This window comes from Variovorax sp. GW821-FHT10D07 (genome assembly GCF_059415325.1).
In genome coordinates, this window is record NZ_JBWKMZ010000008.1 from 1 (window position 1) to 112257 (window position 112257).

Below are 112257 nucleotides of genomic sequence, written 5' to 3' on the forward strand. Positions count from 1 at the left end.
CTCGCAGCTGTCTGAGCGCAGCGCAGCGGAGCGAGTTCTGCGAGACCCCGCGAAACGCGAGCACCGCAGGTTGCCCGGAGCGAAGCGGAGGGTCGCAGACAGTGGGGTCGCCTTTTCTTTGCCTACTTTCTTTTGGCGAAGCAAAAGAAAGTAGGTCCGCCGCCGGGCGGAATTCCCGGCCGACAGCCTTTGCAAAAAAACAAACCCAAATTCAGGCCACGACAAACCGATGCGTCCCATCCCGCCCCAACTGCTCAACGAGTCCAAACTCCCAATCCAGATACCCCTGCATAGCCTCCACAGAAGCCGAAGTCCCTTCATAAGGCCTCCGATACCGATCAGTTCTCTCAGTAGCCAACCGGGCTTCACCAGATTCAGAAGGAAGCCCAGCAGAGAACCAGGCAGCATTCCCCCCAAGCAGCACGAGCACTTCCACATCCAGCTCCCCACGCGAATCGAGCCACTCCCGCAAATCCGAAGCCGCATACCGAGCCAACAAACTGCTCCCACAAGTCAACACATACCGCCGAGCCGAAGGAATAACCCCATCAACTGCCTCCAGGAGCTGCGCCCGAACAGCAAACCACGCCCCCGGCACATGCCGCTTCACGTAATTCGCACTGCCCGTCACATCGATCACCGCAGTCGACGAAGCATCCCCGTCGAGCAACCGAGCCAAGTCCAGCGGATCGATCTCCCCAACGGCCCGAGCCACCTCCGGATACACAGCGGCCAGAGCACCCCGTTCGCTCAACGCATCGGCAGCAGGCACAGGCTCCACCACATGAACCTCCCACCCCATCTGCGCCAGCCAGGAGCCAGACATCGAAGCCCGCACCCCATCGTTATCCGCCAGCACGATCCGCGCATGCCGCACCGGCACCTGGTGATCCGTCTCCTGCACCAGCTGCCCGCCAGGCGCTCCCGCAAAGCCGGGAAGATGACCCGCCGCGTATTCCTCGGGCGTGCGCACATCGAAGCGATAGACCGTCCGCCCCGCCTCCTCGAGCGAGTCCACGGCATCGACCGCCACCCACCGCACCCCCGCCTTCTCCGCCACGCGCCGCGCATCGGCACGCGCCTGCGAACGATGCGCGTCGCTCACCGCCTCGGGTGCACGCCGCACCGCCCCATGGTCGAGCACCTGCCCCGCGAGCTTCCACCCGATCGTGCCGTTGCGCAGCGCAGCCACTGGATTGGGAATGCCGGCATTCACCAGCGATTGCGTGCCGATGATGCTGCGCGTGCGCCCCGCGCAATTGACGATCACGCGCGTGGCCGGATCGGGCGCGAGCTCGCGCACGCGCAGCACCAGTTCGGCGCCCGGCACGCTGGTGGCGCCCGGGATGCTCATGGTCTGGTATTCGTCGAAGCGGCGCGCATCGAGCACGACCACGTTGGCGCGCTCGTCGATCAGCGCCTTCACCTCGGGGGCCGAGAGCGAGGGCGTGTGGCGCTCGTGCTCGACCAGTTCGCCGAACGACTTGCTCGGCACGTTGACGTCGCGGAACAGCTCGCCGCCGGCCGCGCGCCAGCCTTCGAGGCCGCCCTCGAGCAGATGCACCTGTGTGTAGCCTAGGCCGACGAGCCGCTGCGCGGCCAGCGGCGCGAGGTCGGTGCCGCGGTGCTCGCCGAACAGCACGATCAAGGTGTCGCGGCGCGGGATGCGGCGCCAGGCCTCGATCTCGATGCGCGACAGCGGCAGGTTCGCGGCCCACAGCGGATGGGCCTGGGCGAAGGGGTCTTCCTCGCGCACGTCGAGCAGCGCGATCTCGGCGCCGGGCGTGAGCAGGCGTTCGCGCACGGCGGCGAACGAGAGGACGGGGAAGGCGGAGGTGGCTTGGAGCGTGGCGTCGGTCATGGCGTGGTGTCGGGCGGGACCGCCCGGCGTTCGGCGGACCGGTCCCAGAGATTGGGCAGCAGCGTGTTGGTGTAGCCCGAGACGAAGGGCTTGCGCCCGCCCTCGGCCGGGTAAGTATGCCGCCGCACCGCGCCGATGTTGGCGCCATAGACATGGATGCTGATCGACACGCGGTCCGCGTGCGCGTTGTGCACGCGGTGCAGGTCGCCGACGGTGGGCGAGACGGCCTCGACGTCGCCTTCGTCGAGCCGCACCGCGTCGCCCACGGGCCGCGCCCGGCCGTCGTCGCCGAAGGCATGGGGCTGGCTGTACTCGGCGCCGCGCAGCATGCCGATCAGGCCCCACACGGTGTGGTCGTGCACCGGCGTGGCCTGGCCCGGTCCCCAGACGAAGCTCACGACCGAGAAGCGCTCGGTGCTGTCGGCATGCAGCAGGAACTGCTGGTAGCGCGCGGGGTCGGGCTGCGCGAAGGCCTCGGGCAGCCAGTCGTCGCGCGCCACCAGCCGGCGCAGCAGCGCGCCGCCCTCGGCGAGGATGGCGCGCTCGTCGGGCCGGCCGTCGAGCAGGCGGCCGAAATCGACCACGAACTCGCGCAGCGGCGCGATCGATGCGGGAACGGCGGCGCTCACGCCGCGCGCTTCCAGAGCTGGGTGTCGGAGATCGCGCGCACGTCGACGCGCACCGGCAGGATGCCGTCGCGCGCGGAGCGGTCGGCCACGGCCTGCAGCGCCACGATGTCGGCTTCGCTCACGGGCCGCGCGGCCACCGAGGCGCGCGCGGTGATGAGCCGGGCCGACTCGATCGGCAGCCGCGTGAGCTGGCCGTAGGCCTGCGCATAGGCCTCGGGATTGGCCAGCGCCCAGTCGCCCGCGCGGCCCAGCCGGTCGAGGAACTGCACGATGGCGGCGCGCTTGGCAGGGTCGGCCAGCGAGGGCTCGCTGGCGGTGATGAAGCCCAGCGCGGTGTTGATGCCGCGGCCGTCGCGCAGGATGCGCCCGCCCTGCTGCAGCGCGATCGTGTAGTAGGGATCGAAGATGGCCCAGGCGTCGATCTGGCGCGAGGCGAAGGCGGCGGCCGCGTCGGTCGGCAGCACGAACTTCACCGTGACCTCGTCGCGCCGCACGCCGGCTTCCTCGAGCGCGCCATAGAGCTGGTACTGCGAGATGCTGCCGCGCGCCGACGAGACGACCACGGTCTGGCCGCGCAGCTCGGCCACGCTGCGCAGCTTCGAATCGGGCTGCACCACGATGCCGAGCGAGTCGGCCTTGCCGACGCGCGTGGCGACGATCTTCAGCGGCGTCCTGCCGACGGCCGCGGCGAGCACCGGCAGGTCGCCGGCCATCGCGGTGTCGACCGCCGCGCTGCGCTGCGCCTCGAACAGCGGCGCGGCGCCCTGGAAGTTGGCCCAGCGGTAGGCGAAGGGCGCGCCCTCGAGCGCCTTCGAGGCCTCGAACAGCGAGCGCAGGCCGCCGGCCTGGTCGCCGAGCACCAGCGAGGTCTGCGGCTGGGCCCAGCCGCGCAACGAGGCCGTGGCCGCGATGGAGAGCGCCGCGCCCTGCTGGAGCCAGCGGCGGCGCGATGCCCTGGAAAACAGCAGGTCGGTCATGCGGCGGCTCCCGTCGACAGCAGCGCGCGCTTGCCCGCGCCGACCAGGATCGCATCGTTCTGCGGCGTGTGGATGCGGCTGCACAGCACGTCGCGGTAATGGCGCTCGAGCGGGTTCTGGCGCGCGAGGCCATGGTTGCCCGTGAGCTGCAGCGCGAGCTCGACGGCGCGCACCGCGTTGCCGGTGACGCTGTGCTTGAGCAGCCCGCTGTCGACCGCCGACGGCGTGCGGCCGCTGTCGACGGCTTCGCTCGCCGCGTCGAGCAGCACGCGGTTGGTGCGCAGCAGCGCCTCGATCTCGCCCACCGTCTCCTGCACGCGCGGCAGGCTCGAGAGCGGCGCGCCCAGGCTGCCGGGCGCGCGCTGGTTGAGGAAGCCCACGAGCCAGTCGCGGGCCGAACGCGCGACCGCGTCGTAGAGGCTGCCCAGCAGCACCACCATCCAGGCCTGCTGCGAGGCCTGGGCGTCGATGTCGGTCTGGCTGCCGGCATCGGGCGCCCAGTCGGCCGGCGCGCGCAGGTCCACCGCATGGTCGAGCGGGATCGCGACGTTCTCGAACACCACCTCGTGGCTGCCCGAGGCGCGCAGGCCCAGGTGGTCCCAGCTCGCGATCACGCGCACGCCCTCGGCATGGCGCGGCACCAGGAACACGCCGGTGCGCGGCGCGGGCTCGTCGGTGCGGGCCCACACGGCGAGCCAGCCCAGGCCCTCGATGCCGGTGGTGTAGAGCTTGTGGCCATCGATGCGCCAGCCATCGCCATCGCGGCGCGCCACGGTGGCGGGCAGGCCGCCGCGCGCGGGCGAGCCGAGCGCGGGCTCGACGCGCAGCGCATTGATCAGCGCGCCCTGCTCGACCGCGTCGCGCACCACGCGCTCGCGCAGATGCGGCGGCCAGCGGCTGTCGCCGCGCGCCAGCCCATGGTGCTGCAGGTAGGTCATGGTGAGGATCAGCGCCGTGGCGGGCTCGCCGCGCGCCACCGCGGCGATCACCTGCCGCGCCGTATCCAGCGTGGCGCCCCCGCCACCGAAGGCGCTCGGTGCGACCAGCCCGATCAGGCCATGCGATTGCAGCGCCTCGAAGTTCTGCGCGGGAAAGGCGCCGCTGCGGTCGTGGTCGGCGGCGGTGCTCGCGAAGCGCGCCGTGAGGCTGGCCAGCAGCGCGGCGTCGGGCAGGCCGGAGGAATCGCGGGAATTCGGGCCGGCCGCGGGCCGGCGCAGGGGGATGGCGCTCATGGTCCCGGCACGTTAGCGAGCCGCCGTGCGCGCGAAAACGACGCATCGCGCATATCCAAACTCGTTTTTCTGCGTTCGCATCGGCGGCGCGGCTGGTTACGTTCGCCGTTTCGCCGGTTCCCGCCAACGGGAATCCCGCATCCGCGAACCGTGGACCGCACCCACCGAGAGGACACACCATGAGCCAGAACAGCAACGACAACAGCGGCGTCGAATTCATCGGCATGATCCAGGGCCAGAAGGTCTCGGAGATCCATGCCGCCCAGGGCCCGGCGATCGACCGCGACTACGTGCGCGCCTTCGCCCAGGCGCACGAGCAGGCCGGCTTCGACCGCGTGCTGGTGCCGCACCACTCGACCGGCCCCGACGCCACGCTGACCGTGGCCTACGCGGCCTCGGTCACCGAGCGCATCCACTTCATGCTCGCGCACCGCCCGGGCTTCGTGGCGCCCACGCTGGCGGCGCGCCAGTTCGCCTCGCTCGACCAGTTCAGCGGCGGACGGCTCGCGGTGCACTACATCTCGGGCGGCTCCGACGACGAGCAGAAGCGCGACGGCGACTGGCTCGACCACGACCAGCGCTATGCGCGCACCGACGAATACCTCGATGTGCTGCACAAGGTCTGGCAGGCCGACAAGCCCTTCGACCACGAGGGCGCGCACTACCGCGCGCTCAATGCCTTCTCGGAGGTCAAGCCGCTGCAGACGCGCAACGGCCGCCCGCACGTGCCGGTGTATTTCGGCGGCGCCTCGGAAGCCGCGATCCCCGTGGCCGGCAAGTACGCCGACGTCTATGCGCTGTGGGGCGAGTCGCTCGAGCAGGCGCGCGAACTCACGACCCGCGTGCGCGCCGAGGCCGCCAAGCATGGCCGCGGCGTGCGCTTCTCGGTCTCGTTCCGCCCGATCCTGGCCGAGACCGAGGAGCAGGCCTGGGCCCGCGCCGACCACATCCTGGCCGAGACGAAGCGGCTGCGCGTGGTGCAGGGCTACAACCGCGGCGGCCCGCAGCAGAGCGAGGGCGCCAAGCGCCTGCTGGCCGCGGCCGGGCAGGGCACGCGGCTCGACAAGCGGCTGTGGACCGCGGTCGCGCAGGAGATCGGCGGGCGCTCCAACAGCACCGCGCTGGTCGGCACGCCCGAGCAGGTCGCCGATGCGCTGCTCGACTACTACGACCTCGGCGTCACCACCTTCCTGATCCGCGGCTTCGATCCGCTGGAGGACGCGGCCGACTACGGGCGCGAACTGATCCCGCGCACGCGCGAACTGGTGGCGCAGCGCGCGGCCTCGATCCGCAAGGCCGCCTGAACCGCATCACGACAAGGACATCCCCATGAGCGCCGTTCTTTCCATCGACCGCAATGCCTCGGCCCTGAAGCTCAACCCGGTGCCGACGCAGAAGTACTGGTTCGACCCGATCCCGCCGCGCACCAGCGTGCAGGCCGAGCGCCGCCACCGCCAGGAGCGCCTGGCGGGCGCCTTCCGCCTGTTCGCGCGCTTCGGCTTCGCGCAGGGCCTGGCCGGCCACATCACCGCGCGCGATCCCGAGCTGAGCGACCACTTCTGGGTCAACCCGCTGGGCATCCACTTCTCGCGCATCAAGGTCTCCGACCTGCTGCTGGTCAATGCCAGGGGCGAGACCGTGATCGGCGACCGCCCGCTCAACAAGGCGGCCTTCGCGATCCACGCGGCGATCCACGAGCACAACCCGAGGATCGTCGCGGCCGCCCACACCCACTCGACCTACGGCAAGGCCTGGTCGACCTTGGGCCGCAAGCTCGACACGCTGACGCAGGACAGTTGCGTGTTCCACGACGACGTGGCGCTGTTCGACGACTTCACCGGCATGGTGGTCGACACCAGCGAGGGCGAGCGCATCGCACAGGCGCTGGGCGACAAGAAGGGCGCGATCCTCAAGAACCACGGCATCCTGACCGCCGGCCCGACGGTGGAGGCCGCGGCCTGGTGGTACATCGCGCTCGACAACGCCTGCCACACGCAGCTGCTGGCCGAGGCCGCCGGCACGCCGCAACCGATCGACGAAGCCACGGCGCGCCACACGCACGGCCAGATCGGCGGGCCCGAGGGCGCGATCCATTCCTTCGACAGCCTCTACCAGGGGCTGGTCGAGGCCGAGCCCGAGCTGCTGGACTGACTCCTTCTTTCTCCTGGAACCGCCGATGAACGCATCCCTCTCCCGCCGCCACCTCCTGCGTGCCGGCGGCGCCGCCGCCGTGGTCGCCTCGGGCGGCCTGATCGCCTCGCAGGCCTTCTCGCAGTCGACGCGCAAGCTGACCTTCGCCTGGAACGCCGCGGCCTTCTGCCTCTCGCCGGTGGTGGTGGCGCAGGAGCGCGGCTACTTCGAGCGCAACGGCCTGCAGGTCGAGCTGATCAACTACACCGGCTCGACCGACCAGCTGCTCGAATCGCTGGCCACGGCCAAGGCCGATGCGGCGGTGGGCATGATCCACCGCTGGCTCAAACCCCTGGAGTCGGGCTTCGACGTGAAGATCGTCGGCAGCTCGCATGGCGGCTGCGTGCGCCTGGTGGGCGCCAAGGCCGCGGGCGCCACCAGCCTCGCGAGCCTCAAGGGCAAGATCATCGGCGTGTCGGACATCACGAGCCCGGGCAAGAACTTCTTCTCGATCCTGCTCGCCAAGAACGGCATCGACGCCGAGCGCGACGTGACCTGGCGCCAGTACCCGGCCGACCTGCTCGACCTCGCGGTGCAGAAGGGCGAGATCCACGCCATCGCCGACGGCGATCCGAACGTCTACCTGATCGAGAAGCGCAACAAGGGTGCGTTCGTCGAGATCGCGAGCAACCTCACGGGCGAGTACAAGGACAAGGTCTGCTGCATCGTCGGCGCGCGCGGCGAGCTGGTGCGCAAGGACAAGGCCACCGTGGCCGGGCTGGTGCGCGCCATCGCGCAGGCCTCGGACTACGTGGCCGAGAACCCGAACGAATCGGCCAAGCTGTTCGCCAAGTATTCGCCCAAGGTGCCGGTGGAGGACCTGCGCGCGCTGCTGGGCACGCTCACGCATGCGCACCATCCGCTGGGCCGCAGCCTGCGCGACGAGGTCGCGTTCTACGCGGCCGACTTCCGCAACGTGGGCGTGCTCAAGAAGAGCACCGACCCGGCGCGCTTCGCGGACCACGTGTCGTACGACCCGCTGGCCTGAGGCCATGCCGCAGATGACGAACCGCATGCCATCCGCCAGCCGCCGCCGCTTCATCGCCCAGGGCGGCGCCGCCGCGACCATCGCCGCCCTGCCCGCCTTCGCGCTGCAGGCCCGTGCCCAGGCGCGCCCCCTGCTCAAGGCCGGCGACCAGAAGGGCGGCCTGCGCGCGCTGCTCGAGGCCGCGGGCGGGCTCGAGGGCCTCTCGTACGACATCCAGTGGTCGGAATTCCCGGCCGCCGCGCCGCTGGCCGAGGCCTTGAACGCGGGCGCCGTCGATTCGGGCCCGATCGGCGATGCACCGCTGATCTTCGCGCTCGCAGCCGGCACGCGCGTGAAGGCGATCGGCGCCAACCGCTCCGACTCCTACGGCACGGCCGTGCTGGTGCGGCCCGATTCGCCGCTCAAGAGCGCGGGCGAGCTCAAGGGGAAAAGCGTGGCCACCAACCGCGGCTCCATCGGCCACTACGTGACGCTCAAGGCCATCGTCGCGGCGGGGCTGAAGCCCGAGGACATCCACCTGCGCTTCCTCGCGCCGGCCGACGCCAAGCTCGCGCTCACGCAGGGCTCGGTCGATGCCTGGGCCACCTGGGAGCCCTACACCGCGCTGGCCGAGACCAGCGGCCATGCGCGCGTGCTCGCCAGCGGCCGCGGCCTGCTGCCGGGCCTGAGCTACCTCGCGGCCACCGACGCGGCGATCGCCGCCAAGCGGCCGGTGCTGCAGGACTTCCTGCAGCGCGTGGTGCGCGCGCAGCAATGGTCCTATCGCAACGTCGATGCCTTTTCCGCCACGCTCGCGCGCATCATCGGCATCCCGCCCGAGGCCGCCAGGCTGCAGTTCGAGCGGCGCCAGCAGAAGTGGGTGCCGATCGATGCGCAGGTGGTCGCCGACCAGCAGGGGACGGCGGACTTCTACCGGCAGGTGGGGCTGATCAAGCAGGCGCTCGACGTGAAGACCACCTTCGACACCGGCTTCGGCATCGCGGCCGGCTGAGGTCCTTCGCTCACTCCAGCACGATCCGCTTCTCGCTGGCCGTCGCGTCGAACAGCAGGCGCCGCGGCGTGCCCGCGGGCGTCCAGCGCACCCACTCGACGCCCAGGCCGGCGTGGTTGGGATTGCCGGTCTTCATGAAGGCGCCCACGCTGCCCATCATCGCGGCCGACAGCGCCTCGCGGCCCGGCCGGTTGGCATCGGTGTAGTTCATCGAGAACATGCCCTTGCCGAAGTTGCCGAACATGAACGGGATGTCGGTGGAATGGCCGGCGCCGTACAGCGTGTTCCACGGCTCGGGGCCCTGCGACCAGTCGAAGCGATAGGCATAGACCTCGGGCTGGTGCGCCTGGAACAAGGTGAGCGCCGAGGTGATGCTGGCCGCGAAGCTCGCGGCCGTGACCGCCTTGCCGGCCGCGTTGTAGGCATCGACCGTGACACCGGGCTTGAGCACGCTCGCGAGCGTGGCCGAGCCTGGCGCGGTGGGGCGGTTCGGGTCGAAGTCGTACATCATCAGGAAGCGCGTGGCGTCGTCGACCTGGTAGTAGGACTGCAGGAACATCTTGCCCTCGTCGCGCGTGGTGCCCGCGAGCAGCGGCACCTTGCGGTACTCGCCCGCCTCGACCGCGGTGCGCGCGACGGCGGGCAGCACGGTGCCGTCGCCGATGTTGTCGGCCTGGCCCGAGGACAGCAGCGCGAGCTGCGCGGCCGGTGCATTGCGCAGCAGGCTCGCGACCTGCGCCTCGCTCATGCCCGCGATGGTGGCGTCCACAGTGGCCTCGGTGGCCGCGCCGGTCATCACCAGCAGCTTGCGCACCACGCCCTTGGCATAGGTGTCGGCCTGCGCGGTGCTCGAGATCTTCACGCCCATGCTCATCGGCACGGCCTTCTGGAACCAGTCCTTGCCCTTGCTCAGCGGTGTCAGGATCATCGCGTAGGTGTTCCAGGCGCCGGCCGACTGGCCCATCAGCGTGACGTTGCGCGGATCGCCGCCGAAGGCCGCGACATTGGCATGCACGAACTCGAGCGCCTTGGCCAGGTCGAGCGTGCCGTAGTTGCCCGAGTCGGTGAGCGCGTCGCCGCTCCTGAGCGCCGGATGGCGGAACCAGCCGAACACGCCGAGCCGGTAGTTGACGGTGACGACGACGGCGTTGTTGCTGCGCGCGAAGTTGACGCCGTCGTAGGTCGGGTTGTGGGTGTAGCCCACGGTGTTGGCACCGCCGTGCACCCACACCACCACGGGCAGGTTCTTCTCCTGCGTGGCGGGCCGCCAGACGTTGAGCGTGAGGCAGTCCTCGGCGCCGACGAGCTGGCCGAACGAGGTGCCGATCTCGCGCGTGAAGCCGTCGTCGGCCAGCGGCGGCGCATAGAAGCTGCCGGCCTGCGCGCACGAGCGGCCGAAGTCCTTGGCGCTGCGCACGCCGCTCCAGGCGTTCGGCGAGACCGGCGGTTTCCAGCGCCGCTCGCCGACCGGCGGCTGCGCGTAGGGAATGCCGAGCCAGGCGTAGGCCGCGCCATCCGCCTGCGCGGCGCCCTCGACCTCGCCGTAGGTGGTGGCGACCTGGAGCGGGTGGGCCGCGGGCGGCGGCGCGGCGGGCGGCGGCGGCGGTGCCACCGACACCGGCGGGAAGGCGACGACCGCGCCGCCGTCCCCGCCGCCGCAAGCAGCGAGGGCAGCCACCGCCGCCACCGCGCCCGCGATCCCGAACCGCCGCAGCGGGAATGTCTTCTTCTTCATGCTCATGCGCTCTGTCTCCGTCGTCGTTGTGGGTGCGGCGAGGCTATCGAGGCAGGGCGGGCGCGCCTTGTACCGAGTTGCTATCGCCGCGGGCGCGAACGCCCCACCTTGACGCCTGCGCGACAGGCGCGAGGGCCTCAGCGGCCGACCGCGCGCGCCAGCTGCGCCAGCCGCTTCGCCATCGGCTCGAACAGCTCGGCCGAGGTGTTGCCGTAGCCCAGCACCAGCCCGTTGCAGTCCGGCCCGGGCCGGATCGCGGCGGCCGACAGCGGCATCGGCGCCATGCGGTGGCGCCGCGCCTCGGCGGCGATGCGGCGGTCGTCGAAGCGCGCGGGCAGGCGCAGGGTGAGATGCATGCCGCAGTGGCCGCCGTCGATGGTGTGCGGTAGCCTGAACTGGCGCTCGAGCGCGGCGCGCAGGGCCTGCTGGCGCTCGCGGTACAGGCGCCGCATGCGGCCCAGGTGGCGGCTGAACTGGCCGCTCTCGATGAAGTCGGCCAGCGCGAGCTGCTCGTGGCGATGGCCGCCGCGCAGCATCTCTTCGAGCGGCGCGCGCACTGTGGCCAGCAGGTCCTCGGGCAGCACCAGGAAGCCCAGCCGCAGCGAGGGGAACATGGTCTTGCTGAAGGTGCCCACGTAGAGCACCGGCGCCTGCGGCACCAGCCCCTGCATGGCGGCGATGGGATCGCCGGTGTGGCGGAACTCGCTGTCGTAGTCGTCCTCGATGATCCAGGCGCCGTGGGCGCGCGCCTGCGCGATCAGCGCGAGCCGCCGCGCGATGCCGAGCACCACGCCCGAAGGGTACTGGTGCGAGGGCGTGGCATAGACCAGCCGCGGCGTTTGCAGCCGCCAGTCCTCCTCGCTCGCGCGCAGGCCGCCGGCATCGACCGGCATCGGCACGATGCGCAGGTCGCCCGCGTGCATCGCGGACTTGGCGCCGCGGTAGCCGGGGTCCTCGACCCAGGCGGTGTCGCCCGGGTCGGTGAGCAGGCGCACGCACAGCGCGATGGCTTCCTGCGCGCCTTCCGCGATCACCACCTGCTCGGCCGTGCAGCGCACGCCGCGCGCCAGGCCCAGGTGCTGCGCGATGGCGGCGCGCAGCGCGGGCTCGCCGAAGGGATTGCCATAGCCGAGCGCGGCATGGCCGGCACCGCGCAGCGCGCGGTCGAGCGCGCCGCGCCAGGCCGCGATCGGGAAGTGCGACAGCGCGGGCACGCCGGGGCGCAGCGCGAGTTCGGGCTCGGCACGGCTCCCCATGGGATGGATGCGCGCGAGCCGCCCCGCGGTGGCCGGCACGGCCGGCGTGCGCGGGCCGCGCCGCGGCGGCGCGGGCGCGGCCAGCTCCATCACGCGCGTGCCCTGGCGGTCGGGCCGCAGATAGCCCTCGGCCGCGAGATGCTCGTAGGTGGCCGTGACGGTGTTGCGCGACACCGCGAGCGCCTCGGCCAGCGCGCGCGAACCGGGCAGCCGCGTGCCGGGCGCGAGGCGGCCGTCGAGGATGGCGCGCTTCAGGCGCTCGTGGAGCTGGCGCTGCATCGAGCCGGCCTCGCGCTCGCGCACGAGCGGTGCCTCGAGCAGCGCACGGCGCACGGGGTCGGACAGGGCGGCGGAGGGGTCGGCGGCATCGGTCATCGGGCGTTTCTCGTGGCACCATGAAATTCGCATGGCGTGGCGCTTTTCGTGGCGCCACGACGGGCGTACTGTAGCGCCTGTCGTCATCGAAAGAGAGTCCCCCATGCCCGCCTCCCACCCCCCGCTCACGCCACGCACCAACCAGTTCGGCCAGACCATCGGCGCCGCCCTGCCCGGCTGGTCGCCGCGCCCGAAGCCGCCGCGCACGCCGATCGAAGGCCGCCTGTGCCGGCTCGAACCCTTGTCGGCCGAGCGCCACGCAGCCGACCTGCATGCCGCCCATGCGCTGGCACCCGACGGCCGCGACTGGACCTACCTCGCGGTGGAGCGCGCGCCCGACGCCGCGAGCGCGCGCGCCTACGTCGAGCTGATCGCGCAGAGCCTGGACCCGATGCACTTCGCGGTGATCGACAAGGCCACGGGCCGCGCCGTGGGCAGCCTCGCGCTGATGCGCATCGAGCCCAACCATGGCGTGATGGAGGTCGGCCACGTCACCTTCTCGCCGCTGCTCAAGCGCACGCCGCTGTCGACCGAGGCCCAGTACCTGCTGATGCAGCTGGCCTTCGACGAGCTCGGCTACCGGCGCTACGAATGGAAGTGCGACAACTTCAACGCGCCCTCGAAGAAGGCGGCGCAGCGCCTGGGCTTCCAGTTCGAGGGCGTGTTCCGCCAGCCGCTGGTCTACAAGGGCCGCACGCGCGACACGGCCTGGTTCTCGGTCATCGACAGCGAATGGCCGGCGCTGCGCGCGGGCTTCGAGCAGTGGCTCTCGCCCGCCAACTTCGATGCCGACGGCAAGCAGCGGCAGTCGCTGGAACAGCTGCGCGCGGCCGCGGCCTGAAGCGCGTCAGGCGGCGGCAGGCGCAGGGAGTTGCTCGCCGAGGAAGGCCAGGAAGGTCTTCACCACCTCGGGCAGGGTGCGGCCCGCCAGGGTCTGCAGCTCGACCGCGCGGCCGCGCATGCCGCGCTCGCGGATCTCCGCCGCGTGCAGCTCGCCGCGCCGCACGCGGTCGCGCACCGTGATCTCGCCCGCGATCGTGAGGCCGCCGCCGTGCAGCACGAAGCTGGCCAGCGACTCGAAGCGGTTGCTGGTCAGCACCGGCTCGAACACCAATCCGCGCTGGCTGCAGCCCACGTCGAACAGCTGGCGCACGGTGTTGTCGGCGCCCGAGAGCGCGATCGGGTACGGATGCATTTGCGCCAGGGTCACGGTGCGCAGCTTCGCGAGCGGATGGTCGGGCCGCATCACGGCGAACACCGAGGCCGGCTGGCGCCGCTCGACGCGGATGCCGTCGACCGCGGCGCGGCTGTAGGTCAGGCCGATGTCGGCCTCGCCGAGCAGCACCGCCTCCGTCACCTCGGCCGGCCGCGCGGCGCGCAGCTGGAACTGGATGCCCGGGTGTTCGGCGCGAAAGTCCGCGATGGCGCGCGGCAGGAACTCGTTGGCGAAACCCGAGGAACAGGCGAGGCGCACCCGCCCGCGCTTCAGGCCCTGCAGCCCGCGGATGTCGGACACCACGCGCTCGGCCTCGAGCGCGCCATGCAGCGCATGCGCTGCCAGCAGCTCGCCCGCGGGACTGGCGACCATGCCGCGCGGATGGCGCTCGAACAGCGGCACGCCGAGCAGGTCCTCGAGCATCGCCACCTGGCGGCTGATGGCCGAGGGGCTGACGCTGAGCCGCTCGGCCGCCACCGTGAGCGAGCCGCTGCGGGCCACCTCGAGGAAGTAGCGCAGGGCCGTGTCCTGCAGGCGGTGGGCGGTCATGGCGGGCTTTCGCTTTGAGGAAAACGCAAAGATATCGCCAAAAAACGGCAATTGTTCAAAAGCGGGCGGCTGCCTAAGCTGCACGGTGGCCGACCCGGCCAGCCCCTTCCTCCTTCCCTCCCCCCACCGAACGATCAGCGCATGCACCTCCCGCTCCTCCACCGCCCCGCGCCCCGCCCACGGACCCTGCTCGCCCTGCTGGCCGCCGCCCTGGTCGCCGGCACCGGCCTCGCCCAGGCGGCCGACCTGCCGCAGGCCGAGGCCGAACGCCACGCGCAGGCCAGCTACCGCGAGTACTTCGAGCTGCTCTCGCTGCCCAACGACGCGATCGTTCCGGAGGACATCCGCAAGAACGTGGACTGGCTTGCCAAAGCCTTCGAGAAGCGCGGCTTCTCAACGCGCCAGCTCGACAACGACGGCAAGCCGATGCTGTACGCCGAGCTGCCTGGGCGCGACCCGGCGCGCAAGACCGTGCTGTTCTACATGCACCTCGACGGCCAGCCGGTGATCCCCGCGCAGTGGGCGCAGAAGAGCCCGTGGACGCCGGTGCTCAAGCGCCGCGCGGCCGACGGCGGCTGGGAGGAGATCGATGCCGCGCCGCTGTTCGATGGCCCGGTCGATCCCGAGTGGCGCGTGTTCGGCCGTGCCTCGGCCGACGACAAGGGCCCGATCATGATGATGCTGGCCGCGATCGATGCGCTGAAGGCGGCCGGCGGCACGCCCGCGGTCAACGTCAAGGTGATCCTCGACAGCGAGGAGGAGAAGGGCTCGCCCTCGATCGCCAAGGTGATGCAGGCGCACCGCGAACTGCTGGCCTGCGACGCCATCGTGATCCACGACGGCCCGATGCACGCCACCAACCGGCCCACCCTGGTGTTCGGCAACCGCGGCGCGGCCGAGGCCCGGCTCACGGTCTACGGCGCCAAGGTGCCGCTGCACAGCGGCCACTACGGCAACTACGCGCCCAATCCGGCGCAGCGGCTCGCGAGCCTCTTGGCCTCGATGAAGAACGAGCAGGGCCGCGTGACCGTGGCCGGCTACTACGACCGGGTGCGCATCAGCGCGGCCGACCGCCAGGTGATGGCGGCGGTGCCCGACGACGAGACCGCGCTGCGCCGCCGCCTGGGTATCGCGCGCACCGACAAGGTGGGCGCCAACTACCAGGAGGCGATGCAGTACCCCTCGCTCAACGTGCGCGGCATGGCCTCGGCAGCGGTCGGCGACAAGGTCGCGAACATCGTGCCCGACCGCGCGGTGGCCGAGCTCGACCTGCGCACCACGCCCGATTCCGACGCCGCCTACCTGGGCGCGCTGATCGAGAAGCACATCCTCAGGCAGGGCTACCACCTTGTGAAGGGCGCGCCCAGCGACGAGGACCGCGCGCGCTACGACAAGCTCGCGACCTTCAGCTACCAGAGCGAAGGCGCCGACGCGGCCGGCGCGCCGATCGATTCGGCGATCGGGCGCTGGGCCTACAAGTCGCTGACCGACAGCTTCGGCGCCACGCCGGCGCCGGTGCGCATCCGCATGATGGGCGGCACGGTGCCGACCGCGGAGATCGTCAAGGTGCTGCAGGTGCCGTTCGCGATCGTCCCGCTGGTGAATGCCGACAACAACCAGCACGCGGCCAACGAGAACCTGCGGCTGGGCAACTACGTGAGCGGCGTGCGCACCATCTACAGCCTGATGACGCACCCGTTCTGAACGAAGGGCGGGCTCAGCCTCCCTTGCCGGGCTTCTGCGCCTGCTCGCACTTCACCTGGATGCGCTCGCGCTCGTCGAGCGTGGCGCCGATGCGCACCGCGCTGAGGCAGCCGCCCCAGACGCAGCCGGTGTCGGTCGACAGCAGGTCGGGCCGCGACACCCAGCCCAGCGTGGACCAGTGGCCGAAGGCGACCGTGGCTTCGGCCGTGCGCCGGCCCGGCACGTCGAACCAGGGCATGTAGCCCGCGGGCGCGTCGGCCGCGCCGTCGGTGGTCTCGAACTCCATCGTGCCGTCGGCGGTGCACAGCCGCAGCCGCGTGAGCGCATTGACGATCACGCGCAGCCGATCGCTGCCTTCGAGCGTGTCGCTCCAGCGATCGGGCTGGTTGCCGTACATGGTGGCGAGGAAGGCGCCGAGGTTGGGGCCGCGCAGCACCGCCTCGAGCTCGCCCGCATGGGCGCGCACGTCGGCCACGCTCCATTGCGGCAACACGCCCGCATGCACCATCAGCAGGTCGCGCGCGGCCTCGCCCGAACCGATGCGCCGGTGCAGCGCCATGTGCTGGTGGCGCAGCCAGTCGAGCATCGCCTCGCGGTCGGGCGCGGCCAGCAGCTCGGCCACCGTGTCCTTGCGGCCGGACTTGCGCACGCCGTGCGCCACGCCCAGCAGATGCAGGTCGTGGTTGCCCAGCACGCTGAGCGCCGCGCCGCCCAGGCGCTGCGCGCGCCGCAGCACCTGGGCCGATTCGGGACCGCGGTTGACCAGGTCGCCGAGCAGCACCACGGTGTCGCGGCTGGGGGAAAAAGCGAGCTCGTCGAGGAGCCGGCCGAGGGCGCTGTCGCAGCCCTGGATGTCGCCAATCAAGTAAAGTGCCATCTCCTCATTCTCTCCCCCCGTACATGGATGTCTTCCTGCTGGCCTTGCTGACCACGCTCAACGCGTTGTTCGCAATGTCCGAAATGGCCCTTTCCACCAGCCGCCGCGCCCGCCTCGCGGCATTGGTCGAAACCGGGGATACGGGCGCCGCCGCGGCGCTCAAGCTGATGGAGTCGCCGACCCAGTTCCTCTCGACGGTGCAGATCGGCATCACCTCGATCGGCATGCTGAGCGGCATCGTGGGCGAGGCCGCCTTCGCGGCGCCGCTGGCAGTATGGATGGAGAACGCGGGCATGGGCGCGGGCACCGCCAGCGTGGTGTCGACCGCGGTGGTCGTCACCTGCATCACCTTCTTCACGATCATCTTCGGCGAGCTGGTGCCCAAGCGCATCGGCCAGCTCTACCCCGAGCCGGTGGCGCGCTGGGTCTCGCGCCCGATGCACGGCCTGGCCAAGGCCGCCAAGCCCTTCGTCTGGCTGCTCGCGGGCGCCACCGCCACCATGCTGAAGCTGCTGCGCATCGACGCCAACGCGGCCCGCTCGGTGACCGAGGAAGAGATCTCGGCCAGCCTCGAGGAAGGCGTGGACGCCGGCGTGATCGAGCAGCACGAGCACCAGATGGTGCGCAACGTGTTCCATCTCGACGACCGTCGCCTGTCCTCGCTGATGATCCCGCGCGCCGACATCGAATGGCTCGAGGCCTCGTTCAGCGTGGCCGAGGCGCTGCAGAAGGTGGCGGCCGCGGGCGCGCTCAACCTGGTGCATTCCTGGTATCCGGTGTGCCGCAACTCGCTCGACGACGTGGTCGGCGTGATCAGCGTGGCGCACCTGCTGCGCCTGGGCCCGGCCCACGTGGGCACGCTGGGCCAGGAAGCCACGGCCGCGGTGTTCGTGCCCGAGACGCTGACCGGCATGGAGCTGCTCGAGCAGTTCCGCGCGCGCGCCGGCCGGCTGGTGTTCGTGGTCGACGAGTACGGCGTGGTGCAGGGCCTGATGACCCCGCGCGACCTGCTCGAGGCCATCACCGGCGAACTGCAGCCCGGCATGCAGACCGACGCCTGGGCCCACGAGCAGCCCGACGGCACCTGGGAGCTCGACGGCCTGATGCCGGTGTCGGAGCTGCGCGCCCGCCTGGGCATCCGCGAGCTGCCCGACGAGGAGCGCGGCCGCTACAACACGGTGGCCGGCCTGCTGATGTCGGTGTCGGGCCACCTGCCGTCGGTGGGCGAACACATCGATTGCGCCGGCTGGTGCTTCGAGGTGACCGCGCTCGAGGGCCGGCGCATCGACCGCGTGCGCGCCTCGCGCGATCCCTCGCTGCCGAACGGCAGCGACGACTGAGGCCGCGAGGGCGCGCCGATGCTGTCGCTGCTCGCGCTCAGTTGTCCCCAGTGCTCGGCGCCACTGCCGCGCGCCGCGCGCTGGCGCACCGTCAATTGCAGCTACTGCGGCGCGACCATCTCGCGCGGCGAGGAAACGGTCGAGCGCGCGAGCTTCCGCGCCGCGTTGCAACGCGCCAATGCACAGGGTGCCGACGGTGCGCGCGTGCTGCGCTGGCGCGGCGCGCGCTACCGCGTGCTGGCGCCACTGGCCACCGGCGAGCACGCAGAGGTGCTGCTGGCCGAACGGCTCGGCGCCCTGCCCGAGCGCGTGACCTTCAAGCTCGCGCGCGACAGCAACGGCGCCGAGGCGCTGGCGCGCGAGCATGCCGCGCTGCAGGCCCTGCAGTCGCTCTCCATGCCGGGCGCCGCCTATTTCACGCGCCGGCTGCCGCAGCCCGTGGGCCTGGGCACGACCGGTGCCGACGACGGATCGGAAGACGGCCGCCAGGCGCTGGTGCTGCGCCATCCGACCGGCTACTGGGGCAGCCTGCTCGACGTGCAGCGCGCCAATCCGCAGGGCATCGACGCGCCCCATGCGGTCTGGCTCTGGCGCCGCATGCTCGAGGTGCTGGCCTTCGTGCACGACGCGGGCTGGACGCATGGCGATCTCTCGCCCGCCCATGCGCTGGTGCATCCGCGCGACCATGGCGTGCTGCTGATCGGCTGGTCGCGCGCGCGGCACGACGTGGCACGCGCCGCGGACGATCTCGCGCAGAGCGCCTGGGCGGTGCGTGCCGTGCTGCATGGCCACGAGGGACTCGGCGAACCGGGCACCGGCGCCGCCACGCCCGCGCCGCTGGCCGCGCTGCTGCGCCGCTGCAGCGAGGACCCCGGCGAATGCCGCCGCCTCGGCGCGCGCGGCATCGAGCAGGCGCTGTCGGCGGCCTCGCGCGAGGCCTTCGGCGCGCCACGGTTCATTGCTTTCGATCCCGCGCCGCACGGCGGCTGACGCCTTTTTCTTCTTCTCTCTTCACGACGGGGAACATCCATGGGTTACGGAAACTATTCGCACGCCGCCCACGCGGCCCTGGTCGCGGACCGCGCCGCCAAGTCGGGCGCCGAGGTCTTCACCCAGACCGCCACCCATCCGCTGATGGACCCGCGCGGCCTCAAGGTGCGCGAGGCGCGCGACAACGCCGACCATCCGAATTCGCTGGGCATCGTGTTCGCGCTCGACGTCACGGGCTCCATGGGCGACATCCCGCAGACGCTGGCGCGCCGCGAGCTGCCGACCTTCATGAAGCTGCTGACCGACTGCGGCGTGGCCGATCCGCAGCTGATGTTCATGGCGATCGGCGACGCCACCTCCGACCGCGCGCCGCTGCAGGTGGGCCAGTTCGAATCGACCGCCAACCTGATGGACCAGTGGCTCACCTGGAGCTACCTCGAGGGCGGCGGCGGCGGCACCGGCGAGGAGAGCTACGAGCTGGCCTTCTACGTGATCGCGCAGCACACCGACATGGACTGCTGGGTCAAGCGCAAGAAGCGCGGCTACCTGTTCGTGACCGGCGACGAGCTGCCCTACCCCGCCGTCTCGCGCCACCAGATCGAGGGCCTGATCGGCGAGAAGCTCGACGAGGACATCCCGATCGAGGAGGCCATCGCGGCCGCGGCCGAGACCTGCCACCTGTTCTTCCTGATTCCCGACGCGCAGCGCCGCCGCCGCTGCGAGCCGCGCTGGCGCGAGCTGCTCGGCGACCACGTGATCTGCATGGACTCGCCCGACGACGCCTGCGCGGTGGCCGCGGGCATCGTCGCGCTGACCGAGAAGGCCGTGCCCAGCCTCGACGAGCTCGGCCGCGTGATGGCCGCGACCGGCAGCGTCGACAAGGCGCGCATCAACGGCGTGCTGCATGCGCTCGACGGCTATGCGGCGCTGCTCGATCCGAACAAGCCGCGCCATGCGCCGCCGAGCGCCGCCGCGTCGGCGCCGCGTTCGTCGTGGTGGAAGCGCCTGTTCGGCTGACCCCGCCGCGCGCGTCGTGAGCACCAGCGCCACGCGCTATCTCTCGCTGCTGGGCCTGGGCTTCGGCGACTGCGGCAAGGGCCTCTACACCGACCACTTCTGCGCCGCGCTGCGCGCCCACACCGTGGTGCGCTTCAACGGCGGCGCGCAGGCCGGCCACAACGTGGTGCGGGCCGACGGGCGCCATCACACCTTCTCGCAGTTCGGCGCCGGCAGCTTCCAGCCCGGCGTCGCCACGCTGCTCGCGAGCGCGGTGGTGGCGCATCCCACGGCGCTCCTGGTTGAGGCCGCCGTGCTGCGCGACAAGGGCGTGCCCGATGCGCTCGCGCGCCTGCGCATCGATGCGCGCTGCCGCGTGACCACGCCCTTCCACCAGGCCGCGGGCCGGCTGCGCGAATGGGCGCGCGGCGACGCGGCCCATGGCAGCTGCGGCGTGGGCGTGGGCGAGACCGTGCGCCAGGCACTGGCCGCGCCCGGCCTCGCGCTGCGCTATGGCGACCTGCTGCGGCCAGCGCTCGCGTTCGAGAAGCTCGAGGCGGCGCGCCTCGCGTTGCTGCGTGAGTTCGAATCGCGACCCGATCCGGATTGGCAGCGCGAACAGGCGCTGCTGGCCGATGCCAGCCTGTCGCAGCGCTGGCTCGCGGCCATCGAACCCTGCCTGCGCGCCGCACCGCCCGCGGGCGTCGATGCCATCGCCGAGCAACTGGCGCGGCCCGGTGCCGTGGTGTTCGAGGGCGCGCAGGGCGTGCTGCTCGACGAATGGCGCGGCTTCCATCCGCACACGAGCTGGAGCACGGTCTCGACTGCCGCGGTCGAGGCGGTGCTGCGCGACGCCGGGCTGGGCACGCCGCCCGTGCGACACCTGGGCGTGCTGCGCAGCTACCTCACGCGCCATGGCGCCGGGCCGCTGCCCACGCACGACCCAGCGCTCGCCACGCGGCTGCCCGAGCCGCACAACGCCGACGCCGGTTGGCAGGGCGCCTTCCGCCGCGGGCATCCCGATGCCGTGCTGCTGCGCTATGCGATCGCCGCGGCCGGACCGCTCGACGGCCTGGTCGCGAGCCATCTCGATGCGATCGGGCATGCGGACCTGCGCTGGTGCGAGGGCTACCGCGATACGGATGGGGAGACCGTCGCGCAGCTGGCCCTGGGGCCCGAGGCGGACCTCGACCATCAGCAGCGCCTGACGCGCCTGCTCGAACGCGTGCGGCCGATCTACTCGGAGGCCGGCATCGCGAACACGCGTGACTGGCTCGAACGCGTGGAGGCCGCCAGTGGCCTGCGTGTGCAATGGGGCTCCCACGGCCCCACGCGCCAGAACGTCGCGGACTACGCGAGGTAGCCCCTCGGCCACGGCGGCGCGCGCACGAGGCCGGACAAATCCCTATCGCGCCCGCGCGCGCGATGCCTACCATGCGGCACCGGGCCGATGCCCCGCACCGCTGGGAGACACCATGACGATTTCGACGCCGCGGCAGCGCGCCCGTGGCTGGCTGTTGGCACTCGCTTGCGCCGCGCTCGGCGCGGGCGTGGCGCCCGCCCACGCGCAGGTGCTGCAGCTCAAGTGGGGCCATGTCTACGAGGCCTCGAGCATCTTCCACCAGCAGGCCGAGCTCGCGGCGCGCAAGATCGCCGAGCAGTCCGAGGGAAAGATCAGGATCGAGGTGGTGCCCGCCTCGAAGCTCGGGCAAGAGGGCGACTACCCGCTGATGCTGGCCAACGACTCGGTGCAGATCGCCTACGTCACGGCCGCCACGCTGGCCGAGGGCTATGCGCCGCTGCGCCTGGGCAGCTATCCCTTCGCCTTCAAGGACCTCGACCACGTGCGCAAGTACCTCGCGAGCCCGCTGCTGGGCCAGCTCATGAAGGGCTACGACGAACGCAGCGGCAACCACCTGGTCGCTTCGGTCTACTACGGCGCGCGCCAGGTCACCTCGAACCGGCCGCTCGCGCGGCCCGAGGACTTCCGCGACCTGCGGCTGCACGTGCCCGATGCCTCGGCCTACCAGCTGTTCGCCACCGCGCTCGATGCCAAGCCCGTGACCCTGCCCTACGTCGGTCTCTATGACGCGCTGAAGAAGAACGAGGTCGAGGCGCAGGAATATCCGCTGAGCACGGTGAAGGCCAAGAAGCTCTACGAGGTGCAGAAGTACGTGCAGCTCACGGCCCATGTCTACGACACGCTGGGCATCGTGATCGGCAAGGCCGCCTGGGCCAAGCTCTCGGCACCGCAGCAGGCCATGGTCGAGAAGGTGCTGATCGACGGCGCGAAGTGGACCAATGTGGGCGTGATCGCCGGCGAACTGGAAGACGAGCAGTTCCTGCGCGGCAAGGGCATGACCGTGTCGCAGGTCAACCGGCAGCCCTTCCTCGAGCGCATCGCGCGGCGTTCCACGCCCGAGCAGCTCGGCGCGCGGCCCGGCGACTGGGCGAAGCTGCAGGCGCTCGCCAACTGATCCTTCGTTTCCTGTTGGCGAACCGGCCGCGCTGCTGCACACTGGCGAGCGGCATGCGCCCTGACCGCATTGCCGGGAGCACACCGTGGAATTCCTCCTGGACCCGAATGTCTGGATCGCCTTCGCGATGCTGACCGCCCTCGAGATCGTCCTGGGCATCGACAACATCATCTTCATCTCGATCCTGGTCGGCCGGCTGCCGCCCGAGCAGCGCGACAAGGCGCGCCGGCTCGGGCTGGGCTTCGCGATGATCTCGCGGCTGCTGCTCCTGCTCTCGCTGAGCTGGGTGATGGGCCTCACGGCCGACCTGTTCCACGTCTTCGGCCAGGGCATAAGCGGGCGCGACATCGTGCTGCTGCTGGGCGGCCTGTTCCTGCTCTACAAGGCCTCGCACGAGATCTTCCTCGAGGTCGAGGCCGGCGAGGCGCACGGCCCCGATGCCGACGAGGACGGCGGCGCGCGCAAGGCCGCGTTCTGGAGCGTGATCGGCCAGATCGGCATCATCGACATCGTGTTCTCGCTCGACTCGGTCATCACCGCCGTCGGCATGGTCGACCAGATCGCCGTGATGATGGCCGCGGTGATCGCCTCGGTCGGCGTGATGCTGGTGGCCGCCAAGCCGATCGGCGACTTCGTCGACAAGCACCCCTCGGTCAAGGTGCTGGCGCTGGCCTTCCTCGTGATGGTGGGCATGGTGCTCACGGCCGAGGCCTTCGACAAGCACGTGCCCAAGGGCTACATCTACGCGGCGATGGCCTTCTCGCTCGCGGTCGAGGCGCTGAACATCCGCGCGCGCGGCAAGCGCACCGCGGCGCGGGCGCTGAAGGCGCAGGCCATGGCGAACGCGAAGGCGGGTGAGGCGCCCTGAGCGCCGGCCGCCACTAACGCATCCCTGTGGCATTATCGGGTCGACCCCAGTTCATCGACCAGCGACGAGACTCCCCATGATCCGCAAGAACCCGCGCGGCGACCTGCCGCAGATCCACCCGAGCGCCTTCGTCGACCCGACCGCGATCCTCTGCGGCCTGGTCGTGGTGGAGGAGAACGTGTTCATCGGTCCCTATGCCGTGATCCGCGCCGACGAGACCGACGCGAACGGCCACATCGATCCGATCGTCATCGGCGCGCACTCGAACATCCAGGACGGCGTGGTGATCCATTCCAAGTCGGGCGCGCCGGTCACGATCGGCGAGCGCACCTCGATCGCGCACCGCGCCATCGTCCACGGCCCGTGCCGGGTGGGCCGCGGCGTGTTCATCGGCTTCAACAGCGTGCTGTTCAACTGCGTCGTCGGCGACGGCAGCGTGGTGCGCTACAACGCGGTGGTCGACGGCTGCGAGCTGCCGCCGAACTTCTACGTGCGCTCCACCGAGCGCATCGGGCCCGAGACCGCCCTGGACGGACGACCGACCGTCTCGGTGGATGCGAGCGAGTTCTCGGAAGACGTGGTGCGCACCAACAACGCGCTGGTGCAGGGCTACAAGAACATCCAGAACGAGTTCTAGGCTAGGGCCCTCAGCCTGCGCCATAGGCCGGCTGCGGAAATTCCAGTTCGACGCGCCGGCACGCGCGCGGGAAGATCGTGGCCACCGAACGCCACGAAGGAGCCCGCGATGCACCTCTCCCCGCCATTCCACCACCGCGCCCTGCGCGCGATGCTCCTCGCGGTCGCGTTCGCCGCGGCCGGCGGCGCCTCGGCGCGCGACACGGCCGTGGCGGTCACGCCCGAGCAGCGCTTCCAGCTCGCGCTCGAGGCCCAGTCCGCGCGCGACTACCGTTCGATGATGTCGCTGCTGCGCGAGGCCGGCGCGTCGGGCCATCGCGAGGCGCAGGAGATGCTCGGCGTGGTGCTGCTGGCCGGGCCGCTGCTGTACGGCAACGGCGTGCCCGCCGATCGCTGCGAGGCCCGCCACTGGGCGCGCGAGGCGGCGCGCCAGGGCAGCGAGGTCGGCCAGCACCAGCTGCACCTGCTCAACCGCGCGCGCAACGCGCCCATGGGCAGGGAGGCCTGCGATGCGCAGCGTTCCTGAGTTCGCGCGCGGGCTGCTCGCGCGGCACGGCGCGCTGGGCCTGCTGCAGGCCTGGCGCATGCTGCTCGCGGCGGTCGCGGTGGCGGCCTTCGCGGCATCGGTCGATGCGGGCAGCGACGAGGCACCGGCCGCGACCTGCACGACCGGCGACTGCGTTCGGGCCGCGGCCTGCGAGCCTCCGTCGCGCTAGCGATCCGCGTCGAGGCACGGGGACGACAATGGGGCACGCCCCACTCGCCGCCCCCGCATGCCCTCCCCCACCACGATCCTCTCCGTCTTCGCCCACCGGCCGATCGACGGCCTGCTCGAGAACCACGCGGCCTATGCGGCGCGCTGGGGCTACGCGCACGAGGCCAGGGACAGCCTGCACGTGTTCGGCGACCGGCAGGCCGAGCTCTACAAGTACCACGCGATCTACGGCGCCTTGCTCGCGCTGGCCGATGGCGGGCTGCTGCTGGTGCTCGACGAGTTCTCGGTGGTCTACGGCCGGCAGAAGCTCGAGGACGTGGCACAGGGCCATGACTTCGTGGTCGTGTCGCAGGAGCCCGGCGCCAGCCTGCCCACATCGAGCGGGATGATCCTGCGCAACACCGCCGAGGTCCGCGAGCGGCTGCGGCTGCTGGTGTTCCATCTGTCGGTGAGCGTGGCCGGCGACCCGGACACGCTGGGCAAGTCCGCCGGCGAACACCTGGGCGAGGCCTTTGCCGTGCATCCGCTCGAGAACCGCCTGGCCAACGGCTTCTACAGCAGCATCCAGGCCGTCTGGGACGGCGGCGGCCGCGTCGCCATCGACCAGTTGCCGAAGGTGGTGCCGCTGGTCGCGCATGCGGCGCCGCGCTGGGAACGCCAGCATGGCGTGTGGCTGCCGACCTATGGCTACGACTTCCGCTACGTCAGCGTGCTGCTCGAGCAGGCGCGCGCCTTCGAGGAGGAACGGCCGCTCGACCTGCCGGCGCAATGGGAGCAAGCCGCGCAGGAGGCACGGGGAGGCGAGCTGCACCTGAACCCGCAGGCGACGATCGCCTTCGTCTCGTTCTACGACGCCAAGGTGGCGGGCTACGGCCGCATCCACGAAGACAACCTCGCACGCTACTGCCAGCGCCATGGCTATGCCCACCACCTCTACCGCGAGCTGCCGGCCTTCGTGCCGGCGGGCGTGCAGGCCAACTGGGCCAAGATGCATCTGGTGCGCGAGCATCTGGCGCAGCACGAGCAGCTGTTCTGGATCGACGCCGACATCCTCGCGATCAACCAGCGCCTGGGCGTGGAAGAGGTGCTCGGCGCGCGCGACTTCGTGATCGGCATGGACCACAGCGCCTGGCCCGCGAACTCGGGGCTGATGGGCTTTCGGCCCGGGCCGCGCATGCGGCAGTTCGTCGACCATGTCTGCGCGGCGATCGAGGCCGTGCCCGACAAGTCGAACGTCTACGCGGGCGGTGGCGACCAGGCCAGCGTGCTCGCGGGCATGCGCCGGTTCGGGTTGGAGAACGCCGAGCACGTGGTCGACGCGATCTCGCTCGCGCCGGCGCCGATCTACGCGACCCGCGACAGCCGCTTCGTGCACTTTCCGTCGCAGATCAATGCCTACCGGGCCGAGGCGATGCGGGCCTGGGACCGGTGGAGCCACGAACAGTGAAACGTCAAACGTTCTTCGCGAAGATGATGAAGCCCGTGCGGTCCGCGACCTTGTCGTAGAGCCGCTGCCCCGCGAGGTTGGTCTCGTGGGTCTGCCAGTAGACGCGCTTCACGCCGGCCTGCGCGGCGCGTTCGTACACGCCCTCGATCAGCCGGCGGCCCACGCCCTGGCCGCGCAGCGAAGGCAGCGTGAACAGGTCCTGCAGATAGCAGGTCGGCTCGATGCGCGTGGTGCTGCGGTGGAACAGGTAGTGCGTGAGGCCGACCAGCCGGCCTTCATGCTCGGCCACGAGCGCATGCACGGGCTCGTAGGCGTCGAAGAAACGCTGCCAGGTGGCCTGCGTGATCGCGTCGGGCAAGGCCGTCGGGCCCTCGCGCTCGTAGAAGGCGTTGTAGCCGTCCCACAGCGGCTTCCAGTCGGCGTAGTCGTCGCGCGTGGGCGGGCGGATCACGAGGGTCGGGTTCATGGCGTGTGCAATGGCGCGGGTGCGCGTCGGGCGAAAAGCCCGCATTGCAACACGAACCGACGCGACGCGGCTAAGGATTCGCTGAAGCTGCCGTGGCCCCGAAGAAGGCCTCGAGCGCCTGCATCGGCAACTGGCCGCGCAGGCCGATCGCGACCACCGCGGCACCTTCGGCATCGAGCGGCGCGGTGGCCCGCCGCAGCATGCCGTGGCGGCCCGCGTACTGGACTTCGGACCAGGCCGCGCCGCCGCCCTCGGCCTCGACGTTCAGCAGGCCCTTGAGCCGCAGCACGCCGGGCGGCATCGCACGCATCCAGGCGCGCAAGGCCTCGGGCGCGAACACGGCCGCGGGCCGCGCGCTCCAGGTCGCGAACTGCGCGCCATGGTCGGCATGGTGCGCATGGTCGTGATCGTGATCGCAGCCCGGCACATCGCAATGCGCATGCGGCCTTGCCTGCCCATGCAACCCCGAGGCCAGCGCGAGCGGCAGCTCGGACTGCGTGGTCGCGACCCGCGGCGTGCCCGGCACGGTCGCGTCGAGCCAGGCCGTGGCGGCGGCCAGCGCCGCGTCGTCCGCGATGTCGGTCTTGTTGAGCACCACGAGGTCGGCCGACTTCGCCTGCCGCGCCAGCGTGTCGGCCAGCAGCGGGTCGCGCGACTGCGCGGCGACCGCGCTCGCATCGACCAGCACCAGCACGGCCTGCAGGCTCAGCTCGGGCGCGGCCATGCCGATCTGCGCGATGCGCCAGGGGTCGGAGACGCCGCTGGCCTCGATCACCACGGCGTCGAACGGCGGCTCGGCGTCGATCGTGCCCTGCAGCGCGCGCCCGAGGTCGTCGCCGATCTGGCAGCAGACGCAGCCGTTGGTGAGCGCGACGGTGTCGCCATGGCGCGCGGCGATCAGGCCGGCATCGATGTTGAGCGCGCCGAAGTCGTTGACCAGCACCGCCATGCGCAGGCCCTCGGCCTCGGCCAGCCAGCGGTTGAGCAGCGTGGTCTTGCCGGCGCCGAGGAAGCCGCCGACGACCGTGAGCGGCAGGCGCCGCGCCGTCATCGCGGTCATCGCGCCCTCATGCCTCGAACACGCGGCCCGACAGCACCGTGCCCCACACGCGCAGGTCCTTGAGCCGCATCGGGTCGATGGCCAGCGGGTCCTCCTCGAGCACGCAGAAGTCGGCACGCTTGCCGCATTCGATGCTGCCGATCTCACCGTCGAGCTTGAGGGTCCAGGCCGCGCCCAGCGTGATGGCGCGCAGTGCCTGCTCGACCGTGATGCGCTCGGCCGCGCCGAGCACGCGGCCCTTGGGCGTGACGCGGTTGACCGCGCACCAGGCGGTGAACAGCGGCCCGAGCGGCGTGACCGGCGCGTCGGAGTGGATCGCCAACGGCACGCCGGCGGCGAGCGCGCTGCCGCAGGCATCGAGCCGGTTGGCACGGTCGGGGCCCATGGTCATCTCGTAGTGCTGGTCGCCCCAGTACCAGATGTGGTTGGCGAACAGGTTGGCGCACAGGCCCAGCGCGGCCATGCGGCGGAACAGCGGCGCGTCGATCATCTGGCCGTGCTGCAGCGTGTGGCGGTGGTCGGGGCGCGGGGCGCGCGCGAGCACGCGGCCGATGGCGTCGATCGCGACCTCGCTGGCCTCGTCGCCGTTGGTGTGGGTGTGGATGGTGAGGCCGGCGCGGTGGTAGGTCTCGAAGTCGGCCTCGTACTGCGCGGGCGCGGTCACCCAGATGCCGTTGGGCGCGCCGTTGAAATGGCCGGGCCAGCGCAGCCGCGCCGAGAAGCCCTGGATCGAGCCGTCGAGCATCATCTTCACGAGGCCGTAGCGCAGCCGGTCGGTGTTGCGTGGCATCAGCGCCTGTACATGCTCCGCGCCCTGCGCCGCGCCATGCGTGCCGTGGAAAGCCTGGAACGCGGGCAGGATGCGCACCGCGAAATCCTCCGCGCCGGTGGCGCGCTCGAGCACGCCGCAGTCCTCCTCGGTGAGCTTGTTGACCAGGTCGGTGGCGGTGGTCACGCCCTGCATGCAGGCCAGCCGCGCGAAGGAGCGCACGCCGGCCTCGGTCATCGGCGCCAGCAGGCCGGCATTGCCGATCCTGCGCAGCACCAGGAACATCGCGGCCGGCTCCTGCAGCTCGCCCGTGGGCTCGCCCGCGGCCGGCCCGGCGGCGAACTTGACCACGCCCTCGACCTCGTTGTCGCGCGTGATGTCGGCGATGCGCAGCATCGCGCTGTTGACGTTCATCAGGTGGCCGTTGGCATGGCCGATGACGATCGGCCGCGTGGCACTCGCGCGGTCGACGTGTTCCACCGTCATGCGCTCGCCACCGAAGTAGATCGGATCGAAGCCCCAGGCCACCAGCGGCTCGGACTCGGGCCGGCCCTCGGCCTGCATGCGCGCGGCGATCTCGGCCAGCCGCGCGACCACGGCCTCCATCGAGCGCAGGCCGCTCCAGACCTTGCCCTGCGGATCGCGCCGGTCGAACCAGCCGAGGTACGCCCAGTCCCACATGCTGCCTTCCTTGAGGTGGCAGTGGCCCTCGACCAGTCCCGGCATCAGCACCTTGGACGCGAAGCGCTCGTCGAGCGCGAAGTCGCCCCAGGCGCGCATCTCGTCGAGCGAGCCGACCGCGAGCACGCGCCCGTCGCGCACCGCGACATGGGTGGCCTCGGGCTGCATCGGGTTCATCGTGAGGATCTTGCGGGCGCTGTAGACGGTGGTGGCGGTCATGGATTCGGGAAGGAGGATGGACGGGGCGCGACGCGATGTTCGCGCGGATTCAATCGGCCTGCAGGCGCAGGGGCGGCAGCGGCAGGCCGTCGGCCAGCCCGACGCGGCGGCAGCGCACCCAGTGGCCGGGCACCACCTCGCGCAGCGGCGGCGGCTCGGCCGCGCAGGCCGGCTCGGCCACCGGGCAGCGGCCGGCGAAGCGGCAGCCGTGCGGCGGATCGATCGGGCTCGGTGGATCGCCCGTGAGCTTGATGCGGCCCGCGGCGCGGCGCCGGCCGCCGCCCACCGTGGGCACGGCCGACATCAGCGCCACGCTGTAGGGATGCAGCGGCTGCGCGAAGAAGGCGCGCCGCGGCGCGCGCTCCACGATCTGGCCCAGGTACATCACGGCGATGTCGTCGCAGATGTGCTCGACCACCGCCATGTCGTGCGAGATGAACAGGTAGGTCAGGCCCAGTTCGCGCTGCAGCCGCGCGAGCAGGTTGAGGATCTGGGCGCGGATCGCGATGTCGAGCGCCGACACCGGCTCGTCGCAGACCACGAGCTCGGGGTTGGTGGCGAGCGCGCGCGCGATGTTGATGCGCTGGCGCTGGCCGCCCGAGAACTGGTGCGGAAACAGCTGCTGCTGCTCGGGCCGCAGGCCCACGGCCTCGAACAGCTCGGCCACGCGGCGCGTGCGCTGCTCGGGCGTGCCCACCTGCATCAGGTCGAGCGGCGCGCGCACCGCGGCACCGGCGCGCTCGCGCGGGTTGAGCGAGGAGAACGGATCCTGGAAGATGATCTGCATGCGCGTGCGCGAACGGCGCAGCGCCTCGCCCTCGAGCGCGCCGAGGTCGGTGTCGCCGAGCCGGATGCGCCCACCCGTCAGCGGCGACAGCCGCATCACGGCGAGCGCGGTGGTGGTCTTGCCCGAGCCCGATTCGCCGACCACCGCGAGCGTGCGGCCGCGGCGGATCTCGAAGGACACGCCGTCCACCGCCTTCACCACCTCGGGCTTGCGGCCCCAGCCCGCCCTGGCGCGCGGGAAGTGCACCTGCAGGTCGTCGACCGCGAGCAGCGTGTCGGCCGGTTCGATCAGGCTCATGCCGCCTCCTCCGCCAGCGCCTCGGCATGCAGCCAGCAGGCCGCGCCGTGCGAGCTGCCGCCATCGCCGTCACCGGCCAGCGCGAACATCGGCGGCACCGCGTGCGCGCAGCGCGGCATGGCATGGCGGCAGCGCTCGCGGAAGGCGCAGCCGCTGCCCAGTTCCCAGATCGAAGGCACGACGCCGGGGATCTCGGCCAGGTCCTCGCGGGTGTCGTCGTCGAAGGCCGCGCTGCTGCCGAGCTCGGGCAGGCAGTCGATGAGGCCGCGCGTGTAGGGATGGCCGGGCGCGGACAGCACCTGGTCGGCGCTGCCCTGCTCGATCACGCGACCCGCGTACATCACCATCACGCGGTCGGCCATCTCGGCGACCGCGCCCATGTCGTGCGTGATCAGCAGGATCGCCGTGCCCTTCTCGCGCTGCAGTTCGCGCAGCAGGTCGAAGATCTGCGCCTGCACCGTCACGTCGAGCGCGGTGGTGGGCTCGTCGGCGATCAGGATGTCGGGCCGGCAGGCCAGCGCCATCGCGATCATCACGCGCTGGCGCATGCCGCCCGAGAGCTGGTGCGGGTACTCGTCCACGCGCCGCTCGGGCGCCGGGATGCCGACCTGGCGCAGCATCTCGATGGCGCGTTCGCGCGCGGCCCGCGCATCGAGGCCCGCATGCAGCCGCAGCGATTCGCCGATCTGGTCGCCCACGCTGAACACCGGGTTCAGCGAGGTCATCGGTTCCTGGAAGATCATCGAGATGCGGTTGCCGCGCACCTCGCGCATGCGCGCGTCGGTAGCGCGCACCAGGTCCTCGCCCTGGAACAGCACGCGGCCGTCGCGGATGCGCCCGGGCGGCGAGGGAATGAGCCGCAGCAGCGCGAGCGCGGTCATGCTCTTGCCGCAGCCCGACTCGCCGACCACGCACAGCGTCTCGCCGGCGCGCAGCTCGAAGTCCACGCCGTTGAGCACCAGCGCCTGGCCGCGCCGGGTCCGGAATTCGACGTGCAGGTCCTGCACGCGCAGCAGTGCCTCGCTCATCTCAGCGCTCCCTCAGCTTGGGGTTGAGGGCATCGTTGAGGCCGTCGCCGATCAGGCTGACCGCGAGCACGGTGACGAAGATCGCGGCGCCCGGAAAGGCCACGGCCCACCAGCACGACAGCACGTACTGGCGGCTCGAGCCGATCATCAGGCCCCAGCTCATCTGGTTGGGATCGCCCAGGCCGAGGAAGGACAGCCCGGCCTCGAACAGGATCGCCGCGCCGATCGCCAGCGTGGCCGACACCACCAGCGGCGGCAACGCATTGGGCAGGATCACCTTCCAGATGATGCGGGCGTCGCGCGCGCCGATGGCGCGCTCGGCGCGCACGAACTCCAGCCCGCGGTACTTGAGGAACTCGGCGCGCGTGAGCCGCGCGGTGCCGGTCCAGCTCACGACGCCGATGGCCAGCGTGACCGTCACCAGCGTGGGCGAGAACAGCGTCACCACCACCATCGCGAACAGCAGCGCGGGCAGCACCTGGAAGAACTCGGTGATCTTCATCAGCACCGCGTCGACCTTGCCGCCGTAGTAGCCGGCGAAGGCGCCGAGCGTGATGCCGATCAGCACCGACAGCAACGCCGCCACCGCGCCCACCAGCAGGGTGGCGCGGCCGCCGTAGATCAGCGCGGTGAGCACGTCGCGCCCGAGGTAGTCGCTGCCGAGCCAGGCCTCCTCGCTGAACGGCGGCGTGAGCGGCGCGGCCTTGATCTCGAAGGGATCGGCCGGATAGAGCCAGGGGCCGGCGATCGCGACCGCGAGCACGATCAAGAGCAGCACCATGCCGGCGATGGCCGCGGGGTTGCGCAGGAACATGCGCGCGGCCTCGATGCCGGGATGCTCGGCGCGCGGGCCGGTGGTGGCGCTCGTGCGCGCGGGCGCCGCCGGCTTCGCGGCCGGCGCCGGGTCTGGGTCGAGGGTCATCGTGGAGGTCGCATTCATCGGGGGAGGCGTCACGCGGTCTTGATGCGCGGATCGATCAGGCGGTAGCAGAGGTCCGTGAGCTGGTTCATCACCACCACCACGATGGAGGAGAACAGCAGCACGCCGAGGATGGTCGGGTAGTCGCGCCGCAGCACCGAGTCGAAGGCCAGGCGGCCGAGCCCCGGCCAGTTGAAGACGGTCTCGACCAGGATCGCGCCCGCGAGCACGTTGCCGAACTGCAGCCCCAGCACCGTCACCACCGGCAGCAGCGCGTTGCGCAGCGCATGCTTGTAGAGCACCACGCGCTCGGCCAGGCCCTTGGCGCGCGCGGTGCGGATGAAGTCGGAGCCGAGCACGTCGAGCATCGAGGAACGCGCGAGCCGGCTGTACTGCGCGAGGTAGACCAGGCTCAGCGTGATCGTGGGCAGCACCAGGTGGTGCGCGACGTCGAGCACGTCGGCCAGGCCGCCGCCGGTGGCGTCGATGGAGCGCATGCCGGCCACCGGCAGGATCGGGAACACCGAGGCCAGCAGGATCACCAGCATGATGCCGATCCAGAACACCGGCGCCGCGAAGCCCACCAGCGACAGCACGGTAATGAACTGCGACAGCAGCCCGTTGGGCCGGCGCGAGGACAGCACGCCGAGCGCCGTGCCGACCACGAAGGCCAGCAGCACCGAACTCAGCACCAGCAGCAAGGTGGCGGGTACGCGCTCGGCGATCATCTGCGTGACCGGCAGGTTGAAGAAGTACGAATAGCCGAGGTCGCCGCGCAGCACCTTGCCGAGGTAGACGCCGAGCTGCACCGGCAGCGGCCGGTCGAGGCCGTACTGCGTACGCAGCTCGGCCATGAGCTCGGCCGACATGCCGCCGCTGGCGCCCGCGATGGTCTCGACCGGATCGCCCGGTGCCGCGTGCACCAGCACGAAGTTCAGCACCACCACCGCGAGCACCAGGGCGAGGCCCTGCAGCAGGCGCGAGGCGGCGTAGCGAAGCATGCCCATGTGCGCCCCGCCTTACTTGATGTAGACCTCGTCGAGCGGCGACAGCGGCCCCCAGATGGTGGTCGGCACATTGCCGACCTTCTTGCTGGTGATCGTGTGGTAGGGCACCTGGTTGATGAACTCGATCGGCAGCTCGTCGGTCACGATCTTCTGGAAGGTGGCGTAGTAGGCCTTGCGCTGCGTCGGGTCGGTCAGGCCGCCGGCGGTGTTGAGCAGCTCGTCGACCTTCGGGTTCGCATAGGACTGGGTGTTGGTCCAGACGATGGGCTTGATGTTGGTCGACAGGTAGGTGCGGTGCACGCCGATGATCGGATCGCCCCAGTTGAAGACCGCATCCATCGACATGTCGAAGTCGTGCGTGGCCAGGCGCTTGGCCCAGGCCGGGAAGTCGGCCGAGGCGCGCACCTCCACCGTGATGCCCACCTTCTTGAGCTGGCCGCGCACGTACTCGGCCACGTTCTTCTGCTGGTCGTCGCCGCCGGGCAGGTAGTCGATGGTGAGCTTGAAGCGCTCGCCGTTGGCGCCGGCCTTGTAGCCCGCGGCATCGAGCATCTCGCCGGCCTTCTTGAGGTCGAGCGGATAGCGCACCAGGTCGTTGACCGCGAACGGGCTGCTGGCCACCAGCGGGCCGTCGGACACGGTGGCGAAGCCGCCCATCAGCGCCTTGGTGATGAAGTTCTTGTCGATCGAGTGCGCGATGGCCTTGCGCACCTGCAGGTCGGACAGCGGCTTCTTCGCGGTGTTGAAGGCCAGCCAGTTGAGCGGGCCGATGCCGTCGTAGCCCTTGGGCGTGAGCGACACGCGCGGATCGTTGGCGAAGCGCTTGAGGTCGGTGGGCAGGGTCGCGAAGGGCAGCATCTGGATGTCGCCGCGCTCCACGCCGAGCACCAGGCTCGCCATGTCGGGCGTGATGCTCACGATGACCTTGTCGAGATACGGCTTGTTGGGCAGGAAGAACTTGTCGAAGCGCTCCATCACGATGCGCTGCGAGGGCTTGAACTCGGTGACGCGGAACGGGCCCGAACCGACCACGTCGGTGCTGTTGCGCGGATGGTTCTTGAGGTCGGTGCCGTCGCCGTAGATGTGCTTGGGCAGGATCGGGCACAGCGCGGGCGACATCGCGAGCACGATCGCCGGATGCGGCGCGCTCATGCGGATGATCGCGGTGTAGGGATCGGGCGTGTCGACCTTCTCGACCGGGCCCAGCATGGTGGTGAAGGGATGGTTGGCCTTGATGGCCATGATCGAGAACGCGACGTCGGCCGAGGTGATGGGCTTGCCGTCGTGGAACACGGCGTTCTTGCGCAGGTTGAGCGTGAGCGACTTCGCGTCGTCGGCGAGCTTCCACGATTCGGCCAGGTAGGGCTGCGGGTTCCACTTGTCGTCGAAGCGCAGCGGGCTCGCGAAGATCTGCGCCGAGGGCAATGCGGTCGCGATGCCCGACTGCACGGCGCCGTTGAGGTGGCGCGGCGTCTGCGTGCTGCCGATCACCAGCGTGCCGCCACGCTTGGGTTCTTGCGCCGCGGCGGGCAGGGAGCACAGCGCGAGCGCGGCCAGCGAGGCCGCCGACAACAGGGTGACACGGCGCGTGAAGCGGGAAAGCGGAAACGGCATGCGGGACCTCTGGATGGCTACTCGAAGAAGAAGCGGCGCGCGGTGCGGCGCCGACGAGATCGACGATAGGCCCCCGAGCAGGTGCCACGAAGAGCCACGTGGCACCGATCCGCAGGGCCAGACGCTGCGGGTTTGCCCCGTTGTGCGGCGTGCGATGCGCCGTTTGCGGGAAGGCGCACCGGATGCGGGAGCGCGCCGCGGCTCGCGCGTTACCTCGCGCGTTACTTCTCGTCCTTGAGCCAGTACCACTTGTAGAGCATGCGCTGGCCCATGCGGCGGAACGGCGCGAAGGCCTGCGACTCGACCAGGCCCATCACGTTGGGAAAGGGCAGCGGCGAGTCGTAGATCGGCAGCTCGAACACCTCGCGGCCCGCATCGCGGCCCGCGATGCGCTCGGCCAGGCGCTTGCCGGCCCAGGTCGAGAACGAGACGCCGTTGCCGCCATAGCCCACCGCGTACCAGATCTTCTTCGATGCATCGGGCTGCGTGATGCGCGGCATCATGTCGTGGCTCATGTCGACCCAGCCCCACCACGAGTGGTCGATGCGGATGTTGGCGAGCGGCGGGAACTTGCGCGCGATCGCGTCGGTGAGCAGCTTCAGGTGCACCGGTGCCTCGGCATCGGCGCCGCTGACCGAGCTGCGGCTGCCGATCTGCAGCCGGTTGCCCTCGAGCAGCCGGTAGTAGAAGCGCAGCGTGCGCGTGTCGGTGAGGAAGGTCTTGGAGCGGAAGTTGGTGGCCTTCAACTCGGCCTCGGTGAGCTCGCGCGTGACCACCGAGTTCGAGAGGATCGGCATCACGCGGTTCTTCAGCAGCGGGCTCAGCGCCTGGCCCGTATAGCCGCCGGTGCACACCGCCACGCGGCGCGCGCGCACCGTGCCGCCGGGCGTGCGCAGGTGGTGCACGCCGTCGATGGTCTGCCAGCCCTGCACCGGGCTCGAGGTGTGGACCTTCACGCCGAGCGCGCGCGCGCGCCGCAGCAGCCCGAAGGTGAACTTCAGCGGATGGATGCCCACGCCCTCGGCCTCGAACATCGCGCCCACGGTCTCGCGCTCGTCGCAGTAGTCGCGGCGCACTTCCTCGGCGCTCATCATGCGCGTGGCATAGCCGAAGGTGTCGCGCATCAGCGCGGCCTCGGCGGCGAGCACCGGCAGCTTCTCGCGGCGGTGCGCGAGGTAGAGATGGCCGCCGTCGAAGGCATCGCAGTCGATCTGCTGCGTGAGCGCCTTGAAGTTCTCGAAGCCCGCGCGGATCTCGGCGTCGAGCTTCTTCGCGGTATCGAGGCCCCAGCGCGCGATCCACTGCGAGCGCTTGAGGCGGCCGCTGGCGTTCTGGCCCTGGCCGCCGCTGCGGCTCGAGCAGCCCCAGGCGGCCTGGTTGGCCTCGAGCACGGTGGCGCGAATGCCATGCTCCTGCGCGAGGTAGAGCGCGGTCGACATGCCGGTGGCGCCCGAGCCCACGATCGCCACGTCGACGTCGATGTCCTGCACCAGCGGGCCGTCGTCCTCGGGCGGCGTGCCCGCGCTCGCGACCCACCAGGTGGGCGCATAGGCGCGGCCGGCGCCGGGGTCGGGCGCGAGCAGCGGGTCGTAGCGCGGGTCGTAGGGCCGCGAGGGCGTGGCGGGCACGGCCTCGGGGGCGGTGAAGGACGTGGTGGTGCCGGTCATCGTCATGGGCGCTCCGAAGAAGGCGTGGCGCGGACTACTTCGCCGCGGGCAGGTTCGGGCGTGCCTTGCGGAACACGTTCTTGAGCTGGATCTTCCCGTCCTTGAAGGTGAAGACGTCGATGCCGTCGGTCTCGATGCGGCTGCCGTCGGCGGCGGTGCCGGTGAAGGTCCACTGCGAGGTGCCGAAGTCGCCGTGCACGAAATGCACGCCGTCGATCCACTGCGCGTCGGGCACGGCCTGCCAGGCGGCCGCGAAGGCCTTGCGCACGGCCTCGGTGCCCGTGTGGCGGGTGCCGCAGGCATCGGGGCCGGCGGCGGTCTGGAACACGCAGTCGTCGCTCATGAAGCTCATCAGCGCATCGATGTCGTGGCGGTTCCAGGCCGCGCTGAAGGCGGCAAGGGTGTCGGTGGTCACGGGCGGGAAGGAAGAGGACATGGCGCTCGGATGAAAGTCTTTGGGGAATGAATGGAGCCGAGGGTAGGCAGCGGGCGGGGTGCGCGATAGGGCCAGATGCGGGGATTCGACCGAGCCAGAGCGCACGGACATGCGCGCCGGCGAAGGGCCTGCCCTAAACTGCGGCGACCATGGCGAGCCATCCCCGAGCCACCCAGTGGGCACAGCTCTTCGCGCTGCCCGACCAGCCCGCGCTGCCGCTGCAGGCGCGGCTGCGCGCCGCGGTGGTGCAGGCCATCCTCGAGGACCACCTGAGCGCGGGCGCGTCGCTGCCCTCCTCGCGCGAGCTCGCGGTGCTGCTGGGCCTGAGCCGCAACACCGTGACCTCGGCCTACCTGCAGCTGATCGACGAAGGCTTTCTCGAGGCGCGTCCGCGCAGCGGCGTGTTCGTGGCGCGCAATGCGCGCCCGCCCGCGGCGGCGCCGGCCGAGCCGCTGGTGGGACGCAGCGGGCAGTCGGGCCAGCCGCCCGACTGGTCGGCGCGCGTGCTGCGCTCGCTGGTGGACCAGCCCACGCTGTCCAAGCCCGAGCGCTGGCGCGACTATCCCTATCCCTTCGTCTACGGCCAGCACGACCCGCTGCTGTTTCCGACCGAGGACTTCCGCGAGTGCTGCGCGCGCAGCCTGGCGCGCTCGCAGCTGCAGCACTGGACGCCCGACTTCGAGACCGACGACGTGCCCGACCTGATCGAGCAGATCCGCACGCGCCTGCTGCCCAAGCGCGGCGTGTTCGCGCTCAAGGAGGAGATCATCGTCACGCTCGGCGCGCAGCATGCCTACTACCTGCTGGCCGACACGCTGTTCGACACCCACACGCGCGTGGGCCTCGAGGAGCCCGGCCATCCGCATGCGCGCAACAGCTTCTCGCTGCGCCAGCCCAAGTGGGTGGAGGTGGCGGTGGATGAAGACGGCCTGGTGGTCGATGCGCTGCCCGCGGCCGACTACCTGTTCGTCACGCCCTCGCACCAGAGCCCGACCACCGCCACGCTGAGCCTGGAGCGCCGCCAGTGGCTGCTGCGCAAGGCCGAGCTGCAGGACTTCGTGATCATCGAGGACGACTACGAGGCCGAGAACCTCTACGAGGGCACGCCGATGCCGGCGCTCAAGAGCCTGGACAAGACCGGGCGCGTGATCTACGTGGGCTCGGTGTCGAAGAGCCTGTCGCCCGCGCTGCGGCTGGGCTTCATCGTGGCGCCGCGCGCGCTGATCAAGGAGCTGCGCGCCATCCGCCATGCGATGGTGCGGCATCCGAGCGCCTTCCTGCAGCATGCCTATGCGCTGTTCCTCTCGCTGGGCCACCACGAGTCGCATGCGCGGCGCGTGAACCACGCGATGCAGGAACGGCTCGCGCTCGCGGCACAGGCGCTGCGCGACCACCTGCCCGATTTCGAGTTCAGGCTGCCGCAGGGCGGCGCGTCGCTGTGGGTGCGCGCGCCGGCCTGGGTCGACGCGGGCGAGCTGTCGCTGATGGCGCGCAGCCATGGCGTGCTGATCGAGGCCGGCGACGTGTTCTTCGCGAAGCCGCCCTATCCGTGTCCCTTCTTCCGGCTGCGGCTGTCGTCGATCCCTGCGGCGCAGATCTCGGCCGGCATCCGCGCGCTGGGGCTGGCGGTGGAAGAACTCGCGGCCGCGCGCGGCGAGCGGCGTCCCGCGGGCGGGCGCACGCACTGAACGAGCGCGCATGAAAAAGGCCGCGACATGCGCGGCCTCGTTGCAGGGCGATCGGCGAACCGATCAGCTCGGCTCGGGCGTCTTGAACAGCGCCGCGATCTTGCGCTTGCTCTTGATGTTGCTCGACACGCCGGTGCGCGCGGGTGCCTTGGCCGCGGCTTCCCAGGCCGGTGCGGCCTCGCTGTTGCTGTTGCCGGCCTCGTAGGGCTGGTCGAAGAAGGGATCGCGCGGCGCCGAGGGCGCGCGATGCGGGCGTCCGCCGCCGCGCCGCGCATCGCTGCCGTAGCCGCGTTCGCGCGGCTGGTCGAGCACGTCGCGCGCGTCGCCGGCCTCGCCCTCTTCGCGCCAGTGGCGGCGGCCGTCGTTGATGCGGCCGCGCGGGCGGTCTTCCTCGAACTCGACCGGCTCGAGCTCGATCTTCTTCTTGATCAGCTTCTCGATGTCGGCCACCAGGCGCGCGTCGTTGCCGCCGCTCGCGAAGCTCACGGCCAGGCCCGAGGCGCCGGCACGGCCGGTGCGGCCGATGCGGTGCACGTAGTCCTCGGCATTGAACGGGATGTCGAAGTTGAAGACCGCGGGCACGTCCTTGATGTCGAGGCCGCGGGCCGCGACGTCGGTGCACACCAGCAGGTCGACCTCGCCGGCCTTGAAGGCGGCGAGCGCCTTCAGGCGTTCGTCCTGGCTCTTGTCGCCATGCAGCGCCGAGGTGCGCAGGCCGTCGCGCTCGAGCGTGCGCGCGAGCCGCGCGCAGCCCAGCTTGCTGTTGACGAACACGAAGGCCTGGGTGATGCCGCGCTGGCGCACGATCTGCTTGAGCGCGCGGCGCTTGTCGTCGTCGGACACGCTGTAGAAGTGCTGCTCGACGGTGGAGGCGGTCTCGTTGGGACGCGCCACCTCGATGGTCACCGGGTTCTGCAGGTAGCTGCCGGCCAGGCGCTTGATCTCGGGCGAGAAGGTGGCCGAGAACAGCAGCGTGGTGCGCTGCTTGGGCAGGTAGCTGAGGATGCGCTGCAGGTCGGGCAGGAAGCCGATGTCGAGCATGCGGTCGGCCTCGTCGAGCACCACGTACTCGACCTGGTTGAGCACCGCGTTCTTGGCCTCGATGTGATCGAGCAGCCGGCCCGGCGTGGCCACCAGCACCTCGACGCCCTTCTTCAACTCCAGCGTCTGAGGCTTCATGTCGATGCCGCCGAACACCACCGTGCTGCGCAGGTTGGTGTACTTGGCATAGAGCTTGATCTGCTGCGCCACCTGGTCGGCGAGTTCACGCGTGGGCAGCAGCACGAGGGCCCGCACCGGGTGCCGCGCGGGCGAGGTGGAGGCGTTCTCGTGCTTGAGCATGCGCTGCAGCAGGGGCAGCGAGAACGCCGCGGTCTTGCCGGTGCCGGTCTGCGCTGCGCCCATCACGTCCTGGCCCGAAAGCACGACCGGAATGGCCTGCTCCTGGATCGGCGTCATGGTCTCGTAGCCCATTTCGGCCACGGCACGCGCCAGCGGAGCCGCCAGCGATAAGTTGGAGAAGGAACTTGTCATTGAGCCCGCTATTGTCGCACTGCCGCAAAAAACGGCAGTGACCGCGCGATGACAACGCCCGCTTTCGCGGCATTGCTATTTATTCAATAGCAAACAATGGAGCACTGGCGCGCGGTCTAAGACGCCACGCTGTCAGGCAATAGTGTGCAACCGTCAGAGGTTGCGCGCGTTGAAGGTGTCGCAGGCCTGCACGCTGCCCGTTTGGTAGCCGGTTCCGAACCAGCGCTGGCGCTGCGCGCTGGTGCCGTGGGTGAAGCTGTCGGGCACCACCGCGCGCCCCGCGGAGCGCTGCAAGGCGTCGTCGCCGATCTTCTGCGCGGCATTCATCGCGGCCTCGATGTCGCCCGGGTCGAGCCACTTCTTCGACTCCTGCGAGTGATACGCCCAGATGCCCGCGAAGCAGTCGGCCTGCAGCTCGACGCGCACGCTCATCGCGTTGTTCTGGCTCTGGCTCAGGCGGCGGCGCATGCCGTCGACCTTGGCCGTGATGCCGAGCTCGTCCTGCACATGGTGGCCGACCTCGTGCGCGATCACGTAGGCCTGCGCGAACTCGCCCGGCGCGCCGAGCTGGTTCTTGAGCGTGTCGTAGAAGCCGAGGTCGATGTAGACCTTCTTGTCGCCCGGGCAGTAGAACGGCCCCATGGCCGATTCGCCGGTGCCGCAGGCCGTGGGCGTGGCGCCGCGGAACAGCACGAGGCGCGGCGCATGGTAGGTGCCGCCGTTCTTCTGGAAGATGTCGCTCCAGACCACCTCGGTGTTGCGCAGCACGGTGCTGACGAAGGCGGCCTCGCGGTCGTTGGCCGGCGGCTTGGGCGCCGGGCCCTGTTGCTGCTGCTGCACCGGTGCCGGGCCGCCGCCACCGCTGAGCAGGCTCAGCACGGTGAGCGGATTGATGCCGAAGACCCAGCCCGCGATCAGCGCGACGGCGATGGTGCCGATGCCGATCCCGCGGCCGCCGATGAAGCCGCCGCCACCACCGCCACCGCCCTCGCCGCGGCGGTCTTCCACGTTGTCGGATTGCTCGTTGCCTTCCCATCTCATCGCATGCTCCTTGCCGGCCTCTTGCTGGGGTTTTGGCCGGTGATCGCCGGATGGTAGCGGCCCCGGGAGGCGCCGGGGTAACCGGGCGTCAGCGCAGGCCGCGCGCGCTCGAGGGAGACGCGCGCGACAACGCGATCAGGTCTTGGGCAGCGTCACGCCGCGCTGGCCCTGGTACTTGCCGCCGCGGTCCTTGTAGCTGGTCTCGCAGACCTCGTCGCTCTCGAAGAACAGCACCTGGGCGCAGCCCTCGCCCGCGTAGATCTTGGCCGGCAGCGGCGTGGTGTTGCTGAACTCCAGCGTCACGTAGCCTTCCCATTCGGGTTCGAAGGGCGTGACGTTGACGATGATGCCGCAGCGCGCATAGGTGCTCTTGCCCAGGCAGATGGTCAGCACGTTGCGCGGGATGCGGAAGTACTCGACGGTGCGCGCCAGCGCGAAGCTGTTGGGCGGGATGATGCAGTAGTCGCCGTGCATGTCGACGAAGCTCTTCTCGTCGAAGTTCTTCGGGTCGACCACCGTGCTGTGGATGTTGGTGAAGACCTTGAATTCGGGCGCGCAGCGGATGTCGTAGCCGTAGCTCGAGGTGCCGTAGCTGATGATCTTGTGGCCGTCGGACTCGCGCACCTGGCCGGGCTCGAAAGGCTCGATCATGCCGTGCTGCTCGGCCATGCGCCGGATCCATTTGTCGCTCTTGATGCTCATATGCGGTCGCTGCTGCGGGGGGAACGGGCGCGAATTGTGGCATGGCCGCCGGCGCGGCCCGCCTGCCCCGCCCTACCCCGCCTGCGAGATCACCGTGCGCTCGACCAGCCGGTCGTCGCCCAGCACGATCAGCGCGAACAGCAGCTCCTCGAGGCCGTTCGCCCGCGCGGTCTTGCGTTCCAGCAGCGGCGTGGCCTTGGGGTTCAGCACCAGGAAGTCGGCCTCGCAGCCCGGCTGCAGGTTGCCGACCACGCCATCGAGCCCCAGCGCGCGCGCCGCGCCGCCGGTGTGGCGCCACCAGAGCTCCGAGGGCGCGATGCTGAGGCCGGCCTTGGTCTGGCCCTCGCGGCCCACGTAGTAGGCGGCAATCATGGTGTGGAAGGGGCTGAAGCTGGTGCCGCCGCCGACGTCGCTGGCCAGGCCGTAGGGGTGGCCCACGTGGTCGGCCTTGCCGAAGTCGAAGAAGCCGCTGCCCAGGAACAGGTTGCTGGTCGGGCTCACGGCCGCGGCGGTCTTCGTCTCGCGCAGCAGCGCGCGGTCGGTGTCGTCGAGGTAGATGCAGTGCGCGTAGACGGCGCGCTCGCGCATCAGGCCGAAGCCGGCGTAGACGTCGAGGTAGGAACGCGCCTGCGGGTACAGCTCGCGCACCCAGGCCACCTCGTCGCGGTTCTCGGCCACGTGCGACTGGATCCAGGTGTCGGCGTACTTCGCGGCCAGTTCGCCGGCGCCGCGCATCTGCGCGTCGGTGCTCGCGGGCGCGAAGCGCGGCGTGATGGCGTAGCCGAGCCGGTCGACGCCATGCCACTTGCGGATCAGCGCCTCGGAATCGATCAGGCTCTGCTCGGTCTGGTCGCGCACGCCGTCGGGCGAATTGCGGTCCTGCAGCACCTTGCCGGTGATCATGCGCAGGCCGCGGCGCCGGGCGTCCTCGAAGAAGGCATCGACCGAGGCCACGTGCGAGGTCGCGAAGGTCAGCGAGGTGGTGACGCCGTTGCGCAGCAGCTCGTCGAGGAAGAAGCCGGCCACTTCCTTCGAATGGGCCGGGTCGACGAAGCGGCTCTCGGCCGGGAAGGTGTAGTTCTCGAGCCAGGGCAGCAGGCCCGGCGAGGGCGAACCGATGATGTCGGTCTGCGGGAAATGGATGTGCATGTCCACGAAGCCCGGCGCGAGGATGCGCCCTGGCAGGTGCGTGGTGTGGACCTCGGGATGGCGCGGCGCCACGGCGGCGTGGCTGCCCGCCTCGAGCACGCGCTGGCGGCCGGCGGCATCGGGGCCGACGACCAGCAGGCCGTCTTCGTCGAACTGGGGGAGACCGGCTGCGTCGAAGCGCAGCAGGGAGGCGCGGTAGGCTTTTTTCATCGTGGAGGCCGAGCGTAATGCAGCCTCGCGCCACCGCAATTTCCATGCGCGTATGAGCGCTATATGGCGCGCGACCTGCGGGTTATCCCGAGGGCAGGACCGGAAACGGCAACGCCGGGCCGTCGCGGCCCGGCGGGAAATTCAGACGCTCGAGACCTCGGAGGCTCAGGACTTCGCGAGCATCTTGCCCAGCGCGAACACCGAGTTCGGCACGTTCGTCGGGCGGGCCACGCTGGGCGCGGCCTGGCGCGAAGTCGCGTGGCGGACCACCGCCGGCGCCTTGGCCTGGGTCGCGTTGCGCGCGAGCTGCTCGTCCATCAGGTGCTGCAGCGTGACCGAGTCGAGGAACTCCACCATGCGGCTGTTGAGCGATGCCCAGAGCTCGTGCGCGGTGCAGCGCACGCCTTCTTCCTCGCTCGCGGAGGCCGAGGACGGCGCCGCTTCGGCGGCGTCGACCGCGAACACGATGTCGGCCACCGTGATGCGGGCAGCCTTGCGGCCCAGCGAGTAGCCGCCGCCCGGGCCGCGCGTGGAGGCGACCAGTTCGTGCCGGCGCAGCTTGCTGAACATCTGCTCCAGATAGGACATCGAAATCTTCTGCCGCAGGCTGATGGCAGCCAGCGTGACCGGACCGGTGGTCTGGTGCAGGGCCAGGTCGATCATGGCGGTGACCGCAAAGCGGCCCTTGGTGGTGAGACGCATCTCATCTCTCCTTCGTGCTTCTTGTAGACGTGAGGCCATTGCGGCCCCGTGGCGAAGCTTCCTTTGTTGTTATACGTTCTTCCAGAAACTCGACGCCGGAGTATCGGGCCTCGCGGACCGACTACCGGCAGATCCCGCCATTGTCGGCGAAAGATCTGCCTTTTTGGCACCGGAAAAGCACTGAAGCCTTCCCGAAAACCGGCATAGACCACTTCGACACGGAAATCGGCATTCGGTTCCCCGCGCCGTCGATCGCCGTGGCGCTCAGCGCGCGATCCGCCCCTGCACGCCCTCGGCCAGCCAGTTCATCCGCAGGATCTGCTCGTCGGACAGCTGGCTGCCCTTGGCGATCACGGTGCGGCCCTCGTTGTCGCGCACCTCGGCCGCCACGGCGCGGAACGGCTGCAGCCGGCCGGCCGCGATGTCCTGCTGGCGCGCCAGCACCTCCTGCTGCACGGCCTGGGGTACCTTGGTGCCGAAATCGCCGACCCGGATCATTCCCTCCTTCACGCCGCCCCAGAGGTTGGCGCTCTTCCAGCTGCCGTCGAGCACCGCGCGGGCGCGCTGCGTGTAGTAGCCGCCCCACTGGTGCGTGACCGCGACCACCTGGGCGTCGGGCGCGATCTTGCGCATGTCGGAGTGATAGGCGATCGCCAGCTTGCCGCGCTCCTGCGCCGCCGCCATCACCGCGGTCGAACCGGTGTGGAAGGCGATCACGTCCACCGACTGGTTGAACAGGGTCATGGCCGCGTCGCGCTCCTTCGGCGGATCGAACCACTCGTTGAGCCAGACCACGCGCACGGTGGCCTTCGGATTCACCGAGCGCATGCCGAGCGTGAAGGCGTTGATGCCCTGCAGCACCTCGGGGATCGGGAAGCCCGCTACGTAGCCCGCGACGTTGCTCTTCGTCATGCGCCCGGCCGCCACGCCGGCCAGGTAGCGGCCCTCGTAGTAGCGCGCATTGGCGGTCGCCACGTTGGGCGCGGTCTTGTAGCCGGTGATCGACTCGAACTTCACCTCGGGGAAGTCGCGCGCCACCTTGAGCGTGGGCTCCATGTAGCCGAAGCTCGGCGTGAAGATCAGCCGGTGGCCCTGCTGCGCGAGGTCGCGGATCACGCGCTCGGCATCGGCACCCTCGGCCACGTTCTCGACATAGGTGGTCCTGACGCGGGCGCCGAGCGCCGCTTCCACCGCCTTGCGGCCCTCGTCGTGCTGGCGCACCCAGCCGGCCTCGGTCAGCGGCGTGACGTAGACGAAGCCGATCTTCAGCGGCGGCGCGGGTTGGGGCTGGGAGTGGGCCCGGGAGTGGGCGGACAACAGAAAACAGGCGGTCAACCACGCCACCAAGGCGCGGCCCGCGAGGTTTTTGTACATGGTGTTCCTCTACATGGCCCCGGAAAAAAGAAATCCCCGCACCGGCCGGGACGCCCGGTGCAGGGGCGGGCATTTTACTTGTCGAAGGCCGGGTCGACCGGCACCCGGTAGCCGTTGACCAGCCGGTTGGTCTCGTTGGCCATGCCGACCACGGCCATCAGCTCGGCGAACATCGCCGGCGTCATGCCGGCCTTCTCGGCACCCGCGTGGTGGCTCGCGATGCAGTAGTTGCAGCCGTTGCTGACGCTCACGGCCAGGTAGACCATCTCCTTGACCACCGGGTCGAGCGCGCCAGGCGCCATCACCTCCTTGAGGCTGGACCAGGTGCGCCGCAAGGTGGCGGGGTCGTTCGCGAGGTACTTCCAGAAGTTGTTGACGTCGGGCACGTTGCGCGTGGCCTTGATGTCGTCGAACACGGCGCGGACCTCGTCCGGGGCGTTCGCGTACTCGATGGGCTGGGGTTTCATGCGGTGTTCTCCTGGGTGTCTGTGGCCGGACGTCCATTAGAGCGAAAGCCGCGCGGCCGCGCCGCCACCCGTGCACAGCCGCGATGGCTGCCGCCGCCAATCGGCAGGCGCCAGGGCGCGCGGGCGGCGGGACAATTCCGCCACCCCATGACGACCGACGCACAGCCCTCCTCCACCGCCGCGTTCACGCATTCCACCCACTGGCGGCGCAACCTGGTCGTCTGCATGTTCGGCTCCTTCACCACCATCGTGGCGATGACGCTGCTGCTGCCCTTCCTGCCGCTGTACGTGGAGCAGCTCGGCGTGAAGGACCATGCGGCGATCGTGCAGTGGTCGGGCGCGGCCTATGGCGCGACCTTTCTCAGCGCGGCGCTGGTGGCGCCGCTGTGGGGCTGGCTGGCCGACCGCTACGGGCGCAAGCCGATGCTGATCCGCGCCAGCCTCGGCATGGCGGTGGCGATGGCGCTGATCGGCGTGGCCGGCAACGTCTGGCAGCTGGTCGGGCTGCGGCTGCTCGCGGGCCTGCTCGGCGGCTATGCCTCGGGCTCGATGGTGCTGGTCGCCACGCAGACGCCCAAGGACCGCACCGGCTGGGCGCTGGGCACGATGTCCTCGGCGATCATGGCCGGCAACCTCGTGGGACCGCTGGTCGGCGGCGCGCTGCCGCCGCTGATCGGCATCCGCGCCACCTTCTTCGCGGCCGGCGCGATCATCTTCGTGGCCTTCCTCGCCACGGCCTTCCTGATCCGCGAGGAGAAAAAGCCGCGCACCGCCGCGGCCAAGGGCGGCGATGCCGGCGCCGGCTGGGCCGCCGTGCCCGACAAGGGGCCGCTGATCGCGATGCTGTTCACCGGCATGCTGCTGATGCTCGCCAACATGTCGATCGAGCCGATCATCACGGTCTACGTGGCGACGCTGGTCGAGGACCCGGCGCGCGTGACCATGATGGCCGGCTTTGTGATGTCGGCCGCCGCGCTCGGCAGCATCCTGTCGGCCTCGCGGCTGGGCAAGCTGGCCGACCGCGTGGGCCACTGGAACGTGATCGTGGGCTGCCTCGCGGTGTCGGCGCTGCTGCTGATCCCGCAGGCCTTCGTGACCTCGGGCTGGCAGCTCGTCGTGCTGCGCTTCCTGATGGGACTGTCGCTCGGCGGGCTCCTGCCGTGCATCGCGAGCGTGATCCGCCACAACGTGCCCGAACGCGTGGCCGGCAACATGCTCGGCTATTCGACCTCGGCGCAGTACACCGGCCAGGTCGCCGGGCCGCTGCTCGGCGGCTTCGTGGGCGGACACATCGGCATGCGCGCCGTGTTCCTCGGCACCTGCGTGCTGATGGCGGCCGGCGCGGCGTGGAACTGGGCGGCCAAGCGGCGCTGAGCGGTGCCGATCGCGCGCCCATAAAAAAACCGAGGCGGGGCTTTGGGGCCCGCACCTCGGCAACGCAGTGAACGATGGGAGCGGGCCCGTGCGACGAAGTTCAACCTTTCTTGGCTGTTCCGACGAACGGCGCTCCGCGCCTCATTCGCTCATTCGCTGATCGAACTGGTCTTCAGCGCCGCATCGCCCTGGATCTCGGCTTCGGAGAACGGCACCTTGAGCCACTGCCCGGCGCTGTAGGCGCGGGTGTAGTCGGCGTTGTGCGCCGAGGCTGGATCGTCCGACAGCGAGAAGGTCAGGAAGGTATGGGCCTCCACGCCGCCGGCCGGGAAACGCACGATCTGCATGTAGCTGTTGCCGTTCGGGTCGTTGTCCATGGTGTAGCCGCCCTTGTCGAGCGGGTTGTCCGAGCAGGCAATGGTGAAGTAGCCCGGGCCGCCGCAGCCGCCGTACAGCGGGATCTTCTGGCCGCCGCGGGTGGCGAACAGCACCTCGCCGCGCGTTGCGTCGACCGCGAAGCCGCTGGCCTGCACCTTCGCGACGGCGGCGCCGAAGGCCGTCGACAGCGCGGCGGCGGCACTGGGCTTGAGGTCGCGCGGCGTGTGGATGGGGTCGGCCGGGTCGAAGGGCACGGCGTAGAGCGAGGCCGCAGGCAGGCGCTCGGCGCGATCCCAGAACTCGTCCCACACGTGGGCGCCGCGCGCATCGCGCGTGCCGGCGTTGTTCCAGGCGCGCAGCGTGGCGCAGGCGCCGCTCACGTCGATGTCGCGCCCGATGGCCGCGTTGTCCAGCGGGTCGGCCGCGACGTTGATGGTCGCCTTCGCGCACACCATCGCCAGCGCCTGGTCCTTGAACAGCTCGGCCGTCAGCGCGCGGCTGTTGAGCACCATGCGCTTGACCGTGTCGGCGGTCGCGCCCTTGGCGCCGTAGCTGTCGCTGCCGTCGATGCGCCCTTGCGCCAGCAGGTTGCCCATGCGGGTGCGGAAGCTCACCTCCTGCGTGCCGGCCGGGCCCATGATGGGCGGGTAGCCCGTCATCGGCGCCTTCGGGTTGGCGAGCCAGTAGCTGTCGTTCATGTTGGCCACGTAGTCGTCGCGCTGCAGGCTGGGCAGGCGCGCGGCGCCGATGATGCCCTTCTGCGGCGAGTCGGCATCGCTTTGCCAGTCGCAGGCGCTGCGCGAACCGTCGAACACGGGCACGCCCGGCAGCGCGTCCGCGAGCGCCAGGCCCACTGGCGTGGTGCACTGCGCCGTCTGCTCGGTCGACACGTTGGGGATGGCGCCGATGTCGGCATACCAGGCCTTCGCGGCGCCGCGGCCCACGGCCACGGTGTTGACCCACGGGATCGCGACCTCTTCCTTCTGGATCGCGATGAACTCGTCGAGCGACTTGGCCTGGTTCCAGCGCTGCCAGTTGCGGAACAGGCGGAAGTTGTCGGCGTTGACGTCGCGGATCGCGAAGGCGCTGGCCTGGCTCCAGCCCAGCGCCGCGTTCATGCTCGCCAGGTTCGCGATCGGGCCGTACTCCGACTTGTACAGCGTGCGCGTCACGGGCACCACGCCGCCGCCCGACTGCTTGACCTGCACCGTGATGCTCGCGGCCTGCATCTTCACCGCCGCGCCGTCGCGCATGTAGCTGGTCGGATCGCCCGAGGCGAGCGTGAGCTGGTAGAGGCCGAAGCGGTTCGCGGTCGACACCGTGTGGCTCCAGGCGATGTTGTCGTTGAAGCCGATCAGGATCACCGGGATGCCGAGGAACGAGGTGCCGCTGATGTTGAGCTGGCCCGGGATGGTGAGCTGCGCCTGGTAGAAGCGGTCCGGGCCGCGCCAGTACCAGTGCGGGTTGCCGAACAGCAGCGGGCTCGCATCGCCGGTGGCGCTGGTGCCGAAGCCGATCATGTTGCTGCCCACGCCCTCGTGGCCGCCGACCTGGAAGTCGGGCCGGCGCAACTCCGCGGCGGCCAGCTGCGTGATGCCGCCGGTGACGCTGCCGCGCCCGCCGGCCTTCGCCATCTTCGCCGCGGCCGGCGCGGTGGCGTTCGCGATCGCCGGCAGGAAGTTGCTGAGGCCGGCCGCGAGGTTGGCCGAGTACATGCGGCGGAAGATGTCCTCGCGCGTTACGCTCTGCACCCAGGGCTCGTTGCGGCAGGCCGCATTGGCACCCGCGCTGCCACCGGCCTTGATCTCGCGCACGTAGCGGTTGTAGCCCGCGGCGAAGCCGTCCACCAGCTTCAGCAGCGTGTCCGGCTGCTGCTTGAGCATGGCCGACACCACGTCGTCCGAGATCACGTGCTTGTGGAAGAAGTCGGAATCGATGTTCTTCGGCCGACCGATGGTGCTGCTGAACGGGATCTGCGCGTCGGCGCCGAAGTAGCGCGAGCGCTCGCCGCGGTAGGTGAGGAAGGAGTTGGCCATGGTGCACAGGTCGTCCTGCGCCTGCGCATAGCCGTAGCCGTAGCCCGCGCCGGCCCAGTTGTCGGCCTTGATGTGCGGCACGCCCATCGCGGTGCGGCGGATCTCGGCCTTGTAGGTGGCGTTCTCGGCCGGCGGCGGGTTGATCGGTCCGATCGGGAAGAAGCCGCTGCCTCCTCCTCCACCGCCGCCACAGGCGACCAGCAGCGTGGCTGCCGCGGCCAGCGCGGTGGCCGTGAATGCGAGGGCGAGCGGCCGCCTCCGGCCGCGCGGATTGTCTTGTCTCATGTCGGATGTCTCCTGTGAATGCTCGGTCATGCTCTCTTGATGGAGCCTCGCCAGCTTAGGCAGCGCGCAGGGGGCTGGCTTGAACGAAGCCGCTGTATTGCGACCGCGCGCGCGCCGCTTCAGCAGGCGCTCAGGAATGCATCGGGGCCGCGCCGTGGCCCCAGGCCTGCGAGGCCTGCTCGTCGGCCTTGACCTCGACCTTGCCCGCGAGGAACGAGGGCGCGAGGCCGAAGTAGCTCTTGAAGGTGCGGCTCATGTGGGCCGCGTCGGTGAAGCCGCTGGTCAGCGCGACGTCGGTCAACGGGCGCTGGCCGGTGAACTGCTGGACCGTGCGTCGCACCTTGGTCCACAGCGCATAGCGCTTGATCGACACGCCCACCTGCTGCGCGAACAGGTGGGTGAGCCGGTCGGGCGAGAGGCAAGCCACGGCCGACAGCTCGCGCAGCGACACCGCGCCCGCGCGGTGGCGGATCGCGTCGAGCACGCGCTCGATGCGCGGATCGTTGGGCATGCGGCGCTCGGGGCTGCCGGTGATGGTCTCCACCAGGCCGCGGCTCAGCGCCTGCAGCGCGGCATCGTCGAGCGCGCCGGCCTGCGCGGGCTCGAAGCCCTCGCGCAGGCGGCCGAAGCGGCGCGCATCGAGCACCTGGATGCCGTGCCCGCCGAGCTGGCGCGAGAGCATGCGATAGGCGACCGAGGCCGGATCGATGTTGAGCGACAGCAGCCCGCAGCCCTCGACCGCGAGCCGGCGCGCCACGTGCGGCGCCACCACGGCGGCGGTGCAGTACGTGCGCGTGCCGTCGGCCGCCTCGAGCATGAACGGATGCCCGCTCACCGAGGCCAGCACCGTGGCCGAGGAGCGCGCGGTCAGGCCCGACTGGATCGCCGGCGTGATGTAGAGGAACCTGTCGTCCCACAGGTGCAGGAAGTTCTTCGGGGTGGCCATGGACCGGCTTGTCTCGTCTTGTCTCTTGTCTTCTGCGCCCCATTCTGGGGCGATCCACGAGCAGGCGGTATGAGGCATTGCCCTCACTGCGCCGAAGAACGGTCGGCCCGGCCCCGGACTCAGTGCAGCACGCTCCCCTCGCCCTGCACATGCTCGCGCACCGCCTCCAGCAGCAAGGTGCCCAGCCGCGCGGCCGGCGCTTCCGCCTGCGCCTGCGCGCGGTAGAGCGACAGCGACATCTGCGGCAGCGCGGGCAGGCCGAGCAGCGTGCGATCGATGGCCCGCACCTGGCGCGGCAGGCCGAAGGGCGTGCGCACCGAGAGGCCGAGGCCGGCCGAGCTCGCGGCCCACAGCGCGGCCAGGCTGCTGCTCGCGAAGGCATGGCGCCAGGGCACGCCCGCGCGGTCGAGCGCATCGGTGACGATAGCGCGCAGCGGACAGGGCGCGTCGAGCAGCACCAGCGGCAGGGGCTCCTGCGTCCTGCGCGCGGCCGCCGCGCCGCGCTCGCGCTCCTTCCACCAGGGCGCATCGCACATCGCCGGATCGACCGGGCCGATCCACTGCAGCGGCAGCCGCGCCACGCGCTGCGCATGGGCGGAGATCGGCTGCTCGCCCGCGTCCCAGGCCAGCGCGAGGTCGAGCTTGCCGAGCTCGAGCCGCTCGCGCAGGTCGCCGCTGCGCGCCACGCAGGCCTCGATGCGCACCTTGGGATGCGCGCGCGCGAAGCGGCCCAGCACCGCGGGCAGCAACGTCTCGCCGAAGTCCTCCTGCAGCCCGAGCCGCACCCAGCCCTCGAGGTCGACGCCGCGCATCGCGGCGCCCGCCTCCTCGTTGAGCGCCAGGAGGCGGTGCGCGTAGGCCAGCAGGGTCTCGCCCGCGTCGGTCAGCTCCAGCCCGCGGCCGGCCTTGCGGAACAGCACCGTGCCGGCCTGCGACTCGAGCTTCTTGAGCTGGGCGCTGACCGCCGAGGTCGAGCGGCCGAGCCGGTCGGCCGCGCGCGCATAGCTGCCGAGCGCCACGCCGGTCGAGAAGCTGCGCAGCACGTCGAGATCGAACATCACCTGGGACATCGCAACCATCCTGTTTTTTCGAACGATTCGACGATTATTTTCTGATTTTCAAAACCTTCGCAAGCGCGGAGACTGCGGCCGCATATGACCCATTCCGCCCCTTCCCCCACCCCGCTCCCGCCGCGCCACCGCTGGAAAGTGCTGAGCGCGGGCGTCGCGGCCAACGCCGCCTTCTCGGTCGCCTTCAGCGGCATCCCGATGACCGCCGTGCTGATGCGCTCGGGCTACCAGCTCGACAACGCCACGCTCGGCCTGGTGCTGGGCCTCATGGGCCTGGGCATCGCGGTCAGCGAGCTGCCCTGGGGCCTGCTGACCGACCGCTGGGGCGACCGCCCGGTGCTGCTGCTGGGCCTGGGCGCCACCGCGCTGGCCCTGGCGGCGATGGCGCTGTGGGCCGCGCCCGCGGCCGGCCACGTCCCGGGCCTGGGCCTGCTCGGCGGCGGGCTGCTGCTGGTCGGGCTGCTCGGCGGCAGCGTCAACGGCGCCAGCGGCCGTGCAGTGATGACCTGGTTCGCGGCCGGCGAGCGCGGCCTCGCGATGAGCATCCGCCAGACCGCCGTGCCGCTGGGCGGCGCCGTCGGCGCGCTGGTGCTGCCGTGGCTCGCGCTGCACCTCGGCTTCGCGGCGCTCTACGGCGTGCTCGCGCTGCTGTGCGCGCTCAGCGCGGGGATGGCCTGGGCCTGGGTGCACGAGCCGCCGCCGGAACGCGCCGCACGGCCCGCCATCGCATCGACGTCATCGAGCGCGCCGCGCACCGGCCCGCTGCGCGATGCGCGCGTGTGGCGCATCGTCGCGGGCATCGGCATCCTCTGCGCGCCACAGTTCGCGGTGCTGTCCTTCGGCACGGTGTTCCTGCACGACTTCGGCCATGCGGGCCTGGCGACCATCACCGCCGCCATGGTCACGCTGCAGGCCGGCGCGATGGCGATGCGCGTGTGGAGCGGGCGCTGGACCGACCGGCGCGGCAACCGGCCGGCCTACCTGCGCGCCTGCGCCAGCCTCAGCGTGGCGCTGTTCGCGCTGCTCGCGCTGCTGGTGTTCTGCACCGGCGCGCAGGCGGCCGCCAAGTCGCAGGCGCTGCGCATCGCGCTGGTCGTGCTGCTGGGCGTGAGCGGCATCTGCGTCTCGGCCTGGCACGGCGTGGCCTACACCGAGCTCGCCACGCTGGCCGGCGCCGCGCGCGCCGGCACGGCGCTGGGCATGGCGAACACGAGCGTGTTCCTGGTCTGCTTCGTCACGCCGTTCTCGATCCCGCACCTGATGGCGGCGCAGGGCTGGCCGCTGGTGTGGCTCGCGGCGGCCGGCTGCGCGCTGGTCGCGGTGCCGCTGCTGGCGCCGCGCGCACCTTCGACCTCCGCCGGTGCCTGTCAGGCGCCGAAGTCGGCGAAGACGGCGTTGAGCCGCTCCACGTAGGCGCGCTTGGCAGCCTCGTCGATGAAGCTGCCCTCGAAGCTGTTGGCCGCGAGCTGCCAGGCGTGGCGCGCGCCCAGGCCGGTGGCCTCGAAGGTCTGCGTGAAGTTCTGGTTCATGTAGCCGCCGAAGTAGGCCGGGTCGTCGGAGTTCACCGTGGCGACCAGGCCCGCGTCGAGCAGGGTGCCGAGGTTGTGCTGCGCGAGGTCGGGGAACACGCACAGCTTGAGATTCGACAGCGGGCACACGGTCAGCGGGATGCGGTCCTGCGCCAGCCGCTGCATCAGCGCCGGGTCCTTCGCGCTCTGCACGCCGTGGTCGACGCGCTCCACCTTGAGCACGTCGAGCGCGCTCCACACGTAGTCGGGCGGGCCCTCCTCGCCCGCATGGGCCACGAGGTGAAGGCCCAGTTCGCGGCAGCGCGCGAACACGCGCGCGAACTTCTCGGGCGGATGGCCGACCTCGCTCGAGTCGAGCCCCACGCCGATGAACTTGTCGCGATGGGGCAGCGCCTGCTCCAGGGTCTCGAAGGCCTCTTCCTCGCTCAGGTGGCGCAGGAAGCACAGGATCAGCGAGGCGCTCACGCCCAGCCGGTCCTTCGCCTCGACGCAGGCGCGGTGCAGGCCGTCGACCACGGTCTGCATCGCCACGCCGCGCGCGGTGTGGGTCTGCGGGTCGAAGAACATCTCGGTGTGGACCACGTGGTCGGCCGCGGCGCGCTCGAGGTAGGCCCAGGCCATGTCGAAGAAGTCCTGCTCCTTGAGCAGCACGCTCGCGCCCGCGTAATAGATGTCGAGGAAGCTCTGCAGGTTGGTGAAGGCGTAGGCCTGGCGCAGCTCCTCGACGCTGGCGTAGGGAATGGCCACGCCGTTGCGCTGCGCGAGCGCGAAGATCAGCTCGGGCTCGAGCGAGCCCTCGATGTGCATGTGCAGCTCGGCCTTGGGCATGGCGCGCAGCAGCTCGGGCAGGCGCTCGGCGGGAATGGCGTCGAAACGCAGGTGGTCGGCGGCGGGGCGGAAGTCGGTCATGGTGGGGTCTGGCGCATGGGGGGCGCCGTGGGGCGTTGCGTTCGCGCGAGCATAAAGGCTGCCCGCGGCCGCGCAATGCGCGAAACCGTATGGCCTCAATCGAGGCTGCGCGCCGAGCTCGTGAGCGAGCGCGCGCACAAGAGCAAGGTGGGCGCCAGCTTGCGCACCGCCTCCTCCAGCGTCCAGCGGCTGGTGGGCGCGACCACGTGCACCGAGGCCACGGGCCGGCCCTGGCTGCCGAGCACCGGCGCGGCGATGGTCATGTCGCCGAGGAACAGCTCCTCGGCATTGGTCGCGAAGCCCTGCAGCCGCGCCTGGCGCAAGGTGGCCAGGATCGCCTCGACCTCGGTCAGCGTGTGGGTGGTGTGGGCCACCCGGTCCGAGGCCTCGATCAGCGCGCGCGCCTCGTCCTCGGGCAGCGCGCTCAGGAAGGCGCGGCCCGAGGCGGTGCAGTACATCGGGATGCGGCTGCCGATCGGCATGTGCACCGGCACGAACTGCGCGCTCACGAAGCGCGCCACGTAGACCATGTCCAGCCCGTCGGGCTCGGTGAGGCAGGAGGTCTCGGTCGTCACCTTGGTCAGTTCCGACAGGTACGGGTTCGCCACGTCGATCAGCGCATTGGCCGCGAGGTAGTTGAAGCCGATCTCCATCACGCGCGGCGTGAGCTGGTAGCGCCGCGTCTTCGAATGCTTGCGCAGGTAGCCGAGCTTCTCGAGCGTGAAGACCATGCGCTGGGCCGAGCTCTTGGTGATGTCGGTGGCCGCGGCCACGTCGGCCAGCGTCATGGTGCGCCGCCGCGCGCTGAAGGCGCGCAGCACGGCCAGGCCCTTCTCGAGCGACTGGTTGAAGAGAAGGCTCTGGCTGTCCTCGGGCGCCGCGTCGTCGGCGGTCCCGGTGGGGGCGGTCGTGGGGTCCATGGCGTCGAAGTATAGCTAGCGCCCAGTGAAATATCGAATATCGATACGATCAATTCGACTAGTGGTTTTCATTTATTGATTAAAGAGTCGATCGAATCGATTATTGGCATGCATGTTGCGTTGACCCCGCTTCCTTCGCTTCCTTCCTTTCTCTCTCTTGTCCTGAGGAGTGCTTCCATGAATCGCATCGTTCGCCACCTCCGCCCGCTGCGCCGCCTCGCGCTCGGCCTCTGCATCGCCGGCGCCGCCTCGCTCGCGGCGGCCCAGGGCGCGGCCCCGGCCAGCTTCAACGTGGGCGCCACCGCCACCGGCGTGCCCTTCACCTTCCTCGACGTGAAGAGCAACAGCATCCAGGGAATGATGGTCGACACCGTCACCGCGGTCGGCAAGGCCGGCGGCTTCACGGTCAACGTGCAGCAGACCGTGTTCTCGGCGCTGATCCCCTCGCTCACGGCGCGCAAGATCGACATCGTCTCGGCCGCCATGCTCAAGACGCCCGCGCGCCAGGAAGTGGTCGACTTCAGCGATCCGGTCTATTCGTACGGCGAGGGCCTGATCGTCAAGGCCGACGACACCCGCGCCTACGCCACGCTCGACGAGCTCAAGGGCGAGGTGGTGGGCGCGCAGGTCGGCACCGTGTTCCTCGACATGCTCACCAAGAAGGGCATCTTCAAGGAGGTGCGCAGCTACGACTCGGTGGCCGACATGACGCGCGACCTCTCGCTCGGCCGCATCAAGGCCGGCCTCGGCGACCAGCCCATCATGGCCTACCAGATCCGGCAGAACACCTTCCCGGGCGTGAAGCTGGTCGACAGCTACAAGCCGGTGAACGTGGGCGACGTCTGCCTGGTGGTGCGCAAGGGCGACACCGAGACGCTGGCGCGGCTGAACAAGGCCATCGCCGCGATCAAGGCCGACGGCACGCTGGCGAAGATCGTCCAGAAATGGGGCATCTGAGCGCGCGCTGAGCCATGGCCTCCTCGTTTTTCCAACACGCGCAGGACTTCCTGCCGATCCTGCTGCAGGGCGCGGTGGTCACGGTGCAGGTCACCGTGCTGTCGTTCCTGCTGAGCAGCGTGCTCGGCCTCGCGCTGGCGCTGATGAAGCTCTCGCCGGTGCGCGCCGTCTCGTGGACCGGCGCGGTGATCGTCAACGTGATCCGCGGGCTGCCGATCATCGTGCAGCTGTTCTACATCTACTTCGTGCTGCCCGAGTTCGGCGTGCAGCTCACGGCCTTCCAGGCCGGCGTGATCGGCCTGGGCATCGCCTACTCGGCCTACCAGGCCGAGAACTTCCGCGCCGGCATCGAGGCCGTCGACCCGGGCCAGCGCGAGGCCGCGCAGGCCATGGGCATGCGCTCGGCGCTGATCATGCGGCGCGTGATCCTGCCGCAGGCCTTCCGCATCGCGCTGCCGCCCTACGGCAACACGCTGGTGATGATGCTCAAGGACTCCTCGCTGGTCTCGACCATCACGGTGGCCGAGATGACGCGTGCCGGCCAGCTGATCGCCTCCTCCACCTTCCAGAACATGACGGTCTACACGCTGGTCGCGCTGCTCTACCTGCTGATGAGCCTGCCGCTGGTCTGGGGCCTGCGCCGGCTCGAGGCGCGCTTCGGCGCCGGAAGGAGGAAGCCATGATCCACGTCGAAGGCCTGGAGAAGCGCTTCGGCGCGCACCGCGTGCTGCAGGGCGTGAGCCTGCGCGTGGACAAGGGCGAGGTGGTGTGCCTGATCGGCCCCTCGGGCTCGGGCAAGTCGACGGTGCTGCGCTGCATCAACGGCCTCGAGTCGTACGAGGGCGGCGAGGTGCGCGCCTTCGGCGAGCGCGTGGACCGGAACTCACCCGCCATCCACCGGCTGCGCAGCCGCATGGGCATGGTGTTCCAGCGCTTCAACCTGTTCCCGCACCGCACCGTGATCGAGAACGTGATGGAGGGCCCGGTGCACGTGCTGCGCCAGAACCCGGCGCAGGCGCGCGAGGAGGCGCTCGCGCTGCTCGCCAAGGTCGGGCTGGCCGAGAAGGCGCAGGCCTGGCCGGCGCAGCTCTCGGGCGGCCAGCAGCAGCGCGTGGCGATCGCGCGCGCGCTCGCGATGAAGCCCGAGGCCATGCTGTTCGACGAACCCACCTCGGCGCTCGACCCCGAACTCGTGGGCGACGTGCTCGGCGTGATGCGCGCGCTGGCCGACGAGGGCATGACCATGATCGTGGTCACGCACGAGATGGGCTTCGCGCGCGAGGTGGCCGACCGCGTGTGCTTCCTGCACAGCGGCAGCATCGTCGAGGAAGGCCCGGCCGCGCAGGTGCTGGGCGCGCCGCGCCAGGCGCGCACGCAGGACTTCCTGCGCCGCGTGCTGCATCCGTCGGCGGAGGTGCGCGCGTGAGCATCGCGACATCGCCAGCGACGCTGCCTCCTTCGCTGTGGGCCGCCACCGCGCCGCCCGCGCCACCGACGCCGCCGCTGGCCGGCGCGCAGCGCGCCGACGTGCTGGTCGTCGGCGCCGGCTTCACGGGCCTGTCGGCCGCGCTGCACCTGGCCGAGGCCGGCACCAAGGTCTGCGTGCTCGAGGCGCACGAGCCGGGCTGGGGCGCCTCGGGGCGCAACGGCGGCCAGGTCAATCCCACGCTCAAGCACGATCCCGACGAGCTGGTGCGGCTCTACGGCGCCGCGCGCGCCGAGCCGCTGATCGACGCGGTCTCGCGCTCGGCCGACCTGGTGTTCGAGCTGATCGAGCGCCACGGCATCGACTGCCAGCCGGTGCGCAAGGGCTGGCTGCAGGTGGCCTATTCGCAGCAGCACATCGCCGCCATGCATGCGCGCGCCGAGCAATGGGCGCGGCGCGGCGCAGCCACGCAGATGCTCGACCGCAACGAGGTCGCGGCGCGCCTGGGGACGGACGCCTTCGCGGGCGGCTGGCTCGACGGCCGCGCAGGCGGCATCCAGCCGCTGGCCTACACGCGCGGGCTGGTGCGCGCCGCGCAGGCGGCGGGCGCATCGGTGCACGGCGGCAGCGCGGTCACCTCGCTCGAGCGCCGCGGTACGCAGTGGCACGCGGCCACGGCCAGCGGCGCGAGCGTGGTCGCCGACCAGGTGCTGATCGCCACCAATGGCTACACCGGCGGCCTGTGGCCCGGCCTCTCGCGCACGGTGCTCGCGGCCAACAGCTTCATCGTCGCGACCGCGCCGCTGCAGGGCGCGGCCGCGCACGCCATCCTGCCGGGCGGCGAGACCGCCTCGACCTCGCAGCGCCTGTTGCTGTACTTCCGCAAGGACGCGCAGGGCCGGCTGCTGATGGGCGGGCGCGGCCACTTCGCCGACCCGGCGGGGCCGGCCGATTTCGCGCACCTCGAGCGCTCGCTCGAACTGCTGTTTCCGCAGCTCGGGCCGCTCGAGTACGAGTACCGCTGGGCCGGCCGCATCGCCGTCACGCGCGACTTCATGCCGCATGTGCACACGCCCGCGCCGGGCCTCACGATCGCGCTGGGCTACAACGGGCGCGGCATCGCGCTGGCCACCAGCATGGGCCGGCACGTGGCGGCGCGGCTGTTGCAGCCGGGGGCGGATTTCCCGTACCCGGTGACACCGCTCCAGCCGATCCCGCTGCATGGCTTGCAGCGCTTCTACATCGCGGCCGGCGTGGCCTGGTACAGCCTGCTCGATCGCTTCTCCTGAGCCGGCGCCCCGCTTGATAAGCTGGGCCGCATGCACACCCTGGTCGGCATCGCGGCGTATCTACTGATCGGCATCGCCGTGGCGCCGCTGCTGCTGCTCGGGCTCTATGTGCTGGCCGACCGGCTCGGACTGAAGGTGGCCGACCGCATGCTGTCGCTGACAGCGCGGCTGCTCCAGGTGCAGTGGCTCGGCGGCGGCGTGGTCAACATCGTCGGCGGCCTGTTCATCGCCGCGCTCGGGATCTGGGGCGCGCTGTCCCTGGCGCCGCCGCTGCATCGGCTGGCCAGCGCGCTGCTGGTGCCCTTCGGGCTCTGGCGGGTCTTCAGGGGCGTGGCCGTGCTCAGGGCGTTTTCGAGCGCCGACGAATAGCACGCCCAGGGCCGCCAGCCGATACCATGGCGTGCTCCATCCACCCACTGCATCGGAAACACGACATGTCGATCGACACCCTTTCCACCTGGCACCAGCTCGTGAAGACGCGCGACGCGGCGGGGCTCGACGTGCTGCTCGACGAGAGCGCCGTCTTCCATTCGCCGGTGGTGCACAAGCCGCAGGTCGGCAAGGAGATCACGCGCCGCTATCTGGCCGCGGCCTTCGAGGTCTTCTTCAACCCGAGCTTCCGCTACGTGCGCGAAGTGAAGGCCGAGCGCGACGCGGTGCTCGAGTTCGAGGTGGAGCTCGACGGCATCGTGGTCAACGGGGTCGACATGATCCGCTGGAACGACGCGGGCAAGATCACCGAGTTCAAGGTGATGCTGCGCCCGCTCAAGGCCGTGAACCTGATCCACCAGAAGATGGCGGCGCAGCTGCAGGCCGCGCAGCAGCAGCCTCAGGCCTGACGGATCAGAGCGGCTCGAAGCCGGGCGCCTGCGTCATCTCGGTGGGCTTGTAGATCTTGTGCGCGGCCGTGGGGGTCGCCACGTCGGACACCACCAGCAGGCGCCACAGCGGCTCGCCGACCGAGCTCAGCTGCTCCTCGCGCGTGAGGCGGAAGGTCGGGAAGCCCGAGGCCGTGCCCTTGACCGTGACCTTGAGCAGGGTCACGCCCTTCGCGTTCGACACCACGATGTCGTAGCCGGTCTTCTGGCTGCGCACGTCCTCGGCGTTGTAGCCGTAGCCCTTGAAGTGGCGCATCACGTAGTCCATGGCGGCCTCCTGCACGGCCTCGGCCGAGCCCAGCTTCGAGGCGCCATCGGCACCGGCCACGGCCTCGTCGGGCACGTTGCCCTTGGCGCGGGCGGCCTGGATCGCGGCCTCGTCAGGGGCCCAGTCGCGCGGGCCGCGCACCAGCACCGCGAACTTGCGCTCGGGTTCCCAGCTCGCGACATGCCATTCGGCGTCGTCGCGCACGCGCGTCGAGACCTTGGCGCTGCGGTTGGTCTCGATCTCGCCGATGGCGATGCGGTTGGTCTGCACCACGGCGCGGAAATTCTGGCCGGCATCGAAGGTGCGCTTGAGCAGCGCGAGGCGGTCGGCGGCGCGCTGCGACTGAAACGCGGAGCGCGGGCCGCCGCCGGGGCGGAACTGCACGTCGAGCGACTCGAGGCAGAACCAGCGCCCGCCCTCGCCGAGGTTCACGTACTCGCCCCAGATGGTGGCGATCACGTTGTCGCCGGTGGCGAGCCAGGCGTGGTCCGAGGCCTTCTCGCGCGCGTCGAACACCCCCATCTTGGCGACGATGTCGACCGGCGTGAGCCGGGGGCCGGAGAGGCGCATCTCATCGATGACGGCGAGTACTTTGGGGTCGACTTCCTTGTCCATGCGGGGGTCTTGTGCGAGAGGCAGATTGGAGATTGCGGGGGGTGGCGAGTATGCCGCAACCGGGAACCGGCCGCCCTCGAGCGCCCCCTCACCAGGCCGTGGCGTCGCCCTCGAGCGCGCGCCGCGCCAGCAGGAAGGTGGCGGCATTCCAGCTCTGGCCCGCCATGCCCATCGGCGCCAGCGTGCGGCCATGGAACCATTCGGTGAAGCGCCAGCCGTCGAGCTCGTTGGCGCGCGCCAGCTTCGCGAGCTCGGCCCAACCCTCGGCCGCGAGTCCCAGCTTCGCGAGCGCCATCGCCCAGAAGCCGCCCACGAAGGGCCAGATGCCGCCGTTGTGGTACTGGTGCACCAGGTTCTGCCGGTGCCGGCCCATGTAGGCGCGCCACAGCTCGTGCTGCGGCGACAGCGGATGCAGCACCACGCGCACCGGGTAGGGATCGCTCGCGCGCGCGCCCTCGATGGTGTTGGCGATGCGGTGCGCCATCGCCTCGTCGGCCAGCCCGGCCTGGATCGCCAGCACGTTGCCGAACACGTCGCCCTCGTCGCCCACCACCGCGAGGTTGACGAAGCTCAGGTACAGCCCCGGATCGCGCCGACCGCGCCGCGCATAGTGCTGCAGCAGCCGCGCGCGGTGGTATTCGGGCAGGTCGCGCTGGAACGGATTGAACAGGTGGTTGAAGTGGTGCCGGGTCTCGTCGGCCTGCGCGATCCCGAAGCGGCGCTTGACGTCGAACCACAGCGCGTTGGTGTAGAGCACGTAGCCCGAGCGCGGCATGATGTCGGCCCAGTCGCTGGCCTCGTTCTGCTGCAACAGCCGGAAGTGCTGGTGCTCCTGCGCCAGCAGCCAGCCGATCGCGCGCTGCACGCCATCGGCCCAGTGCGTGGCGCCCACCTGGCCGTGGCGGCGCACGTGGTCCACCGCGATCAGCCACCACAGCGTGGCGTCGATGCAGCCCAGATACCAGAAGTCGGCGTCCTGGCCCTCGGGGTCGACGTACTTCGGGATCTGCCCGTTGGCCGCCTGCTGCGCCGCGAGCGCGTCGAGGCTCGCGACCGCGCCCTGCTCGAGCGCCGGCACGCCGCTGCCGCACATCGCCATCACGCAGATCGCGGCGTCGCGCCCGAAGATGCGCGTGTAGCGCCGCGCCACCGCGGCCTCGGTGCGGCTCGCGGCCAGGATGCCGTGCGGCGTGAGGTTGGCTTCGAGCAGCGCGAGCGAGGCCTGGCTGCAGGCATCGACGAGCGCGAGCGAAGGGGCGTCGAGGGAATCGTGGGTCATGGGCGTCGGCGCGGTGCGCGAATCAGGGGATCCTCGTTCATTCATCGTCTTCGTCGGCGAATTCCTCGTAGCGCAGGAAGGCTTCCATGAATTCGCCGAACGAGCGCGCGAGCACGCGCACCGAGGCCGGCGACGCGGCATGCGCGTAGTAGACGACCGGGTACTCGCCATCGACCAGCCCCCGGCTCACGTCGAACAGCACCTGGTCGCCGTCGGCCTCCATGAAGAACTCCGCGAAGCACAGCATGCCGTTCGACGGCGGCGGCCAGCTGCCGCCGCGGCGCTGGACCACGGCGCGCTGCGCCTCGCCGAGCCGATCGAGCGGTTCGAACTCGTGGAAGAACGGATGCTGGTCGCCGAACTGCACGACACCGCCCATCAGCATGAAGCCGCGGCTGCAGCGCAGCAGTTGCTTGTAGGACTCCGGCAACGGCACGCCCAGCGATTGCTCGAGTGCGGCGATCTCGGCCTCGGAGGCCGGCGGCTGCACGTCCTCGAGGTCGAAGTCGGGTGCGAGGCGGGAGAACTGGGGGAAGTGGGCTGCGCTGCGTTCGAGCATGGGAATGACTGTGGACGTGGGAGGTGTCTGTTCGATGGCGGCGCGCTTCAGGGATCGGTCTCGCGCGGCAGGCCGACCGACGCGGGCAGCGCTTCGGCCTCGGACGCGCCATGGTGCAGGCCCACGCCGGCACCGAGGCCCGCGCCCATGCCGGCGCCCATGCCGCCGCCGCCCATGCCGCCACCTCCGCCCTTGCCACCGGCACCACCGCCGGCATTGCCACCGCCACCGCCCGCGCGCTCGCCGCGCGCGGCCGTGCCCTTGAGCCGCAGCGGCCCCTGCTTCGGGATGCCGAGCGTCGGCGGCACCGGATCGAGGTCGAGCACCGCGCGGATGAAGGTGCGCAGCGAGACCACGAGCTCGGCCGTCTCCACGCTGCGGCCCGCGACCATGTCTGCCGCGGCCTTCGCGGCCAGCCGCACCTGCTCCTCGGTGCCGAGCAGGATCACGTCGGACAGCGCGGTCTCGACCGCATCGCGGATGCGGCGGCGGCGGTCCGAGGCGGGCAGGCCGGCATCGGCGCCGCCTTCGGCCTCGGCCTGCAGGCCGCGCGTGCGCAGCTCGCGCAGATGGCTGGGGTCGACCGCGAGCTCGCCGGTGAACGAGCCGCCGAGCACCTTGTAGGCCGCGATCAGGGTCTTGAGCCGCTCGTTGATCTGCCGGTTCTGCCGCTCGCGCCGCTGCTGCACGCTGAGCATCACGACGATGCGGATGCCGACCGCGACCAGCGACACGAGCACCAAGCCGAGCAGGGTCGAGAGCAGGCCTTGCCAGGATGTGAAGTCGATCGAGTTGCGCATCGGTGAACCCAGGGAGGCGACAGGGAACGGCCGGCGCTCGCGACACCGGCCCTGTGCCGAGTATCCCCGGGCGGCCGGAACGCGGCTGTAGGCCCAGGACGCAGGCGCGGCCGCTCAGCCCTGCGGCTGCGGCTCGGCGACGAAGCGATCGCCCTCGAGCCGGCAGGCGATGCGGCTCGCGTCCTCCTGCAGGCACAGCGCGACGTCGTCGGCGAAGCCGCGTTCGCGCAACTCCACGGCCGAGCCGCATTCGGCCAGCACCCGCGCCCGCTGCGCGCCGAGCCCTTCGAAGGCCAGCGCGGCGGCGCGTGCCTCGGGCGAGGCGTCCGCGCGTCCGAGCGCCGAGACGATGCCGCCGGCCGCGACGTGGTCCTCGAGGCTGGGACGCAAGCCCGCGTCGCCGGGCCAGCGTTCGCCGCAGGGCACCACGAGCACGCACGCATGCGGCGCGCAGGCGGCCGCGGTCGCGCGCAGGTTGCGCAGGCCGGCGCAATAGACGGCCTTGCCCAGGGCCTTCGCACGGTAGGCGCAGGCGGACCCGTTGGGCGACGGCAGCACGAGGCGCAGGCCTTGATGCGCGGCCAGCATCGACTGCGGCGACAGCGACCAGCCCCGCGCGAAGCGCTGCCTGCCGCTGGCCACCTCGGCGCCGCGCGCCTCGGCGTAGCGCTGCGCGCTCTCGTCCTTCCAGGGATAGGGATGGACGATGGCGCCCCGGTCCACGGCGATGCTGACGCAGGTGGAGAAGGACATGACGTCGACGACGACGATGCAGTCCGCGTCGGGCCCGAGCCGCTCGATGGCCGCCAGGCCCCATTCGAGGCGCACCGAGAAGCCGTGCTGCGCGAACGGGCTCAGGGACACACCAGCTCCGTCTTCGCCACCGCGCACAGCCGCGCCTTCTCGGCCTCGGTCAGCGCCGGCCCCTTGACCATTCCATCGAGCATCAGCACCGAGGGATAGAGCCGCCGGTCGCGCGGGTTCTTGCGGTAGGCCTGCATCACGCGTTGCTGGCTCTCGTCCTTGCAGACCTTGGCCATCTCCCGCTTCACCTCGCGGTCGCGCGCCGAGCCGTCGCCGCCGAATTCGCCGGCGAAGTGGAAGCACATCGCGGCATCCTCGACGGCCTGGCGCAGCGGCTGCTCGTCCTTCGAGAAACGCGGCGGCGCCTCGCCGGCCGCGGCGGCGGGCAGCGAGACCAGCGCCGCGAGGACGGCGGCAACGAAGGGGCGAAGACTGCGCGGCATCGAACGGATCCTCCATGAAAAAGGCCGCCCCGAAGGCGGCCTTGCCTGCATCGCGACGCGAAGCCGCCTGCTTGTTTACTTCTTGTCGCCGCCCGGCACCTTGCCTTCGACGCCCTTGACGTAGAAGTTGATGCCGGTCAGGAACTTGTCGTCGGCCACCGCGTCCTTGGCGACCACTTCCTTGCCGTCCTGGCCGAGGATCGGGCCCTTCCAGATCGAGAAGCTGCCGTCCTTCAGGCCCTTCTTGACCTCGTCGACCTTGGCCTTGGCCTCGGCCGGCACGTCCTCGGCGATCGACACGAGGTCGATGGCGCCTTCCTTGACGCCCCACCAAGCCTGGCCGGTGGCCCACTTGCCGTCGAGCGCGTCCTGGGTGGCCTTGATGTAGTACGGCGCCCAGTTGATGGTGGCCGAGCCCAGGTGGGCCTTGGGACCGTAGGCGGTCATGTCGGAGTCCCAGCCGAAGGCGCGCTTGCCCTTTTCCTGCGCGGTCTTGAGCACGGCCGGCGAGTCGGTGTTCTGGAACAGGATGTCGGCGCCGCCGTTGATCAGGGCGGTGGCGGCCTCGGTTTCCTTCGGCGGGCTGAACCACTCGTTGACCCACACAACCTTGGTCGTGATCTTCGGGTTGACCGACTGGGCGCCGAGCGTGAAGCTGTTGATGTTGCGCAGCACCTCGGGGATCGGCACCGAGCCGACGACGCCGAGCGTGTTCGACTTGGTCATGGCGCCCGCGATGATGCCGGCCATGTACGCGCCTTCGTAGGTGCGGCTGTCGTAGGTGCGCATGTTCTCGGCAGTCTTGTAGCCGGTGGCATGCTCGAACTTGACGTCCTTGCTGTCGTTGGCCACCTTGAGCATGGGCTCCATGTAGCCGAAGGTGGTGCCGAAGATCAGCTTGTTGCCCTGGCCGACCATGTCGCGGAACACGCGCTCGGCGTCGGCGCCCTCGGGCACGCTTTCCACGAAGGTGGTCTTGATCTTGTCGCCGAATTCCTTCTCGAGCGCCTTGCGGCCGTTGTCGTGCGCGAAGGTCCAGCCGCCGTCGCCCACGGGTCCGATGTATGCGAATGCGATGTTGAGCGGCGCTGCCGGGGCCGGCGCGGCGGCGGCGGGTGCCGGAGCCGGTGCGGGCGCGGCGGCCGGTGCTGCCGCTTCTTCTTTCTTGCCGCAGCCGATCAAGGCTGCCGAAGCGACCGCCGTGAGGGCGGCGAGCTTGAGCAGGGAGCGCTTGTTCAGATCATTCATTGTCGGAAATCCTCAAAAAGGACGGGTTGGCGGAAAAACGAAAACCGCGATTATGAGCCGGGGTAGAACGGTTTCCCGATCGAAGCCGGCATGTTGACGCGAATGAATGCGGGGTTGCGCGAGATCAGGGCCAGCACCACGATGGGCGCGATGTACTGCAGCATGCTGAGGAACTGCGAGGGCACGTCGACGCCGCTGCTCTGCAGGTGGAAGCCCAGCATCGAGACGCCGCCGAACAGGTAGGCGCCGAGCAGCACGCGCATCGGCCGCCAGGTGGCGAAGGTGGTGAGCGCCAGTGCGATCCAGCCGCGGCCCGCGACCATGCCCTCGACCCACAGCGGGGTGTAGACGGTCGAGAGATAGGCGCCCGAGAGGCCGCACAGCGCCCCGCCCGCGATCACGGCCAGCAGGCGGATGCGCCGCACCGGATAGCCCAGCGCATGCGCCGATTCGGGCGACTCGCCGACCGAGCGCAGCACGAGGCCGGCGCGCGTGCGGTAGAGAAACCAGATCAGGCCGACGGTCAGCAGCACGGCGACGTAGACCATCGGGTGATGGCGGAACAGCGCGGGGCCGAGCAGCGGAATGTCGGCCAGCACGGGGATCGCATAGCTCGCGCTCTCGGGCAGCTTGGCCTGCACGAAGTTGATGCCGGCGAAGGCCGAGAAGCCGACACCGAACAGGCTCAGCGCGAGGCCGGTGGCGTACTGGTTGGTGTTGAGCCAGATGACGAGCACGCCGAAGAAGGCGGCCAGCAAGGCCCCGGCGGCCATGCCGGCGAGCAGGCCGAGCCAGGGGTTGTGGGTGGTCACCACGGTCGCGAAACCGGCGATGGCGGCGCACAGCATCATGCCCTCGGCGCCGAGGTTGACGATGCCGGCTTTCTCGTTGATGAGCAGGCCGAGCGCGGCGATGGCGAGGACGGTGCCGGCGCTCAGGGTGGAGCCGAGCAGGAGTGCGTAGCTGTCCATTTTTTAGTGGCTCTCGGTGCTTGGGTTGCAGAGGGGACGGTCGGGGCGCGTGCACAGGACAGCGGGTACTTCCCTCCGCGAATGTCCCCCGCCCTTCGGGCTCCTCCTTGATTTCGCTGCGGGAAGCACCCACTGCCCTGTGCACGGGAGCGCAGTCGTCGTGCAGCCGGTTCTACGGTCGCGTCCAGGCTCACGCCGATGGGGTACTCCCCGCAGCGAAATCAAGGAGGAGGCCGCAGGCCGGGGGACATTCGCGGAGGGGAGTACCCCGTCGGCGTGAGCCCACCCCGATCGGTCGATCTGCACAAACAATGAACAGGACGTCATCACAGCGCCCCCTCGGTCGTACGCGCAACGGGCGCCGTCAAAGGCGTACTCGCCTGCAGAGAACTCGTCGTGAGCACGGCAGCCTTCGCAGCGGCCTTGCGACGAACCCGATAGGCAATCAAGGTATCGCAAGCCAGCAGCGTGAACAGCAGCAGCCCCTGGAACACCCCCGTCAGCGATTTCGGCAGCCCGAGACGCGACTGTGCGAGCTCGCCGCCGATGTAGAACATGCTCATCAGGATCGCCGAGAACACCATCCCCACCGGATGCAGGCGGCCGACGAAGGCCACGATGATGGCCGCGAAGCCGTAGCCGGCCGGCACGTAGGGCGTGAGCTGGCCGAGCGGGCCCGCCACTTCGAGCGCACCGGCCAGGCCGGCCGCGCCACCCGAGGTCAGCAGCGCGATCCACACCGCGCGGCGCGCCGAGAAGCCCGCATAGCGCGCCGCCGCGGGCGCGAGGCCGCCGACCTGCTGCGCGAAGCCCGCGCGCGTGCGGAACAGGAACACCCACAGCGCCCCCACCCCCACCAGCGCGATGATCACCCCGATCGTCACGCGCGAGCCCTTGAACAGGCGCGGGATCTGCGTCACCGCCTCGAAGGTCTTCGATTGCGGGAAGTTGTAGCCGTTGGGGTCCTTCCAGGGGCCGAACACCATGTAGCTCAGCAGCAGCGTCGCCACGTACACCAGCATCAGGCTCACCAGGATCTCGTTCGCGTTGAAGCGGTCGCGCAGCCAGGCCACGATGCCGGCCCAGACCATGCCGCCCAGCGTGCCCGCCACCAGGATCGCCAGCACGATCCAGCCGCCCGTGGTCTTGTCGGCCATCAGCGCCACGCCGCCCGCGGCGATCGCGCCGAACACGAACTGGCCCTCGGCCCCGATGTTCCACACGTTCGAGCGGAAGCACACCGCCAGGCCCAGCGCGATGATCAGGAGCGGCGTGGCCTTCACCGTCAGCTCGCCCAGCGCATAGCCGTTCTTGATCGGCTCGTAGAAGAACACCAGCAGGCCCTTGACCGGGTCCTTGCCGAGCGCGGCGAACAGCGCCACGCCGATCAGCACCGTGATCAGCAGCGCCAGGATCGGCGAGGCGAAGGTCCAGAAGCGCGAGAGCTCCGGACGGGGTTCGAGCTTAAGCATGGGCCGCCTCCTGATTCTTGTGGCTCTTGCCGGGTTGGCCTGGCCACAGCCCGCTCATCCATTCGCCGATCTGCGCCAGCGTGGCCGCCGCGCGGTCGATCGAGGGCGACAGCCGCCCCTTGGCGATCACGTGCAGCCGGTCGCTGATGCTGAAGAGCTCGTCGAGCTCCTCGCTGATCACCAGCACCGCGCAGCCCGCGTCGCGCAGCGCGAGGATCTCGGCATGGATCAGCGCGGCCGCGCCCACGTCCACGCCCCAGGTCGGCTGCGAGACGATGAAGAGCTTGGGGTTGGCGTCGATCTCGCGGCCGACGATGAACTTCTGCAGGTTGCCGCCCGACAGCGAGCGCGCCGCCGCCTTCGGGCCGCCGGCCTTGACCTTGAAGCGCTCGATGATGGATCTGGCCTGGCGCTCGAGCGCGCCGGTGCGGATCCAGCCGCCACGGCCCACCGCGTCGCCGCGCGTCAGCAGCAGGTTGTGCGCGAGCCCCAGCGTGGGCACCGCGCCGCGGCCCAGCCGTTCCTCGGGCACGAAGTGCAGGCCCAGCGCACGGCGCGCGCGCGGGCGCAGCCGGCCGGCCGGCTGGTCGAACACCCGCACCATCGCCGCTTCGGCGCGCACGTCCTCGCCCGAGAGCGTGTAGAGCAGTTCCTTCTGGCCGTTGCCCGACACGCCCGCAATGCCCACCACCTCGCCCGCGCGCACCTCGAAGGACACGCCCTCGAGGTCCACGCCGAACTGGTCCTCGCGCGCCAGCGTGAGGCCCTGCACGCGCAGCGCCACCGCGCCCGCATGCACCGGCCGGTGCTCGAGCGGCGGCGGCTCGCTGCCGATCATCAGCCGCGACAGCGACTCGTTGCTCTCGTTCTTCGGGTTGCACACCCCCGTGACCTTGCCGCCGCGCAGCACCGTGCAGGCGGTGCACAGCTCGCGGATCTCGTGCAGCTTGTGGCTGATGTAGAGGATGCTGCAGCCCTCGGAGGCCAGCTTGTTGAGCACCCCGAACAGCTTGACCACCGCCTGCGGCGTGAGCACCGAGGTCGGCTCGTCGAGGATCAGCAGCTTGGGGTCGGTCAGCAGCGCGCGGATGATCTCCACGCGCTGCATCTCGCCCACCGACAGCGTGTGGACCGGCCGCGCGGGATCGATGTCGAGGCCGTACTCGCTCGCCTTGGCCGTGATGCTGCGCGCCACGTCGGCCAGCGCCAGCGACTTGTCGAGGCCGAGCCAGACGTTCTCGGCCACCGTGAGGGTGTCGAACAGGCTGAAGTGCTGGAACACCATGCTGATGCCCAGCGCGCGCGCCTGCTGCGGGTTGCGCAGGTTCACCGGCTGGCCGTCGAAGGCGACGCTGCCCTCGTCGGGCTTGACCGAGCCATAGATGATCTTCATCAGCGTCGACTTGCCGGCGCCGTTCTCGCCGAGCACGGCGTGGATCTCGCCCGGTTGCACCGCCAGCGAGATGTCGCTGTTGGCGACCACCGCCGGGTAGCGCTTGGTGATGTGCGCGAGCTGGAGTCTGGGTGTTGTCATGCCGGTTCCGTGGGTTGTCTCGTTCGGTACAGGAATGGGCCTCGTCTCGCGGGTTCCGATGTACGTCGATAGCTATAAGTTTAATAGCGTGCCCACGGAATCCGGGCGATGGAAGACCCCGACTCCGGGGCTTCGACTGATTTCGGGTTCAGTGGCCCGTCACGTAGACGAACTTGAACAGGAAGATGGCGGCGATGACCCACACCATGGCATGCACTTCCCGTGCCCGGCCGGTGAACAGCTTGAGCACGGCGTAGGTGATGAAGCCGAAGGCCAGGCCGTTGGCGATCGAATAGGTGAAGGGCATGGCCAGCGCGGTCACGGCCGCGGGGATGACCTCGGTGGTGTCCTCCCAGTCGAGCTCGACCAGGTCGCGCAGCATCAGGCAACCCACGAACAGCAGCGCCGGCGCGGTGGCATAGGCCGGCACCGAGCCCGCGAGCGGCGAGATCATCAGGCAGGCCAGGAACAGCACCGCCACCACCACGGCCGTGAGGCCGGTGCGACCGCCCGCCTGCACGCCGGCCGCGCTCTCCACGTAGGCCGTGGTGCTCGAGGTGCCGAGCAGCGAGCCCGCGAAGATCGCGCCGCTGTCGGCCAGCAGCGCCTTGTTCATGCGCTCCATCTTGCCGGGCACCAGCAGGCCGGCGCGCTTGGCCACGCCCATCAGGGTGCCGGTGGCGTCGAACATCTCGACCAGGAAGAACACCAGCACCACGTTGAGGATGCCGCCCTTGAGCGCGCTCAGGATGTCGAGCTGCATGAAGGTGGGCGCGATCGACGGCGGCGGCGCGAACACGCCGTGGAACTTGTTGCCGCCGAAGAAGAAGGACAGCACCGTGACCGTGACGATGCCGATCAGGATCGCGCCGCGCACCTTGAGCTTGTCGAGCACCACGATGATCAAAAAGCCCAGCGTGGCCAGCACCACCGGCGCCGAGTGCAGGTCGCCCAGCGTCACGAAGGTGGCCGGCGAGGCCGCGACCACGCCCGCGCTCTTGAGCGCGATCAGCGCGAGGAACATGCCGATGCCCACCGTGATCGCCGTTCGCAGCGACTGCGGTATGCCCTGGATGAACAGCTCGCGCAGCCCCGTGACCGTGACGATCAGGAACAGGCAGCCCGAGATGAAGACCGCGCCCAGCGCGGTCTGCCACGTGTAGCCCATGCCGAGCACCACCACGTAGGCGAAGTAGGCGTTCAGGCCCATGCCCGGCGCCATGGCGATCGGGTAGTTGGCGTACAGGCCCATGATCAGCGTGCCCAGCGCCGCGATCAGGCAGGTGGCGACGAAGACCGCGCCCTTGGGCATGCCCGCGTCGCCGAGGATCGAGGGGTTGACGAAGATGATGTAGGCCATCGTCAGGAAGGTGGTGAGCCCCGCGATGACCTCGGTGCGCACGGTGGTGTTGTGTTCGTTGAGCTTGAACACCTTGTCGATCCAGTTCATGGGTTTCTTGTCTCCGGGATGTGTTGTCTCGTGTCGCGTCGTGCGGCGTCGTTCTGAAGAAAAAGCGGGCCGAGCCCGTCCCTGACGCGAGCTCGGTCGCGCCTCGAGGTCCTTGGGGTTCTGGTGAGGGGGCCGGCGCCGTCAGGCGCCCAGGGGCGGCGGATCGCGCGCATCGCGCGCGGGCGGGGTGGGCGGACGCAGCGAGGCCGCCACGTCCTTGATGCATTCGCGCAGCCAGCGCGCCGAGCTCGACGAGTGGGTGCGCTCGTGCCAGAGCTGGTAGTACATGAGCCGCGGCAGCGCCACCGGGCAGTCGAGGATCTTCAGCGGCAGCCGCGCGGCGAAGCGCTCGCAGTACTGGCGGCCGGTGGTCAGCACCAGCAGGCTCGAGGCCACCATGTCGGGGATCAGCCCGAAGTGCGCGCAGCGCGCCGTGATGTTGCGCTGGCGCCCGAGCTCGTCGAGCATCTGGTCGATGATGCCGCGCCCGCCCGGGTGCATGGGCGTGGGCGCGATGTGCTCGGCCTGCAGCCAGGTCTCAAGGTCCCAGCCGCGGCGCACCGCCGGATGGTCCTGGTTCACCAGCGACACCACCTCGTCACCGAACAGGCGTGCCATGTGCAGGTCCTCGGGTGGCTTGAGCCAGTTGCCGATCACGACGTCGACCTGCCCCAGCGACAGGTGGCCGTGGTAGTCGGAGTCGGGCGACAGCGGATGGATCTCGATGTGGCACAGCGGCGCCTCGCGCTTGACCTGCGCCACCAGCATGGGCAGGAAGATCGGGTCCATGTAGTCGCTGGCCGCGATGCGGAAGGTGGTGCTGGCCGATTGCGGGTCGAAGCCGCGCGCATCGGAGAACAGCATCTCGGCCGCGCGCAGGATGCTCGCGGCCGGCTCGATCATGCGCAGCCCGGCATCGGTGGGCACCATGCCCGAGCCCGAGCGCACCAGCAGCGGATCGCCCGAGAGCTCGCGCAGCCGCTTGAGCGCGGCCGACACCGCCGGCTGGTACATCCCGAGCCGGATCGCGGCGCGCGAGACGCTGCGGTCGGTCAGCACGGTGTGCAGCACCCGGATCAGGTGAAGGTCGATCTTGTCGAAAAGCGCCTGGTCTCTCATGGCCGCTCGCACGGAAGTGGTCGATGCGGACCGTTATACCGCCGGACCTCGCGATCGGACAGCCGGACGTGCAGGGCGCGACGCTTGCGCGGAAATCGCAAAAGGAAGACATGACGATGTTCCCCGGGTTCCTTGCTGCGGCTTCCGCGTGTTCTTCGCGTCTTCTGCGTTCGGCTGTCCGCTGATGCGGCGCTCATCCCACCTGCACGGCCGTCACGGCGCGCAGGATCGATTCGCTCGTGGCGGGCGCGCGCAGCGGCGGGTCGACGCGGTGGCCGCCCGCGGCCGACACGGCATCGCGGATCGCGAAGAAGACCGAGAACGGCAGCAGCAGCGGCGGCTCGCCCACGGCCTTGCTGCGGTGGATCGAGTCCTCGAAGTTCTGGCCCTCGAACAGCCGCACGTTGAACACCGGCGGGCAGTCGTTGGCGGTCGGTATCTTGTAGGTGCTGGGCGCGTGGGTCGTGAGCTTGCCGCTCTGCGGATGCCACACCAGCTCCTCGGTCGTGAGCCAGCCCATGCCCTGGATGAAGGCGCCCTCGACCTGGCCGATGTCGACCGCCGGGTTCAGCGACTTGCCCGCGTCGTGCAGGATGTCGGCGCGCAGCAGCTTCCATTCGCCGGTCAGCGTGTCGACGATCACCTCGCTGACCGCCGCGCCGTAGGCGTAGTAGTAGAACGGGCGGCCCTGCATCTTGTCCTTGTCCCAGCTCAGGCCGGGCGTGGCGTAGAAGCCGTCGGACCACAGCTGCTTGCGGTCGAGGTAGGCCTCGCCCACCACGGTGCTGAAGGCCAGCGTGCGGCCGTTGACCTCGACCTTGTCGTTGGCGAAGCGCACCGCGCCGGGCTCGCCGCCATGGCGCTCGGCCGCGCTCTGCGCCAGCCGCTCGCGGATCTGGCGCGCGGCGTCCTGCGCGGCCTTGCCGTTGAGGTCGGCGCCGGTCGAGGCCGCCGTGGCCGAGGTGTTCGCGACCTTGGTCGTGTCGGTGGCCGTGACGCGCACGCGCTCGAAGCTCACGCCGAGCTCGTGCGCCACCACCTGCGCCACCTTGGTGTTCAGGCCCTGGCCCATCTCGGTGCCGCCGTGGTTCACCAGGATCGAGCCGTCGGTATAGACATGCACCAGCGCGCCGGCCTGGTTGAAGTGCTTGACGTTGAACGAGATGCCGAACTTCAGCGGTGCCAGCGCCAGCCCGCGCTTGAGCACCGGGCTCGCGGCATTGAAGCCGGCGATCTCCTCGCGCCGCGCGCGGTAGTCGCTCGTGGCCTCGAGCTCGGCCACCAGCTCGTGCACGATGTTGTCGGTCACGGTCTGGCGGTAGGGCGTCACGTTGTTCTCGCCCTTGCCGTAGAAGTTGACGCGCCGCACGTCGAGCGGATCGCGGCCCAGCTCGCGCGCCACCGAGTCCATGATGTTCTCGATCGCGATCGCGCCCTGCGGGCCGCCGAAACCGCGGAACGCCGTGTTGCTCTGCGTGTTGGTCTTGCCCGAGTAGCCGTGCATGCTGACATTGGGCAGCCAGTAGGCGTTGTCGAAGTGGCACAGCGCACGCGTCATCACCGGGCCCGAGAGGTCGGCCGAGTGGCCGGCGCGCGAGACCATGGTGATCTCGGCGCCGAGGATGCGGCCCTCGGCGTCGTAGCCCACCTCGTACTCGTACCAGAAGCAGTGGCGCCGGCCCGTGACCATGAAGTCGTCGTCGCGGTCCAGCCGCAGCTTGACCGGGCGGCGCAGCTTGCTCGCGGCCACCGCGGCCACGCAGGCGAACAGCGCCGACTGCGATTCTTTGCCGCCGAAGCCGCCGCCCATGCGCCGGCACTCGACGTGCACCTCGTTCGACTGCAGGTGCATCGCATGCGCGACCAGGTGCTGCATCTCGCTCGGATGCTGGGTCGAGCAGTGGATGTGCAGCGCGCCGCCCTCCTTCGGAATGGCGTAGCTGATCTGGCCCTCGAGGTAGAACTGCTCCTGCCCGCCGACGTCGAGCGTGGCCTTGTGGCGGTGCGGCGCGGCCGCGATGGCGGCGCGCACCGCGGCCTCGTCGCCGCCGTTGGCGGCACCGCCGCTGCGCACGATGTGCATCGGCGGCACCACGTACTGGCCGCGCGCATGGGCGTCCTGCGGCGTCAGCACCGGCGGCTGCGCCTCGATGGTCAGCGCGTCCTTGGCGCGCGCGGCGGCGCGCCGCGCGGCGTCGCGGGTGCGCGCGATCACGGCGAACACCGGCTGGCCCAGGTAACGGATCTCGCCGCCGTCCTTCACGGACAGCAGGATCGGGTCGTCGTGGATGATCGAGCCGCAGTCGTTGGTGCCGGGGATGTCGTCGGCCGTGAGCACCGACACCACGCCCGGCATGGCGCGGATGGCGTCGAGCGAGAGCGCCGTGACGCGCCCGTTGGCCGCGGGCGACAGGCCCAGCGCGCAGTGCAGGGTGCCGGCGATCTCGGGGATGTCGTCGATGTAGGTGGCCTCGCCGGCCACGTGCAGGTGCGCCGATTCGTGCGGGCGGCTGATGCCCACGCGCACGCCCTGGTCGTGGGCGAGCGCCTCGGCACCCTGGTCGATGCGGGCGGCGGTGTTCTTCAGGTAGTCGGCAAAGGCCTCTGCGGGTTGCAGCAGGCGGGCATCGAGGGGCTTGTTCATGGTCTCAGACTCCTTGCGCGGCCGGCTTGGCGGTGGCGGCGTGCGGCATCACGCTCCAGACGCTGGTGGCGCTGCCGGGCAGCGCATCCTCGGCCCGGGTCTCGAGCCACAGGCGCTGGATCAGGTTCTGCGCCACCTGCATCCGGTAGTCGGCCGAGGCGCGCATGTCGGACAGCGGCTTGAAGTCCTGCGCCAGCGCCAGCTTGGCCGCGTTCACGCTGGACTGGGTCCAGGGCTTGCCGACCAGCGCGGCCTCGGCCTGCGCCGCGCGCTTCACGGTGGCGGCCATGCCGCCGAAGGCCAGGCGCACGGCCTTGACCTTGTTGCCGCCGGGCTCGAGTTCGAGCGCGAAGCCCGCGCACAGCGCCGAGATGTCGCAGTCGAAGCGCTTGCTGATCTTGTAGGCGCGCACCTGGCGGCGCATCGCGGCCAGCGGCAGCCACAGGCCCTGCACGAATTCGCCGCTCTGCAGCTGGTTCTTCATGTAGTCGACGTAGAAGTCGGGCAGCGGCATGCGGCGCACCTCGGCGCCGCGGCGCAGCTCGATCTCGGCGTCGAGCGACATCAGCACCGGTGGCGAGTCGCCGATCGGCGAGCCGTTGGCGACATTGCCGCCCATGGTGCCCGCATGGCGGATCGGCGGCGAAGCGAAGCGCAGCCAGACGTCGGCCAGGCTGGGCACGCGCTCGACCAGCGCCGCGAAGGCCGATTCGAGCGAGGCGCCGGCGCCGATGTAGAGGTGCTCGCCGCGGACCTCGATGGTCTTGAGCTCGGGCACGTCGCCCAGGTAGATGATGTCGCCGAGGTCGCGGAACTGCTTGTTGACCCACAGGCCCACGTCGGTCGAGCCCGACAGCAGCTGCGCGCGCGGCTTCTGCTCGCGCAGCGCGGCCAGCTGCTCGAGCGAGCGCGGCGCATGGAAGCGGTCGATGCGCGCGCCCAGCGGGGCCGCGTACTCGAAGCCCGGGGCGCCGGAGGGCGGGTTCAGCGCGGTGAGCGCGGCCACCACCGCGCGGCTGTCCAGCCGCACCGGCGGCAGGTCGAACATGCGCTGGCCCGCGTCGAGGATCGGGCGGTAGCCGGTGCAGCGGCACAGGTTGCCCGAGAGGTCGTCGGCCAGCTGCTGGCGCGAGGGCTGCGTGCCGCGCGCCTGGTGGTGCTCGTAGGCCGACCACAGCGACATCACGAAACCCGGCGTGCAGAAGCCGCATTGCGAGCCGTGGCAGTCGACCAGCGCCTGCTGCACCGGGTGCAGGCAGTGCACGGGGTGCGGGCGCTTGTCGCCCTCCTGCAGCGCGGGGGCCGGGGCCACCTGCGCAGCCTGGGACGACAGGCACTGGTCCTTGAGATCCTCGACCGTGAACAGCGCCTTGCCGTTGAGCGTGGGCAGGAACTGGATGCAGGCATTGACCGTCTGCAGCCGCAGGCCGCCGACCGCGTCGGGCGCACCGGCCTCGGCCAGCTCGCCGATCACCACGGTGCACGCACCGCAGTCGCCCTCGTTGCAACCCTCCTTGGTGCCGGTGCAGCGCGCGTCCTCGCGCAGCCAGTCGAGCACCGAGCGGGTCGGGTGGACGCCGCTGACGTCGACGACCTGTCCGCGATGGAAGAATCGGATGGGCTGGCTGGGGCTGTGGCTGCTGCTCTCGGTACTCATGCTGTCGTGCTCGTGGGGTGGCGCGTGGTGGCCAGGCCTGGACGTTAGCGGCTTGCGCCGCCGCACGCATACCGTGGTGCCCATATTGCGTATGCAGGGCCCGGTATGCGACGTACGGGGAAACCCTGGATTCGGGGCAATTCTCGTGCCATGGGGGCGCGGGCGCCATGGCCGCGCCGAAAAACAGGCCTGGCGCCCGCTCAGCCGCCGGTGCCGTGCACCAGCCGTTCGAACACGTCCTCCGACCCCATCTGCCCGCCCTTGAGCATGATCTCGACCCCGTCGAGCCCCGGCGCCTCGCTGTGCAGCCGGCACAGCGCGGTGCCGGGCGCGAGCTGCGCGAGGTAGGACAGGCCCCAGGCGTCGAGCGCGCCCACGGCGAGGCTGGAGGTGTCGCCGCCGGCCACGCCCACGCGCGACAGCGGCACGGCCGCGAGCACGCGCGCCAGCAGTTCGCCGCCGGCCTCGGCCAGCGCGCGCGCGGGCACGCGGGTATGGCCGGCGCGCGCGGCCTCGGTGGCGGTGCAGGCCAGCACATGGGCGCCGGTCGAGAGCCGGTCGGCCAGCTCGCGCGCGGACTGCGCAAGGTGATCGGAATGGGGGTCGGCCAGCCGCGCCGCGTCGAGCCAGACGATCTCGAAGGACCGCGCGGCCGCCACCTGCCGCGCCGTGACCGGCGAGAGGCTGCCGGCCAGCACGAACACCGGGCCGCGCGCGGGTGCCACGGCGGCCGGCGTCGCGGGCGCCTGCGCCAGCCGCGGCGCGAAGGCCTGCACCACGCTGCTCGGGCCGACGGCCAGCAGCGGCGCCTCGGCGGTGGCGAGCGGCCACAGCGCCGCGCCGATGGCCTCCAGGTCCTCGGGCCGCGCGACGTCGAACAGCACGGCCTCGGGCCGCTGGTCCAGCACGGCGGCCAGCGCCTCGCCCGTGACCGCATGCCGCGGGTACGGCAGCAGCGCGGTCTCGCCCAGGCCCTGCGCCTGAAGATGCAGCCGCAGGTCCGATTCGCGCATCGGCGTGACCGGATGGCGGCTCATGGTCGGATGGCGGTCGATGCGGTGCACCGTGCCGCCGCTGCCGGCCGCGGCGAACAGGTGGCCGAACAGGCAGTAGCGCTCGAGGTTCGGCTGGCCCCCGACGATCGCGGTCCAGGGCTGGCCGGCGGCGGGGCGCAGCGTCTCGATGGCGACGGCGATGTTGCCGACGCCGGGCGCGCTGTCGAAGGTGGAACAGGTCTTGTAGTGCAACACGCGCGCACCGAGCCCGGCCATCAGCCGCGCGACCGGCGCGAGCTCGGCACGCATCGCGTCCGGCGCCATCGAGCGCGCCGCGCCCGCGATGCCGAGGCAGTCGAGCGGGCCGGCGCGCGCGAGCAGCGCCTCGTCGGGCACGCGCAAGAACAGCAAGGCGCGCAGCCCGGCACGCGCCGCGGTGGCGAGCGTGTCGGTGGCGCCGGTGAAGTCGTCGCCGTAATAGGCGAGCGGCACCGACGTGCTCGCTGCCACGCTCATTTGGCGCCGAAGAAGGCCAGCGCCTGCGCCAGCTCCGGCGCCGCACGCGCGGCCTCGGCCACCGGCACGCCCGCGCGCGCCGCGGCCCAGGCCTGGCGGATGCTCGCTACGCCCGCGGCCGCGCCGCCCGGATGGGCCAGGATGCCGCCGCCCGACATGAACAGCAGGTCGTCGCTGCCGACCGCGGCCCAGGTCGGCGCCACGGTGCCGGCCCACTGGCCCGAGGAGAAGGCGGGCATCACGCGGTCATCGAGGGCGCCCTCGCCCGCCGCCAGCGGCGCCAGGCAATCGCGCGCCGACTCGATCACTTCCTCGTCGGGCTGCGAGAACTTGCCCTGCAGCCCGTGCACGTGCATGTGGTCGACGCCGGCCAGCCGCCACAGCGCCTGGTAGGCCTGGAACGAGATGCCCAGGAGCGGATGGCGCGACAGCGCGCCGTAGCCGTTGCGGTGGCCGTGCAGCGCCAGCGGCGTGTGGCGGCGCAAGGTCTGGATGCCCGAATGGCCGCACCAGTTGAGGCTGGCCATCACGCAGCTGCCGCCCTCGCGCTCGACCAGGTCGGCATGGCGCTTCATGGCGTCGGTCTCGTCGCTGATGTTGAAGGCCACCATCACCTGCTTGCCGGTGCGCTGCGCATGGTCGCGCACCACCGCCATCACGGCCGGCACGCGCTCGGCCAGCGGCGCATGCAGCGGATCGGCCGAGACCTCGTCGTCCTTGATGAAGTCCACGCCCGCGGAGCACAGCCGCGCCACCAGCTCGGCGGTCTGCGCGGCCGAGAAGCCGACGTTGGGCTTGATGATGGTGCCCACCAGCGCGCCCGATTCCACGCCGGTGGCGCGGCGGGTGCCGGCCACGCCGTGGCTCGGCCGCTCGAACTGCGCGCGGTAGGCCGCGGGCAGCTGCAGCGATTCGAGCCGCAGCCCCGTGACCTCGCCGAGGTCGTAGAGGTTGCCCGCGACCGTGGCCGCCAGCGTCGGCAGGTTGGCGCCGATGTTGGCGACAGGAAACGAGATGTCGACCAGCGCGCGCCGCCACGGCCCGCGCCGGCCCTGGCGCTCGAGCAGCGCATTGGGCAGGCTGGGTGCCGCGGCCGGCTCGAGTTCTACGATGGCCTCGACGGTGGCGCGTGCCCGCGCGCGCAGGTCGTCGGTCTCGCCCTCGACGCGCGTGAAGGTGCCGCACGACTGCTCGCCCGCCATCACCTCGGCCACCGCGGCCGGCTCGAGCGGCGTCTCGATGCGGTAGCGCGCGCGGATGCGCTGTTCTGCCTGCGCCGTCGTCATCAGAGCTTCGACAGGTCGGGGAAGGGCCGCACCGGCTCGCTGCCGTCCCAGCCTTCGGAGGCCGCGCGGATCAGGTCGAACATCTTGCCCTTCGGGCCGGCCACTTCCGACAGCTCGATCACGGTGCCCGGGTGGTATTCGGTATCGAAGTAGATGAAGCGGCCGCGCTCGCCCACCTCGCCGCTCATCACCGGCTTGAAGCCCTGCGCCGTGAGGCGCGCGAGGTCGGCGTCGTAGTCGGCGGTCCAGTAGGCCACGTGCTGCAGGCCGGTGCGGCCCGCGCGCAGGAAGTCGCGGTACATCGAGGGCACGTCGTTGCGGGTCTGGATCAGCTCGACCTGCACATAGCCCGAGTTGGCCAGCGCCACCGAGTTGTGCGGCTCGTGCGCCTCGCCGTGGTAGCGGTAGTTGCGGATCGGCACCTTGGGGTTGTAGAACCAGGGACCGACGCCGAGCTCGCGGCTCCAGTAGTCCATGGCGGCCTCGATGTCGGGCACCACATAGCCCAGTTGGCGGATCTCGCCGAGGAATCGACTCATTTTCTTGCGCGCTCCGTTGTGCGTGTTGTTGTCAGACTTTGAGAAAACCGGTGGAGAACCACGGGATCGCGGCGACCAGCACCAGCCCCGCGAGCAGCGCGGCCATGTAGCCCCAGATGTGGCGGATGCCCTCGTCGGGATCGACCTTGCTGACGGCGCAGGCGCCGTAGTAGCCGACGCCGAAGGGCGGCGCGAACAGGCCGATGCCCATCGCGAAAATCACGACCATGGCGTAGTGCACCTCGTGCACGCCGGCCGCCTTGGCGATCGGGAACAGCAGCGGGCCGAACAGCACGATGGCCGGGATGCCCTCGAGCACGCTGCCCAGCACGATGAAGGCCACGATCGAGACCGCGAGGAAGCCGTAGGCACCGCCCGGAATGCCGGCCATGAGCTTCGCGAGGTCCTGCGAGAAGCCCGACTGCGTGAGCCCCCAGGCCATGGCGGTGGCGCAGCCGACGATGAAGATGATGGCGCCCGAGAGCGAGGCGGTCTCGACCAGCATCGGGCGCAGCCGGCGCCAGTCGAACTGGCGGTAGACCAGCAGGCCGACCAGCGCCGAATAGACGATGCCGATGGTCGAGACCTCGGTGGCCGTGGCCACGCCCTCGACCACCGCGGCGCGGATCACGAAGGGCAGCAGCACCGCGGGCAGCGCGACGAGCAGCAGCTTGCCGATCTCGCGCGCGCCGTGGCGCTTCACCTGGCTCAGGTCCTCGCGGCGGTAGCGCCACCAGACCACCACGCAGAGCATGGCGCCGAGCACCACCGCGGGCATCAGGCCGCCGGTGAACAGCGCCGCGATCGAGATGCCGGTGACCGAGCCGATGGTGATCAGCACGATCGAGGGCGGGATGGTCTCGGTCTGCGCGCCGGTGGCCGACAGCAGCGCCACCAGGTCGCCGGGCTTGGCGCCGCGCTTCGTCATCTCGGGGAACAGCACCGGCGCGATGGCCGCCATGTCGGCGATCTTCGAGCCCGAGATGCCCGAGATCAGGTACATGGCGCCGATCAGCACGTACGACAGGCCGCCGCGCACATGGCCCAGCAGGCTGGCGAGGAACTGGATCATGGCGCGCGCCATGCCGGTCATCTCGATCAGCGCGCCGAGGAAGATGAACAGCGGCACCGCCAGCAGGATCAGGTGAGACATGCCTTCGTCGAGCCGCCCCACCATCACCAGCATCGGCGTGCGCGTGGTCAGCGCCAGGTAGCCGAAGGTGGCGAGCGCGAACGAAAAGGCGATCGGCACGCCGGCGAACACGGTGAAGGCCACCACGCCAACGAAGAAGATCAGCAGGTTGAGCTTGCCCAGCGGCGCCAGCACCGGCCCAGCGAGCCAGAAAGCGGCCACCAGCGCCACGGTGCCGAGCGCGGCCACGGCGATCTGCCGCACGGTGCACACGCGCAGCAGGCGCAGCAGCGCCACCACCCCCATCAGCGCGATGCCCGCGGGGATGGCCGAGGCGCGCCAGGCATTGCTGATCTCGAGCGCGGGCGTGACGACGAAGGACTCCTCGTGCGCGTAGTCGATGGCCGGCCAGGCCACCAGCGCGAGGAAGGCCACCGAGGCCGTGATGGCGAAGGTGTCGAACAGCGCGCGCGTGTCGGGCCGCAGCCGCGCCACGAACGCGGTCATGCGCATGTGCTCGCCGCGGCGCAGCGCCACCACGGCGCCGAGCATCGAAAGCCACAGGAACAGGATCGAGGCCAGCTCGTCGGACCACACCAGCGGCGCATGGAAGGCATAGCGCGCCGTGACGCCCGCGAACAGCACCACGATCTCGGCCAGCACCAGCAGCGCGGCCAGCGATTCCACAGTGCCGCCGAGCCAGCGGTCGAGGCGGCCGGCCAGCGGCGCCAGCGCGTTCGGATGGGCCGCGGCGGCGCCACCGGGGGCGAGCGCGTCGGCGGGAAGCACGTGCGAGGACATGGGTGACGCTCAGGCCAGCTTGCCCACGGCCTCTTCGAGCAGCGCCCAGGCCTCGGGGCCGAAGCGGCCCTTCCATTCGCCGTAGAAGCCCGAGTCGCGCAGCTTGGCGCGGAAGCTGTCGGCCGCCGGACGGTTGATGGTCAGGCCCTTGGCCTGCAGGTCGCCCACCACCGACTCGTTGAGCTTGCGGATGTCCTCGCGCTGCTGCAGGCCGGCCTCGTTGATGGCGCGCGCGACGATGGTCTTCAGGTCGGCCGGCAGCGCGTCCCAGGCGCGGCCGTTGGCGATGAACCAATAGCCGTCCCAGATGTGGTTGGTGAGCGAGCAGAACTTCTGCACCTCGAACAGCTTGGCGACCTGGATGATCGGCAGCGGGTTCTCCTGCGCGTCGACGATCTTCGTCTGCAGCGCCGAGTAGACCTCGCTGAACTGCAGGCTCGCGGGCGCGGCGCCCAGGCCCTTGAACATCGAGATCGACAGCGGGCTCACGGGCACGCGGATCTTCAGGCCGTCCATGTCCTTGGCGGTGGCGACCGCGGCCTTGCTGCTGGTGGTCTGGCGAAAGCCGTTGTCCCACATCTTCTCGAAGGCATAGAGACGCGACTTGGCGATCGCGCCGCGCACGTGGGCGCCGAGCTTGCCGTCCATCGCGGCCCAGACCTGCTTGTAGTCGGCGAAGGCGAAGCCCACCGCATTGATCGCGGCCACCGGCACCAGGGTGGCGATCACCAGTGCCGAGGGCGTGAAGAACTCGATGCCGCCCGAGCGCACCTGGGCCAGCATGTCGGTGTCGCCGCCGAGCTGGTTGTTCGGGAAGATCTTGATCTCGACCCGGCCGTTGGTTTCCTTGGCGATGCGGTCGGCCGCTTCCTGCGCGCGGATGTTCAGCGGATGGCTCAGCGGCAGGTTGTTGCCGTACTTGTACGAGAACTCCGCCGCGCGGGCCGTGCGCGGCAGGGCCGAGAACACGCCGGCGGCCGGAACGGCCGCGATGGCGGGAAGGGCGGACAGGGTGCGAATCGCGCTGCGGCGGGTGACCGGTGCCATGCTGTGTCTCCGTTGTGTGGATGATGCGAATTGATGCATCATTGATTGAATTTCCTCGAAGATATAGGCCTCACCCTGTACCGTCAAACTACGGCTTGATGGTTTTTGATGTATGCGGGTTAACCCTTCAAACAAATCCTCCGCGCCGGCCGATGGCACCGCGGCACGCGCCACCGTTGCCGACATCGCGCGCACCGCGCAGGTCTCGACCGCCACCGTCGACCGCGTGCTCAACAAGCGCCCCGGCGTGCGCGACGCCACCGTGCAGCGCGTGCTCAAGGCCGCCGCCGAGCTCGGCTACCTGCCCGAGCGCGACCTCTATGCGGCACTGGCGCCGCGGCCGCTGCGCCTGGTGTTCCTGCTGCCCAGCGGCACCAACCGCTTCATCCGCATGCTCGGGGACATGGTCGGCTACGCGCAGGAGCACTGGGCGCCGTTCAACGTGGTGTGCCGCACCGAGCTCACCGAGAGCTTCAACCCCGAGGCGCTGGCCGCCGCGCTGCTGCGCCTGGGCGGGCGCTGCGACGGCATCGCGATGATGGCGCTCGAGCATCCGGCCGTGCGCGAGGCCGTGGCCGCGCTGGCCGCGCGCGGCGTGCCGGTGGTGACGCTGATCTCGGACCTCGCGAACTCGCAGCGCGCGGCCTACATCGGGCTGGACAACCGCGCCGCCGGCCGCACCGCGGGCTACCTCATCGGCCGCTTCATCGGAGCGCGCGCCGCCAAGGTCGCGCTGATCGCGGGCAGCCTGCGCTACAGCGCGCACCAGGAGCGCGAGGCCGGCTTCCTGCAGGTGATCGACGAGATGTTCGAGCCGCTGCAGGTGGTGGGCCTGCGCGAGGGCCAGGACGATGCCGACAAGAACTACCGCCAGACCCGCGCCCTGCTCGAGCAGCATCCCGAACTCGCGGGCATCTACAACATCGGCGGCGCCTCCGACGGCGTGGCGCGCGCGCTCAAGGAAGCGCAGCGCGACCAGAAGGTGGCCTTCATCGGCCACGGCCTCACGCCCGACACGCGCGCGCTGCTGATCGACGGCAGCATGGACGCGGTGATCACGCAGAGCCCGCATGCGACCCTGATGAGCTGCGTGCGCATCTTCACCAACCTGCGCGAGGGGCGCGACGTGCTCAGCGGGGTGGAGACGACGCGCAGCGTGGTGATCTTTCGCGAGAACCTGCCTTGAGACCTGCCCTGAGGCACGGGGGTATTCGCGGCTGATGGAAACTAGGCCCTCTGAGAGCCCATCGATGCCGCAAGCCCCGTCCCCACGCCCCTGCTACGCGATCAAGACCGAGGTCGCCGACCCGCGCGCCACGCGCTTCGAATTCGCGGCCCAGAAGACCATGTACGGCGGCAAGCAGATCGCGCCCGGCGACACGGTGTTCGTGTTCGCGAGCGAGAACGCGGGCGGCGCCGGCCTGGTCGCGATGGGCATCGTGACCGCGGCCGAGGCGCTGCCGCTGCTGCCCGACCTCGAGCGGCAGACGCCGCGCGTGAGCATCGCGGTGCGGCGCACCGCGCTCGCCAACGCCCCGCTCGGGCGGCGCGAGCTCAAGCCCCATGCCGACTGGAACGACGGCCGGCCCGAGACCGAGCTCAACTTCAAGTTCTACCGCCAGGCCACCGACAAGATCGTCGGCATCTCCGACGCCGCGGCGGACTACCTGCGCGCGTTCTTTCGCTGAGCCGGCTCAGCGCTCGGCGCGGCCCGCGCGTTCGGCGAACAGCTCCGCGATCACCTGCCGCAGCCAGCGGTTCGCGGGGTCGGCCTCGAAGCGCTTGCTCCAGTGCAGCGACACCGTGAAGTCGCGCAGCGGAAAGGCCGGCTCGACGATCGCGTAGCCGCCCTCCTGCGCGAAGCCGCGCGCGATGTTGCGCGGCATCACCACCGCGAGGTCGGTGGCGCGCACGATCGCCGGCAGCACCATGAAGTGCTCGGTGGTCAGGCGCACGCGGTCCTCGAGGTTCAGCAGCTGCAGGATGCGCAGGGTCTCGGCATGGGTGCGCACCGCCACGTACTCGAGCGTCTGCAGCGCCTCGATCAGCGCCTGGCTGGTGCGCCGGCCGCGCGCGAACGGATGGCCCTTGCGCAGCAGCACGATGTAGCGGTCCTTCAGCAGGTGCAGGCGCTGCGTGTCGCGCACCTTGGGCAGGAAGCCGAAGGCGAAGTCGACGCGGCCGCTGTCGAGCGCGGGCGCGATCTCGCCGGGCGCGAGCGGCAGCGTCTCCATGCGCACGCCGGGCGCGAGCTCGCCGAGCCGCGCCATCAGCGCGGGCAGGAAGCGGCCCTCGCCGATGTCGCTCATGTGAATACGAAAGACCTTGCGCGAGGCTTGCGGCTCGAAGCGCGCGGGCTCGTGCAGCGCCTCCTCGAGCAGCGCGAGCGCGGCCTGCACGGCGGCCGCGAGGCGCTCGGCGCGCGGCGTGGGCGCCACGCCGCCGGGGGCGCGCGTGAACAGCGCATCTTTCAGCAGCAGCCGCAGCCGGCCCAGGCCGTGGCTGGCCGCGGGCTGGGTCAGGCCCAGCGACTCGGCGGCACGGCTCACGCTGCGCGCGCGGTAGACGGCATCGAAGAGACGCAGCAGGTTGAGGTCTATGGTTTCAATATGCATGCCGTTCATATCGCTTAGCTCGCTTATTTTATTGAAGCCGGGCCGCAAGCTCCGCACACTGGCGCCCGGCGTGAATTCGCCGCCCCCGACGAAAGCGCCACCACAACGAGAAGGAGACACGACATGGCCAGACTGCGCCCGCATTCGATGTCAGCGGTGCTCGCGACCCTTGCAACCTCCCTGCTCCTCGCGGCCGGCGCCGCCTGGGCCCAGCAGCCGCCCACCGAGGAACCCGGCTGGGCCAAGGGCCGGCCCAAGAACGACGCGGCCACGCGGCTGGCGCCCGTGCCTTCGTTTCCCATCCCGACCGCGGCCGACCAGTTGCCCACCGCCAAGTTCAAGCTGCCGCCGGGCTTCAAGGTCGAGACCTGGGCCTCGGGCGTGCTCGATGCGCGCTCGCTGCGCCAGGGCGCCAAGGGCACGGTGTTCGTGAGCACGCTGTTCGTCGGCAACAAGGTCTATGCGATTGCCGAGAAGGGCGACCGCAAGCCGAAGACCATCGTCGACAAGACCGAGTTCGCCACCGGCATCGAATTCCACAAGGGCGCGCTCTACCTCGCCACGCACAAGCAGATCCAGCGCTACGACGGCATCGAGGACAAGCTCGACAACCCCGGCCAGCCGGTGGTGCTCTACGACAAGCTGCCCGGCGGCCAGGACCACAGCTGGCGCTACCTGCGCATCCGCGACGAGAAGCTCTACTACGCGGTCGGCGCGCCCTGCAACCTCTGCGAGCCCGACGACGCGCATGCGCGCATCTTCCGCATGAACCTCGACGGCAGCGGCATCGAGACCATCGCGCGCGGCGTGCGCAACACGGTGGGCTTCGACTTCGATCCGAAGACCGGCAACCTCTGGTTCACCGACAACGGGCGCGACTGGCTCTCCGAGGACCTGCCCAACGACGAGCTCAACGTGGTGACCAAGGCCGACCAGCACTTCGGCTACCCGTACTGCCACCAGGGCAACATCCTCGATTCGGAATTCGGCTGGGGCAAGAGCTGCGCCGATTACGCCAAGCCCGCCGCGCTGCTGGGCCCGCACGCCGCGGCGCTGGGCATGACCTTCTATCAAGGAAAGATGTTCCCGGCCAAGTACCGCGGCGCGATGTTCATCGCACGCCACGGCCCCTGGAACCGCACCACCAAGTACGCCGACATCGCCGTGGCCTGGCCCGACGGCAAGGGCGGCGCGAAGGTCGAGCCCTTCATGACCGGCTTCGTCGAGAACAACACCTACCTGGGCCGGCCGGTGGACTTCCTGGTGCTCAAGGACGGCTCGATGCTGGTGAGCGACGACCACGCGGGTGCGATCTACCGCATCAGCTACGGCGGCAAGTGAGGCGCGCCGGATGACGAGGCACACGGCGATGGCGGCGATGGCGATGCTGTGGGCGCTGGCCCTGCCCGCGTTCGCGCAGGCGACCAAGGGCGCGCAGCCCAAGGCCGCGCCGGCGGCGGCATCGGGCGCCAAGGTCTATGCCGAACGCTACGCCGCGCTGTGCGCCGCCTGCCACGGTGCCGACGGCCGCAGCGAGATGCAGGGCGTGCCCTCGCTCGCGGGCCAGCATTCGTTCTACGCGATCACGCAGCTGTTCCTGTTCCGCGAAGGCCGGCGCGCCAACGAGGCCATGACCGCGGTCGCGAAGACGATGAAGGACGAGGACCTGCGCGGCTTCTCCGACTTCATCGCGACGCTGCCCGCGCTGGCACCGGCCGCCGCCGCCGCGCCGCCCGACGCGGCGCGCATGGCACGCGGCCAGGCGCTCGCGCAGGAGAACCGCTGCGTGATCTGCCACGGCGCCGACTTGAGCGGCGGCCAGCAGGTGCCGCGCATCGCGCACCAGCGCGAGGAATACCTCGCGCTCACGCTGCAGGAGTTCCGCAGCGGCAAGCGCCCGGGCTACACGCAGGCGATGGGCGAGGCCGTGGGCCGCATGGCGAGCGAGGACCTCGACACCCTCGCCTACTACGTGGCGCGTTTGCCCACCGCACCGCCCAAGCCCGGCGGCAAGTAGCGCCGCCTCCAGCAACGAACAACGCCGGCCCGCACCCGGCGCGGGGACGCCTGCGTCCGCGCATTCCTTCATCCATCCACGCATCAACCCACCGGAGCCGATTCTTTTGGAAGTCTCATTCAGCAAGGAAGTCGAGGCGCTGCGCCTCGGCGAGGGCGACACCTTTCACGGCGAGGGCATCCTCGCGATCACCAAGGGCCTGCTGCAGTCGGGCGTGGCCTATGTCGGGGGCTACCAGGGCGCGCCGGTGTCGCACCTGCTCGACGTGATGGTGCAGGCCAAGGGCTACATGGACGAGCTCGGCGTGCACGTGGAGGCCTGCTCGAACGAGGCCTCGGCCGCGGCCATGCTCGGCGCCTCGATCCACTATCCGCTGCGCGGTGCCGTGACCTGGAAGTCCATCGTCGGCACCAACGTGGCGGCCGACGCGCTGTCGAACCTGTCCTCGCCCGGCGTGACCGGCGGCGTGCTGATCGTGGTCGGCGAGGACTACGGCGAAGGCGCCAGCGTGATCCAGGAGCGCACCCATGCCTATGCGCTCAAGTCGAGCATGTGCCTGCTCGACCCGCGGCCCGACCTGGCCGTGATGGTGCGCATGGTCGAGCAGGGCTTCCAGCTCTCGGAGACCTCGAACATGCCCTGCCTGATGGAGCTGCGCATCCGCACCTGCCACGTGCGCGGCAGCTTCGCGTGCAAGGACAACCTCGCGCCCGCCGTGTCGACGCGCGCGCTCATGACCGACCCCGCGGGCTTCGACTACATGCGGCTCGCCCATCCGCCCGTGACCTTCCGCCACGAGAAGCTCAAGGGCGACGAGCGCATTCCCGCCGCGCGCCGCCACATCGTGGCCCAGGGGCTCAACGAGCTGATGCCGGGCGGGCGCCATGCCGAGCTCGGCATCGTGGTGCAGGGCGGCCTGTACAACGCGCTGATCCGCGGCCTGCAGCAGCAGGGACTGGCCGATGCCTTCGGCGAGAGCGAGATCCCGATCCTGGTGCTCAACGTCACCTATCCGCTGGTGCCCGAGCAGCTGGCCGACTTCTGCCTCGGCAAACGCGCGGTGCTCGTGGTGGAGGAAGGCCAGCCCGAGTACATCGAGCAGGACATCGCGACCCTGCTGCGCCGCCGCGACATCCAGACGCCGCTGCACGGCAAGGACCTGCTGCCCTCGGCCGGCGAGTACGGTGTGGAGGTGCTCTCGGGCGGGCTCGCCGCCTTCGTCGCGAAGTACGTCGGCGAGGGCGAGACGGCCGCATCGGCGCTGTCGGCCCAGGCCTGGCTGGCCGGCAACCGCGAGCGCCGCGAGGCGGTGGCGCGCCGCCTCGACGTGCCGCTGCCGAACCGGCCGCCGAGCTTCTGCGTGGGCTGTCCCGAGCGGCCGGTGTTCTCGGCCCTCAAGCTCGCGCAGCAGACCACGGGGCCGGTGCACATCGCGGCCGACATCGGCTGCCATGCCTTCGGCACCTTCGAACCCTTCTCGATGGGCCACTCGATCCTCGGCTACGGCATGAGCCTCGCGAGCCGCGCGGGCGTGTCGCCGATGATGAACCGGCGCACGCTGTCGATCATGGGCGACGGCGGCTTCTGGCACAACGGCCTGCTGACCGGCGTGCAGAGCGCGCTGTTCAACGGCGACGACGCGGTGCTGCTGATCTTCAAGAACGGCTACACCTCGGCCACCGGCACGCAGGACATCATCTCCACGCCCGACGACGAGGTGAAGGAGCGCGCCGTCGACAAGCAGCAGAGCCTGGTCGACAAGAACCAGACCATCGAATCCACGCTCAAGGGCCTGGGCGTGCAATGGATGCGCACCGTGACCACCTACGACGTGGAGCGCATGCGCCGCACCCTGACCGAGGCGCTGACCAGCGACTTCGACGGCCTCAAGGTGGTGATCGCCGAGGGCGAATGCCAGCTCGAGCGGCAGCGCCGCATCAAGCCCTGGATCGCGGGCCTGCTGCAGCGCGGCGAGCGCGTGGTGCGCGTGAAGTACGGCGTGGACGAGGACGTGTGCAACGGCGACCATGCCTGCATCCGGCTCTCGGGCTGCCCCACGCTCACCTTGAAGGACAACCCCGATCCGCTCAAGCTCGACCCGGTGGCGACCGTGATCGACGGCTGCGTGGGCTGCGGCCTGTGCGGCGCCAACGCGCACGCGGCCACGCTGTGCCCGAGCTTCTACCGCGCCGAGGTGGTGCAGAACCCGAAGTGGCACGAGCGGCTGCTGCATGGCCTGCGCGGCGCGGTGGTGCGCGCGCTGCGCCCGGCTTGAGGAGACACGAGCCATGGAACGACATTCCTCCCCGGCGTCCACGCAGCGCCCGATCACCCTGCTCGTCTGCGCCCTTGGCGGCGAAGGCGGCGGCGTGCTCACCGAATGGCTGGTGGAGACCGCGCGCCACGCGGGCTTCGCCGCGCAGAGCACCTCGATCCCCGGCGTGGCGCAGCGCACCGGCGCCACCACCTACTACATCGAGGTGTTCCCGGTGCCGCTCGCGCAACTCGGCGGGCGCCGGCCCGTCTTCAGCCTGAGCCCGGTGCCGGGCGCGCTCGATGCGATCGTGTCGTCGGAGCTGCTCGAGACCACGCGCCAGATCGGCAACGGCATGAGCGCGCCGCCGCGCACGCTGGTCATCAGCTCGTCGGCGCGCGTGCTCACCACCGCCGAGCGCATGGTGCCCGGCGACGGACGCGCCGACGCGCAGCGCCTGATCGACGTGGTCAAGGCCTTCAGCCGCGAGCACCATGTGCTCGACATGGGCGCGATGGCGCGCGAGGCCGGCACCGTGGTCAGCGCCGTGATGCTCGGCGCGATCGCGGGCAGCGGGCTGTTCCCGTTCGAGCGCGCGGCCTACGAGCACGCGGTGCGCGGCGGCGTCGCGCACGACAAGGTCGGCAAGGCGGCCGCGGCCAGCCTGCGCGGCTTCGCGGCCGCCTTCGAGGCCGTGAGCGCGCCGCGCGCGCAGGCCGCCTTCGTGCGCGGCGTGCTGGCCGAGGAAGGCCGCGATGCGCCGCCGCCCGCGCGCGCGCTGCCCGCCGAGCTGGCGCAGCGCTTTCCGCCGGCCGTGCACGACCTGCTGGCGCTCGGCCATGCGCGCGTGCTCGACTACCAGGACGCGGCCTATGCCGCGCTCTATGCGCAGCGGCTGGCGCGCGTGCTCGATGCCGAGCGCGCGGCCGATCCGGCCGGCGCGCGCGGCTTCGCCATCGTGCGCGAGACCGCGCGCTGGCTCGCGCTGTGGATGGCCTTCGACGACATCGTGCGCGTGGCCGCGCTCAAGGGCCGTGCCAGCCGCGCGCAGCGCGTGCGCCGGGAAGTGCGCGCGGGCGAGGCCGACATCGTGAAGGTCTACGACCACTTCAAGCCCGGCGCGGCCGAGTTCGCGGCGCTGCTGCCGAGCGCGCTCGCGCGCCGCGTGACGGCCTGGGACCGCGCGCGCCAGGCGCGCGGCCGCGAGCCCTGGGCACTGCCGCTGCAGGTGGGCAGCCATGCCGTCTGGGGCATGGCCTCGCTGCGCCTGCTGGCCTCGCTGCGCTGGCTGCGCCGCCGCGGCAGCCGCTTCGCGGAGGAACAGGCGCTGATCGAGCGCTGGCTCGCGGCCATCGAGGCCGGCGCGCGCGAGAACTGGGTGCTGGGCCGCGAGCTCGCGCTGTGCGGCCGGCTCATCAAGGGCTACGGCAGCACCAACGAGCGCGGCAAGCACACGCTGCTGCACCTGGTCGGCGAACTCGCGGGCCGCACGGCGATGCCCGCGCCGGCACGCGCCGAAGCCATCGCCGCCGCGCGCGAGGCCGCGCTGGCCGACGAAGGCGGCAAGGCGCTAGATGCCGCGCTCGCGCAGCACGGCGCGGCGCCGCGGCCGGTGCAGGCGCAGCCCATCCGCTGGATGAAGCGGCCGCCGGCCGCCACGCCCTCGCGCCCCGCCTGAGCCTCATCGCATCCCCAAAAAGAAACCGGAGACACACCATGACCCTCGACGCTTTCCCATGGCGACGCCGGCTGCTGCTGGCCACCGCCCTCGCCTCCCTCGCCGGCGCCCCGGCATGGGCCAACACCGCCACCGCCTGGCCCGCCAAGCCGGTCAAGGTGATCGTCAACTTCCCGCCCGGCGGCGCGGCCGACCAGATCGCGCGCGCCGTCGCGCAGCCGCTGCAGGAGGCGCTCAAGCAGCCGGTGGTGATCGAGAACCGCGGCGGCGCCAATGGCAACCTCGGCGGCGAAGCCGTGGCGCGCGCGCCGGCCGACGGCTACACGCTGCTGATGAGCTCGGGCGGCATGGTGTCGGTGAACCCGCACCTCTATGCGCGCATGAGCTTCGATCCGGCCAAGGACCTGGTGCCGGTGGCGGCCGCGGCGCGGGTGCTGGTGTTCCTGGTCGCCAAGCCCTCGCTGCCGCCGGCCAACGTGCGCGACTTCATCGCCTATGCCAAGGCCAACCCCGGCAAGCTCAGCTACGCCTCGCCGGGCAGCGGCAGCTCGCCGCACCTCGCGGGCGAGATGTTCAAGAGCCAGGCCGGCCTGTTCGCGCTGCACGTGCCCTACCGCGGCGCCGCGCCCGCGCTGCAGGACCTGCTGGCGGGCCAGGTCGACTACGCCTTCGATCCCGGCATCGGCCTGCAGCAGGTGCGCGCGGGCAAGCTGCGCCTGCTGGCCGTGGGCAGCCCGCAGCGCTCGCCGCTGTTCCCCGACGTGCCCACGCTCGACGAGGCCGGCCTGCGCGGCTTCGACGCCGACACCGTGTTCGGCTTCTACGCGCCGGCCGGCACGCCGCCCGAGGTGGTGGCGCAGCTCAATGCGCAGATCAACCGCGCGCTCGCGCTGCCAGCCGTGAAGGAACGCATCGCCTCGCTGGGCGGCGAGGCCGTGCCCGGCACGCCGGCCGAGTTCCAGCAGCGCGCCGCGGCCGATTCGCAGCGCTTCGGCGCGCTGATCCGCGAACGCCGCATCGCGGCGGATTGAACCGGGAGCGCGCACCCGGACCTCGAGACCTTGCCCGATCCCTTGCTCACTGAATCCACAACACGCAGAACGAAAGAGAGACAAGCCATGCAGACTTCCTTCCATCGCCGCCCCGGCGCCCTCGCGCTCACGCTGGCACTCGCGGCCTCGGCCATGGTCCCCGCGCTCGCGCAGGACAAGCCGGTGCAGATCAAGCTGTCGAGCTGGGTGCCCGCGCAGCATCCGCTGAACCCGGCCCTGCAGGCCTGGGCCGACGACATCAAGAAGGCCTCGAACGGCTCGATCACCGCGATCCTCTTTCCCTCGGAGCAGCTGGGCAAGGCCTTCGACCACTACGACATGGCGCGCGACGGCATCGCCGACTTCTCTTACGTGAACCCCGGCTACCAGCCGGGCCGCTTCCCGGTGATGGCCGGTGCCTCGCTGCCCTTCCTGTTCGCCAACGGCAAGGAGGGCTCGGCCGCCATCGACGACTGGTACCGCGCCTATGCCGCCAAGGAAATGAAGGACGTGAAGTACTGCTTCGCCTTCGTGCACGACCCCGGCACTTTCCACTCGCGCAAGAAGATCGTGCTACCCGCCGACGTGAAGGGCATGAAGGTGCGGCCCGCGACCAGCACCGTGGGCCAGCTCATCACCTCGCTGGGGGGCACCAACGTGCAGGCCTCGGCACCCGAGTCGCGCGACATGCTCGAGCGCGGCGTGGCCGATGCCATCACCTTCCCCTGGGGATCGATCGGCCTTTTCGGCATCGACAAGGTGGTCAAGTACCACATGGACGTGCCGCTGTACGTCACGCCCTTCGTCTGGGTCATGAACAAGGGCAAGTACGACGCGATGTCGGCCGGCCAGAAGAAGGTGATCGACGACCACTGCACCAGCGAATGGGCGCAGAAGGTGGCCGCGCCCTGGGCCGACTTCGAGTTCGCGGGCCGCGCCAGGATCGCGGGCCAGTCGGGCCACGAGGTCTACAAGCTCACGGCCGAGCAGCTCGATGCCTGGCGCAAGGCGGCCGCGCCGTCGGAGGCGCAGTGGTCCGAGAGCGTGAAGAAGACGGGCGAGGATCCGAAGGCCGTGATGGACGCGCTGAAGGCGAGCCTGGCGAAGCACAAGTCGGCGCTGTGACAGCCATGAGCACGCGTCCGGCCAGTGCCATGGACCGCGTGATCAACACGATCGAATGGCTGGCCGCCATCTTCGTGGGGATCGTCGCGCTCAACATCTTCGTGGCCGTGGTGCTGCGCAAGTTCTTCGACACCTCGATCCCCGACGCCTACGACTTCGGCCGCATGCTGCTCGGGATCCTGATCTTCTGGGGCATCGCGGCCACCAGCTACCGCGGCGGCCACATCACGGTCGACCTGGTCTGGACCGCGGCCGGTCCGCGCATGCGCCGCGCGATCGACATCTTCGCCACCCTGGTGCTGCTGCTGGTGGTGGCGGTGCAGACCGCGATGCTGTTCGACAAGGTGCGGCTCACCTACACCGACAACGTGCTGACCTACGACATGAACATCCCGACCTGGCCGTTCTATGCCGTGGCCTGGGCCGGCGACGTGTCGGCCGTGATCCTGATCGCGGTGCGCACCTGGCGGCTGATCTTCCATCCCGAACTGCTGCACGACGAGCACGCCGAAGAGAAGGTGAGCGAATGAGCACCGATGCCGTCGCCCTGCTGGGCTTCGTCGCCCTGTTCGTGCTGATGCTGCTGCGCGTGCCCGTGGGCATGGCGATGGGGCTGGTCGGCGTCACCGGCTACAGCTACCTCGTGGGGCCCGGCCCCGCGCTCAAGCTGGTGGGCCAGACCTCGATGCGCACCGTGACCGACTACACCTTCGGCGTGATCCCGATGTTCATGCTGATGGGCGCGCTGGTCTCGGTGTCGGGCGTGAGCCGCGAGCTGTTCCGCGCCGCCAACTCGATGATCGGCCACCTGCGCGGCGGCCTCGGCGTGGCCACGGTGGTGGCCTGCGGCGGCTTCGCGGCGATCTGCGGCTCCTCGGTCGCCACGGCCGCCACCTTCTCGTCGGTGGCCTATCCCGAGATGCGGCGCTTCGGCTATCCGCAGTCCTTCGCCACCGGCGTGATCGCCGCGGGCGGCACGCTGGGCGCGATGCTGCCGCCGTCGACCGTGCTCGCGGTCTACGCCATCCTCACGCAGCAGGACATCGGCAAGCTGTTCATGGCCGGCATCGTGCCGGGCCTGCTCGCGATGCTGATGTACGTGCTGACCATCGTGGTCATCGTGCGCGTGAAGCCCGGCTGGCTGCCGCGCGGCGAGGCGCGGGCCTGGAGCGAGCGCGCGGCCGAGCTCAAGAACGTGTGGGCACCGATCGTGCTGTTCCTGTTCGTGATCGGCGGGCTGTACGGCGGCTTCTTCACGCCCACCGAGGCCGGCGGCGTGGGCGCGAGCGGCGCCTTCATCCTCGGCGTGCTGCGCGGCCGGCTCGACCGCGCGAAGATCCGCGAGGCCCTGCTGTCGGCCACGCGCACGGCGGCGGCGGTGTTCACCGTGCTGATCGGCGCGCTCTTGTTCGGCTACTTCCTCACCATCACGCAGAGCCCGCAGAAGCTCACCGAGTTCCTCACCGGCCTGGGCGTGGGCCGCTACGGCGTGCTCGCGCTGATCATGGTGATGTACCTGGTGCTCGGCTGCCTGATGGACGCGATGGCGATGATCATCCTCACGGTGCCGATCATCTACCCGGTGATCGTGCACCTGGGCTTCGACCCGATCTGGTTCGGCATCGTCATCGTGATGACGGTGGAGCTCGGGCTGATCCATCCGCCCGTGGGCATGAACGTGTTCGTCATCAAGAGCGTGGTGAAGGACGTGAGCTTCACCACCATCTTCAAGGGCGTGCTGCCCTTCGTGGCGACCGACATCCTGCGGCTGGTGATCCTGATCGCGTTCCCCGCGATCGCGCTGTGGCTGCCCGGGCGCATGGGATGAAGGCAGCAAGCAGAATCGAGCGCATGAGCAACAAGGAAATCGTCTACACCGTCCGCGTCGAATTCGGCGACTGCGACCCCGCCGGCATCGTCTGGTTCCCGAACTTCTTCCGCTGGATCGACGCGGCCTCGCGCCACTTCTTCCACCAGTGCGGCGTGCCGCGCTGGGAGGAGACCACGAAGACGCTCGGCGTGATCGGCACGCCGCTGGTCGACACGCACACGCGCTTCGTCAAGACCGCGAGCTACGGCGACACGCTCGAGATCGCGACGCGCATCGCCGAGTGGCGCGAGAAGAGCTTCGTGCAGGCCTACCGCGTGACCCGCGGCGCGGACCCGATCCTCGAATGCGAGGAGGTGCGCATCTTCGGCGGCAAGCGCGAGGACGGCAGCCTGCGCGCGCTGCCGGTGCCGCCGTCGATCCGCGCGCTCTGCGAATAGCGCGGCGCCGGGGCCGCGAGGGGCGGCGGGCGGCTTTCATCGCGGTGTCATGGCGCTCGCGCAGATTCGTGCGCGCCCCGCCATCGACCCCACACGCGAAAAGAAATCCCCCATGGAAAGACGTTCCTTCCTGCGCCGCGGCCTGTTCTACACGGTCGCCGCCGCCACCCCTCCCGTGTTGAGCGCCTGCGGCGGTGGAGGCAGCGACGGGATCGTGTTCCCGATCGTGCCGCCGCCCGCTCCCGCGCCGGCACCGCCGCCACCCGCGCCCGAACCCGCGGGCCGCTATGCCTTCGGGCAGGGCGTGGCCTCGGGCGACCCGAAGGACACCAGCATCGTCTTCTGGACCCGCTGCGTGCGCACCGGCACCGCCGCCAACAGCGCGGCCATCGCGCTGCGGCTCGAGGTGTCGGACACCTCGGGCTTCGGCAACCTGGTGGCGAAAGTCGCGCTCGAGGCCTCGGACCGCTTCGACCGCACCGTGCGCGCCAAGGTCACGGGCCTTGCGCCCGACACGCGCTACTTCTTCCGCTTCGTCGCGGGCAGCGACGTCAGCGCCACCGGCCGCACGCGCACCGCGCCGGCCGCCGACAGCCAGCGCCAGCAGCTGCGCTTCGCCTGGTTCACCTGCCAGGACTGGCTGATCAACCACTGGGGCGCGCTCGACCTGCTGGCGGCCGAGGACGACCTCGACTTCACGGTGCACGTGGGCGACTACGTCTACGAGACCGTGGGCGCGAAGTTCCAGGCCGGCGTGGCCGAGCCCGCGCACCAGGCGATCCAGCTGCCCAACGGCGTGGCGCTGGCCGACGGCAGCGTCTATGCCAACACGGTCGACGACTACCGCACGCTCTACCGCACCTACCGCGGCGACGCGCGGCTGCAGGCGGTGCATGCGAAGTTCCCGCTGATCGCGATCTGGGACGACCACGAGTTCTCGGACGACTGCTGGCAGGACCACCAGACCTACACCAACGCCAACACCCAGCAGACCGCGCGCCGCCGCGGCGCGAGCCAGGCCTGGGCCGAGTACATGCCGGTGGACTTCGGCGATGTCTCCTTCGACATGGGGAACCCGGCCTACGACAACATCAAGATCTACCGCGACTTCCACTTCGGCCCGCTGCTGCACCTGGTGATGACCGACGAGCGGCTGTACCGCGACGACCACGTGATCTCCGAGGCGCTGGTCGCGCAGCAGACGGGCGGCGATCCGGTCGACGGCAACAGCTCGATCGGCTCGCGCTACTTCGCGCCGCAGACGACGCTGCTGGCGCTCGAGGCGATGCGCACGCAGCAGCTCGGCCGCGCGCCGAGCATCCTCGGCCCGACGCAGACCGACTGGTGGAAGAACACGCTGAAGAACTCGAACGCCACCTGGAAGGTCTGGGGCAACGAGGTCTCGCTGAGCCGCATGTGGGTGGACCTGACGCAGATGGCGCCGCCACCCTTCAACCAGCGCTACGTCGTCAACTGCGACGCCTGGGACGGCTACCCGAGCCACAAGGCCGACCTGATGGGCTACCTGAAGGCGCAGAACATCCGCAACGTGGTGGCGATCACGGGCGACCTGCACGCCTTCCAGTGCGGCCTGATCCGCGACCTGCCCGATCCCGTGGCCGGCACGCCGGTGCTGGTCGATTTCGTCTGCGCGGGCGTCAGCAGTTCCTCGTTCTACAGCTACATCAAGGCCGGCTCGCAGGGCACGCCGCTCACCGCGCTGACCGCCACGCCCGCGGCCTTCGAGCAGGTCATGCGCGGCAACAACCCCGACCTGCTGTTCTCCGACCACGACGCGCAGGGCTATGCGAGCGCGACGGTCACGGCGCAGGCCTTCACCGTCGTCTTCAACAAGGTCAAGCCGCTCGACGCGGGCAAGGTGCCCGCGAGCCCGCTGCTCAAGCGCACGCGGATCCGCGTGAATGCCGGCAGCACCACGCCGGTGATCGAGGACAACGTCTGAGCGAGGGGGCTAGGGCCTGTTCACACTATTCAAGGGGTCGCGTTGCCCCGCAAAGGGGCTGGATGCAAGGCGCCCGCGCGCAGCAAGGCGTGTGAACAGGCCCTAACGCGCCCAGTAGTCGCCCACGCCGAGCACCGCGCCGTTGCGGTCGACGGTGCAGATCGCGCGGCGGCCGTCGCTGCCGCTCGTGAGTTCCACCTCGTAGACCCCGCTGTCGACGCGGCGCGAGCCACCGAGCACGATGGTCTGCCAGGGCCGCGCGAAGTGGACCGAGCCGGCCTGCACGCAGCCCATGTTCGAGATCGCCGGGGCCGTGCCGGCGCGGCCGGGCGGCGGCGCGCCGTAGGTGCCCGGCGGGCGGCTGTAGGGGGTTTCGCAGCCCGCGAGCAGCACGGCGATGCCGGCGCAGGCGACGAGCCAGCCGCGCGGGCGACGATGGGTCTGGTGATTCATGCCTCGACTCCTCTTGAACGGTTGCTCCGACCGCGGCCATTGTGCGGGCTGGGGCCCGGTCATGTAACCATGCCGAGGATCGCCGCCGCGCGTGGCACCCTGAAGACTCAGGCCCGGTCCGGGGCCGCCAGCTTCGCGAGCAGGCCGTCGACGCCGCGCTCGATCAGGTCGAAGGCCTCGACGAAGGCCTGCCGGTCGCCGTACCAGGGATCGGGCACGTCGCCCGAGAGCCCGTCGGCGAAGTCGGTCAGCAGATGGATCTTGTGCGCCGTGCCCGCGGGCGCGAGGCGGCGCAAGGCCGCGCAGTGCTGGCCGGTCATGCCGACGATGGTGTCGAAGCGCTCGAAGTCCGAGGTCCGCACCTGCCGCGCGCGATGCGCGGGCATCTCGATGCCGCGCCGCCGCGCCTCGGCCACCGAACGCGGATCGGGCGGATTGCCGCGCTCCTCGTCGGAGATCGCGGCGCTGTCGACCTCGAGCGCGAGCTGCGCGGCGCGGGCCTTGTGGGCGAGCAGGGCGTGGGCGGTGGGGGAGCGGCAGATGTTGCCGGTGCAGATGAACAGAATGGCTGGCTTCTTCAACGGAGATCCCTACTTGGTAATTCTTCGAGGCGTAACTTTCGCAAGCCGCTGGCGGTTCAAAGCCTATACAAATCGACAGGGGATCATTTGGTCTTGACGCACCGCTCGCCGTTGGCCTTGCCCAAGACCAGTCACGCCGCTCGAGTCGTCGACTATCCCTGAATTCGCGACCGGCCTCGCCGTTTGATGAGGCTCTGTTTCAACCTCATCTGCTACGCAGGAAGACACCATGACGCGCCAAGTTCCCTACCCGCACCCCGGCGAGATCCTCGCCGCGGAATTCCTGGAGCCGATGGGCATCACCGCCTACCGTCTCGCCAAGGCGATCCACGTGCCGCAGACGCGCGTGACCGCCATCCTCGCCGGCACCCGCGGCATCACGGCCGATACCGGTCTGCGCCTGGCACGTGCATTCGGCGTGAGCGACGAGTTCTGGATGAACCTTCAGCGCGACTATGACGCCGCGCAGGCGCGCGATGCGCTCGGGGATGAGCTGAACGAGATCGAGCCCTTGACCGCTTGATGGAGCGTACCGACTTAACGCAGCCTGACCACCACACGGGCGCGCGCCGCATCGAGGCGCCATCGCAACACTGTGGCCTTAAAACCCTGCATCGAACGCTGAAACGCGCATTTCGGGTTGCCCCCGCGATGACGCAGTGCAACAATCCCGCATCTTCACTTCGGAGCCTCGTGCGTGGACAGTGCCAGTTGGATCAGTGACCAGACGCGTGCCGTGGCATGCGCGGCACACCCGGCTCCGTAGCGCAGGCTTCTTGCGCGCCGCGGCCGACGTGCCCGCGGCGTGATGCCTGCCCTTCCCGGCAGGCTCTCCCTCCCCCGACATCCGTTTCGTCACTGGCGTCTCTTTGCCAGCCAGCGTGGTCCATGCCACGAGGTCCTCTCGCCCGTCACGGGTCGAAGGAGCCTTGTCATGCGTCAACTCGTTCTACATCGCCAGCCCCTGCATCGTGGCCACGCCGCCACGCATGACGCCGACCCGCGCGCCGCGTCGGCGCGCCAGCCCGCGGCCGACATGCTGCAGCCCGAGGCCGACCAGGAGCTCGACAAGTCCGCTTCGTTCTGGAGCACGCGACGCATCCGCTGCTTCCTGCTGCTGGTGCCGGGCCAACGCAAGCCGGAGCGTTCGTAGCGCCTGTCCACCGACGCGTCGCCCCGACCGTTGCATTCGAACGAAGCACCGCGCCTTCATCCACCCATCGCCAAGGAGGCCACCATGGACCCAGACCCTCGCTGGCGCCGCTGCGCGCCTCCCCTGCCTGACCGCGCCACGCGCCGGTCGGCCTTCATCGCCATGAACCATCCGCGGCACACCGAGCCGCGAAGGACCGTCACCTCCGGCTGACCCGCGGGAGGCTCTCCTTCGCGCGCCCCGTTGCGCGCCTCGCCAGGAGAACCTCGAATGAACCGCCAACGCCTGCGGCCCGCCACCCGGACCGCCCTCCTCGTCCGCCGCGCCCCGCGCCGCACACGCCCCTCGCTGCGCCAGCGCGCCGCACGCCTGCACGCCTGGACGGCGGCATACCTCTGCGGCCTCGCGGTCACGCAGACGCATGCCGCCGGCGGGCACCACGCGGTCGACGATGCCGCGATCCTCGATCCCGGCCAATGCCAGATCGAGACCTGGGCCGATCGCCGCGATGGCGAACGCAGCGGGTACGCGCCGATGCACCTCGGACCCGCCTGCCGCATCGGCCCGGTCGAGCTCGGCCTGAACCTCGAGCGCGAACGCGGCAGCGAGGGCCGCACGGTGCGCGCGGGCCCGCAGCTCAAGTGGGCCCACGCACTGAGCGACGACCTCGGCGTGGGCCTGCTGGTGGCCGCGGCCTGGGAGCGTTCGCCCGAGCGCGGCGCGCTGCGCTACACGGGCGCCAGCGTGGTGGTCCCGCTGACCTGGCAGATCGCCGAGGACTGGCGCGCCCACTTCAACCTGGGCCGCGACCTGCATCGCGCACAGCCCAGTCGCAGCCACTCGGGCCTGGCGCTCGAATGGACGGCCTCGCAGCAACTCGGCTTCGTGGCCGAGCGCTTCCGTGAAGGCGGCGCCAGCGCCTGGCGCGCGGGCCTGCGCTGGACGCCGACCGACACGCTGAGCATCGACCTGAGCCGCGCCCACGGGCTGCGCGCCGACCGGCCCGGCTGGTGGACCCTGGGCATGACCTGGGCCTTCCGGCGCTGAACGCCAAGCCACCGCAACACGAGAAAACCCAACGGCCTTCGAAGGCCACGCGCCGCGCCCGTCACGCGGCGAAGGAGAACAACAATGAAGAACGTCCTGAAGTCCTTTTTCGAAAGCTTCCTGCGCAGCCGCCGCATGCTGCATCACTTCGAGCGCTGGCAGACGCTGCTGGGCTCGAAGCCCGTGGGCATCGCCTCGGCCGCGATGCCGCCCGAGATCGCGAAGGCGCTGAGCGCCGCCTCGCTGGCCGATGCCGACGACATGCTGGCGCAGCTCGACAGCTCGCCGCAGGGCCTGAGCGAGGAACACGCCACGGCGCTGCGCAAGCGCCTGGGCGGCAACGAGGTGAACCACGAGAAGCCGCTGCCGTGGTGGACCCACCTGTGGCAGTGCTACCGCAATCCCTTCAACCTGCTGCTGACCGTGCTCGCGTTGGTCTCCTACGTCACCGAGGACATGAAGGCCGCGGTGGTGATCGGCAGCATGGTGGTGCTGTCGACGGTGCTGCGCTTCCTGCAGGAGTCGCGCTCGAACAAGGCGGCCGACGAGCTCAAGGCGATGGTCAGCAACACCTCGACCGTGCTGCGGCCCGTGGAAGGCTCGGACGGCGCGCTGCGCATCGAGGTGCCGATGCGCGACCTGGTGCCCGGCGACCTGATCGCGCTGTCGGCCGGCGACATGATCCCGGCCGACTGCCGGCTGCTCTCGGCCAAGGACCTGTTCATCAGCCAGTCGGCGCTGACCGGCGAGGCGATGCCGGTCGAGAAGTTCGCCAGCGTGCCCGCCACCGGCGGCACGAGCGGCGTGCTCGAGCGCGACAACCTGCTGTTCATGGGCACCAACGTGATCAGCGGCACCGCGACCGCGCTGATCGTGCACACCGGCGCGCGCACCTTCTTCGGCGCGCTGGCGCAGCGCGTGAGCGCCACCGACCGCGGCACCACGGCCTTCCAGGCCGGCATCAACCGCGTGAGCTGGGTGCTGATCCGCTTCATGCTGGTGATGGCGCCGCTGGTGCTGGTGATCAACGGCGTGACCAAGGGCGACTGGTGGGAGGCGGCGCTGTTCGCGCTGTCGATCGCGGTCGGCCTCACGCCCGAGATGCTGCCGATGATCGTGACCGCCACGCTCGCCAAGGGCGCGGTCGTGATGTCGCGCCAGAAGGTGATCGTCAAGCGCCTCGAGGCGATCCACAACTTCGGCGCCATGGACGTGCTGTGCACCGACAAGACCGGCACGCTGACGCAGGACCGCATCGTGCTCGAGCGCCACACCAACGCCTGGGGCGAGGGCTCCGACCATGTGCTGCAGCTGGCCTACCTCAACAGCTTCCACCAGACCGGCCTGAAGAACCTGCTCGACAAGGCGGTGCTGAGCCATGCCCAGATGCAGCTCGACACCCGGCTGCAGACCGACTGGCGCAAGGTCGACGAGGTGCCTTTCGACTTCTCGCGCCGCCGCATGTCGGTGGTCGTCGCAGGCAGCGACGCGGCCCAGGAACACCTGCTGATCTGCAAGGGCGCGCTCGAGGAAGTGCTGGCCGTGTGCAGCGCGGTCGAGCGCGGTGCCGAGGTGCTCGCGCTCGACGCGGAAGTGCTCGCGCGCATCCACGCCGTGGCCTCGGAGCTCAATGCCCAGGGCTTGCGCGTGGTGGCCGTGGCCAGCCGCGTGCTGCGCGGCGATGCGCGCCGCGCCGCCTACGGCGTGGCCGACGAGACCGAGCTCACGCTGCTCGGCTACGTGGCCTTCCTCGATCCGCCGAAGGAATCGACCGCGCCCGCGCTGCGCGCGCTGGCCGAGCACGGCGTGGCGGTGAAGGTGCTGACCGGCGACAACGAGCTGGTGACGCGCAAGGTCTGCGGCGACGTCGGCATCGAGGCCGGCCGCATGGTGCTGGGCCACGAGGTCGAGCGCATGAACGAGGCCGAGCTGCGCCGGATCGTCGAGCAGCGCCAGGTCTTCGCCAAGCTCACGCCCGCGCACAAGGAGCGCATCGTGCAGGCGCTGCATGCCAACGGCCACGTGGTCGGCTTCATGGGCGACGGCATCAACGACGCGCCCGCGCTGCGTGCCGCCGACATCGGCATCTCGGTCGACGGCGCGGTGGACGTGGCCAAGGAATCGGCCGACATCATCCTGCTCGAGAAGAGCCTGATGGTGCTCGAGCAGGGCGTGGTGGAGGGCCGCCGCACCTTCGCAAACATGCTCAAGTACATCAAGCTCACCGCGAGCTCGAACTTCGGCAACGTGTTCTCGGTGCTGGTGGCGAGCGCCTTCCTGCCCTTCCTGCCGATGCTGCCGCTGCACCTGCTGGTGCAGAACCTGCTGTACGACGTGTCGCAGATTGCGATCCCCTTCGACAACGTCGACGAGGAGTTCCTGCGCAAGCCGCAGAGCTGGAACCCGGGCGATCTGGGCCGCTTCATGGTGTTCTTCGGGCCGCTGAGCTCGGTGTTCGACATCCTGACCTATGTCGTGATGTGGTACGTGTTCGCCGCCAACTCGCCCGAGCACCAGACCCTGTTCCAGTCGGGCTGGTTCGTCGAGGGCCTGCTGTCGCAGACGCTGATCGTGCACCTGATCCGCACGCGCCGCATCCCGTTCCTGCAAAGCCGCGCGGCCTGGCCGCTGCTGATCATGGGCGCGGCGATCGCGGCCGTGGGCATCTGGCTGCCGATGGGCCCGGTGGCGCACTACTTCAAGCTCGAGGCGCTGCCGCTCGGCTACTTCCCGTGGCTGCTGCTGATGCTCGGCGGCTATGCGGCGCTGGTGCAGGCGGTCAAGGGCTGGTACGCGCGGCGCTACGGCTGGCAATGAGCCGGTGACTACAACGGTGACGACAGGAGGGAGCGGCGGCTGTCACATGCCGCCGCTACCCTGGTTCACGACCGACAAGGAGGAGATCGCATGGAAGCGGTACAGAACTTCAACCTGCCCTCGCTGCTCGACACCCTGCTGAGCGTGTTCACGGCCTTCGTGCTGGGCTCGCTGATCGGCTTCGAGCGCCAGGTGCGCCAGCGCACCGCCGGGCTGCGCACCAACACGCTGGTGGCCGTGGGCGCGGCCGTGTTCGTCGACATGGCCAACCGCCTGCACGGCCACGACGGCGCGGTGCACGTGGCGGCCTACGTGGTCTCGGGCATCGGCTTTCTCGGTGCGGGCGCGATCATGAAGGAAGGCGCCAACATCACGGGCCTCAACACCGCGGCCACGCTGTGGGGATCGGCGGCCGTGGGCGCCTGCGCGGGCGCCGACCTGATCGGCGAGGCCGTGATCGCCGCGCTGTTCGTGCTCGCGAGCAACACGCTGCTGCGGCCCGTGGTCAACCGCATCAACCGGCAGCCGGTGAAGGAGGAGTCGGGCGAGGCCAGCTACACGGTGCGCGTGATCTGCACGCGCGCCTCGCGGCCCGAGGTGATGGACCAGGTGCTGCTGCTGCTCGAAGCCGCCAACTACCCGGTGCGCGACGTCGACCAGCATGCCTTCGGCGCCACCGACACCGAGATCGAGGCCACGCTCTATGCGACCGCGGTCGAGGCCGAGGAGCTCGACCGGGTGGTCGCGGAGCTCGAGGCGCTGGAGGGCGTGCAGCAGGCGTTCTGGAACGCGAGCGCGGAGGACTGAACGCGCCCCGGTCGCCGCAAAGCGCAGCGAACGCACTATCCTGTGCGCTCACGCCGCTCCCCAGGACCGCCATGGACAGCCTGCCGCTCCCCGATGCCGCCTCGACCGACCGCCACGCGGCCGCGGTGCGCGCGGGCTCGACACCCGGCGCATCGAAGCTGCTGGTGCTGGACCTCGACGAGACCTTGATCCACGCGCGGGAGACACCGCTCGACCACCCGGAAGACTTCCGGGCGGTGGGCTACCACGTCTACCTGCGGCCGCATCTCGCGGCCTTCCTGGCCCGGATGCTCGAGCGCTTCGAGGTCGGCGTGTGGACCGCCTCGGGCGAGATCTACGCCGCCCAGGTCGTGGAGCGGATCTTCCCGCCCGGCCAGCCGGCCTTCCTCTGGTCGAGCAAGCGCTGCACCACCACGCGCGACTGGATCACGGGTGGCTACCAGACCGTGAAGAACCTGCAGAAGCTCAAGTCGCGCGGCTATCCGCTCGAATCGATCATCGCCGTGGACGACACGCCCGCGAAGTACGCGCGCAGCTACGGCAACCTGGTCACGGTGCGCGAGTTCCTCGGCGAGCGCGACGACGCCGAGCTGCCGCTGCTGGCGCAGTACCTGGTGCAGCTGGCCGATGTGCCGAACGTGCGCGCGGTCGAGAAACGCAACTGGCGCGGGCACGTCGGGTTCGATGCGACTTCGCGTGCGTCACTGGATGGCCATGGCTGAGTCATCGAAGGCACCGAGGTGACGCACGGCACCAAGTACGCGCTGCGCTCCGACGTGATGTTTCTCTGACGATTTCCCATGCGCGGCGCGCCATGAAAAAAGCGGCATCGCCTTCCAGCGATGCCGCCCTCTTCAAGACAGCGAGTCGAAGCGTCCCGCTCAGACGCCGAGGATCGACACCGCCTTGGTGTTGAGGTAGGCCTCGAGCGCTTCCGGGCCGCCTTCCGAGCCGTAGCCCGAATCCTTCACGCCACCGAACGGCATCTCGGGCGACGGGGTCGCGGGCTGGTTGACCCACAGCATGCCGAGTTCGAGCTTCTGGCTCAGCAGGTGCGCGTTCTTGATCGACTTGGTGAACGCGTAGCCGGCCAGGCCGAAGGGCAGGCGGTTGGATTCGGCGATGGCCTCGTCCAGCGTGTCGAAGCCGCGGATGGCGGCGATCGGGCCGAAGGGCTCGTTGTTGAAGACGTCGGCGTCCAGCGGCACGTCGGTCAGCACGGTGGGGGCGAAGAAGTTGCCGGCATCGCCGACGCGCTCGCCGCCGGTGGCGATGGTCGCGCCCTTCTTGCGGGCGTCGTCGAGCACGTGCGCCATGGCCGTGAGGCGGCGCGCATTGGCCAGCGGGCCCAGGGTGGTGCCTTCGGCCAGGCCGTCGCCGAGCTTCAGGCCTTCGGCGTGCTTGACCATGGCCTTGGCGAATTCCTCGCGGATGCTGTTGTGCACCAGGAAGCGGGTCGGCGAGATGCAGACCTGGCCCGCGTTGCGGAACTTGGCGGCACCGGCGGCCTTGGCGGCCAGCGCGACGTCGGCGTCCTCGGCCACGATCACCGGGGCGTGGCCGCCCAGTTCCATGGTCACGCGCTTCATGTGCTGGCCGGCCAGGCCGGCGAGCTGCTTGCCCACGGGGGTCGAGCCCGTGAAGGTGACCTTGCGGATGATCGGGTGCGGGATCAGGTAGGCCGAGATCTCGGCCGGGTTGCCAAACACCAGGCCGACGGTGCCGGCGGGAATGCCGGCGTCGACGAAGGCCTGCAGCAGGGCGGCGGGCGACGCGGGGGTTTCCTCGGGCGCCTTCACGAGGAAGGAGCAGCCGGTGGCCAGCGCGGCGCCGAGCTTGCGCACGACCTGGTTGATCGGGAAGTTCCAGGGCGTGAAGGCGGCCACGGGGCCCACGGGCTCCTTGATGACCAGCTGCTGCGCCGCGAGGTTGCGCGAGGGCACGATGCGGCCGTAGACGCGGCGGCCTTCGTCGGCGAACCATTCGATGATGTCGGCGGCGGCCAGGGTCTCGCCCTTGGCTTCGGCCAGCGGCTTGCCCTGTTCCTGCGTCAGCAGCTTGGCGATGTCGCCGGCGCGTTCGCGGATCAGGCCGGCGGCGCGGCGCATGACGGCGGCACGCTCATGGGCCGGGGTGTTGCGCCAGGCGTCGAAGCCGCGCTGGGCGGCCGCCAGGGCGCGGTCGAGGTCGGGGATGCCGGCATGCGCCACCTTGCCGATGACCTGGCCCGTGGCCGGGTTCACCACGTCGAGGGTCTTGCGGCTGGCGGCGTCCACCCATTCGTTGTCGATCAGCAGGCGGGTGTCGGTATAGGAGGAGGCGGTCATGGCGAGCTTTTCCTTCGGCAGGGGATGGGGGTGGAAACGGGGAGTTCGGATGGCGGCACGGCGCCCCGAAAGGCGCGTGCGGCTGGGCGGCAGCGGGCTGCCGGGGCGCATAGGTTAACCCGAGTCGGGGATGCGCGCAGGACGGTGCCGCTCCTTCCCCCGCTGGGGGAAGGCCGGGATGGGGGCAGGCGACGCTCGAACGGACGCGTGCGGTGGCGAGGCCCGGCGCCCCCACCCCGGCCCTCCCCCAACGGGGGAGGGAGAAGCCTCAGAGCACCAGCAGCGCCCGGAAGTCGTTGACGTTGGTGTGCGTCGGCCCGGTCACGAACAGGTCGCCGATGGCGTCGAAGTAGCCATAGGCGTCGTTGCGGTCGAGGTGGTCCGAGAGCTTGCGGCCCGCGTTGGCGGCACGCGCCAGGGTGTCGGGCGTGACGTGGGCGCCGGCGTTGTCCTCCACGCCGTCGATGCCGTCGGTGTCGGCCGCCAGCGCCCACACGTCGGCCTGGCCCAGCAGCGCCCCCGCGAGCCCCATGCAGAACTCGCCCGCGCGTCCGCCCCGGCCCTTGGCCTGGCCGGGCTGGCGCGGCCGGATGGTGACGGTGGTCTCGCCGCCCGAGAGGATCACGCAGGGCTTGGCGAACGGCGCGCCGCGCTGGGCCACGGCGCGCGCGAGCGCGGCATGCACCTTGCCGACCTCGCGCGATTCGCCTTCCATCTCGTCGCTGAGGATGTGGGCCTCGATGCCGGCCGCGCGCGCGGCCGCGGCAGCCGCCTCGAGCGACTGCTGCGGCGCCGCGATCATGTGGGTCTCGTGGCCCTGGAACACGGCGTCGCCGGGCTTGGGGGTTTCGAGCGCGCCGCTCTCGAGCTGCGCGCGCACCGGCGCCGGCACCTCGATGCGGTAGCGGTCGAGGATGGCCAGCGCGTCGGCGCAGGTGGTGGCGTCGGGCACGGTGGGGCCGCTCGCGATCACGGCCGGGTCGTCGCCGGGCACGTCGCTGATGGTGAGCGTGACCACGCGCGCCGGCGCGCAGGCCGCCGCGAGTCGGCCGCCCTTGATGCGCGAGAGGTGCTTGCGCACGCAGTTCATCTCGCCGATGTGGGCGCCGCTGTCGAGCAGCTGCTTGTTGATGCGCTGCTTGTCGGCCAGCGTCAGGCCCTCGGCCGGCAGCACCAGCAGCGAGGAGCCGCCGCCCGAGATCAGGCACAGTACGAGGTCGTCGGCGGTCAGCCCTTCGGTCAGCGCGAGGATGCGCTCGGCCGCCTGCTGGCCGGCCGCGTCGGGCACGGGATGCGCGGCCTCGACGATCTCGATGCGGCTGGGCAGCCCCTCGGGCCGCGGCGGGATGTGGTCGTAGCGCGTGACCACCAGGCCTGACAGCGGTGCGTCGGCCGGCCACAGCGCCTCGAGCGCCTGCACCATCGAACCGCCGGCCTTGCCGGCACCGAGCACCAGCGTGCGGCCCTTGGGCGGCTTGGGCAGGTGCGCGCCCAGGGTCGACAGCGGCAGCGCGCGGTCGACCGCGACGCGGTAGAGGTGTTCGAGGAAGGCGCGTGGCGCCTGGCGAGGATCGGGAGCGGTCGCGTCTTGCAGCGAGGGGGGCGTCGAGGTCTTGGCGGTCATGGGTGGCGTTGTCTCCGGGGCCTGCATTTTGCGGCGAACCCGAGTCCGCCCTCTTGACCGCGGTCTAGTTCGTCTTGGCTCCGCCCTGGAACCAGCGGCCGATCAAGGCGCGCTCCTCGTCGGTGATCGAGGTGGCGTTGTTCATCGGCATGATCTTCGTGACCACCACCTGCTGGTAGATGGCCTGGGCGTGGGCACTCACCTGCTCGGGCGAGTCGACGCGCACGTTCTTCATCTGCACGCTCGCGCCGTGGCACATGTAGCAGCGCTGCTCGAGCACCTTCTGCACGTCCTGGTAGGCCACGGCCGGCGCGCTCGGCGCGGCGGCGGCCACGGGGGCGGCGGGCTCGGGCTTCATCCAGACGATGGTCAGGCCCAGCACGGCCACGCCGACCATCGCGTAGGGCAGCGGGTTGCGCGCGTTGCCGAGCTTGAAGCGGTGACGCACCACGAAGAACTGCCGGATCGCCGCGCCGCCGAGCATGATCAGCAGCAGCACGATCCAGTTGTACTTGTGGGTGTAGGTGAAGCTGTAGTGGTTGCTCAGCATCGCGAACAGCACCGGCAGCGTGAAGTAGGTGTTGTGCACGCTGCGCTGCTTGCCGCGCTGGCCGTGCACCGGGTCGACCGGGCGGCCTTCGCGCAGCGCCTGCACGTTCTTGCGCTGGCCCGGGATGATCCAGAAGAACACGTTGCCGCTCATGGTCGTGGCCATCATGGCGCCGACCAGCAGGAAGGCCGCGCGGCCCGCGAACCACTGGCAGGCCAGCCAGGCCGCGAAGGCCACGAAGATCGCGACCAGCACGCCGACGATGGTGTCGCCGTTCTTGCGCCGGCCGAACAGCTGGCAGATGCTGTCGTAGACCATCCAGAACACCACCAGGAAGGCCAGCGCCACGGCGATCGCCGCGCCCGGCTGCCAATCCATCTTCGACTTGTCGATCAGGTAGGTGCTGGCGTTCCAGAGGTACGACATGGTGAAGAGCGCGAAGCCCGTGAGCCATGTGGAGTAGCTCTCCCAGTACGACCAGTGCAGGTGGTCCGGCAGCTTCTTGGGTGCCAGCAGGTACTTCTGCATGTTGTAGAAGCCGCCGCCGTGCACGGCCCACTGCTCGCCGCCCACGCCCTTGTCGAGCGATTCGGGGTCCTGCGGCTTCTCGAGGCTGTTGTCCAGCATCACGAAGTAGAAGGAGGCGCCGATCCAGGCGATGGCGGTGATGACGTGGACCCAGCGCAGCAGCAGGTTGGCCCAGTCGAGGTAGTAGCTTTCCATGAGGTGCTCTCTCAATCCGCTCGGCGCGGGGGAACGCCGGGCGCGGATGTCTTCGTCCTGCTCACCACTGCGGGCGCTGTAAGCAGAGAAAGTGCCGCGAACGCAGGCTCCGGGTGGGCCTCGCTCCGCTGCGGCAGATACTTGTGGACTGAAAGTGTATACAGTTTTGGCGAGGGGCGGCGTGGTTTTTTGCGGAGCCGGTGCCGGGAAAACCCTGTTCGTGCACCGAAGCGCCGGCTCAGCCCAGCGATTGCAACAACTGTGCCGCCACCGCGACCGCGATCACCTCGGGCTCCTTGCCCGTGATGCCCGGCACGCCGATCGGGCAGGTGATGCGCGCCAGCTCGGCCGCCGTGAAGCCGCGCGCCTCGAGCCGGTGGCTGAAGGTGGCCCACTTGGTCTTGCTGCCGATCAGGCCGATGTAGGGCAGGTCGTCGCGCTCGCGCAGGCGGCGCAGGCAGGCGATCACGATGTCGAGGTCCTCGGCATGGCTGAAGCTCATGATCAGCACGCGGCTGCCGGGCGCGAGCGAGCCCACCGCGTCCTGCACCGGCTCGGAATGCTCGGTCTCGACCTGCGCGGGCAGCGCCTCGGGGAACACGCCGTCTCGGCTGTCGATCCAGCGCACCGAGAACGGCAGGCCCGCGAGCAGCCTCGCGAGCGCCGCGCCCACGTGGCCGCCGCCGAACAGCGCCACCGGCCGCAGGCGCTCGACCAGCGCGCGCCGCAGCTCGGGGATGTCGGCGGCCGAGACGCGCCGGAACGACAGGAACACCACGCCGCCGCAGCACTGGCCCAGGCTCGGGCCCAGCGGATAGCGCTGGATGCCGTCGATGGCGCGAGCACCGGCCAGCAGCTCGCGCGCTTCCTGCGTGGCCTGGAACTCGAGCTGGCCGCCGCCGATGGTGGCCGTGAGGCCCTCGGCCCAGACCGCCATCCAGGTGCCGGCCTCGCGCGGCGCCGAGCCCTGCGTGGATTCGACGCGCACCAGCACCGCGTTTTCGTCGCGAAGACGGGCCAGCAGTTGGTCGACCGCGCCGTTCATGAGGGATACCTTCGGTTGCGGGCGAGTGAGGGACTCACGGTATAAACCCGGCGATGAATTTTCAGCCCACGACGCGCCGCCTCGCCCTGGCGGTGTCTTTTCTTGCCGCGCTCTGGCTCGCCGGATGCGGCACCACCGGTTCGGTGCCCGGTCAACTGAGCAAGGCCACAGCCGAACCCGGCGCCAGCGGCCGGCCGGCGCCGCGCGCATCGAATGCCACCAGCGCGCGCGACTACCGGCGCGACGCCGCGCGCCATGTCTACGACCTCAACAACCGCCGCATCTATGGCGGGCAACTGCCGCCAGTGCTCTACGCGGTCGGCACGCTGCAGGTCAGCCTCGACGGCGGCGGCCGCGTGGTCTCGCTGCACTGGCTTCGCGCGCCCCAGCATGCGCCCGAGGTCATCGCCGAGATCGAGCGCACCGTGCTGCAGGCCGCGCCCTTCCCGGCCGCGTCGCGGCTCGGGCCGGTGGTGTGGACCGACACCTGGCTCTGGGACAAGAGCGGGCGCTTCCAGCTCGACACGCTGACCGAGGGGCAGCTGCAGCAGTAGCGCCCCCGCAGCTCCCCGGACAGGGAGCGGCGAAAAGCCTCCGACAGTCACGCTGTCGGCGTTCACGACCCCCGGTAGGTCGAATAGCTCCACGGGCTCACCAAGAGCGGCACGTGGTAGTGCTGGTCGGCATGCGCCACGCCGAAGTCCAGCGACACCTTGTTGAGGAAGTTCGGCTCGGGCAGCGCCACGCCGCGCGCCTTGAAATAGCCCGCCACGTCGAACACCAGCCGGTAGGTGCCGGTCTTCAGCGTGCTGTTGTCGTAGAGCGGGCCGTCGCTGCGGCCGTCCGCGTTCAGCGTGAAGCGCCGCACCAGCGTGGCGGCGTCGCCCTCGGTGGTGAAGAGCGCGACCTCCATGCCGGCCGCGGGGCCGCCATGCATCGTGTCCAGTACGTGGGTGCTCAGGCCCATGGGAGTTTCCTTCGGTCGGTCAGGTGAGAGTGCGGGATATTCCGGTGGACAAAAGTGTATACAGTTGTCGGCTTTCGGTCTATCATGAAAAACATGGAGTCCTCCACCACCCGTTCGATCGTCGATGCGCTCACCCGCGCCATCGTCGACCACCGGCTTCAGCCCGGCACC

102 protein-coding genes (1 of these 102 only partly in view) are annotated in these 112257 nt (G+C 70.5%); 45 read left to right on the plus strand and 57 right to left on the minus strand.

Features of this window, described 5'->3' with window-relative positions:
* Positions 1-211: 211 nt before the first annotated feature.
* Genes AC07PU_RS22390 through AC07PU_RS22405 form a run of 4 tightly spaced genes read right to left on the minus strand, consistent with a single transcriptional unit; the run spans position 212 to position 4699 of the window.
* The gene (locus AC07PU_RS22390; protein ID WP_495320640.1) at positions 212-1861 is read right to left on the minus strand and encodes a rhodanese-related sulfurtransferase; all 1650 of its coding nucleotides are present in this window, start codon (positions 1859-1861) and stop codon (positions 212-214) included.
* Entirely contained in the window at positions 1858-2490 is a 633-nt protein-coding gene (locus AC07PU_RS22395; protein ID WP_490878035.1) for a cysteine dioxygenase family protein, read from the minus strand. The genes AC07PU_RS22390 and AC07PU_RS22395 overlap by 4 nt, the downstream gene beginning before the upstream one ends.
* Positions 2487-3467 (minus strand): ABC transporter substrate-binding protein, encoded by a 981-nt coding sequence (locus tag AC07PU_RS22400; RefSeq protein ID WP_495320644.1) that lies wholly within the window; start codon positions 3465-3467, stop codon positions 2487-2489. Before AC07PU_RS22400 ends, AC07PU_RS22395 begins: the two co-directional genes overlap by 4 nt.
* Positions 3464-4699 carry an acyl-CoA dehydrogenase family protein gene (locus AC07PU_RS22405; protein ID WP_495320646.1) on the minus strand — a complete coding sequence of 412 codons (1236 nt, stop codon included), beginning with the start codon at positions 4697-4699 and terminating at the stop codon, positions 3464-3466. Before AC07PU_RS22405 ends, AC07PU_RS22400 begins: the two co-directional genes overlap by 4 nt.
* A 179-nt stretch (positions 4700-4878) precedes the next feature.
* Between AC07PU_RS22405 and AC07PU_RS22410 the strand changes: the two genes are divergently transcribed.
* The 4 genes from AC07PU_RS22410 to AC07PU_RS22425 are packed head-to-tail and all read left to right on the plus strand — an operon-like array spanning position 4879 to position 8868.
* Positions 4879-6003 carry an LLM class flavin-dependent oxidoreductase gene (locus AC07PU_RS22410; RefSeq protein WP_495320648.1) on the plus strand — a complete coding sequence of 375 codons (1125 nt, stop codon included), beginning with the start codon at positions 4879-4881 and terminating at the stop codon, positions 6001-6003.
* Between the two features lie 25 nt (positions 6004-6028).
* Positions 6029-6850 carry a class II aldolase/adducin family protein gene (locus tag AC07PU_RS22415; RefSeq protein WP_495320650.1) on the plus strand — a complete coding sequence of 274 codons (822 nt, stop codon included), beginning with the start codon at positions 6029-6031 and terminating at the stop codon, positions 6848-6850.
* A 25-nt stretch (positions 6851-6875) separates the two neighbouring features.
* On the plus strand, positions 6876-7877 hold the full coding sequence (locus AC07PU_RS22420; protein ID WP_495320652.1) for an ABC transporter substrate-binding protein: 1002 nt from the start codon (positions 6876-6878) through the stop codon (positions 7875-7877).
* Between the two features lie 25 nt (positions 7878-7902).
* Complete coding sequence (locus AC07PU_RS22425; RefSeq protein WP_495320654.1) at positions 7903-8868, plus strand: ABC transporter substrate-binding protein; 966 nt, start codon at positions 7903-7905, stop codon at positions 8866-8868.
* Between the two features lie 10 nt (positions 8869-8878).
* Here AC07PU_RS22425 and AC07PU_RS22430 read toward each other — a convergent pair whose 3' ends face one another.
* Both AC07PU_RS22430 and pdxR (AC07PU_RS22435) read right to left on the minus strand, forming a co-directional pair.
* On the minus strand, positions 8879-10609 hold the full coding sequence (locus AC07PU_RS22430; RefSeq protein ID WP_495320656.1) for a carboxylesterase/lipase family protein: 1731 nt from the start codon (positions 10607-10609) through the stop codon (positions 8879-8881).
* A gap of 131 nt (positions 10610-10740) precedes the next feature.
* The gene (pdxR, locus tag AC07PU_RS22435) at positions 10741-12234 is read right to left on the minus strand and encodes a MocR-like pyridoxine biosynthesis transcription factor PdxR (RefSeq protein ID WP_495320658.1); all 1494 of its coding nucleotides are present in this window, start codon (positions 12232-12234) and stop codon (positions 10741-10743) included.
* Between the two features lie 103 nt (positions 12235-12337).
* On the opposite strand from pdxR (AC07PU_RS22435), the gene AC07PU_RS22440 reads away from it, so the two are divergent.
* Positions 12338-13075, plus strand: a complete 738-nt coding sequence (locus AC07PU_RS22440; RefSeq protein ID WP_431510019.1) for a GNAT family N-acetyltransferase — start codon at positions 12338-12340, stop codon at positions 13073-13075.
* A 6-nt stretch (positions 13076-13081) separates the two neighbouring features.
* Here the strand turns inward: AC07PU_RS22440 and AC07PU_RS22445 are convergent, their stop codons facing one another.
* On the minus strand, positions 13082-13999 hold the full coding sequence (locus AC07PU_RS22445; protein WP_296783305.1) for a LysR substrate-binding domain-containing protein: 918 nt from the start codon (positions 13997-13999) through the stop codon (positions 13082-13084).
* A 141-nt stretch (positions 14000-14140) separates the two neighbouring features.
* Between AC07PU_RS22445 and AC07PU_RS22450 the strand changes: the two genes are divergently transcribed.
* A complete protein-coding gene (locus AC07PU_RS22450; RefSeq protein WP_495320661.1) occupies positions 14141-15703 on the plus strand; it encodes a M20/M25/M40 family metallo-hydrolase in 1563 nt (520 codons plus the stop codon).
* Between the two features lie 13 nt (positions 15704-15716).
* On the opposite strand, the gene AC07PU_RS22455 is transcribed toward AC07PU_RS22450, so the two are convergent.
* The gene (locus AC07PU_RS22455; RefSeq protein WP_296783300.1) at positions 15717-16580 is read right to left on the minus strand and encodes a symmetrical bis(5'-nucleosyl)-tetraphosphatase; all 864 of its coding nucleotides are present in this window, start codon (positions 16578-16580) and stop codon (positions 15717-15719) included.
* Positions 16581-16603: 23 nt separating this feature from the next.
* Here AC07PU_RS22455 and AC07PU_RS22460 point away from each other — a divergent pair, with 23 nt between their 5' ends.
* The 10 genes from AC07PU_RS22460 to AC07PU_RS22505 all read left to right on the plus strand — a co-directional run bounded on the left by AC07PU_RS22460 (position 16604) and on the right by AC07PU_RS22505 (position 26049).
* Positions 16604-17920, plus strand: a complete 1317-nt coding sequence (locus AC07PU_RS22460) for a hemolysin family protein (protein ID WP_495320663.1) — start codon at positions 16604-16606, stop codon at positions 17918-17920.
* Positions 17921-17938: 18 nt separating this feature from the next.
* Positions 17939-18910, plus strand: a complete 972-nt coding sequence (locus AC07PU_RS22465; RefSeq protein ID WP_495320665.1) for a protein kinase family protein — start codon at positions 17939-17941, stop codon at positions 18908-18910.
* 39 nt (positions 18911-18949) lie between these two features.
* Complete coding sequence (locus AC07PU_RS22470; protein ID WP_495320667.1) at positions 18950-19927, plus strand: VWA domain-containing protein; 978 nt, start codon at positions 18950-18952, stop codon at positions 19925-19927.
* Between the two features lie 16 nt (positions 19928-19943).
* Positions 19944-21269 carry an adenylosuccinate synthetase gene (locus AC07PU_RS22475; protein WP_495320669.1) on the plus strand — a complete coding sequence of 442 codons (1326 nt, stop codon included), beginning with the start codon at positions 19944-19946 and terminating at the stop codon, positions 21267-21269.
* Between the two features lie 112 nt (positions 21270-21381).
* A complete protein-coding gene (dctP, locus tag AC07PU_RS22480; protein ID WP_495320671.1) occupies positions 21382-22383 on the plus strand; it encodes a TRAP transporter substrate-binding protein DctP in 1002 nt (333 codons plus the stop codon).
* 127 nt (positions 22384-22510) lie between these two features.
* Positions 22511-23251 carry a TerC family protein gene (locus AC07PU_RS22485; protein WP_495321119.1) on the plus strand — a complete coding sequence of 247 codons (741 nt, stop codon included), beginning with the start codon at positions 22511-22513 and terminating at the stop codon, positions 23249-23251.
* Between the two features lie 76 nt (positions 23252-23327).
* Positions 23328-23888, plus strand: coding sequence for a gamma carbonic anhydrase family protein (locus AC07PU_RS22490; RefSeq protein WP_431510027.1), 561 nt, complete (start codon positions 23328-23330; stop codon positions 23886-23888).
* Positions 23889-23996: 108 nt separating this feature from the next.
* Positions 23997-24413, plus strand: coding sequence for a sel1 repeat family protein (locus AC07PU_RS22495; protein WP_495320674.1), 417 nt, complete (start codon positions 23997-23999; stop codon positions 24411-24413).
* Positions 24397-24603 (plus strand): hypothetical protein, encoded by a 207-nt coding sequence (locus AC07PU_RS22500; RefSeq protein WP_398501090.1) that lies wholly within the window; start codon positions 24397-24399, stop codon positions 24601-24603. The genes AC07PU_RS22495 and AC07PU_RS22500 overlap by 17 nt, the downstream gene beginning before the upstream one ends.
* A 57-nt stretch (positions 24604-24660) precedes the next feature.
* Positions 24661-26049 (plus strand): glycosyltransferase family protein, encoded by a 1389-nt coding sequence (locus AC07PU_RS22505; protein WP_495320676.1) that lies wholly within the window; start codon positions 24661-24663, stop codon positions 26047-26049.
* Between the two features lie 4 nt (positions 26050-26053).
* Here the strand turns inward: AC07PU_RS22505 and AC07PU_RS22510 are convergent, their stop codons facing one another.
* The 10 genes from AC07PU_RS22510 to AC07PU_RS22555 all read right to left on the minus strand — a co-directional run bounded on the left by AC07PU_RS22510 (position 26054) and on the right by AC07PU_RS22555 (position 36999).
* The gene (locus tag AC07PU_RS22510; RefSeq protein ID WP_296783273.1) at positions 26054-26515 is read right to left on the minus strand and encodes a GNAT family N-acetyltransferase; all 462 of its coding nucleotides are present in this window, start codon (positions 26513-26515) and stop codon (positions 26054-26056) included.
* A gap of 70 nt (positions 26516-26585) precedes the next feature.
* Positions 26586-27566 (minus strand): CobW family GTP-binding protein, encoded by a 981-nt coding sequence (locus AC07PU_RS22515; RefSeq protein WP_495321121.1) that lies wholly within the window; start codon positions 27564-27566, stop codon positions 26586-26588.
* A gap of 16 nt (positions 27567-27582) precedes the next feature.
* Positions 27583-29244: an amidohydrolase gene (locus AC07PU_RS22520; protein WP_261210830.1), complete on the minus strand. Its 1662-nt coding sequence runs from the start codon at positions 29242-29244 to the stop codon at positions 27583-27585.
* Positions 29245-29293: 49 nt separating this feature from the next.
* Entirely contained in the window at positions 29294-30328 is a 1035-nt protein-coding gene (locus tag AC07PU_RS22525) for an ABC transporter ATP-binding protein (protein ID WP_296783267.1), read from the minus strand.
* A complete protein-coding gene (locus AC07PU_RS22530) occupies positions 30325-31356 on the minus strand; it encodes an ABC transporter ATP-binding protein (protein ID WP_495320680.1) in 1032 nt (343 codons plus the stop codon). Before AC07PU_RS22530 ends, AC07PU_RS22525 begins: the two co-directional genes overlap by 4 nt.
* A gap of 1 nt (position 31357) precedes the next feature.
* Entirely contained in the window at positions 31358-32278 is a 921-nt protein-coding gene (locus AC07PU_RS22535; protein WP_495320682.1) for an ABC transporter permease, read from the minus strand.
* 29 nt (positions 32279-32307) lie between these two features.
* Positions 32308-33282 (minus strand): ABC transporter permease, encoded by a 975-nt coding sequence (locus tag AC07PU_RS22540; protein WP_208512633.1) that lies wholly within the window; start codon positions 33280-33282, stop codon positions 32308-32310.
* A gap of 12 nt (positions 33283-33294) precedes the next feature.
* On the minus strand, positions 33295-34896 hold the full coding sequence (locus AC07PU_RS22545; RefSeq protein WP_495320685.1) for an ABC transporter substrate-binding protein: 1602 nt from the start codon (positions 34894-34896) through the stop codon (positions 33295-33297).
* A gap of 221 nt (positions 34897-35117) precedes the next feature.
* A complete protein-coding gene (locus AC07PU_RS22550; protein WP_495321123.1) occupies positions 35118-36563 on the minus strand; it encodes an NAD(P)/FAD-dependent oxidoreductase in 1446 nt (481 codons plus the stop codon).
* 34 nt (positions 36564-36597) lie between these two features.
* Positions 36598-36999 (minus strand): nuclear transport factor 2 family protein, encoded by a 402-nt coding sequence (locus AC07PU_RS22555; protein WP_057591954.1) that lies wholly within the window; start codon positions 36997-36999, stop codon positions 36598-36600.
* 149 nt (positions 37000-37148) lie between these two features.
* Between AC07PU_RS22555 and pdxR (AC07PU_RS22560) the strand changes: the two genes are divergently transcribed.
* The gene (gene pdxR, locus AC07PU_RS22560) at positions 37149-38687 is read left to right on the plus strand and encodes a MocR-like pyridoxine biosynthesis transcription factor PdxR (RefSeq protein WP_296783256.1); all 1539 of its coding nucleotides are present in this window, start codon (positions 37149-37151) and stop codon (positions 38685-38687) included.
* A 63-nt stretch (positions 38688-38750) separates the two neighbouring features.
* On the opposite strand, the gene AC07PU_RS22565 is transcribed toward pdxR (AC07PU_RS22560), so the two are convergent.
* The 7 genes from AC07PU_RS22565 to AC07PU_RS22595 all read right to left on the minus strand — a co-directional run bounded on the left by AC07PU_RS22565 (position 38751) and on the right by AC07PU_RS22595 (position 45865).
* Positions 38751-40220 (minus strand): DEAD/DEAH box helicase, encoded by a 1470-nt coding sequence (locus tag AC07PU_RS22565; protein WP_495320688.1) that lies wholly within the window; start codon positions 40218-40220, stop codon positions 38751-38753.
* A gap of 153 nt (positions 40221-40373) precedes the next feature.
* Positions 40374-41261: a KPN_02809 family neutral zinc metallopeptidase gene (gene ypfJ, locus AC07PU_RS22570; protein ID WP_495320690.1), complete on the minus strand. Its 888-nt coding sequence runs from the start codon at positions 41259-41261 to the stop codon at positions 40374-40376.
* Between the two features lie 135 nt (positions 41262-41396).
* On the minus strand, positions 41397-41963 hold the full coding sequence (gene dcd / locus AC07PU_RS22575) for a dCTP deaminase (protein ID WP_057591958.1): 567 nt from the start codon (positions 41961-41963) through the stop codon (positions 41397-41399).
* A 72-nt stretch (positions 41964-42035) separates the two neighbouring features.
* Positions 42036-43322 (minus strand): guanine deaminase, encoded by a 1287-nt coding sequence (gene guaD / locus AC07PU_RS22580; RefSeq protein ID WP_495320693.1) that lies wholly within the window; start codon positions 43320-43322, stop codon positions 42036-42038.
* Between the two features lie 165 nt (positions 43323-43487).
* Complete coding sequence (locus tag AC07PU_RS22585; RefSeq protein ID WP_208509684.1) at positions 43488-44024, minus strand: Rrf2 family transcriptional regulator; 537 nt, start codon at positions 44022-44024, stop codon at positions 43488-43490.
* A gap of 264 nt (positions 44025-44288) precedes the next feature.
* The gene (locus AC07PU_RS22590) at positions 44289-45398 is read right to left on the minus strand and encodes a BMP family ABC transporter substrate-binding protein (RefSeq protein ID WP_495320695.1); all 1110 of its coding nucleotides are present in this window, start codon (positions 45396-45398) and stop codon (positions 44289-44291) included.
* Positions 45399-45472: 74 nt separating this feature from the next.
* Positions 45473-45865 carry a carboxymuconolactone decarboxylase family protein gene (locus tag AC07PU_RS22595; protein WP_057591963.1) on the minus strand — a complete coding sequence of 131 codons (393 nt, stop codon included), beginning with the start codon at positions 45863-45865 and terminating at the stop codon, positions 45473-45475.
* Positions 45866-46012: 147 nt separating this feature from the next.
* Here AC07PU_RS22595 and AC07PU_RS22600 point away from each other — a divergent pair, with 147 nt between their 5' ends.
* Entirely contained in the window at positions 46013-47239 is a 1227-nt protein-coding gene (locus AC07PU_RS22600; RefSeq protein WP_495320697.1) for an MFS transporter, read from the plus strand.
* Positions 47240-47388: 149 nt separating this feature from the next.
* Here the strand turns inward: AC07PU_RS22600 and AC07PU_RS22605 are convergent, their stop codons facing one another.
* From AC07PU_RS22605 to AC07PU_RS22615, 3 genes are all read right to left on the minus strand, one after another.
* A complete protein-coding gene (locus AC07PU_RS22605) occupies positions 47389-49938 on the minus strand; it encodes a penicillin acylase family protein (RefSeq protein ID WP_495320699.1) in 2550 nt (849 codons plus the stop codon).
* A gap of 130 nt (positions 49939-50068) precedes the next feature.
* Positions 50069-50884, minus strand: coding sequence for a helix-turn-helix domain-containing protein (locus AC07PU_RS22610; RefSeq protein WP_398498860.1), 816 nt, complete (start codon positions 50882-50884; stop codon positions 50069-50071).
* 119 nt (positions 50885-51003) lie between these two features.
* On the minus strand, positions 51004-51954 hold the full coding sequence (locus AC07PU_RS22615) for a LysR substrate-binding domain-containing protein (RefSeq protein WP_495320701.1): 951 nt from the start codon (positions 51952-51954) through the stop codon (positions 51004-51006).
* An 84-nt stretch (positions 51955-52038) separates the two neighbouring features.
* On the opposite strand from AC07PU_RS22615, the gene AC07PU_RS22620 reads away from it, so the two are divergent.
* Positions 52039-53367: an MFS transporter gene (locus AC07PU_RS22620; RefSeq protein ID WP_495320703.1), complete on the plus strand. Its 1329-nt coding sequence runs from the start codon at positions 52039-52041 to the stop codon at positions 53365-53367.
* Here the strand turns inward: AC07PU_RS22620 and AC07PU_RS22625 are convergent.
* Positions 53322-54392 (minus strand): adenosine deaminase, encoded by a 1071-nt coding sequence (locus AC07PU_RS22625; RefSeq protein ID WP_495320705.1) that lies wholly within the window; start codon positions 54390-54392, stop codon positions 53322-53324. The genes AC07PU_RS22620 and AC07PU_RS22625 overlap by 46 nt on opposite strands.
* Positions 54393-54487: 95 nt before the next feature.
* Positions 54488-55312: an IclR family transcriptional regulator gene (locus tag AC07PU_RS22630; protein WP_495320707.1), complete on the minus strand. Its 825-nt coding sequence runs from the start codon at positions 55310-55312 to the stop codon at positions 54488-54490.
* A 177-nt stretch (positions 55313-55489) separates the two neighbouring features.
* Here AC07PU_RS22630 and AC07PU_RS22635 point away from each other — a divergent pair, with 177 nt between their 5' ends.
* From AC07PU_RS22635 to AC07PU_RS22660, 6 genes are all read left to right on the plus strand, one after another.
* Complete coding sequence (locus tag AC07PU_RS22635; protein WP_203202304.1) at positions 55490-56269, plus strand: ABC transporter substrate-binding protein; 780 nt, start codon at positions 55490-55492, stop codon at positions 56267-56269.
* A gap of 14 nt (positions 56270-56283) precedes the next feature.
* Complete coding sequence (ehuD, locus tag AC07PU_RS22640) at positions 56284-56952, plus strand: ectoine/hydroxyectoine ABC transporter permease subunit EhuD (protein WP_495320709.1); 669 nt, start codon at positions 56284-56286, stop codon at positions 56950-56952.
* Positions 56949-57695, plus strand: a complete 747-nt coding sequence (locus AC07PU_RS22645; protein WP_209544154.1) for an amino acid ABC transporter ATP-binding protein — start codon at positions 56949-56951, stop codon at positions 57693-57695. The genes ehuD and AC07PU_RS22645 overlap by 4 nt, the downstream gene beginning before the upstream one ends.
* Entirely contained in the window at positions 57692-58984 is a 1293-nt protein-coding gene (locus AC07PU_RS22650) for an NAD(P)/FAD-dependent oxidoreductase (protein WP_495320712.1), read from the plus strand. The genes AC07PU_RS22645 and AC07PU_RS22650 overlap by 4 nt, the downstream gene beginning before the upstream one ends.
* A 30-nt stretch (positions 58985-59014) precedes the next feature.
* Positions 59015-59353: a hypothetical protein gene (locus AC07PU_RS22655; protein ID WP_495320714.1), complete on the plus strand. Its 339-nt coding sequence runs from the start codon at positions 59015-59017 to the stop codon at positions 59351-59353.
* A gap of 65 nt (positions 59354-59418) precedes the next feature.
* Complete coding sequence (locus AC07PU_RS22660) at positions 59419-59823, plus strand: nuclear transport factor 2 family protein (RefSeq protein WP_208508465.1); 405 nt, start codon at positions 59419-59421, stop codon at positions 59821-59823.
* A gap of 4 nt (positions 59824-59827) precedes the next feature.
* Here the strand turns inward: AC07PU_RS22660 and AC07PU_RS22665 are convergent, their stop codons facing one another.
* The 19 genes from AC07PU_RS22665 to AC07PU_RS22755 form a co-directional block, all read right to left on the minus strand.
* Entirely contained in the window at positions 59828-60745 is a 918-nt protein-coding gene (locus AC07PU_RS22665; RefSeq protein WP_495320716.1) for a protein NO VEIN domain-containing protein, read from the minus strand.
* Positions 60746-60833: 88 nt separating this feature from the next.
* Positions 60834-62024, minus strand: a complete 1191-nt coding sequence (locus tag AC07PU_RS22670) for a glycoside hydrolase 100 family protein (RefSeq protein WP_495320718.1) — start codon at positions 62022-62024, stop codon at positions 60834-60836.
* A gap of 37 nt (positions 62025-62061) precedes the next feature.
* A complete protein-coding gene (locus AC07PU_RS22675; protein WP_495320720.1) occupies positions 62062-62583 on the minus strand; it encodes an SMI1/KNR4 family protein in 522 nt (173 codons plus the stop codon).
* A gap of 47 nt (positions 62584-62630) precedes the next feature.
* The gene (locus AC07PU_RS22680) at positions 62631-63383 is read right to left on the minus strand and encodes a hypothetical protein (RefSeq protein WP_495320721.1); all 753 of its coding nucleotides are present in this window, start codon (positions 63381-63383) and stop codon (positions 62631-62633) included.
* Between the two features lie 114 nt (positions 63384-63497).
* Complete coding sequence (locus tag AC07PU_RS22685) at positions 63498-64247, minus strand: 2-phosphosulfolactate phosphatase (protein ID WP_495320723.1); 750 nt, start codon at positions 64245-64247, stop codon at positions 63498-63500.
* Complete coding sequence (locus AC07PU_RS22690) at positions 64238-64630, minus strand: hypothetical protein (protein ID WP_495320725.1); 393 nt, start codon at positions 64628-64630, stop codon at positions 64238-64240. The genes AC07PU_RS22685 and AC07PU_RS22690 overlap by 10 nt, the downstream gene beginning before the upstream one ends.
* 75 nt (positions 64631-64705) lie before the next feature.
* On the minus strand, positions 64706-65878 hold the full coding sequence (locus tag AC07PU_RS22695; protein WP_057591996.1) for a BMP family ABC transporter substrate-binding protein: 1173 nt from the start codon (positions 65876-65878) through the stop codon (positions 64706-64708).
* A 50-nt stretch (positions 65879-65928) separates the two neighbouring features.
* A complete protein-coding gene (locus tag AC07PU_RS22700) occupies positions 65929-66849 on the minus strand; it encodes an ABC transporter permease (RefSeq protein ID WP_093340438.1) in 921 nt (306 codons plus the stop codon).
* 326 nt (positions 66850-67175) lie between these two features.
* Positions 67176-68321 carry an ABC transporter permease gene (locus tag AC07PU_RS22705; protein WP_057591999.1) on the minus strand — a complete coding sequence of 382 codons (1146 nt, stop codon included), beginning with the start codon at positions 68319-68321 and terminating at the stop codon, positions 67176-67178.
* A complete protein-coding gene (locus tag AC07PU_RS22710; RefSeq protein ID WP_296797459.1) occupies positions 68314-69855 on the minus strand; it encodes an ABC transporter ATP-binding protein in 1542 nt (513 codons plus the stop codon). Before AC07PU_RS22710 ends, AC07PU_RS22705 begins: the two co-directional genes overlap by 8 nt.
* Positions 69856-70003: 148 nt before the next feature.
* The gene (locus AC07PU_RS22715; RefSeq protein WP_093340442.1) at positions 70004-71305 is read right to left on the minus strand and encodes an NCS2 family permease; all 1302 of its coding nucleotides are present in this window, start codon (positions 71303-71305) and stop codon (positions 70004-70006) included.
* Positions 71306-71446: 141 nt separating this feature from the next.
* A complete protein-coding gene (locus AC07PU_RS22720; RefSeq protein WP_057592004.1) occupies positions 71447-72424 on the minus strand; it encodes a LysR family transcriptional regulator in 978 nt (325 codons plus the stop codon).
* Positions 72425-72617: 193 nt separating this feature from the next.
* A complete protein-coding gene (gene xdhB, locus AC07PU_RS22725; protein ID WP_495320731.1) occupies positions 72618-75068 on the minus strand; it encodes a xanthine dehydrogenase molybdopterin binding subunit in 2451 nt (816 codons plus the stop codon).
* Between the two features lie 4 nt (positions 75069-75072).
* Positions 75073-76725, minus strand: a complete 1653-nt coding sequence (xdhA, locus tag AC07PU_RS22730) for a xanthine dehydrogenase small subunit (RefSeq protein WP_495320733.1) — start codon at positions 76723-76725, stop codon at positions 75073-75075.
* Between the two features lie 200 nt (positions 76726-76925).
* Positions 76926-78236 carry a four-carbon acid sugar kinase family protein gene (locus tag AC07PU_RS22735; RefSeq protein ID WP_495320735.1) on the minus strand — a complete coding sequence of 437 codons (1311 nt, stop codon included), beginning with the start codon at positions 78234-78236 and terminating at the stop codon, positions 76926-76928.
* On the minus strand, positions 78233-79522 hold the full coding sequence (locus AC07PU_RS22740; protein WP_495320737.1) for a ribulose-bisphosphate carboxylase large subunit family protein: 1290 nt from the start codon (positions 79520-79522) through the stop codon (positions 78233-78235). The genes AC07PU_RS22735 and AC07PU_RS22740 overlap by 4 nt, the downstream gene beginning before the upstream one ends.
* Positions 79522-80061 (minus strand): VOC family protein, encoded by a 540-nt coding sequence (locus AC07PU_RS22745; protein WP_495320740.1) that lies wholly within the window; start codon positions 80059-80061, stop codon positions 79522-79524. Before AC07PU_RS22745 ends, AC07PU_RS22740 begins: the two co-directional genes overlap by 1 nt.
* Positions 80062-80092: 31 nt before the next feature.
* Positions 80093-81994 (minus strand): TRAP transporter large permease, encoded by a 1902-nt coding sequence (locus AC07PU_RS22750; protein ID WP_495320742.1) that lies wholly within the window; start codon positions 81992-81994, stop codon positions 80093-80095.
* A gap of 9 nt (positions 81995-82003) precedes the next feature.
* Entirely contained in the window at positions 82004-83041 is a 1038-nt protein-coding gene (locus AC07PU_RS22755) for a TRAP transporter substrate-binding protein (RefSeq protein ID WP_296784277.1), read from the minus strand.
* Between the two features lie 112 nt (positions 83042-83153).
* Here AC07PU_RS22755 and AC07PU_RS22760 point away from each other — a divergent pair, with 112 nt between their 5' ends.
* Entirely contained in the window at positions 83154-84227 is a 1074-nt protein-coding gene (locus AC07PU_RS22760; protein WP_495320745.1) for a LacI family DNA-binding transcriptional regulator, read from the plus strand.
* A gap of 64 nt (positions 84228-84291) precedes the next feature.
* Positions 84292-84729: a hypothetical protein gene (locus AC07PU_RS22765; RefSeq protein ID WP_495320747.1), complete on the plus strand. Its 438-nt coding sequence runs from the start codon at positions 84292-84294 to the stop codon at positions 84727-84729.
* 6 nt (positions 84730-84735) lie between these two features.
* Here AC07PU_RS22765 and AC07PU_RS22770 read toward each other — a convergent pair whose 3' ends face one another.
* Positions 84736-85665, minus strand: a complete 930-nt coding sequence (locus tag AC07PU_RS22770; RefSeq protein WP_093340459.1) for a LysR family transcriptional regulator — start codon at positions 85663-85665, stop codon at positions 84736-84738.
* Between the two features lie 114 nt (positions 85666-85779).
* Between AC07PU_RS22770 and AC07PU_RS22775 the strand changes: the two genes are divergently transcribed.
* The 10 genes from AC07PU_RS22775 to AC07PU_RS22820 all read left to right on the plus strand — a co-directional run bounded on the left by AC07PU_RS22775 (position 85780) and on the right by AC07PU_RS22820 (position 97992).
* On the plus strand, positions 85780-86997 hold the full coding sequence (locus AC07PU_RS22775) for a PQQ-dependent sugar dehydrogenase (protein WP_172705586.1): 1218 nt from the start codon (positions 85780-85782) through the stop codon (positions 86995-86997).
* Between the two features lie 10 nt (positions 86998-87007).
* Positions 87008-87673, plus strand: a complete 666-nt coding sequence (locus AC07PU_RS22780; RefSeq protein ID WP_495320750.1) for a c-type cytochrome — start codon at positions 87008-87010, stop codon at positions 87671-87673.
* Positions 87674-87779: 106 nt separating this feature from the next.
* Positions 87780-89948, plus strand: coding sequence for a thiamine pyrophosphate-dependent enzyme (locus AC07PU_RS22785; RefSeq protein WP_495320752.1), 2169 nt, complete (start codon positions 87780-87782; stop codon positions 89946-89948).
* Between the two features lie 13 nt (positions 89949-89961).
* On the plus strand, positions 89962-91605 hold the full coding sequence (locus tag AC07PU_RS22790) for an indolepyruvate oxidoreductase subunit beta family protein (RefSeq protein ID WP_495320754.1): 1644 nt from the start codon (positions 89962-89964) through the stop codon (positions 91603-91605).
* Between the two features lie 38 nt (positions 91606-91643).
* Complete coding sequence (locus AC07PU_RS22795) at positions 91644-92636, plus strand: Bug family tripartite tricarboxylate transporter substrate binding protein (RefSeq protein ID WP_495320756.1); 993 nt, start codon at positions 91644-91646, stop codon at positions 92634-92636.
* 87 nt (positions 92637-92723) lie between these two features.
* A complete protein-coding gene (locus AC07PU_RS22800) occupies positions 92724-93761 on the plus strand; it encodes a TRAP transporter substrate-binding protein (protein ID WP_495320758.1) in 1038 nt (345 codons plus the stop codon).
* 5 nt (positions 93762-93766) lie between these two features.
* Positions 93767-94291, plus strand: a complete 525-nt coding sequence (locus tag AC07PU_RS22805; protein ID WP_495320760.1) for a TRAP transporter small permease — start codon at positions 93767-93769, stop codon at positions 94289-94291.
* Entirely contained in the window at positions 94288-95589 is a 1302-nt protein-coding gene (locus tag AC07PU_RS22810; protein ID WP_495320762.1) for a TRAP transporter large permease, read from the plus strand. The genes AC07PU_RS22805 and AC07PU_RS22810 overlap by 4 nt, the downstream gene beginning before the upstream one ends.
* 23 nt (positions 95590-95612) lie before the next feature.
* A complete protein-coding gene (locus AC07PU_RS22815) occupies positions 95613-96029 on the plus strand; it encodes an acyl-CoA thioesterase (protein ID WP_495320764.1) in 417 nt (138 codons plus the stop codon).
* Positions 96030-96141: 112 nt separating this feature from the next.
* Complete coding sequence (locus tag AC07PU_RS22820; RefSeq protein WP_495320765.1) at positions 96142-97992, plus strand: alkaline phosphatase D family protein; 1851 nt, start codon at positions 96142-96144, stop codon at positions 97990-97992.
* A gap of 102 nt (positions 97993-98094) precedes the next feature.
* Here AC07PU_RS22820 and AC07PU_RS22825 read toward each other — a convergent pair whose 3' ends face one another.
* Together AC07PU_RS22825 and AC07PU_RS22830 are read right to left on the minus strand one after the other, a co-directional pair.
* Positions 98095-98445: a hypothetical protein gene (locus AC07PU_RS22825; RefSeq protein ID WP_093340474.1), complete on the minus strand. Its 351-nt coding sequence runs from the start codon at positions 98443-98445 to the stop codon at positions 98095-98097.
* 107 nt (positions 98446-98552) lie between these two features.
* Positions 98553-99026 carry a low molecular weight protein-tyrosine-phosphatase gene (locus AC07PU_RS22830; protein ID WP_495320767.1) on the minus strand — a complete coding sequence of 158 codons (474 nt, stop codon included), beginning with the start codon at positions 99024-99026 and terminating at the stop codon, positions 98553-98555.
* A gap of 229 nt (positions 99027-99255) precedes the next feature.
* On the opposite strand from AC07PU_RS22830, the gene AC07PU_RS22835 reads away from it, so the two are divergent.
* From AC07PU_RS22835 to AC07PU_RS22860, 6 genes are all read left to right on the plus strand, one after another.
* Positions 99256-99549: a HigA family addiction module antitoxin gene (locus AC07PU_RS22835; RefSeq protein WP_495320769.1), complete on the plus strand. Its 294-nt coding sequence runs from the start codon at positions 99256-99258 to the stop codon at positions 99547-99549.
* Positions 99550-99960: 411 nt separating this feature from the next.
* Positions 99961-100179, plus strand: a complete 219-nt coding sequence (locus AC07PU_RS22840) for a hypothetical protein (RefSeq protein WP_208512677.1) — start codon at positions 99961-99963, stop codon at positions 100177-100179.
* Between the two features lie 270 nt (positions 100180-100449).
* Positions 100450-101226, plus strand: a complete 777-nt coding sequence (locus tag AC07PU_RS22845) for a PA4824 family protein (RefSeq protein ID WP_495320770.1) — start codon at positions 100450-100452, stop codon at positions 101224-101226.
* A gap of 84 nt (positions 101227-101310) precedes the next feature.
* Complete coding sequence (gene mgtA, locus AC07PU_RS22850) at positions 101311-104043, plus strand: magnesium-translocating P-type ATPase (RefSeq protein WP_495320771.1); 2733 nt, start codon at positions 101311-101313, stop codon at positions 104041-104043.
* Between the two features lie 90 nt (positions 104044-104133).
* Positions 104134-104850 carry an MgtC/SapB family protein gene (locus AC07PU_RS22855; RefSeq protein ID WP_093340486.1) on the plus strand — a complete coding sequence of 239 codons (717 nt, stop codon included), beginning with the start codon at positions 104134-104136 and terminating at the stop codon, positions 104848-104850.
* Positions 104851-104921: 71 nt separating this feature from the next.
* Positions 104922-105572, plus strand: coding sequence for an NIF family HAD-type phosphatase (locus AC07PU_RS22860; RefSeq protein ID WP_495320773.1), 651 nt, complete (start codon positions 104922-104924; stop codon positions 105570-105572).
* Between the two features lie 159 nt (positions 105573-105731).
* Here AC07PU_RS22860 and AC07PU_RS22865 read toward each other — a convergent pair whose 3' ends face one another.
* From AC07PU_RS22865 to xdhC, 4 genes are all read right to left on the minus strand, one after another.
* Positions 105732-107177, minus strand: a complete 1446-nt coding sequence (locus AC07PU_RS22865) for an NAD-dependent succinate-semialdehyde dehydrogenase (protein ID WP_208512674.1) — start codon at positions 107175-107177, stop codon at positions 105732-105734.
* A 268-nt stretch (positions 107178-107445) separates the two neighbouring features.
* Positions 107446-108801, minus strand: coding sequence for a glycerate kinase type-2 family protein (locus AC07PU_RS22870; RefSeq protein WP_495320774.1), 1356 nt, complete (start codon positions 108799-108801; stop codon positions 107446-107448).
* A gap of 64 nt (positions 108802-108865) precedes the next feature.
* Entirely contained in the window at positions 108866-110074 is a 1209-nt protein-coding gene (locus AC07PU_RS22875) for a urate hydroxylase PuuD (RefSeq protein ID WP_093340492.1), read from the minus strand.
* A 238-nt stretch (positions 110075-110312) separates the two neighbouring features.
* Positions 110313-111119, minus strand: coding sequence for a xanthine dehydrogenase accessory protein XdhC (gene xdhC / locus AC07PU_RS22880; protein WP_495320775.1), 807 nt, complete (start codon positions 111117-111119; stop codon positions 110313-110315).
* A 53-nt stretch (positions 111120-111172) separates the two neighbouring features.
* On the opposite strand from xdhC, the gene AC07PU_RS22885 reads away from it, so the two are divergent.
* A complete protein-coding gene (locus AC07PU_RS22885; protein WP_208512671.1) occupies positions 111173-111673 on the plus strand; it encodes a hypothetical protein in 501 nt (166 codons plus the stop codon).
* A gap of 62 nt (positions 111674-111735) precedes the next feature.
* Here AC07PU_RS22885 and uraH read toward each other — a convergent pair whose 3' ends face one another.
* A complete protein-coding gene (gene uraH, locus AC07PU_RS22890) occupies positions 111736-112086 on the minus strand; it encodes a hydroxyisourate hydrolase (RefSeq protein WP_093340498.1) in 351 nt (116 codons plus the stop codon).
* Between the two features lie 84 nt (positions 112087-112170).
* Between uraH and AC07PU_RS22895 the strand changes: the two genes are divergently transcribed.
* Positions 112171-112257 carry the beginning of a GntR family transcriptional regulator gene (locus AC07PU_RS22895; protein WP_057596531.1) on the plus strand. Its footprint extends 588 nt past the window's final position, so 87 of the gene's 675 nt are visible here — the first part of the coding sequence; the start codon lies at positions 112171-112173; the stop codon falls past the right edge of the window.

Coding starts and splice junctions, on each gene's coding strand:
- AC07PU_RS22745 (WP_495320740.1), bottom strand. CDS start 80,061: ATGAGTCGATTCCTCGGCGAGATCCGCCAACTGGGCTATGTGGTGCCC.
- AC07PU_RS22820 (WP_495320765.1), top strand. CDS start 96,142: ATGGAAAGACGTTCCTTCCTGCGCCGCGGCCTGTTCTACACGGTCGCC.
- AC07PU_RS22595 (WP_057591963.1), bottom strand. CDS start 45,865: ATGAAACCCCAGCCCATCGAGTACGCGAACGCCCCGGACGAGGTCCGC.
- AC07PU_RS22410 (WP_495320648.1), top strand. CDS start 4,879: ATGAGCCAGAACAGCAACGACAACAGCGGCGTCGAATTCATCGGCATG.
- AC07PU_RS22610 (WP_398498860.1), bottom strand. CDS start 50,884: ATGGCCACCCCGAAGAACTTCCTGCACCTGTGGGACGACAGGTTCCTC.
- AC07PU_RS22790 (WP_495320754.1), top strand. CDS start 89,962: ATGGAACGACATTCCTCCCCGGCGTCCACGCAGCGCCCGATCACCCTG.
- AC07PU_RS22800 (WP_495320758.1), top strand. CDS start 92,724: ATGCAGACTTCCTTCCATCGCCGCCCCGGCGCCCTCGCGCTCACGCTG.
- AC07PU_RS22620 (WP_495320703.1), top strand. CDS start 52,039: ATGACCCATTCCGCCCCTTCCCCCACCCCGCTCCCGCCGCGCCACCGC.
- AC07PU_RS22525 (WP_296783267.1), bottom strand. CDS start 30,328: ATGAGCCTGATCGAACCGGCCGACACGCTGCTCGCGGTCGACGACCTG.
- uraH (WP_093340498.1), bottom strand. CDS start 112,086: ATGGGCCTGAGCACCCACGTACTGGACACGATGCATGGCGGCCCCGCG.
- AC07PU_RS22870 (WP_495320774.1), bottom strand. CDS start 108,801: ATGACCGCCAAGACCTCGACGCCCCCCTCGCTGCAAGACGCGACCGCT.
- AC07PU_RS22615 (WP_495320701.1), bottom strand. CDS start 51,954: ATGTCCCAGGTGATGTTCGATCTCGACGTGCTGCGCAGCTTCTCGACC.
- AC07PU_RS22680 (WP_495320721.1), bottom strand. CDS start 63,383: ATGCGCAACTCGATCGACTTCACATCCTGGCAAGGCCTGCTCTCGACC.
- AC07PU_RS22470 (WP_495320667.1), top strand. CDS start 18,950: ATGGGTTACGGAAACTATTCGCACGCCGCCCACGCGGCCCTGGTCGCG.
- AC07PU_RS22855 (WP_093340486.1), top strand. CDS start 104,134: ATGGAAGCGGTACAGAACTTCAACCTGCCCTCGCTGCTCGACACCCTG.
- xdhC (WP_495320775.1), bottom strand. CDS start 111,119: ATGAACGGCGCGGTCGACCAACTGCTGGCCCGTCTTCGCGACGAAAAC.
- AC07PU_RS22630 (WP_495320707.1), bottom strand. CDS start 55,312: ATGGACCCCACGACCGCCCCCACCGGGACCGCCGACGACGCGGCGCCC.
- mgtA (WP_495320771.1), top strand. CDS start 101,311: ATGAAGAACGTCCTGAAGTCCTTTTTCGAAAGCTTCCTGCGCAGCCGC.
- AC07PU_RS22765 (WP_495320747.1), top strand. CDS start 84,292: ATGCCGCAAGCCCCGTCCCCACGCCCCTGCTACGCGATCAAGACCGAG.
- AC07PU_RS22720 (WP_057592004.1), bottom strand. CDS start 72,424: ATGAGAGACCAGGCGCTTTTCGACAAGATCGACCTTCACCTGATCCGG.
- AC07PU_RS22420 (WP_495320652.1), top strand. CDS start 6,876: ATGAACGCATCCCTCTCCCGCCGCCACCTCCTGCGTGCCGGCGGCGCC.
- AC07PU_RS22500 (WP_398501090.1), top strand. CDS start 24,397: ATGCGCAGCGTTCCTGAGTTCGCGCGCGGGCTGCTCGCGCGGCACGGC.
- pdxR (WP_296783256.1), top strand. CDS start 37,149: ATGGCGAGCCATCCCCGAGCCACCCAGTGGGCACAGCTCTTCGCGCTG.
- AC07PU_RS22865 (WP_208512674.1), bottom strand. CDS start 107,177: ATGACCGCCTCCTCCTATACCGACACCCGCCTGCTGATCGACAACGAA.
- AC07PU_RS22545 (WP_495320685.1), bottom strand. CDS start 34,896: ATGCCGTTTCCGCTTTCCCGCTTCACGCGCCGTGTCACCCTGTTGTCG.
- AC07PU_RS22540 (WP_208512633.1), bottom strand. CDS start 33,282: ATGGGCATGCTTCGCTACGCCGCCTCGCGCCTGCTGCAGGGCCTCGCC.
- AC07PU_RS22845 (WP_495320770.1), top strand. CDS start 100,450: ATGAACCGCCAACGCCTGCGGCCCGCCACCCGGACCGCCCTCCTCGTC.
- AC07PU_RS22455 (WP_296783300.1), bottom strand. CDS start 16,580: ATGGCACTTTACTTGATTGGCGACATCCAGGGCTGCGACAGCGCCCTC.
- xdhB (WP_495320731.1), bottom strand. CDS start 75,068: ATGAACAAGCCCCTCGATGCCCGCCTGCTGCAACCCGCAGAGGCCTTT.
- AC07PU_RS22535 (WP_495320682.1), bottom strand. CDS start 32,278: ATGACCCTCGACCCAGACCCGGCGCCGGCCGCGAAGCCGGCGGCGCCC.
- AC07PU_RS22445 (WP_296783305.1), bottom strand. CDS start 13,999: ATGACCGCCCACCGCCTGCAGGACACGGCCCTGCGCTACTTCCTCGAG.
- AC07PU_RS22750 (WP_495320742.1), bottom strand. CDS start 81,994: ATGTCCTCGCACGTGCTTCCCGCCGACGCGCTCGCCCCCGGTGGCGCC.
- dcd (WP_057591958.1), bottom strand. CDS start 41,963: ATGAGCATCAAGAGCGACAAATGGATCCGGCGCATGGCCGAGCAGCAC.
- AC07PU_RS22430 (WP_495320656.1), bottom strand. CDS start 10,609: ATGAGCATGAAGAAGAAGACATTCCCGCTGCGGCGGTTCGGGATCGCG.
- AC07PU_RS22510 (WP_296783273.1), bottom strand. CDS start 26,515: ATGAACCCGACCCTCGTGATCCGCCCGCCCACGCGCGACGACTACGCC.
- AC07PU_RS22555 (WP_057591954.1), bottom strand. CDS start 36,999: ATGTCCTCTTCCTTCCCGCCCGTGACCACCGACACCCTTGCCGCCTTC.
- AC07PU_RS22400 (WP_495320644.1), bottom strand. CDS start 3,467: ATGACCGACCTGCTGTTTTCCAGGGCATCGCGCCGCCGCTGGCTCCAG.
- ehuD (WP_495320709.1), top strand. CDS start 56,284: ATGGCCTCCTCGTTTTTCCAACACGCGCAGGACTTCCTGCCGATCCTG.
- AC07PU_RS22885 (WP_208512671.1), top strand. CDS start 111,173: ATGAATTTTCAGCCCACGACGCGCCGCCTCGCCCTGGCGGTGTCTTTT.
- AC07PU_RS22780 (WP_495320750.1), top strand. CDS start 87,008: ATGACGAGGCACACGGCGATGGCGGCGATGGCGATGCTGTGGGCGCTG.
- AC07PU_RS22505 (WP_495320676.1), top strand. CDS start 24,661: ATGCCCTCCCCCACCACGATCCTCTCCGTCTTCGCCCACCGGCCGATC.
- AC07PU_RS22550 (WP_495321123.1), bottom strand. CDS start 36,563: ATGACCGGCACCACCACGTCCTTCACCGCCCCCGAGGCCGTGCCCGCC.
- AC07PU_RS22740 (WP_495320737.1), bottom strand. CDS start 79,522: ATGACGACGGCGCAGGCAGAACAGCGCATCCGCGCGCGCTACCGCATC.
- AC07PU_RS22710 (WP_296797459.1), bottom strand. CDS start 69,855: ATGACAACACCCAGACTCCAGCTCGCGCACATCACCAAGCGCTACCCG.
- AC07PU_RS22770 (WP_093340459.1), bottom strand. CDS start 85,665: ATGAACGGCATGCATATTGAAACCATAGACCTCAACCTGCTGCGTCTC.
- AC07PU_RS22590 (WP_495320695.1), bottom strand. CDS start 45,398: ATGTACAAAAACCTCGCGGGCCGCGCCTTGGTGGCGTGGTTGACCGCC.
- AC07PU_RS22390 (WP_495320640.1), bottom strand. CDS start 1,861: ATGACCGACGCCACGCTCCAAGCCACCTCCGCCTTCCCCGTCCTCTCG.
- AC07PU_RS22860 (WP_495320773.1), top strand. CDS start 104,922: ATGGACAGCCTGCCGCTCCCCGATGCCGCCTCGACCGACCGCCACGCG.
- AC07PU_RS22645 (WP_209544154.1), top strand. CDS start 56,949: ATGATCCACGTCGAAGGCCTGGAGAAGCGCTTCGGCGCGCACCGCGTG.
- AC07PU_RS22735 (WP_495320735.1), bottom strand. CDS start 78,236: ATGAGCGTGGCAGCGAGCACGTCGGTGCCGCTCGCCTATTACGGCGAC.
- AC07PU_RS22585 (WP_208509684.1), bottom strand. CDS start 44,024: ATGCGTCTCACCACCAAGGGCCGCTTTGCGGTCACCGCCATGATCGAC.
- AC07PU_RS22465 (WP_495320665.1), top strand. CDS start 17,939: ATGCTGTCGCTGCTCGCGCTCAGTTGTCCCCAGTGCTCGGCGCCACTG.
- AC07PU_RS22440 (WP_431510019.1), top strand. CDS start 12,338: ATGCCCGCCTCCCACCCCCCGCTCACGCCACGCACCAACCAGTTCGGC.
- AC07PU_RS22485 (WP_495321119.1), top strand. CDS start 22,511: ATGCTGACCGCCCTCGAGATCGTCCTGGGCATCGACAACATCATCTTC.
- AC07PU_RS22520 (WP_261210830.1), bottom strand. CDS start 29,244: ATGACCGCCACCACCGTCTACAGCGCCCGCAAGATCCTCACGATGAAC.
- AC07PU_RS22605 (WP_495320699.1), bottom strand. CDS start 49,938: ATGAGACAAGACAATCCGCGCGGCCGGAGGCGGCCGCTCGCCCTCGCA.
- AC07PU_RS22690 (WP_495320725.1), bottom strand. CDS start 64,630: ATGCCGCGCAGTCTTCGCCCCTTCGTTGCCGCCGTCCTCGCGGCGCTG.
- pdxR (WP_495320658.1), bottom strand. CDS start 12,234: ATGACCGATGCCGCCGACCCCTCCGCCGCCCTGTCCGACCCCGTGCGC.
- AC07PU_RS22695 (WP_057591996.1), bottom strand. CDS start 65,878: ATGAATGATCTGAACAAGCGCTCCCTGCTCAAGCTCGCCGCCCTCACG.
- AC07PU_RS22775 (WP_172705586.1), top strand. CDS start 85,780: ATGGCCAGACTGCGCCCGCATTCGATGTCAGCGGTGCTCGCGACCCTT.
- AC07PU_RS22840 (WP_208512677.1), top strand. CDS start 99,961: ATGCGTCAACTCGTTCTACATCGCCAGCCCCTGCATCGTGGCCACGCC.
- AC07PU_RS22700 (WP_093340438.1), bottom strand. CDS start 66,849: ATGGACAGCTACGCACTCCTGCTCGGCTCCACCCTGAGCGCCGGCACC.
- dctP (WP_495320671.1), top strand. CDS start 21,382: ATGACGATTTCGACGCCGCGGCAGCGCGCCCGTGGCTGGCTGTTGGCA.
- AC07PU_RS22425 (WP_495320654.1), top strand. CDS start 7,903: ATGCCATCCGCCAGCCGCCGCCGCTTCATCGCCCAGGGCGGCGCCGCC.
- AC07PU_RS22515 (WP_495321121.1), bottom strand. CDS start 27,566: ATGACGGCGCGGCGCCTGCCGCTCACGGTCGTCGGCGGCTTCCTCGGC.
- AC07PU_RS22665 (WP_495320716.1), bottom strand. CDS start 60,745: ATGGACAAGGAAGTCGACCCCAAAGTACTCGCCGTCATCGATGAGATG.
- AC07PU_RS22450 (WP_495320661.1), top strand. CDS start 14,141: ATGCACCTCCCGCTCCTCCACCGCCCCGCGCCCCGCCCACGGACCCTG.
- AC07PU_RS22655 (WP_495320714.1), top strand. CDS start 59,015: ATGCACACCCTGGTCGGCATCGCGGCGTATCTACTGATCGGCATCGCC.
- AC07PU_RS22815 (WP_495320764.1), top strand. CDS start 95,613: ATGAGCAACAAGGAAATCGTCTACACCGTCCGCGTCGAATTCGGCGAC.
- AC07PU_RS22705 (WP_057591999.1), bottom strand. CDS start 68,321: ATGCTTAAGCTCGAACCCCGTCCGGAGCTCTCGCGCTTCTGGACCTTC.
- AC07PU_RS22405 (WP_495320646.1), bottom strand. CDS start 4,699: ATGAGCGCCATCCCCCTGCGCCGGCCCGCGGCCGGCCCGAATTCCCGC.
- guaD (WP_495320693.1), bottom strand. CDS start 43,322: ATGAAAAAAGCCTACCGCGCCTCCCTGCTGCGCTTCGACGCAGCCGGT.
- AC07PU_RS22490 (WP_431510027.1), top strand. CDS start 23,328: ATGATCCGCAAGAACCCGCGCGGCGACCTGCCGCAGATCCACCCGAGC.
- ypfJ (WP_495320690.1), bottom strand. CDS start 41,261: ATGAGATGGGAAGGCAACGAGCAATCCGACAACGTGGAAGACCGCCGC.
- AC07PU_RS22760 (WP_495320745.1), top strand. CDS start 83,154: ATGCGGGTTAACCCTTCAAACAAATCCTCCGCGCCGGCCGATGGCACC.
- AC07PU_RS22495 (WP_495320674.1), top strand. CDS start 23,997: ATGCACCTCTCCCCGCCATTCCACCACCGCGCCCTGCGCGCGATGCTC.
- AC07PU_RS22670 (WP_495320718.1), bottom strand. CDS start 62,024: ATGACCCACGATTCCCTCGACGCCCCTTCGCTCGCGCTCGTCGATGCC.
- AC07PU_RS22565 (WP_495320688.1), bottom strand. CDS start 40,220: ATGACAAGTTCCTTCTCCAACTTATCGCTGGCGGCTCCGCTGGCGCGT.
- AC07PU_RS22625 (WP_495320705.1), bottom strand. CDS start 54,392: ATGACCGACTTCCGCCCCGCCGCCGACCACCTGCGTTTCGACGCCATT.
- AC07PU_RS22755 (WP_296784277.1), bottom strand. CDS start 83,041: ATGGCACCGGTCACCCGCCGCAGCGCGATTCGCACCCTGTCCGCCCTT.
- AC07PU_RS22635 (WP_203202304.1), top strand. CDS start 55,490: ATGAATCGCATCGTTCGCCACCTCCGCCCGCTGCGCCGCCTCGCGCTC.
- AC07PU_RS22835 (WP_495320769.1), top strand. CDS start 99,256: ATGACGCGCCAAGTTCCCTACCCGCACCCCGGCGAGATCCTCGCCGCG.
- xdhA (WP_495320733.1), bottom strand. CDS start 76,725: ATGAGTACCGAGAGCAGCAGCCACAGCCCCAGCCAGCCCATCCGATTC.
- AC07PU_RS22675 (WP_495320720.1), bottom strand. CDS start 62,583: ATGCTCGAACGCAGCGCAGCCCACTTCCCCCAGTTCTCCCGCCTCGCA.
- AC07PU_RS22415 (WP_495320650.1), top strand. CDS start 6,029: ATGAGCGCCGTTCTTTCCATCGACCGCAATGCCTCGGCCCTGAAGCTC.
- AC07PU_RS22825 (WP_093340474.1), bottom strand. CDS start 98,445: ATGAATCACCAGACCCATCGTCGCCCGCGCGGCTGGCTCGTCGCCTGC.
- AC07PU_RS22795 (WP_495320756.1), top strand. CDS start 91,644: ATGACCCTCGACGCTTTCCCATGGCGACGCCGGCTGCTGCTGGCCACC.
- AC07PU_RS22530 (WP_495320680.1), bottom strand. CDS start 31,356: ATGAGCGAGGCACTGCTGCGCGTGCAGGACCTGCACGTCGAATTCCGG.
- AC07PU_RS22715 (WP_093340442.1), bottom strand. CDS start 71,305: ATGAACTGGATCGACAAGGTGTTCAAGCTCAACGAACACAACACCACC.
- AC07PU_RS22460 (WP_495320663.1), top strand. CDS start 16,604: ATGGATGTCTTCCTGCTGGCCTTGCTGACCACGCTCAACGCGTTGTTC.
- AC07PU_RS22810 (WP_495320762.1), top strand. CDS start 94,288: ATGAGCACCGATGCCGTCGCCCTGCTGGGCTTCGTCGCCCTGTTCGTG.
- AC07PU_RS22875 (WP_093340492.1), bottom strand. CDS start 110,074: ATGGAAAGCTACTACCTCGACTGGGCCAACCTGCTGCTGCGCTGGGTC.
- AC07PU_RS22600 (WP_495320697.1), top strand. CDS start 46,013: ATGACGACCGACGCACAGCCCTCCTCCACCGCCGCGTTCACGCATTCC.
- AC07PU_RS22805 (WP_495320760.1), top strand. CDS start 93,767: ATGAGCACGCGTCCGGCCAGTGCCATGGACCGCGTGATCAACACGATC.
- AC07PU_RS22660 (WP_208508465.1), top strand. CDS start 59,419: ATGTCGATCGACACCCTTTCCACCTGGCACCAGCTCGTGAAGACGCGC.